Source organism: Imperialibacter sp. EC-SDR9 (genome assembly GCF_902498805.1).
Lineage (GTDB): Bacteria > Bacteroidota > Bacteroidia > Cytophagales > Cyclobacteriaceae > Imperialibacter.
The window spans coordinates 1-115,343 of sequence record NZ_LR701583.1; the positions used below are offsets into that span (position 1 = coordinate 1).

The window sequence follows — 115,343 nt, forward strand, 5'->3', positions numbered from 1 at the left end:
TGTCAGATAGAACCATGTGCTTTGCTTGTATATCTTTGAATGTCAGATACTTAAATATAAACAAGCGCACTGGTTTTATCTATTTTTCCTCCCCAATATTTCAACGTTTTATTAATCGAACTCAGGTTTTTAACAAGCCACTACTGTCAAAAATGCTTTTTTGTTCCTCCGGTATGAGCTATCTTTTACAAAAGAAAAGTGACTGTTATGAAATCAATCTTGCTGGTTACCCTGGGTCTACTCCTTGTTTTCACATCGGGTACCTCCATATCTGTTACTGAGAAGCTCGACCAAATCGTTGAACGCTATCACCAGGACGGGTACTACAACGGCACTATTCTCGTTGCTGACAAAAACGGCACATTACTCAAAAAAGCTTATGGTATGGCCGATTTTGGCAAAAAGAGGCCACTGGAAACTAGTTCTACTTTTTATATGGCGTCTGTGTCCAAACAGTTTACGGCCATGGCCATCATGCTATTGAAAGAGAGAAAATTGCTCACTATTGATGACAAACTAAGTACCTACTTCCCGTCTTTTCCGGATTGGGCCCATTCGGTTACCATTCGCCATCTGCTCACCCATACCTCCGGCATTCCAGACTATTACGGCCTCGGAGCTTCCCGACCTGGATTTACCAATACAGATGTTGTGGAAGTCGTTAAAGGTATCAAGGCGTTGCGGTTTACTCCTGGAGCTAAATACGAATACTCCAATACGGCATACGTGCTCCTCTCTTCTATCGTGCAGCAAATCAGCGGAATGGGGTTCAATTCCTTTATGCAAGAAAATGTTTTTCAGCCGATTGGCATGAAAAGTACCGTGGCGTATGATGAGACAAAGCCTCAAAGAACCAATCGCTGCAAAGGCTTTGATGCTAATGGAAAGGAAGATGACTATCCTTTCTTTACCACTGGCGGCGGTGGGTTGTACTCCAACGTTGACGACATGTATCAGTGGCACCTGGCCCTGCAGACCAATAAATTGGTGTCGGCGGCGGCCATGAGCGAGGTCTATTCGCCAATGATCCTCAATGATGGCTCCACTTCATGGTATGGCTTTGGCTGGGCGTTGAACAAGGATGCTCCAGCGTCTGTAAGTCATGGCGGCACACTCACCAGTTTTCGCACCTATATTGATCGGGATCTTGCCACAGGCAGTGTGATTATCATGCTCAACAACGTGGGAAAGACCAAACGAGACGAGCTACTGGCGGAGATTAAGGCACTAATGAAGACCGGGGAATCCAATCATTGAACTGCACCATTGTGTACGGCAACACCGAGTGGGCTAAAGTGTAAAAAGATGTCACCAACACTCGCCATTTATCAGAATTTGGGATGAGCTAACGGCAATCATGGCTAAATTTGCAAAGCGTATTAGCACAGTTCGTTTAACAAAAGCCCTTAATGTTCAATTTAGATCGTAAAGAACTCTTACCCCTTGGTTGTTTTCTTTTAATTTTTCTTTTCTCTCCACGCCTGGTGTCAGCCTCCGGCTCCGGTAAAAATGAGTTTGCCACCAAACGCATCACAAGTAGTCCAAAAGTGGATGGCATCCTTGACGAAGACATTTGGAGTCAAAGCCCGACACCCACCCAGTTCACTCAATTCAAACCGAACAACGGCGAAAAGTCGGATTTCTTGACGGCGGTTGAGTTGGTGTATGATGACAATGCCCTCTACCTTTCAGCAAGACTATACGATCCAAATCCCTCCGAAATAAGAAGAGAATTTGGCAAAAGAGATGACTTTAACCGAAACACCGACTGGTTTGGCATTTTAGTTGACCCCTATAACAGCGGTCAGAATGCTTTCAGCTTTTTCGTGTCAGCGGCAGGTGTGCAAGGCGACTACTTCATCAATGGCGATAATTGGGATGAGAATTGGGATGCTGTTTGGGAAAGTGCCATTGCTTATGACGACCACGGCTGGACTGTAGAAGTAAAGATTCCCTACTACGCTCTCCGGTTTCCAGCTACTTCTCAACAAAACTGGGGCATCAACTTTTACCGCCAGGTAAAACGAAATCAGGAGGAATCGTATTGGAATCCAGTAGACAACTCAATCAGAGGCACAGTGAATCAATCGGGCGTTCTCAGAGGACTTGAAGATATCAAACCACCTGTTCGTTTGTCGCTATTGCCCTACGCTACCACCATTTACACAAACGACGGTGTCAATGGCAAAGAAAAATTCTCGTTTACTGGCGGCATGGACCTCAAATATGGCATCAACGAGTCTTACACCCTCGACATGGCCCTCATTCCTGACTTTAGCCAGGTGCAGTCCGACAACGTGGTACTGAACCTATCGGCGTATGAGGTACAATACAGCGAAAACAGGCAGTTCTTCACGGAAGGAACGGAACTATTCGACAAGGGCGATCTGGTGTATTCCAGGCGTATTGGTTCTACTTTTGGAGAGGTTAGCTACAATGACAAAACCGAAGAAGTAGTCAGTTCGCCATCCGCAGCACCTCTGATCAATGCCACCAAAATCTCTGGCAGGAATGGGGAAGGCTGGGGACTTGGCTTCCTTAATGCGCTGACCAACAAAACGCACGCCAACATACGCAATATTGAGACCGGCGAAACCAGAGAGGAGCAGGTGGATCCGCTGACCAATTTCAATGTGCTGGTGGTAGACAAGATCCTGAAAAACAATTCCAACGTCAACCTGATCAATACCAACGTAACGAGACTTGATGGTGCCAACGATGCCAACGTTACAGGAGCAAGCGTTAGCCTGCTCGACAGTACCAACACCTACCGATTCTCAGCATTCGGCGCTGTGTCTAACATCTACAATGCTGAAAACGCTGATGTAGCTGCCGAATTAGAGGACGGATACAAATATAGCGTGGGCCTTTCTAAGGTCAGCGGAAGCTTTCAGTATGGCGTGAGCAGAAATGTTGAGAGCAAAGACTACGATCCAAACGATTTTGGATTTAACAGGGCAGCCAATAGTGTCTCGCACAACGTGTCGCTCATGTACAGGATATTTAAGCCGACAGGGGTATTTAACTACTACCGGGCAAATGTCAGCGGATCATACCGGCAGCTTTTTGAGCCAAGAACATTCACAAGCACCGACGTTTACGCATCTACTTACGCCCAATTCAAGAATTTCTGGGGAGTGGGCATGTCGTCCAGTCTGAAGCCTATTGACAGCTACGACTACTTCGAGCCCAGAGAAGAAGGCTACTATTTCGTTCAGCCGGGCTCCTACAGCGTGAACTCATGGGTAGAAAGCGATTCCCGCAAAGCGGTAAAAATATATGTAAGTCAAAATACCTGGAGAAGGCCCGACTGGCAGCAGGCGTATAATTCATTGGGAGCATCTATCCGCTACAGGGTCAACAACAGACTATCCATCGACTTCCGGGTTAGCAGAGAGAGCTCCGAAGACTCAAAGGGCTACGTTACCAAATTGTATGCTGATGACGAATCGCTTGATGAGATCATCTTTGGAGAAAGAGATGTTCTTACCACCAATAATATCCTTGGCACCAAATACACCTTCAATAACAAAATGGGGCTGACCCTCCGGGTAAGGCACTATTGGAGCAATGTTAAGTATAACGGATTTTACGACCTGCAGGGCAATGGTCAATTGGCTAACTCTGAGTATGAAGGCATCGACGAGTCCGGACAAAAGCAGCACGACACCAACTTCAATGCACTCAACGTTGACTTTGTTTACTTCTACCAAATTGCGCCTGGCAGCTTTTTGAATGTGGTTTGGAAAGACTCTATCAGCTCAAGTGACAATAATACCGACATTAATTTTGCTGAAAACTTTGACAAGACCCTGAGTCTGCCCCAGGTCAATAGCTTGTCGGTAAGGCTCACCTATTTCATCGACTACAACTCTGCAAGAAAGTATCTCTTTGGAGGCAACAGCATTTAGCAGCCTTTTGCTTGCAGTAAGTCATTCACGCTTAAACTAAAAAAGCCCCATGATGGGGCTTTAATATTATTGACAAAGACTTGTCGAACTACTTTACCTTGTCCACCACAGCTTTGAAAGCTTCGGGGTGGTTCATGGCCAGGTCGGCAAGTACCTTACGGTTCAAATCGATCTTGGAAGTTTTCATTTTACCCATCAATACAGAATATGATATTCCGTGCTCTCTGGCACCTGCATTGATACGCTGAATCCACAAAGCTCTGAAATTTCTCTTCTTCTGCTTGCGGCCTTCATAAGCATATTTCCATGCTTTTTCAACGGCATTCTTAGCTACCGTCCAAACATTTTTTCTGCGGCCATAAAAACCCTTGGCTGCTTTGAGGATTTTCTTTCTCCTCGCTCTTGACGCTACGTGATTTACTGATCTTGGCATAGTAATTACATTTTTTGGTGTTTGGTGGCTCTACTCAGAACACTTGTTGACCAAAAACCTGGTGAAACATAGAACCTAAGTTTTTCTTAGATGTTGAGCATATCTCTTACTCTGTTCTCGTCTGACTTGTGTACTAAAGTCATGTCAGTAAGAGAGCGCTTTTGCTTGGTTTCCTTCTTCGTAAGAATGTGGCTTTTGAAAGCATGCTTACGTTTGATTTTACCAGTCCCCGTTAGCTTAAAGCGTTTCTTTGCTCCCGATTTGGTTTTAACTTTCGGCATTGTATATATAGTTTAACAAAAATTATTTCTTAGCAACCTTAGGGGCGACAAATAGCGACATGCGCTTTCCTTCCAGTCTTGGTAGTTGCTCTACCTTTCCATACTCTTCCAATTCCTGAGCGAACTTAAGCAGAAGAATTTCTCCTCTTTCTTTAAACACGATCGTTCTACCCACAAACTGCACGTATGCTTTTACTTTGGAACCTTCCTTAAGAAAGTTGATGGCGTGCTTCAATTTGAAATTGAAGTCGTGATCATCCGTGTTAGGACCAAAACGAATTTCCTTAATGACAGTCTTCTGAGCTTTGGCCTTGATTTCCTTCTGTTTCTTCTTTTGCTCGTATTTGAATTTTGAATAATCAACTATACGGCAAACAGGAGGAACTGCAGTAGGAGAAATCTCTACCAAATCCAGGTTTTGCTCTTTGGCAATTTTGATCGCATCCCGGGTTGGAATAACGCCAAGATTTCCATCTTCGGCTATTACCCTTACCTCACGGGCTTCAATTCTCTCATTAATCTTGTAAGGTTCTTCAGGTTTACCCCTAAAACCTCGTGGTCTCGGTCTTAAAATTTTATACCTCCGTATTTAGGTTTCAAAACAAGGATGCAAATATCCACAAAAATTCTACTAATCAAAAGCAGCAAGCCGCTTTTATAAATAGCCTTCTATAATCCTCAGGCTTCTTTTTCGCCCGCCAGACTCATTTTTATTCGCTTTCCAAAATAGTCAACGAATTCGCTGCCCGAAAAGGTGCCGATATCTCCCTTGCCATGCTCCCTAAGAGCAATGGTTTTACTTTCCGCCTCCTTCTCCCCTACGATCAACATGAACGGAATCTTTTTGATTTCCGCATCCCTGATCTTCCGGCCTATTTTCTCATCTCTTTCATCGACATTGCCCCGGATATCATTCTCCTGGAGCATCAGTCTAACTTGATTGGCGTAGTCATGGAATTTCTCCGAAATGGGCAGGATGGCAATCTGCTCTGGTGATAACCACAACGGAAACTCGCCGGCAGTGCTTTCAATCAGAATAGCCACAAAGCGCTCCATAGAGCCGAACGGTGCTCTGTGGATCATAACCGGCCTGTGCTTCTGGTTATCGGCACCCACATACTCAAGTTCGAATCGGTCTGGCAACGTGTAGTCCACTTGTATCGTTCCCAGCTGCCAGTTTCTGCCAAGGGCATCTTTCACCATGAAGTCGAGTTTAGGGCCGTAAAAAGCTGCTTCTCCAAGCTCTACAGTTGTTTTTAGTCCCTTTGCAGCGGCTACCTCTATAATCGCATTTTCTGCAATTACCCAGTTCTCCTCAGTACCAATGTATTTTTCAGGCGTCTCAGGATCTCTCAACGACACTTGCGCATTGTAGTCGCTGAAGCCCAAAGACTTAAATACATACAATACCAGGTCAATTACCTTAGCAAATTCCTCCTTTACTTGATCAGGACGGCAGAAAATATGCGCATCGTCCTGAGTGAAGCCTCGCACACGAGTCAGGCCGTGCAGCTCGCCACTTTGCTCGTAACGGTAGACAGTACCAAACTCAGCGTACCTCACAGGCAAGTCCTTGTACGACCTCGGCTTGCTTTTGTACATCTCACAATGGTGAGGGCAGTTCATCGGCTTCAAAAGAAACTCTTCCCCTTCCTCTGGTGTGTTGATGGGCTGAAAAGAATCTTTGCCATATTTTTCGTAGTGGCCTGAAGTTACATATAACTCCTTACTGCCAATATGAGGTGACACCACCTGGTCGTAACCTGCTTTCACCTGCGCTTTGCGCATGAAGTTTTCAAGGCGCTCACGAAGAATGGCACCCTTAGGCAACCACAACGGAAGTCCTTTGCCCACCTTTTCTGAGAAAGTGAAAAGCTCAAGTTCCTTCCCTATTTTTCTATGATCACGCTTCTTAGCCTCTTCAAGTAGCTCCAAGTATTCTTTGAGCTCCCCCTGTTTAGGGAAAGTAATCCCATAAAGCCTTGTAAGCTGCTTGTTCTTCTCATTACCACGCCAGTAGGCACCTGCGATGTTCAGTATCTTGGTCGCTTTGATAAAACCTGTATTTGGAATATGCGGTCCCCGGCAGAGATCCGTGAAGTTGCCCTGCTCGTAAAAAGAGATGGTGCCATCTGCCAAATCGGCAATAAGCTCCAACTTGTAAGGATCTCCCTTCTCCTCGAAATAAGCCACGGCGTCTTTCTTGCTTACATCACGACGAGAGAAAGCGTTCTTTTGCCTGGCCAGTTCCAGCATTTTTTCCTCTATTTTAGGAAGTTCGGCAGCGGTAAATTCCCTGTCTCCAAAATCAACATCGTAGTAAAAACCGTTTTCAATTGGTGGGCCAATCCCCAACTTAACACCCGGGTACAACGCCTCAAGGGCCTCAGCCATTAAGTGAGCTGAAGAGTGCCAAAAAGTTGATTTCCCTTCCTTGTCATTCCATGTGAGCAACTGAAATGTTCCGTCTTCCGTGATGGCACGAAATGCATCAATTACGTTTCCATTGAATTTGGCAGCCAAAACATTCCTGGCCAGGCCCTCGCTGATGCTCATTGCCACATCCAGCCCGGTTACCCCCTTGTCATATTCCCGAACACTTCCATCAGGGAGGGTAAGCTTAATTTTCTCGTTACTCATTCAATTCTACTAATTATCAGATTTCTTGGGAGTCAGATCAAACACTGGCATTGCTGCCTGCTGCTCCCTAAGTTTGCGCAAATATGCAATTTTTCCGGCAACAATACCCCGTTCTTCGAGGGCTATTTGGTTGGTGGAATCCAACGCCAGCGCTGATGTGTAAAAATTATAAGCATCTCCCATTCTACCCCTGCGATTAAAGTATCGGGCTTTGAGGAGTCGGCCCGGCACACTAAGCGAATCCTGCTGAATCATCCTGTCGGCATACCAAAAGGCGGAATCGCTCATCGACGATTCGAGCATCAAGCTGCCATATTCAAAAAGTCCATTTTCGGACGATTCAGGCCAGCTAGCAGCAAATCTGGAGGCCTTTTCATAGTCGGCAGCTTGAAAATATGCATTGAGCAGTTCGCCTCTATAGGTGCTGTAGTCCTCTGTGACTTTGCCATATCCCTCTAACACTTCAACCAGCTCGGTTAGCTGGTCTCGCTGCCCGAGGAGAGCCACCAACAAGCGGGTCATGCTCTTATGACCTGGATTCGCTGTTACCCCCCTCTCCAAAACAGATAGCGCTTTGGTTGTATCCTTCTTCTGGAGATCCAGCTCAGCTGCTACCAGAAATGCCTCAGGAAGCTTACCTCCGGTATCAAAATAATGATCGAGGTACCTGGCAGCCTCACTGTAGTCCCTTCTGGAATAGTGATATTTTGACTTGATCAGCGATAGACTAGGGTGAACCGAACCCAGCCTGTCAGCCTGCTGGGCATATATCCAACTCCTCTCGAAATCGTTTCTATGTATATAGTAGTCGGCCACCAGCACCATCACCTCCGGATCTTTGGGTGCCATCCTTAAAATTGCCTCGATATTTCCATTGGCCACTTCCGGCCATTCAAGCGTTTGATGATATGAAGCCAATTTGACCCTCAGCCCAAGGTTATCGGGATCTTCCTGTACTTTGTCTTCCACAAGTGCTAATAGTTCACTATAGTAGGCTTTGTCGGGGTTTGGGCTGTCTGCAATTGGCAATGACGCCTGAGGAGATGAGCACCCCACCATGCACATAACTGAGACAAGTATTAAACCGAGAGAAGCTCTTTGTGTTCCGAACGCCATACTACAAAGAAAACTTATAGCTGAATTTAATCCCAAAATTATTTACGCCAGGTCGATTAGTGTAAGTAACCCTGTGAATGAAGTCTACCCTAAAAAACCGGAATATATTCTCCACACCGTACCCCGCCTCTATATAAGGCCACTGGCCAAGAGCAAAAAAAGGCGCTATTTCGTCGCCATTAGCATCATAAGTAGGTGGTATGAGATTGTAGTTATTCTTCCCTACGCCACCATAAAGCACATTAACTGTGCCGACAAGCCTCCACTTCAACTTTTTGATTGCCGGAATGCTGTTGAGCAGGAACCCATTGAATGAGTGGTTCCACCTGAAAGCTACATGCTTATCGGTGACGAACTCGAAGTAGTCCATCATGTTATAGGCAAAGTTAAAATAGAAAGGCGTCTGGTTCCCGATGTGCGCCTTCAGCAAAGGGTAAGGCAAATTGTTGAAGTTATAGCCTCCACTGAGAGTAAGGTACCCCACTCCAAAAATCCCCATCTTTTGTCTTTTTTCAATCGAAAAGCCGAACTTGTGGTAAGTAAAATCACCCCCGAGGGCGCTAAGGCCAAGTGTATAGCGGAAATTGACAGCCGGCCAGCGAATGGTGCCCATGCTTACCCGCTGGTTGTCGTTGATAACAAAAATTTCGTCAGGGGCGTAATGGGTGTCGAGAATTACCTCTGCCACACTCAGGTTATTTCGAACCGTAGGCGTTTCAGCGTAGGGGTCTTTATAGTATTCAAAGTCAAACAATGGTTTGAAGTATTCCTGACGATACGATACTCTCTGAGAAAGGCCACGGCCCAGCACCGTAAAAAAAGTAAAGTAGTTCTTTTGCCGGAGAAAGGGGTCTATGAGCGTGCCAAAGCGGGAAAACGTGTAAAAGACGTTAGCATTATCAATATCATCATTCAAGAGCCAAATCTGATCAATCTCTTTTTGGTGCATGTATTTCACCTCAGTCCACGGGCTACGACTCAAAATCCGCCGCACATGAAACTTGTACTTCCATTCCTCGTCTTTGAGACCATACGCTACATTGGCACTGAGCTCCCATTTTCTACTGAAGTCAATATTGGTTCTACCACCAAACCCAAGCCTGGTGCCCTCAATGTTGTTATTACCAAAGAAATAGGAATAGGGGCCTATGTCGAACTTTCCTATTTTGTAATAGCCTGTGTACCCTGTCTGAATTATGTCCGTATAGGTTTTGATCACCGGAATCTTCGTCAGTGTGTCAATCATTTCGTACACGTGAACTTCCGTCGCACTAAGGGTGTCGTGCCTGATGTCTGCCCAAAATTCATTGTCGTCTGCCCGGTCGTTAACATCCTCCACCATCTCAATGGGGTTTTCATAGAACTTATCTGGCTTTGGCTGATTCACCACAATGTCTTTGTTGGACACATAGAACTTGGCAAGAAACCCAGCTGATCGGGTGGTGAGCTCACTTACGTCAATCATTACCCGGGTTTTGGCAGGCAGCCAGGCACCTTCAGTAGTGGGCACCAGCTCCTGTTGAATTTTGATCTTCTCAATGAAGTTGACATTCGCCTCTTTTCCGACCGTTACGTCAATTTGTCTGATCGCCCAGGTGTCTTTGTGAATCCACATCGAGCCACGAAAGGCCAGGTCCTGCTCCCTCTTCGGAAAAAAATCCAGCCGGTAGCAATAATAATCACCAAGCCAAAGGCTATCTACCAGGTCATATTCATAGTTGATCTTCCAGCCATCCGAAATTGGAGACACGAAGTCTTTGCCAACAATATTGAGCCAGTTTTGATAAAAGTTATACTGCTGAAAAGAGGCACCGATCACTTGCGACGTAAGCGTGCCATCGGTTACCCCCACCCCGGTTACTTTCGTATTCAAAACGGTCTCGTGCGCCATTCTGGGACTGTCTTTGTAATAGTATTTGCTGATGGCCTCTGAAATAAACACGGGCAGCACCGGTTTCCCATCTTCGCCTGCAATTTGCTCAATACTGTCGAGCACAGAAGTCACTTTCTGAATGATCTTGCGCTGCTTAAACTTGTCTGAAATGTTATCAATATCCATTTCAATTTTGGTGTACGCCTCGTATTCATAGGCAGAAAGCCTCCTCTTATCGTTCACCTTTTTATGGTCGATTATATTCCTCAATACTTGAAACGCTGGATTTTCGCCTGCTTCAAAAACAAGCTCCTGAAGGTTGACCACATCTTCTTCCAGTTGGATATTGATGTTTTGCTCCTGTCCCACCACAATGAATTTTGTTTTTGGAACAAATCCGATGTAGCTGAAGTGAATGGAGTCGAAGTGCTGGGTAGTGCTAAGTTTGTAATAGCCTTCAAAATCAGTAGTTGCACCAATAGAAGTCCCCTTGAAAACGACATTGGCAAAAGGAATCGGGCTACCGGTAGATGCTTCGGTAACTTTGCCCCATACTACTGTTGTGCCTTGCGCCTGAACCCAGCTACTGACAGATAGAATAAATAACAGAAAGAGAATTTGTACTCTTTTCATAGGTTTGGTAAACCAATAACATCCTTAAGGACACTTTTCTCGCTAAATCGTTCAAAAAATGTGAGAATTATTTTCTGATCTCTATAATTTCCTTCTCACCGAGGAATTTGGGGGGTTGCTTGAGAACGTAAAGGTCTAAAATCGCTTTCGGTCTGGCAAGCCATTCTCTGCTCACCACAGACTTCATCCCTGATTTTGCCGCATCATCAGACGCAAAGGTAACTGCTTTTATCCCATAAAACTTACTGATAAAGAGCGCCCGGTAGGCATGAAATTGCTGGGTGATAATAACAATCTCGTTTTGCCCAAATACTTCCTTTGAACGCACTATGGAGTCAAGGGTTCGAAAGCCGGCATAGTCCATTGTCATGTCTTGTGCGGGCACACCCAACTGTACAAGGGCATTGAACATGTCCTGGGGCTCATTGTAGTACTTTGTGTTGTTATCGCCGCTGAGTATCAGGTGCTTTACTTTGCCGGCCTTATATAGTTTAGCAGCGGCCTCCATTCGAGTAGTGAAGAATGAGTTTGCCCCCCCATCCACGCTTCTTTTCGATGTTCCGAGGACTACGCCGACATCAACAGCCGGAATTTCTTCGACGTTGAAATGGATATCATCTGTTGTTTTCCACATGATCCATACATTGCTGGAGATGACAAAGGCAAACACCAATCCACCAAGCATAAAAAGCATCTTTAATATAAACCGCATCCGTCAGCGCTAATACTAAATGCTTGAAAGAAATCTCACTTCGTGAATATCAGATCTCCTTACAATCTTGCGATACCACTCCAGGGTCAACTGCTTCTTTTCTTCTTCACTCATACACCAATCAATTTCCGAGTCTCTTAACTTCCTTAACAAAACATGCAAACACAAAGCAACACTTACTGACACGTTGTAGCTCTCTGTAAAACCTTGCATCGGCAGGCATACCCTTTTGTCAGCCATTTCAAGTACATCCTTCGACGCTCCGTCGAATTCTGTGCCAAAAACCAGGGCTACTTTTGAATCTAGATCAACGACGTTCAAGTCGGCGGCAGACTGATCAGGACTGGTTACCCAAATTTGATAGCCGGCATCCTTCAACAACTGCAAACAACGAGAACTATTCGTTGACTCGTGCTCATTGTGCTTAGTAACAGTCAGCCATTTACTACCACCTTTGGCCACATAAGCACTTAATTTATTCCTAAACTGGTTTTCGATGATATGAACATCCTGAACTCCCATGGCCTCGCATGACCTTACAACGGCGCTTACGTTCAGAGAGTTTTCAAAATCTTCCATTACCACCGCAATGTGACGAGTTCTTTTCTCAAGCACCTGTTGCACCTTCGCAGCCCTTTCGGGGGTTACGAAACTTCCCAGGTAATTAATTAGCTTATCTCTGGTGGCATCATCCATCTATTATCTGCAAATCAGAAAAGACCAAGTTGGTCTTCTCCATTGCTTTTTGGTTTCTTAATATCCAAATCTATGCTGCTTCCCACATCAAAATTCTCATCTGTTTCTTTGCTGAACTCTTCTTTTAGCTTCTTTACCGTCTCTGCTATTTCCTGCTTGTCGTCGGTTGCTTTCGAAGCAGTATCATCTCCAGACTCTGTGGAGTCCGGCCCTGAGTCATCGTCGTTGCTATCCTTCCCCTCAACCTCCGGGTCTTCATTGGCCAGCCACTCCAGTTTTTTGATGTCGGGGAAATTCAATTTGTTGCCGACTGCCTTCCACCCTTTGATATCAATGAAGTCTTCAAAAACAATAGTTTCCTTTTCTGTCTCCTTGCTGCCCTTCTTTTTATAGCTGACTTCAAAAGATGGCGACGCATGCGAGCTCACCAGAAGCAGCTTAGATCCCTTTTCCTCAGAAATGAACACAAATTTCTTTTCGACCGTACTAGTCTCAATCTGGAATCGCTTACCAAAATGCACCTTTGTCTTCCCATCTAAGTACACTGCGCTGAAAACAGCTTTCGGATTGAATTTCTGAAGAGCGAGGATTTGATGATAGTCAAATCTATTAGTCAGCTCAAACGAAGTGAGTTCGTAGCTGCCATCCAGGTAGAAGACGATGATTTTATCGTCCGCCAGGAAGTTACCAAGATGCTCTCCCCTATCATCAGTATTGAGTCGTCCGATAGTGGCGTCATACCATATATCGAGCCCGCCCAGCGTTGACCTGCCTGCTTCCTTCAACACAATCTTCCTCACAGGGTATTTGGTCAAAATATTACCCTGAGAGCCACGACCCTTGATCTCTATTTCCGAAAAATCAAAATCAAAAACCTTTTTCTTGGCCTTCGACCCAGAGGTCAGGCTGATATTAATGATTTCCGCCTCTCCATTTGGGTTGGCCGAGAAATACAATACCCTTGAGCCTTTTTCGCCTTTGCTGACATCATATTCTTTGTCACGGGTAACGCCCAGCACCTGAAAGCGTTTGATCATGGATCGGCCCGACTTGCCATCTACATACACGGCATTGTACACCATGCGTTCGTCGTTTTTCTTGAACACACCTGCATAGAGGATGTCCTTGCCAACAAACACTTTGTCCTGAATTTTGACGACAGAAAACTTCCCATCCCGTCTGAAGGCGATGATGTCGTCCAGATCGGAGCAGTCGCAGATGTACTCATCTTTCTTCAATCCATAGCCTATAAATCCATCAGATCTGTTGACATACAGTTTCTGGTTGTTGGCCGCTACCACAGTGGCGGTAATTGTATCAAACTGAGCAATTTCAGTGAGCCTCTCTCTGCCTTTGCCGTATTTATCAAGAAGACTTTGATAGTACTTGATAGCATAATCGACAAGGTTCTCCAGGTTGTAATTGACCTCTTCCAGCTCTTCCTGAAGTTTCTTCATCAGCTCGTCAGCCTTGAAGGAGTCAAATTTGGAGATTCTCTTGATCTTGATCTCAGTCAATTTCAGAATGTCGTCCTGTACAATCTCCCTGTAAAACTGGTTCTTGAAAGGGTCTAGTCCTTTATCAATGGTTTCTAAAACAGCTTCCCAGGTTTCACATTCCTCAATGTCCCGGTAGATTCTGTTTTCGATAAAAATCTTTTCCAGTGAAGAGAAGAGCATCTTTTCCATCAATTCTGCCTTCCTAATCTCCAACTCCCGCTTGAGCAGGTTGACCGTCTGGTTGGTACAAACCTTTAGAATGTCATTGACAGACATGAATACAGGCTTGTCCTCAACGATCACACAGGCGTTGGGAGAAATTGATACTTCACAATCTGTGAAGGCATATAAAGCGTCGATGGTGATATCGGGCGACACACCCGGTGCCAGGTGCACTTCAATTTCAACGTCCTTGGCCGTGTTGTCGACCACCTTTTTGACCTTGATCTTTCCCTTATCGTTGGCTTTTACTATAGAGTCCATCAGGTTGGTGGTGGTAGTGCCAAACGGGATGTCTTTGATGACAAGCGTCTTTTTATCGAGCTCTTCTATTTTGGCCCGCACACGAACTTTGCCGCCTCTCTTGCCTTCATTGTAGTCGGAAAAGTCGGCCAGGCCACCCGTAGGAAAGTCGGGTAAAATATTAGTCTTCTTGCCCTTAAGCACCGCAATGGAGGCTTCTATCAGTTCCCGGAAGTTGTGTGGCAGCAGTTTGGTGGAGAGGCCAACAGCAATACCTTCCACTCCCTGCGCCAGAAGTAGTGGAAATTTAACCGGAAGAGTGACGGGCTCACGTTTACGTCCGTCGTAGGAAAGCTGCCAGTTGGTGGTTTGCGGGTTGAAAACCACTTCGAGAGCAAACTTCGATAGTCGGGCTTCGATGTAACGGGGTGCTGCTGCCCTGTCTCCTGTGCGGATATCTCCCCAGTTGCCCTGGGTTTCAATCAGCAGGTCTTTCTGGCCAATATTGACGATGGCATCGCCAATTGAAGCGTCGCCGTGCGGATGGTACTGCATGGTGCTGCCGATGATGTTCGCCACTTTGTTGAAGCGACCATCGTCCATTTCCTTCATGGCATGCAGGATACGCCGCTGTACCGGCTTAAATCCGTCTTCAATTGCAGGCACGGCCCTTTCCAAAATTACATAAGATGCATAATCGAGGAACCAGCTTTCGTACATGCCCGAAACGGCTACCACATCATGAATCTGATCTTCTCCTTCGTGACTGTTAAGGTTCTCTTCTTCCATACTTTACTTCAAAACTTCTCTCCAGATAATAAAATAGGCAATGGCCAGGCTGATCGACAGCAGGTTGCCCACTAAAAAGTAATCGTTTGATATTTTGTTTTCATCCTTAATTCTTGTCGCAATTTTTAGCGCTCCCAGTAATGTCAGCACATGAGGCAAATCGTGCGCTAATGCAAAAAAAAGGAATAGACGCTCCACCATGCCTTTGAAAACGGATCGTTTGCTTATGCCCGCTCCATCCTTGCCTGTGAATATTTTTGACAAGAGCCAAAACAACAACACCGACAATACTTCGCCGCCAACTAAAACCAGTATGATGTATACCCAATGGTTCATTCAAATGCGTTTGCTGTTGATCTTATCAACTCTTTAGCTATGTTAAATTCATCCAGTTTAAGGGAAATACGTTTTCTCCAAACTGTGGATGGGTCTTTCGAAAGCTGCTCTCCTACCCACTTGTAATCGTCCCGCTCAAAGAAGCGCTCCAGGTACTCACGGTCATTTTTTGACCAGTCACTGTAGAAAGAGTCGTATAATCGGAACAATCCATTCAACATATCGTCGGTTTTACTATCCGTTGTTACCATGCGATAGTGCAACTTCTTTTGCTTCATCTCTTCCAGGCCTTTTCTGGCCCTGGTAAGCCCCTCACCCAGCATTTCATGAGCGTTTTCCTTATTGACCGGTGTATCAATGGGGCCATACTGCATGCTGTATCGGATCCTGAACTCCGGGTTTGTGCCAATGAGCGACTGGTCTATGTGAAAGATGATATCTACCACTGACCTTAGATCGTGCACTACTCCCTGAAACTCATCACCTAACGTGATAGTGAGTGGAGACAATATCTGCTTCGAAAAGTTGCCGTTTGCCGATTGGATGACCGATTTAAAACTGGTCATTAAAGTCGCTCCTTTCTTTTCTGAGCTCCCAACAATGTCCCCCATTAAAACAAAGTACATAATTGCAATTTTTATTTTATTGTAAAATAATTGCAATTATATATATTTTGTACTAAAATTACAATTTTTAATAAATTGTAATAAAATTACAATCAATCTTCAATCACCACTTCTTCCACTAAATCCTTCTCTATCTTCAGGTTGTCAATAATGAAGACCTGCCTGTCTGGTGTATTCTTGCCCATAAAGAACTCCAGAAGTTGAGGGATTTTTGTTTCCTTCTTCAAAATGATAGGCTCCAGTCGCATATCTTCCCCGATAAACTTCCCAAACTCCTCCGGTGATATTTCTCCCAGTCCTTTGAATCGGGTTATTTCCGGCTTAGACCCAAGCTTGTTGATGGCCTGCTGCCTTTCTTCGTCGCTATAGCAATAGATAGTTTCCTTCTTATTCCTAACCCTGAAAAGTGGTGTTTCCAAAATGTATACATGGCCATTTCGAACCAGGTCAGGAAAAAACTGCAGAAAGAAAGTCAGCATCAGTAGTCTGATGTGCATCCCATCCACGTCAGCGTCAGTAGAAATAATGATTTTGCGGTAGCGAAGCCCTTCCAGCCCATCCTCAATATTGAGTGCATGTTGAAGAAGGTTAAACTCCTCGTTTTCATACACAATTTTTTTCGTCAGGCTGTAGCAGTTCAATGGCTTACCACGCAAACTGAACACAGCCTGCGTTTGAACGTCCCGTGACTTGGTAATGGAACCAGAAGCGGAATCACCCTCGGTAATGAAGATCATGGAATCATCCCGACGCTCATTCTTCAGGTCGTCGAAGTGTATGCGGCAATCTCTCAGCTTCTTGTTGTGCAGGTTGGCCTTCTTGGCCCTGTCATTCGCTAACTTCTTAATACCTGCAATTTCTTTGCGTTCCCTCTCCGACTGAATAATTCGCTTTTGCAATGCATCGGCCACCGTGGGATGACTATGAAGAAAGTCGTCGAGATACTTTTTAACAAAGTCGTTGATGAAAGTACGCATGGTTGGACCTTCCGGCCCAACGCTTTGAGAGCCTAGCTTCGTTTTGGTCTGCGATTCGAAAACTGGCTCCTGCACACGCACCGCTATGGCCCCCACAATACTTGTACGCACGTCAGAAGCGTCAAAGTCTTTTTTGTAAAACTCCCTCACCGTTTTTACCAGAGCCTCCCGGAAAGCTGCCAGGTGGGTACCTCCCTGGGTAGTATACTGACCATTAACGAAGCTGTAATACTCCTCGCCGTATTGGTTATTGTGTGTAATAGCTATCTCAATGTCTTCTCCTTTCAGGTGAATAATTGGGTAGCGCAACTCTTCTTCGTTGGTCTTTCGATTCAGTAGGTCGAGAAGGCCGTTTTCTGAATAATACTTGACTCCGTTGAAATTGATCGTCAACCCGGCATTAAGGAAAGCATAGTTCCAAAGTAGGTTGTCGAGATACTGAGGAATGAAATGGAAGTTTTTGAAGATGGAGCCGTCAGGCTCAAAAACAGTCAGTGTACCGTTTCTTTCAGAAGTAGTTGTTTCCTGCGCATCGGTGGTCAGCTCTCCCTGGTGGAACTCGGCCAATTTAGTGCGACCTTCTCTGAATGACTGCACCTTGAAGTAGTCCGAAAGGGCGTTCACAGCTTTGGTACCAACTCCGTTCAAGCCTACCGATTTTTGAAAGGCGTTAGAATCGTATTTTCCACCTGTATTGATCTTTGAAACACAGTCGATAACCTTGCCAAGCGGAATGCCACGACCAAAGTCACGCACCTCCACCCTATGGTCGGTCACCTTCACGTTGATCACCTTTCCATTGCCCATCATGTGCTCATCGATACTGTTGTCGATGATCTCTTTTACCATCACATAAATACCGTCATCCATCGCAGCACCGTCGCCGAGCTTGCCGATATACATACCGGGCCTGAGCCTGATATGCTCTTTCCAGTCAAGTGAACGAATATTGTCTTCGGTGTAATTTGATACTGCAGCTTGTTCGTTTGCCATAAGTCCTTCAATCGCAGAAAGTTTCCATCATTTTGACCGTATCTGGGGTCAAAAATTGCAGTGAATTTAGGATAATTATGGAAATTTTCTGGAATATAATTTCTCTTAACTTGCTGTAAATGAAGGATTTATATTCAACTATTGATTGAATACCCCAGCACTAAAATACTGATATTAAGAGGGTTGATAGCTCCGGTAACGGAGAACAAAACCGTAAGAAAGAATCCAGGCAAAAATCAGAAAAGTGCCCAAATAGACCAGATACGCAAAATTATTAAAGTCGAGGTTGACCCGATTGTTGTAAACGCCTATAAAGACAGCGCCTGTTACAAAAAATACGTTGATGAGACTGATGAGCACCTCCAGCCAAATAAGTGTTTTGTTCTTGAATACCTCAGATGAAAAGAAACCTCTTCCTTCAGTGACAGGCACACCATCGAGCACCTTGCCAAACATGAACAACAAAAGGTTAACAATGAGGGAAAAAGCAAATGAGTAATAGAAGAACTGGCTTTTAGAAATGAAATAGACCGGCGTTCCCAGTTCATCGCTGTACAACGAAACATTTTCCGGCAAGTAAGCATACACAAACAGGAGTCCGCCCAGAAAAAAAAGCAGCGAAATAATTCTGATAAATGAAAATACCCTCTTCATGCGACAGCCATCAATTTGGATGCAAAACTAGTCAGTATTCTTAAATAAACAGCTTTTTTAATTACATTGTTATCTGTATTAGTAACACCCATGAACATTAACCCTGTCATTCTTTCTATCCCTATCTATTTTCTTCTGATTGGCGTAGAACTCATCATTCAACACTTTCAGCATAGGAAAATTTACCGGCTGAATGATGCGCTTACCAACATGAGCTGCGGTATCACTCAGCAAATCACAGGCGCCTTCCTTAAAGTACTTACTGTCACTACCTACCAGGTGATCTACGAGCACTTTGCTCTTTTCAATATACCTGTGACCTGGTACACTTTTATCCTTATCTGGCTGGGTGTGGACTTGTGCTACTACTGGGCACACCGGATGAGCCACGAAATCAACCTATTTTGGGGAGGCCATGTGGTGCACCATCAAAGTGAGGACTACAATTTCTCTGTAGCGCTCAGGCAGGGCTCGTTTCAGGTGTTCTGGACCTTCTTTTTCTATCTTCCACTGGCAATTTTAGGCGTCGACACACTTACGTTTGTGCTAATCGCCGCCCTGAATACGGTCTACCAGTTTTGGATCCACACTGAAACGATTGGCAAGCTGGGCTGGTTCGAATACATTTTCAACACCCCTTCCCACCACCGGGTGCATCATGGTCGTGACCCAAAGTATATCGACAAAAACCATGGTGGCACATTTATTATTTGGGATCGACTCTTCGGCACTTTTCAGGAAGAGGAAGAGCGGCCGACCTATGGCATTACTAACCCTGTGAACACCTGGAACCCTATCAAAGCCAACCTGCAGCATTATATCGACATGGCTGGGCAACTCAAAAGAGTCAGGTCGTTGGGTGATGGCCTCAGGATCATGTTTAACAAACCCGGCTGGCTCCCCGATTACCTTGGTGGCTATCAGGGTGTGCCTGAAGTTGATAAAAGTGCCTATCACAAATTCAACCTTCATCCGCCTTCGGTATTTTCGGCTTACCTGATCTTCCAATACCTGTTCGTCCTGGGAGGCACGTCGTTCTTTATGTTCAATCAAGGTAATTTCTCTATCATAGAGAAATCGGTGATAGCTGTAACCATCGTGGTTTCTATCATCATTCTTGGGGGCATTATAGAAATGAGAGAGTGGGCCTTCACCATGGAGCGCATCAGACAGCTTGTACAACCACTTTTAGCATATTTTTTAGTCCACGCATTAATTCCTGTCTACATACTGGGAGTTGTTGGCATTGCCTCCTTAATTTGGATGTACAAAATAAGAACCCTGACTCCCAAACCGGATCAAACCATCAATGCCTGACCTAAGACAATTGAAAAAGTATAGTTTGCTGCCTATCATCGCCCTAATGTTTTATGGCTGCGGACTACCTGCAGATTTGGATGGGTACAATGATGTGACATGGAAGAGTGATGCCAATGGATGCAATGGAGATAGACTTTCGATGACTGACGTGTTTGTCACACAAAAAGACAAAATTAAAGGTTTGGATGAGCCGCAAATACTCAGACTGCTAGGCAAACCCGACAAACAGGAGCTTTATGTCAGAAGTCAGAAGTTTTTCGTTTACTACATGGAACCTGGGCCAACCTGCGAGAACAGCATAGAGCCTCCTCTCCTTCTCACCATTAGATTCAATGCATTGGGATACACCAATGAAGTTTTTCTGGAAAACTTCACAAAGTAGCCCGGCGCTTTCAACTTTTTCAGAACGCTTGTCATATAAATCCCCGTCTTTCCAGACTAAGCTAACAGATGACAACAAGGGAGCAACTGGAAGTACACCACAAAGAGGCTTGGTTTTGGGCCAGACAATGCTGTCGCTTTCAACCTGACTTAGCAGAAGACGTTCTGCAGACAGCTTACCTCAAAGTGCTGGAGAAAAGGGCCCTCTTTCATGGCAAATCAAGCTTTAAAACCTGGCTTTTCAGCGTGATCCGGTTTACCGCTATTGACATGGCAACAGCACAGCATCTGCATGTGAGTAAACACCTCGGCATTGACGGTATTCAACTTATGGAGGTGACCAACTCGCAGAAAGAAGGCGATGCAATGAACTACGAGAGCATGATCAGTCAGTTGCCCGGGCGCCAGGCTGAACTACTATTACTGGTTTTCTACCACGACATGACCCTTGAAAAAGCCGCTGAGGTAATGGAAACGAGTATTGGAACGGCACGCACCCACTACGACAGAGGAAAAAAGAAACTTAGAGCATTGATATTGGCTTCACAATTAAAGAAAGCGATATGAAAAATGAAGACGAAGAGTTAAGAGACTTCTTTCTTGAAATGAAAGAGGGTGACGCATCTCGTGAGGTTCCGCCTTTGGCTAAGCTACTGCCACAGCAAAAGCAGCGAAAACTGCCCGCTTGGGCTGTAGCCGCTGCGGCCATCAATATTATTCTTTTTGTCGGAGGCTTTTGGTACTTAAGTAACCAAAACCAACGAACAATCGACTCTGCTCCCAATCCATTATCTGAGCAAAATATTGACTTCATGAAATGGGAAACACCAACCGATCATTTATTAAGTGACTTTTAATTCCGCCACATGAAAAAATTACCAACAATTGTTCTCTGCGTATTTGTAGCATTTCGTTTTTCCGTAAGTGCTCAGCAATCTGATCCTTTTACCGATTCGCTTTATGAACCCGACCTGATTGTTAAATACAAGAAAGAAATCTCTCTAAGCTTCTTACAGGAATCGAAGATAATGGACATTTATGAATCCAACAGTTATCGCTTTAGTGAGAAAAAGAAAGAATGGTCAGCGGCAATGAGAGAATTTCAAACAGCAATAAGCGGCCCAAAAGTAGACTACACTGAAGTTGACAGAATGTTTACTAATCTTCTTTCTATTGAATCGGAAATCAAAAAAATTAAGCTTCGCTCGTTGACGGAAATCAAGAACGAACTAACGGAGGAACAACAAGAAAATTTAGATACCATTAAGAAAAAAGATCCTGACTACGATAAAGCTTTCGAATTAGAAATGGGAAGTGATAGTGACAGAACGAAAATCAGCATCCGAGCATCCAATAACTCCAATCTGATCAGCACAGAAGCTATCTACTTCATTGTTGGAGACGACCCAAAAATAACAATTGCCGGAAAAGCTTCTCTCCTAAAAGACATAGACCCCAACGATATCGCAGCTGTCAGTGTTGAAAAGGGCCAATCAGCCATTGAAAAATATGGTGACTCGGCAAAAGGAGGTGTTATCACTATCAAGATTAAATCCAGCGCTCAGAAAAAATACTTCAAGAACTGATTAATACCCAAACAACTCCGGCAACCACAAACTAAGCGCTGGTACGTACGTAACGAGCAACAGCACGGCAATCATCGCTAAAAACAGCGGAAGTAACGGTTTGAGCACTTTCTGAATGCTCAAACCGGCTACGCTGCAACCGACAAAAAGCAGAGAGCCTACAGGCGGCGTGCAAAGACCGATACAGAGGTTCATCACCATCACAATACCAAAGTGAATAGGATTCATGCCCATTTGCACCACAACTGGGAGAAATATGGGGGTGAAGATCAGTACCGCTGGCGTCATATCCATAAAGGTACCCACAGCCAGCAACAAGAGATTAATAATGAGCAGGATCACAACCGGGTTGTCGCTCACATTCAGCAGGAAGTCGCTGACCCCCTGAGGGATATTCTCATAGGACAATACCCACGACATACCCATGGAAGTCGCCACAAGCATCAAGACGATGGTCGTGGTCAGCGTGGTGTCGAGTAAAATTCTTGGAAGGTCTTTGTACTTCACCTCTTTGTAAACAACCATCGACAGGATCAGGGTGTACAGCACAGCAATGGCCGACGCCTCAGTGGCGGTAAAGATCCCAGCGATAATACCACCGATGACGATTACCAATAGCAACAGGCTTGGCAATGCCCCGAAAAAGCTTTTGAAGAATATTTTTACCCCCGTTGTCTCGTTTGACTTGTATCCTTTTTTCAGGGCCACAACACCAGCAACAATCATCAATGCAACACCAATAAGAAGACCTGGAATATAGCCAGCCAGGAACAGCGCTGCGATAGAAACTCCTCCACTTGCCAGGCTGAACACAATGAGAATATTGCTCGGTGGGATAACCAGGCCGGTAGAAGCTGAGGTAAGGTTCACAGCAGCACCAAAAGCTTTATCGTAACCTTCCTTTTCCATTCTGGGTACCATAAAACCACCGATAGCAGAAGCAGCAGCGACAGAAGAACCCGAAATGGCACCGAAAAGCATACATGCCAGTATGTTAATAAATGCCAGCCCTCCGGGAAGTGGCCCCACCATGGCCCTCGCCAAATCGATCAGTCGGCTGGCAATACCACCCTTGTTCATCAATTGCCCTGCCAGCACAAAAAACGGGATGGCAAGCAGTGAGAAACTATCAATTCCTGTAGCCATTCGCTGGGCTAGGGTGGTAAATGCAATCACGGGGTCCATCGTAATAAGGATCGTGACAAGCGAAGAAAGTCCGATGCTATAAGCTACGGGTACTCCAATGCCCAGCAGCACAACGAAAGTCAATACTAAAATGGCTATCTCTGTCCAGTTCATACTTCGGCCCTCCCTTTGATCAATTCATGAATGCAGTAAAAACAAATTAGAAGTCCACTGACGGGCAGTGAAATGTATACGTAGGCAAGCGATACCTGAAGCGTGGCTGCCAGCTGACCCAGAGCAAACGAAATGTAGACAAGCCTGATACCGCCAACAACCATAACCAGCAGAGCGAATACAAGTATTAGCAGGTAGATAAAGCGATGGAGTAAAACAGCTTTGGCACCTTCCAGTTTGCCAGGAAGAATATCAATGGCCAGGTGCATATCTTTGCCAGTGGCATAGGCTGCGCCAATCAGTGCTACCCAAATGAGCAGGTACCTGGCCAATTCATCGGTGAACGAGCTGGGACTCCTCAAAATATAGCGGGACGCCACCTGCCAAAGGACATCCAACACCAAAAGGGCCATGAGGATAACCAGGCCCGCTTCCGTTATTTTGTCAATTTTCTGTCTGAGAGCTTTCATCTACGGCTTCAATTCTTTCAAGTAGTTTTTTTCGGTATTCGGTATTCGCAAATGCATCCAGCATCGGCTTTACTTTCTCAATAAATGGCCCCTTTTCTGGATACTCAACGTGCACCCCATCGGCAATCATAGCATCCAGCGCCTCTTTTTCCGACTCCTCCCAAAGCGTTCTCTGATGCACCGCCGACTCATAGGAGGCTTCGCTAAGCCACTTCTTTTGTTCGTCGTTCAAGTCGTTCCATGTATGGGTACTCACCAGCATTACGTCGGGCACGAAAGTGTGCTCATTGAGGCTATAATAACGACAAACTTCATAGTGCCTGGTTAGGTAAAGACTGGGTGGATTGTTTTCGGCGGCATCCACAACGCCCTGCTGGAGGGCAGTGTACAACTCTCCGAAAGGAATTGGTGTGGCGGAGCCACCCAGTAATCGCACCATTTGAATAGCCGAAGCGCTGGACTGCACCCTTACCTTGAGGCCTTCCAGGTCCTCTGGCTTCATGATAGGCTTGTCTTTGGAATAAAAGCTGCGACTACCTGCATCGTAAAAGCACATGCCCCGCATCCAGAACTCCTCGCCACTTGTCAAGAGCTCCTGCCCAATTTCGCCACCCAGCACTTTTCTGTAATGATCCTTGCTATGAAAAACATAGGGTAAATTCACCACTGCCATCGACGGCATGAAGCTTTCCAATACTGCCGCAGAGGCTTTGGTCATACCGATGGAGCCTATCTGCAACAACTCAAGCAGCTCCCTTTCAGATCCCAACTGTCCATTGGGGTAGACATCAATTCGCATCTTGCCGTTTGATTTCTCATCTACTTTCTCCGCCAAAAAAACCATCGCCTTGTGCACTGAATGGTTTACGTCGAGAGCATGGCCAAGCTTAATCACCTTCACATCGCTTTTCACGGCACAGCCCGCAATCGTTAGCATTAAAAAAAAATAGAGCAGGTACCTTAGGGAAGTTGTCGTCACCTTATTTATTTATTAAATCCAAAATATGATTTTGCATTGAAATAGCAGATATCCTCCACCATTTTGCCCAGCCACGCCCGGTCATTCGGTAATTCACCGTTGTGAACGTCAGTTCCGATCAAATTACACAGAATCCTTCGGAAATAATCATGCCGGGGGTAGGAAAGAAAACTTCGGCTGTCGGTAAGCATCCCAACAAACCGGCTGAGGAGCCCCATATTCGACAAAGCATTGATTTGCTTTTCCATCCCGTCTTTCTGGTCGAGAAACCACCAGGCCGAGCCGTATTGCATCTTGCCGGGTGTAGATCCGTCATTAAAGTTGCCCGCCATAGTTGCGAAAAGCTCATTATCCCTTGAGTTGAGGTTATAAAGAATGGTCTTGGCAAGTTGGTCTGTTGAGTCAAGTCTATCAAAGAAGCGGCTCATGGCTCTGCCATGCTCAAAGTCACCCATGCTGTCAAATCCAGTGTCGGGCCCGAGGGTATCAAGCATGCGCTTGCTATTGTTGCGAAGGGCGCCGATGTGAAACTGCTGCGTCCAGCCTTTTTCATGGTCCATGAGCGCCAATTGGTGCAACACGAACGACTGGTAAAGCAGCATATCAGCTTTTGCAGGCATTTTCCCATATCGTAGCTCCGCAAACACTTTTGCAGCTTCGGCTTCAGTAAAGTCGGCGGCATAGAAGGTTTCCAGCCCATGGTCGCTCAGCTTGCAGCCAAGCGAGGCAAAGAAGTCGTGGCGGCTTCGCAAGGCTGACAGAAGGTCATCAAGTGTGGAAATGCTTTGTGAAGCAGCCTTTCCGAGCTTTTCCAAGTAGGCATTGAAGCTGGCTGCATCGCTGGCGACAACTACTTTGTCGGCCCTGAAAGCCGGAAACAATTTTATCTTATACCCCTCCTTTTGAAGCGCTTGATGGTAAGAAAGATCGTCGGAAGGGTCATCGGTGGTACAAATCGTCTCCACTTTCATCTCCTCCAAAATGCTTCTCACGGTCCACTTGGCACCTAACTGTTCGTTGGCCTCATCATATATTTCCCTAGCGGAAGAAGGGTTAAGAATTTTATGAATACTAAATGGTCTTTGCAGTTCCATATGCGTCCAGTGGTAGAGCGGATTCCGCATGGTGTAGGGAACCGTTTCAGCCCATTTTTCAAACTTCTCATAGTCGGAGGCTTGGCCAGTGCAATACTTTTCATTGACGCCATTGGCCCGCATGGCCCGCCATTTGTAGTGGTCGCCCTCCAGCCAAATTTCGGTCAGTGTTTTAAAACGCCTGTCCTCAGCGATGTCCTTTGGCGACAGATGACAATGGTAATCTATGATTGGTTGATCCCTGGCATGTTCAAAATAGAGGTACTCCGCAGTGTTGTTAGAAAGTAGGAAATTATGATCCAGAAAAGGCCGCATACTTACAAGCAGTGTTGTTGTTTTTAAAGTAAAGGCTTGAAGATAGCATAAATAATAGGAGCTGGTAAAATATTTCGGTTGGTCAGTCGTATTTTAAGTCAGGTGGTTGGAATGGCCGTCTTTTACCAACTAACACTGACTTGAATCGGTACTGGCAGATTTACTTATTGATTTTCAGAGCGTTCGTAGTGTATACGCTGATATTTAGTAGCTTGGCGCTGGTGATCTATGTCAATATAGGTTGGTTGGGGCTTATCTACATTTTCTGGATCAAGGTTGTCGGTTTCCTCGCTATTTGCGCTCTCTATTACTTCTCCAAAGACCACCAGCTTACATTTTTTCATAATCTTGGTCTGTCGGTGCCTGCACTTCTAGCAATAGCTGGTCTCTCCGATATTATTCTGTTCTTAGGTGCTGTAGCAATTACCGATTCGATCACATGATGCCACACCATGTATTGGAGGGTGATTCGATAGACTTCCATTATGGAAGCCACAGCGTGTTGGCTGGTGCCTACATTAAGTGTGAAACTGGTAAGGTAACGGGCTTGCTGGGCAGAAATGGTGCAGGAAAGTCAACACTATTCAATATCCTGTTTGGCACTGCCAGTCCCGGAGGCGGTTCGGTAAGATGGAATTCGAAATATATCACGAGCGCTTTCCAAAAACGAGGGCTAGTCAGTTATATGCCGCAGTTTGCCAGTATTCCTACTCACCTCACATTTAAGGAGCTATTGACGCTGTTCGATTGTGACGGTAATCAAGTTGAGAGGGTTTTATGCCACGAAGTGGTCAAAAAGCATTTCAATACACGGTTTTCTAAGCTTTCTACAGGTGAAAGAAAACTACTGGAAGCACTGCTCTTCCTCCATTCCAGAAGTCATTTCGTTCTGCTGGATGAGCCCTTCTCCTTTTTATCACCTTTGCAGGTTGAGCAATTGTTGCCCGTTATCCGATCTCAGGCACAAGTGAAAGGTATCTTGCTAACTGACCATCGCTACCAGCAGGTTATCGACAGCAGCGACACCGTGCTTCTGTTGAAAAATGGTTCCATTAATCTTATCCAGGGCATTGGAGGCCTAAAACACGCCGGCTATGCCAGATAGCTTAGTTATTACTTCTTAATCAACCTGAACACCTCGCCACTTGCACTGCTTTTCAGGATATAAACACCAGCCTGAAGGTCGTTCAAGTCAACTGTGTTTTGGAAAGGTGCCAGCTCTACTGTTTTAATAAGCACACCAGACTGATCGAAGATATTGATCGCAACTGCTTCAGTTGATACGCTGCCTTCAGACAGGGTCAGCTCGGTGCCTGATAACGGATTAGGATAGGCGCTGAAAGACGAGGTAGCGAACCTACTTTTTTCGATGCTCAGCACTTTGAATATCTCAGTATATCCGTCGAAGTCGAAAGACTGGAGTCTGTAGTACAAACGGCCAGAAGGAGCTGAAGTGTCCGTATAAGAATAATCATTCAATACTTCTGACCAACCTTCGCCATTGATTTGAGCAATCTCTTGGAAGTCAACACCGTTGGTTGAACGTTGTACTGAAAAGTATTCGAAATTCTCTTCCATAGAAGTTGTCCATTTCACAAGGATATGTTGCCCCGACTTGGCCACGGTGAAAGCAGCAAGTTTGATAGGGAGAACCACTGCTGAGTAGCTTCCAAGGTCAAAGGGACTGCTAGAGGGAGGGTTGGTATAATCATGACCGTTTACAGTCGATCCATTATTTGACATTTGAAAATTACCACCCCAAGTCGCTGTTCCAGTGCCATTGATCTGCGAACCACCTGAAGGGTTTCCTAGTCTAATATGCTGTGCAACGGTTATTGTTCCGTCAATAGTGGCAGAGGTACCACCGCTTACCGCAAAGTGTCTTCCCACTGTAAGCTTTCCTGTAGGTGTTATCGTCATCATCGGTGTACCTGTACCAGGGCCTGATGATAAAGTCAAGTCTCTGTCGATGTTTACGTCACCGCTGATATTGAACCGGCCAGCTCCGCCAGATGAGCTTGCGTCCCTGTCAACGTCGAGATAACCACCCTGATACACGTTGAACACGCCATTCATCGCCAGGTCGCTTGTCACACGGCCATTTCCATAAAGGTTGACCACGGCATCACTATTGCTCGTCACTTCCATACTTCCAGCGGTAAAAGAAGAACCTGATTTAATCGTCAAGGTACTTCCGTAAGTGACAGTCAATTTACCAGTAACCACAAGCGTTCCAGAGTTGATCGTGAGAGAAGTAGCGGGAATTGTCAAATCACCATTTATTGTAATTGTTCCGTTGGAAACAAAATTGGTGATATTGGACAATGTAAGGTTTCCTGTAGAAGTGAAAGTTTTTCCAGTCGCAAGGGTAACGTTACCCAAGCCGTTGATAGACCCACTGGTAGTGCCGGTGATATTGTGATTGACCGTTACGTTGTTCTTTGGTCCAGCCCATTCAGTAGGTACGGCGTTACCGTTCCATGTGGTTCCGGTGTGCCAGTTGCCATTTGCCTTTGAGGTGTAGGTCGTTTGTGCGCTTGCGGCGTAAAAGGCTAAAAAAACTAGTACTAAAGTGATTGAGAATCCTGATTTCATTTCGCTGGTTGTTTCAATTAATAGTTCAAATCTATTACTGAATACGCAGCCTGACTAACGCCGGAGGGCAGCATTCGACGAATGAAGACTATGACTCGATATGAGCAGTTAATCTATCTATAGACGAGTTTTGGTGTTTTACATCAAATGGCAAAAGTTGGAATTTTTTGCTCGGAAGGGGTTTCGGCGTGCTTTTTACAGAAGTACCAAAAAGGCCAAAATTGCAATTAAAAGAATAGAGGTGCCCTGCAGCAGCGACATGATGGTGATGGTGCGGTAAGCGACTTTGATATCCTTGATGCCTGAAAACTGAGCCACAACCCAAAAGAAAGAGTCGTTGGCGTGAGACACCGTCATCCCTCCCCCACCAATGGCTGCCACCATGAGCACAATGCCAGTGGGATTATCAAGCCCACCAAGCGACAGCAAAGGCCCAAGTATGGAAGAGGTAATCACCATAGCCGAAGTGGTAGACCCCTGGGAGGTCTTAAGAATGGCTGTGAAAACAAAGCCCGCCAGAATAAAGTAGATACCACCGGCATCTCCGCCGCTCAGCCAACCTTCCACCATCTGTGCCATGGGGGTTGCCTTTAGCACTGCACCGAAAGCTGCACCAGCTCCGGTAAGTATAAGCACAGGACCAGCCTGCACAAGGCCCTCCTGAAAAGAGGATGATTTTTCTCCCCGACCAATGAACTGCAGAAGCGGCGTAGCCATGAGCAAGCCCACCAGCAGGGCTATGACAGGGTTTCCAAAAAAGACCAGGGCATCTGTCAGGTTATTTTGAAAACCGACAAACTGAGCAACCGAGCCCAGGCCAATCAAAAGCAGCGGAACGAAAATAGGACTCATGGAAAGACCAAGAGAAGGCAGCGACTGGTCGGAAAGGATGGGAGCATCGCTCAGGTCAGACTCATAGGGATACTTCGTGAAAATATATTTTGAATAGGCGACAGCAATTAAAACCACCGGGATGGAAATAAGCAGTCCTGAAATGATCACCAAACCTAAGTAGCTTTCGCCGCCCAGGTTACCTGCTGCTGCAATCGGTCCGGGCGTTGGCGGCACAAGGGTGTGTGTGGTATACATGCCACCAGCCAATGAGAGAAACAGCGAACCCGCCGCAATATTTCGCTTTTGAGCCATGACGTGACAAAGCCTTGAGAGGATGATAAATCCTGAATCGCAGAAAACTGGAATACTAACGAGTGCTCCAAGGAAACCAATACCAAGCTCAGGGCTCTTTCGTCCAATCGTTTGAAGGATGAATTCAGCGATTTTTACAGCAGCGCCGGACTTCTCCAGAATCACGCCCAAAATGCTGCCCAATATGATCACGATACCAATGCCGCCGATGATGCTCCCGAAGCCGTCGTTGATAAAACCAACCACCTTGATGGCAGGAATGCCCACCACAATGCCCACAAGCAGCGAAGCGATCAATAACATGATAAAGGGATGCACTTTGAAAACGGAAGCCCCAACAACAATCAGCACGACAGCCAAAAGGATGACAACAAGCAGTAGCGGGCCTTCTATCATGATAGAGCAGGATTGGTTTTCGGATCAATAATAAAATTTGTTCTGGATAAAAGGGCTCCATTTATCATATTCATGCCATGGAACAACTACCCTCAAATAGAGATGCTACATTTGCAGATCAACTCCTTGCGTTTTTGGCAGACCTTGAGTGGCCTGAAGTGCCAAAGGAAGTGGAAGTGATGAATCCTTATGCAGACGCAACGGCATGGGCGCTTACGCAGACTTTTTACAGAAAATACTATTCGGACAATCAGGCCAGAAGCCTCATCATTGGCATTAACCCGGGTCGTTTCGGCGGTGGGGTAACGGGCATTCCGTTCACCGACCCCTTGAAACTACAGGACGTCTGCGGTATTGAAAACAACCTCGCCAGAAAGCAGGAGCTTTCCTCAACGTTTATCTATCACATGATTGCTGCCTTTGGTGGCCCGGAAGCTTTCTACAAATACTTCTGCTTTTCGGCTGTGTCGCCGGTGGGCTTTACCATGCATGGCAAAAACCTCAACTACTACGATCACAAGGAGCTGCAAACCAAACAATGGGTGGATTTCATGACCAACTGCTTCGAAAGCCAGCTACAAATGGGCGTCAACCGTGAGGTGGCCTACGTGCTTGGGCAGGGACAAAACCTCAAGTTTCTCTCAAAGTTGAATGATGAAAAGTGCTTTTTCAAAAAGCTGGAAGTGCTGCCACATCCCAGGTGGGTGATGCAGTACAGGCTGAAGCGGCTGGAGGAGTTTATCAACGTCTACATTGACAAACTTTCCGTTCATAGCTAGCTGCTTTTCATGAGAGCCATCACTTTCTAAACCCAATATTATCAAGGTAAACAATCCCCTTCGACGGTTTTCCAAACTCAAAGCTTATCTCAGTTAGCCCGGGCCAATTAAGCTCAGCGTCGCTCACGTCTATTTCCACATACTCAAAATGTGGCTCCCAAAAGACGTTGAAGCGGTCTTTGGTCATCTTATCCGATTTGAAATAGTGCGATTCTGCCCTGGGTGCCAACACATGATAATCCGCCAGTTGCTTTTCAAGAACCACGCCCGCACTGTCTTTGAAAACAATCCTGAAATCAGGAAACAGCTCCCCCGTGATCGAATCCAACAGGTCTTTGTCTCCATGCGACAAGTCGAACACAAACCGGCTGGGGTTGAACGCCTCTCCTAAGCCGTTCGGGAAGCTTACTTTATAGGTCGCTGTACTCCCTGACGCTGAGTCAAGCTGCCAGCCAAGCAGGAGTGCATTGTTTTCCTGAAATAGCTTGCCCTTATATTGCATCAGCTCTTCTCTGAACACTTTGAAGCTGTCGGCTTCGGCTTTTCCATTACCAAAGCTTTCAATGTCAATATCAGATTCGAAGTCTTCCAGCATGGCTATCTGATTGTCCTGATATACAACACTGATATTGTTTTTGGGTAACCACTTGCCGGCGGACCATCTGTTTCTGAACACAGCCCTGTAATCGGCCTGATCAAAAAGCGCTGCCCTGAGAAACGCACCGATCATTACCTTTGCGGTTTTACGCTGTATTTCTCCATCTACCAGCGGGGTTTTGTTGAGCAGATAGCTATAGGGAGGCCCGGCATCGTTGGCTCCCCAAATGGTGTTGAACTGCCCATGGTTGGCCCCATGAATGAGAACGCCTGCTTTGAAAGTGCTGTTTGTCAATTCCGCCCTTCTGTATTGGCGAAGCCCGTAAAAGCTATCTTCATCGCTGTCCAGCGAGCCCTGAAGCGCCAGGAAATTCACGCCTTTCAGTTCCATGCGCCTCTCATAACGGTAATCGGTCTGAGCCAGGGCAATTACCCCTTTAATGCCGAAATGAAAGTCAAAAGCTTCCAGCGCATTGTCTGGAAAAGCGGGAAGCTCATTGAAGGCCGCTGCAATACTTACTGCCTCTCCTCCCCTGCTGTGACCAATCAGCGCTATTCTGTCCAGATCAACTTTTCCAAACAGCTCATGAGTTTTATCCTTATTCCATTGTTGCCACTGCTGCAAGTGCTTCAGCAGCAGCCAACCCCTGGCGGGCATTTCCTTGCCGCCAAAATCTCCATCAGGTGAGCCATTCAGAAAGTTTTCGTCAACGGACACCATGATGATGCCGTTTGAGGCCATCCACTCACCCAGGTAGGCATAACCGGGGTCGGAGTACTCCAGCATGGAGTGATTCCCATGTACGGTGAGTACGATAGGGAATGGCCCTGCCCCCTCCGGCATCCAAACGAGTCCGTTTACAGGAAGCTTTTTTGGCCCAAAACCCCAGTATTTTTCTCTGCCCTTATGTTTGTCGCCTTTCCAGGCTGGAATGATCCGGGAACCATCAACGGTAGGGGTAACAAACTTCGCCTCCTTAGCAAACTGTTTCCGTCTCTTGCTATCTCCCGACCCATAGCTAAAAGTCTTCACTCCAAAAGTGCCATTCAATGTAGGGTCGGCCAGGGTCAACTGGGTACCCTTCTTCGGTGGAGTGGTAGGCAGCGTTGCCTCCTCCGGACTCCCGACGTAAGTAAGCCAATAGAACCCGACGACGAGAATAAGCGAACCAACCGACCCCAGCATGAACGCAAGATTGAGAAAGGTCTTCGATGATTTCTTTTTAGAAAAAGTGCCCAGCAAAAAGGCTGACAAAGGCAACGCCGTTAGCCATACGCCCACCGCTCCCAACCAGTAGTATTGGGGTGGGAAACGAAAAAAGTTACTCCCGATGAGCCAACAAACCGTTATCGAAGATACAACCAATGCACCCACTGGTGCCTGCCGCTTGTTCACCCAACGATCCAAGTGAAAATACATGAGCCCGAGACCATATTGGGCAGCTATTCCGTAGATAATTCCGAGCACCAGGTTCACCTCCCGGGGATCATAGCTTCGGAAGTAGTAAGCCGCAGTTGCAGCAAAGGCAACATTCGAAATTGCCAAACCAAACAGCACTGATTTCTTTAAACGGTCTTTTCGCTTCTTACTCGTTAAGATTTTTTTCCATGGGTTCAAAAACCCCCAAACCTTAGGTTGATTTGATTTCAAACGTATGCAGTTAAATATGAAGTCATTTATTTAAAAGGATGGGTGCGTTTACTATGCTTTTTATTGAACTGTGTTCATTCTTCAGTCGAGAATATACTTAACTTAGTGCGCTTAAAACAAGCCATAAATGGAAGAAAGGAAATTCTTCGTCATTGATTTTGACAGCACCTTTACAAAAGTTGAAGCCCTGGACGTGTTATGTGAGGTATCTTTAGACGGAAGGCCGGAAAAAGAAGAAGTACTTCAAAAAATCAAGGACATCACAGATTTAGGGATGGAAGGCAGCATCGATTTCAGAGAATCACTGAAACGCAGGCTCGATCTTCTGCAAGCACATAAAAACCACTTGCCGCCACTTATCGAAAGGCTGAACAAACTCATTACCAAGTCGGTAAAGCGCAACAAAGACTTTTTTGAGACCTATAGCGACAATATTTTCATCATTAGTAATGGCTTCAAAGAGTTCATCGTCCCTATTGTAACTCCCCATGGAGTAAAGGCTGAAAACGTATTTGCCAATGAGTTCCGTTTTGACGACAAAGGAAACATCATTGGCTTCGACGAGAACAATATCTTATCGAAAAGTAACGGAAAGCCAGCCTTGATTAAGTCTCTGAACCTTGATGGCGAGGTATATGTTATCGGCGATGGATATACCGACTATGAAATAAAGGCGGCAGGCTTCGCCAAGAAATTCTATGCCTTCACCGAAAATGTATCCAGGAAAAAAGTAACTGATAAAGCAGACCATATAACACCATCCTTCGACGAATTTTTGTACATGAACAAGATGAACACCACCCTTTCTTACCCTAAGAATCGAATCAAAGTACTTTTGCTGGAGAACATCCACCCAAGGGCCATAGAAATACTAAAAGAAGAAGGCTATCAGGTAGAGGTTCACGCAGCCGGCCTCGATGAAGATGAGCTCATCGAGCGCATCAAAGACGTTTCTATTCTTGGTATCAGGTCAAAAACCCAGGTCACCAAAAAAGTACTGGAAAGTGCTCAACGGCTTATTTCCATCGGTGCCTTTTGCATTGGCACCAACCAGATCGACCTGGAAACGGCAGAAAAGAAAGGCGTGGCAGTATTCAATGCACCATTTAGTAATACACGTTCGGTAGTGGAGCTGGCCATTGGCGAAATGATTCTTTTGATCCGTAACCTGCCCGATAAAATTGCAAAAATGCATGACGGCGTATGGAACAAGTCGGCCAACAACAGCTTCGAAATCAGAGGCAAAAACCTGGGCATTATCGGTTACGGCAATATAGGCTCTCAGCTTTCTGTCTTAGCTGAATCGATGGGCATGAAGGTGCATTTCTTTGACGTGGAAGAAAAGCTGGCGCTGGGTAATGCCACCAAATGCAATACGCTGGACGAGCTGCTGGCTATTTCCGACGTTCTTAGTCTTCACGTGGATGGCAGAAAAACCAACAAAAACATCATTGGTGCTGCTGAGTTCAAGAAAATGAAAGATGGTGTGATCTTCATGAACCTGAGCCGTGGTCATATCGTTGACATCAAAGCGTTGAAAGATGCCATTGTATCAAAAAAAGTGAGTGGTTGTTCAGTGGATGTATTTCCGCATGAGCCCATCAGCAACAACGAAGAGTTTACCAGTGAGTTGAGAGGGTTACCTAACACCATCCTCACTCCGCATATTGGCGGCAGCACGCTGGAAGCTCAGGAAAACATCGCTACCTACGTGCCCAACAAAATGATTGAGTATGTGAACACTGGCTCCACCAGCGGCAGTGTCAACTTCCCTAATGTGACATTACCATTGCTCAAGGAGGCTCACAGGTTGTTGCATATTCATGAGAACATACCTGGCATTATGGCCAAAATCAACCAGGTGTTTGCCAAGCATGAAATCAACGTTGTTGGGCAGTATTTGAAAACCAATGAGTTGACGGGCTACGTCATCGCCGACATCAACAAGAAGTATGATAAAGAAGTGCTGACCGACCTTAAGGCGATTGAGGGGACGATCAGGTTCAGGGTGTTGTACTAAAAACAATAATGGAGCCCATGTTTGGCGAATTGGCTCCATTATTATTATCCAGGTCAGCTGCCTGGGGTTAAGGAATACTGTGTACGATACTATGTTCTGCACTATTCCGTTGCTTCATCCATCTACCTGTGGATACATTAATCTTCAACGGCATCCGGTCGGTTTGAAAGCATGATTCTAACCGCCCCTCAATCAAGTCGCCAATTGTTGCACAATCAGCGTCACATAGCGGTGGTGCTCTTCCTTTTCGGACTTACCTGTAGCATGAAAGCAAGCGAGCGGTATCCATATGCATGCATTTGAGTTTGCTTTTTGAATACCTTTACACCAATTTGAATGGCATCATTGTAGCATAATCCTGCAAAAACATTGGATGTGTTATTATGACTATTATTGTTTGAATATTGTGCACCAACAAACGCCCATTTGCCAATGTAGGCCGTTGCATTCAAATTCAATATTGCCGGAAGTTCACCCGGCAGGGCATAAAGTGCCGATGGCGTCAACTTCAGCCATTTATTTAGTGTGAAATTCTGCTGCAAAAACGCAACTACTTTTGTTCTGCCCTCTATAACAGACAAACTGTTTGAATCGTCTATTGTGTAATATGTAATCGGATCGTTGATAACACTTAATCCCACCCTGGCCCCTCTGACAAAAGAATAGCCCACCCCAAGGTCATAACCTAATGATTCGGCTCTTTCAACGCCGCTCAACACACTGCCTCCTGAAGAAAACAATTTATCCCAGTCAGCCCTCCAGGATTTGTAGAATAGGGAACCTCCCAAAGCCAATCCGTTTCCGCTTCTCATTTTCCAGCGGTAATTGTACATTAAAGCTTGCTTCATTTCAGTATGTACACCTATGGTTTCCCTATTGAACATTGCTCCAAATCCACTGTTAATTTTTTCAATACGCTGGTCATATGAAAATGTAACGCTTGAGGGTGCCCCATCAATACCACTGGTTGGGATATTTGAAATCAACGTGAAGGTAGGATCGATCCGTTCACCCGCCATCGCTGGATTAATCAACATCGGGGATGCAAAATAAAAATCTTTAAATGGGGGCGTTTGGGATGAAGCTGCGCTGAGGGAAAAAACAGTCCCTACAAATAGTAAAATTCTTTTCATTTTTGATGAAGACGAGGTGAGATAAAAGAAAAATCAGCCTTTCAAAAACACAAATTCACTCAAAAAACACCAAAAAAAAAAGTCAAGTATATAGTTAATAGCTGAATTCAAATTTTAGTAACCCATTAATCGAACTCAATTAAGATTAAAAAATCAACTTGCCCCCACTCCCATCGCCATCATGGCCCCGAGCAACGGAATAATAAGCACAAGACTCAGCTCGATTCGCAGAATCATTTTCATCTTTTTTGGAATATCAATCACTTCTTCTGGATCACCCTTCCTTTCTTTCAAAAAGTAAAAAGTGGGAATCAGGGAAATGGCTCCAACTACACCAAACAGAATGAGCTTGGCATAAATGATCCAGCCATTGCTATAGAACTCAGCAGCCTTGCCAACACCAAACCACAAGGTGAATCCGGCTCCCATTACCAGCAGAGCGCCAATACCGTACACGGCATCGACCATTGACAGCCTTTGTATGGCTTTGCGGGAAAGCTTATCTTCCAGGAGCAGGTGCTCCCCAACCAAGCTGCTGAATACAGCCAGAATACCCAGGTAGTGTAGGTACTTCACCAAAATGTAGGCAGTCATCTTACTATTATTTAGCCTCGATGGGAATGGTGAACTTTACTTTTTCAAATGCTACGTTGATATCTACCCCACCATCAGCCGGAGATAGTGTGATTGTATGTTGTTCCGTGACACTTCCATCTTTCACCACCGGCACCGTTGTGGTAAGAACATCTAGTTTATGATCAGCCTCAGAATAGCCCCAGTTTCCCAATTCGGTATTAAAAATTACCTCAAAGGTATCCGGTCCAGGAACTGCGTAAACCTTATACGTCCCCTTTTTAAGAGGCTTTCCATCAATACTTACGTCCCTATCAACTGTCACCTCTGTCGACTCATTGGCTCCCAGCCTCCAGTAAACCCCATAAGGTTGCAGCGCCCCCTCCTCCTCTGTTCCAAAAATTACCCGATCACGAACAGAGGGGCGGCTGTAAGTCAAAGAAACTTTTACTCCGGCATTAGTTAGTTCGGCACTGCCAGCAGGGCTTAGCGTCCTGTTACGGTTATTCATATAAAACAGGGCAGCCGCAAGCAGCACCACAACCACACCGGCACCAATTAGTATTTTCTTGCGCATAGTAAGACAGATTTAATTGAAACGCCAATTTATGGAATTTTGATTGATCTGGTTGGAAAAGGAGCTTTTACCTTGTGGTAAATCTTAGTTGCCAATCCTGCTTCGCCAGCTCTGGGTTCTCAACGGTTGTATCTTCATCAAAAAGGCGTTGGAGGTTGTTGCCGGCAAGGTCCTCAATGGTTGGGTCAACAACCAGCACGTAGGAACCTGCCAACCAGGGCTTAGCTGACTTAAAAGTCAGTCCGGCTTCTCCAGCTATGATTTCAAAAACGCCGTCAATTACTTGCCCGTTGGCACTTTCCCTCTTGATACCAAATTTCCCATCCAATGAGCCAAAGTCCATCGGCTCGCCGAATTGAACAGTAAGTGCATTGTTGCTGCCAGCAGATGGGGCCACCAGCTTCCATGTCTCAAGGTCGGGCTTCTCCCTGTCATCATCACCGGTGGAAAAAGGACGACTAAATCGTTGACCTAACTGATCTCCTTTTTGGCTACTAAAAACTCCTTCGATTACCAACGAATATCGCTTGCCGGGTTGTAGTGGAGTGCCATGCATTTGATTGGGTTGCAAATCCCGTTTGATTTTCCCCGGATCAAACCAAAGAGTCAGGATGGTATTATCAGCGTTCCACAAGGCTGGTTGTAACGGCAATATCGCACCAGGCAACCTCCGTCCATTTTCGTCTGCCACGTAAATGTGCTCATAGACGCCGTCTGCCCTCATAGGCTGATCAAATTTGACATACATCTTTAGCTGATTGGCGGGAACAATATTTGAGCTTGGATAAACGGCCAGTACCATGGGGGGCGGCTCGTTACTACCCTCAAAACGAAAATTGGCAAGCAACTTCTCCCCTTCCCGGATCACATACTCCTGCCCTTCAGCAAAGGGAATGGCCGCTCTGAAAATAGTCTTGTCTCCTTCGGTAAGAAAATGTCCAAAAATGGGTTTGGGGTTATTCTGGAGTCCAACTGAAAGTCTTTTTAGGTCGCCAGTGTAAGGAAACTGAATGGCTACTGCCTTTCCCTCCTCCAAAATGAACTCAGGAGAAAGTTGAGCAGTAGCCACAAAGCAACTTAAAACCAGCAGGGGTGTTAAGTAATATTTCTTCAAGTATGGGTGAATTTACAACCAGAAATCATTGCCAGTGATAAGGTTGAGATCGCCATTGGCTTCTCTTTTCAGCATCACAAAGTTCTTGTCTCCTAATTTATCCAGCTGCACAACATTTACCATAGGAAGAGCTATGAAATTCACACCACCGGTTTTGCCAGGCTCCTCTATCGGCTCTGTCAGGCTACCTTCGAATCCGGCAATGTCAGAAAATCTCACTTTCATTACCGAACGATTACTATTGGCCATCAAAAGAAAGCTTTCACCGCCTCTATCAATCACTACCATATCGAGAGGCGTATTGCCGGCACCAAATTCGGCTACAGTGCGGCCTTTGATGTGTTTGCCACCTTTCAGTTCATCCATCGGAAAAAGCACCAGCGGCGTACATGTGTAGCTAGCAACCAGATAGTCTTTGCCGTTAATCGTGCCTGTCGTAAAGGTTTTAACTGGTGCGTAAGTCTCAAAGCGGCCGTGTGCAGCGTGGTATATTTCCAGTGATGCATCGTCGTGGCTTTTCCCGAAAGGAAACGCCATGCTTCGAAAAGTGGAGCTGAACTCGGCATTGCTCAAGCCCGTCACCATCACTTTTCCATTCTTGAACTCAATGTCGGATACTGTCCACACCCGCTGAGCCCTGCCTCTGTCGTCCTTGTAGTCTTCAGCGTAGGCGTTTTCAATTCCTCTCGAAGAATAGGAAACTTTATCGAGAGGAACCCACTCAATTTTATCGCCAATGAGTTTCAAAAGCACTGGCGTTCCATCCTGGTTGTGAACAGCGAAATAGGGAACATTCGATAGTGGATTCACTACCATGTCCTGGATGGAAATCTTATCGGCAGTAGTCCCGAGCGCAGCCGCAATAGCCACGTCCACATTTTTCATTTCTATTTTGGCCGGAGCTTCCGTGGCCTTTGCATCTTTTGTGTCGAGAGCAACAATAGAAGCCGATTTAGAATCCCCGATAAATAGGATGCCTTCCGGCCCAAATGTCATCGCATTGATTGACTTGATGTTTGGATTGCCGTCTTTGAAATTGGCTTTCAGGGATTTCTCTTCCGCCGAGGCGATAAAGAAGAGCATCGAAAAGAAGACTGTAAGTAGTTTTTTCATAGCGTTGGAATTTAGTATACTTTGTTAACCATTTCATCACCAATAAGTTAAAAGTTAATTATAAGCGGTTACAATTGCCAGCATTGGGCCAAAGAAAGTCCTTTAACGGACATGAAACTTAGGCTACACGGCATAGATGATAAATCCTTGGTTAGTTAGAGCCGGTTATTTCAACCTGAGGAATCATTGGTTTTTACAATTGAAAGGAAGCGTGCAAACCAGTCTATCCCAAATTTGCTTCGTTCCCAATATTCCGGTTATCACAAAGGTTGATTTTATGTTTTGACTTCCACTTATTAAGTGAGATATTACACTGTTGCCGCCAACAAACAATACTGGTAGCGATTGAACACGTACTGCTACATACCTAACCCTACCTCAAATGAAAAGATTTGAAGCATTGGATATTTTTCGTGGGATGACGATCTGTCTGATGATCATTGTAAACACACCTGGCGATGGGGCCTCCACTTTTTCCCTGCTACTTCATGCCGACTGGCACGGTTTCACCCCGACCGATCTTGTCTTCCCGTCGTTTCTTTTTGCAGTGGGCAATGCCCTGGCTTTTGTGATGCCCAAATGGAAGGACTGGGAGTTTAAAGAGGTTTTTCTGAAGCTTTTGAAGCGATCCGCCGTCATCTTCCTTCTGGGCTTTATCATGTACTGGTTTCCTTTCTTCAGGCAGGATGCGTCCGGTGCATGGTCGTTTATACCGTTTTCAGACACAAGAATACTTGGTGTGCTGCAACGGATTGCCATTTGCTACTTCGCCGGTGCGTTGATGATCCATTTCTTTTCCACCAAAACGCTGTACTGGGTATCCGGAGGGCTGTTGCTCGGCTACTGGGCAATTATGTCGTGGTTTGGCGACCTCACCATGCTGGGCAATGCCGGGCAAACACTGGATCTCCTGATTTTAGGCGAAGGGCATATGTACCACGGAGAAGGTGTCGCTTTTGAGCCGGAAGGGATACTTAGTACGCTGCCTTCCATTGTCAACGTAATTGGTGGCTACCTCCTGGGGCTTTATCTCAAGGAGGGTGTCAACTACGAAAAACTGGCCAAGGTCATGCTATATGGTGCCTACATATTGTTGGTCGCCTATTTGTGGAACTTCATTTTCCCTTTCAACAAGAAGCTTTGGACAAGCTCTTTTGTGGTTCTTACTATTGGATTGGACTTCATCATCATTGGAATTATCATCTACCTGACCGAGTTTTCTGCTAAGCCATACAAATTCAGCTTTTTCCAGACCTTCGGAAAGAACCCTCTTTTCATCTATTTGCTTTCCGAATACCTGGCCATCACTATGTATGTTGTCAAAATAGGAGACAGAAGTCTTTTCCGTGTGGTTTATGAGAGTCTTTTCAGTTGGCTGCCTCCCTATATCAACTCGCTGGCCTTCGCTATTGTATTTATGATGATTTGCTGGGCAGCCGGCAAATGGCTTGAGAAAAGAAATATTTACATCAAGGTGTGAAAAAAGCAGAGGGATCCGGCGAAAGATCCCTCTTAGATGAACAAAACTGATGACTGGGCTAATTAACCACTGCCACCAGGTACTTTGAAGATTTCCAAAACTCTTCAGGGTTGGTTATTACCAGGGTAGAGAAGTCGCCGCTCTCGTCTTCTCTCACATTGTAAGAGTCACCAGGGTGGTTTGTCACGATGTCAACTTTTTTACCGGCAAGTAGTATTTCGTTTGTTGCTGTGATGTCGATGCGTTCAAATGAAGCATTGTTAAAATCAGCGTTCAGTTTTTCAACTTTGCCCAATCCTAATACTCCCCCCTCTTTTGTAACGACTTGCTCCTCCTTCAGTTTCTTATAGGTGCCTGTTGCTACATAGCCGGTGTTCAACTGCTCCTGCTGCGTGGCCAGCAAGTCACTTTGTTCGTTTATTGTGGTCTCATTTTCCAGTTTAACCCCATTAAGGGTGTCCACTTTCATCGAAAGTACTGCCACATTGTCTAAGAGCTCTTTATTGGAAGTATTCAATGCTGCCAGCGTAACTTTCAACTCGTTCACTTCCTCATCCTTTTCTTCTACCCGGGCCTGAAGATTGTTTACCAACTTGTTGAATTCTTTCATCTTAACAGACGAGCCCTGCAGGCTTTTCTGCAACTCAGCAATTCGGGCCTTGTTATCTGCCAGAAGTGCGTTAATTGCTTTTATGTCTGCTACAATTGCCTTCTCGGCTGAGGACGAATTTTCCACCTCGTTCGACGTGGCAAGCCCTATTTTCTCTTCACGCTCCTTTATCTCCGCCAGGTTACTTTCAATCTCATTGAACGTTACGAGGTAGCTATTGAGCGTTTCCTCCAGCCTGTCATTCTCACCCTTGAGCGTTACATTTTCAGTTGTCAAATTCTCCACCTTTTCCTTGTTGCAGCCAGCTAAAATCAGCGGCACGGCTACAAACAGAATCAACTTGTAATTTTTCATAGCTAATTGGTTTATGGTAAAAAACTTATCGACTCACTCGTTTCGAGCACAACACTTAAAATACGATAAATTATATAATTTATTGTATTTTGCTAAGTAAAATTAGGGTTTGTTACGGGTAGACAGACCGAAGAATGCCTGTAGTGCGTTTGAACAACGAAAAAGGGTTCTTCGGTACTAGAAACTAACTAAGTGGGTGGATTAACCAGGGTAGTCTCACCCACATACAACAAAGTAAAGGGCTATCTGCCAGCCGGAGTCTTTCTTCGAACTTCGTCCAATTGATTCACAGCTGTTTGTAATTCACGTTTCAGTTTTACCTGCTTTTCATTGGATCGTTGACGAAGCTCCTCAAGTTCATCAGATACCTGGGCCAGGTCTCTCTTGGCTCGGTTAGTAATGGAATGGCTGTTCTTGAATGAAACATACATGATGCCCAGCAAAACCAGCAGCCCCCCTACAATTCCCCAAACCACCACATTGTAGAAGGACTTATTGAGTGACATCCCGAGAAAACTAATCTCGCTATTAACTTCTTCGCTGGCCTGAAGTTGCTCATTGACTACGGCCAGACTATCGTTAGCGGCTTCCAGTGTTGAGTTGATATTAGCTATGGCAGTTTTAACATCCGCTATTTCTTTGCGATAGCTTACCAAACTATCTTCCACTTCTCCCCAAAAGCTGTTGAGCTGTTGGGTGGCGATCACTTTGTATTTTTCGTAAGTCTCCGCATCTTCCACCATTTTTTTGTACTTGGCCTGCAGCGTACCATTTTCATCACTTTGTTTGCCAAATGCCATCCCGGCATTAAGCCCGATCAAAAGGATAAGCACCCCACCCCTTCTGATCTCCGGTAAAATCATTCCTTTCATAGCTAATCATTTAAAATAAACACTGGTTACTAATTTTCCTTCTTTTTAAAAATGCTCTTTATTTTTGATAAAAAGCCCTTCTTTTTCTCCTCACCAAAGTCCCTTACTTCCTGTTCTTTTCTCGTAAGCAGTCCCTTAATGAATCCTTCCTTTTCTTTAAACGGATCACAATCAACTAAATGCAATAAGTCATCCGAAGGAGCAGCGAATCTCTCTCGGGTAATGCCATTATAATGACTGTCTTTATTGAGTTTTTCCAGGAAGAATGCAAATATAGGCAAAGCTGATGAAGCTCCCTGCCCTAATATAGTACTTTTAAAATAAATTTTAGGATTATTTGCACCAACCCAAGTGACTGTCACCAAATTTGGGAGCATTCCCACAAACCACCCGTCACGGTTCGACTGAGTAGTACCGGTTTTGCCTGCTATCGTATTGGAGAGGTTGTACCTGGAGTGAAGTCGTTTTCCAGTTCCGTCTTTTACCACTGCCTGCATCATGTCCAGCATGATCTTGCTTGTGTTTTCGCTCATGGCCGCTTGCTGCTCGTCGGCAACAAACTCTTCCAATACCTTCCCTTCGCCATCCTCCACTCTTAACAACATTTGAGGTGCGACGGATATCCCATGATTGAGGAAAGCAGCGTAAGCCCCTGCCAGCTCTATTGTCGAAATGTCTGCTGTGCCTAGCGCCAGTGAGGGCACTTCCGGCAATGCGCTCGAGATATTAAGGTTTCTGGCCAACTTTACTGCTGACGCAATTCCTGTTTCTTCCAACACTTTCACCGACACGGTATTGACGGAGTGCGTCAAAGCCCCTTTCATAGTATAGAAGTTATGGGTCTCCGCTTCGGCATTTTCGGGCGCCCAGTTCTCCATGTTTTCGTAAGTAATTTGCTTCGAAGAAAAGTAGTCGCATGGCTTCACTCCATTCTCGAGGGCGCTGGCAAAAACAAAGGGCTTGAATGTAGACCCCACTTGTCTTTTCGTGTTGACGTTTACGTGGTCATATTCAAAGTATTGATGGTTAATACCACCAACCCAGGCCCTCACAGCCCCGGTTTTCGGATCCATCGCCACGAAACCGGCCTGTAAAAATTTGAGGTAATGCTGCACACTGTCGTACACACTTGCCTTTACCTCTTTATTTCCAGCCCATTCAAAAAGCTCCATCGTTCTTTCCTTATGCAACGAGTCGGATATCTCCTTTTCTGTCAGTCCTTTTTTCAGGAGAGAAAGATAAATGGGCGTTTGCTTAACTGCATGCTCTATCAGCGACTTGTTCTCTAGCCATGGAGCGTTGTTTCCCCACTCCTTTTCGAAGGCGGTTTGCAGCGCTGCCATATGCTTCTGCATAGCAAGCTCTGCCGCTTGCTGCATGCCGGCATCCAGCGTGGTGTATATTTTCAGTCCATCGGTATACAAATTGTAGGGTGACCCATCGGCTTTGAAATTACTTTTGCACCATTCCAGCAATTGCATCCGTATCTGCTCTCTGAAATACGGCGCAGGGCCTTCATGCAGGGTCATTTTGGTATAGTCCAGCTGTATCGGCAAATCCTGGTAGGCATGAAGCTCCAGTTCGGTCAGGTAACCGTATTTATTCATCTGCGATAAGACTACATTCCTTCTGTTCAGTGATCTCTCTGGAAACACCCTTGGATTGTAAGCGTAGTTGCCTTTCAACATGCCAACCAGCACAGCGGCCTGGTCTATCGTTAAGTCATTCACCGACGCATTGTAGAACCGCCTCGAAGCACTTTCCACACCAAATACATGATCACCAAAGGGAACGGTGTTGAGGTATAGCGCTATGATCTCATTCTTGCTGTAGACTTCTTCCAGCTTTTCAGCGATAGCCATTTCTCTGAATTTGTTAACCGGAATGCTCAGAAGTCCGAAATCCTGCCGTGGGAAGAGGTTTTTGGCTAGCTGTTGGGTAATAGTACTGCCGCCACCTGCGCTGTTGTCCTGCAAAACGATCGTTTTGAAAAACACCCGCAAAAGACTCTTGTAGTCGATGCCATGATGCTCGAAAAAGCGGGCGTCCTCGGTAGCAATCAGCGCATTGACAACGTGAGTTGGAAGGTAGTCGTAATCCACCGAGGTTCTGTCGTACAAGTAGTATTTACCGAGAAGGTCGCCGTTGGAGAAATAGATTTCAGACGCCTGGTTGTTTCTTATGCTTTGAATTTCGACGGCATCCGGAATAGCTCCGAACAATCCCGCCTTCACTCCCCACCAGACAAAGAATGGAGATGCAAACAGTATAAATGACAAAGTGAGCAAGCCGTAAACCAGCTTCCTCGTTCGATTAGATCCCATAGCTAAATAAAATAGGTTAACAACGGAAGCCAGTTCCGAAGTTGATTCAATAAAAGGTTACCTTACAATCAGGCTGCTGAGACTTGAAGTCCTCAATTTCCCTTGCCGACACCTTCGTATTAAAGCAGGTAAGCGATTGCAAACCCTTTATGTCTACTAAACGGTCTAACCTCCCCACTTTCGTATTAGAAAAATCAATTTCTTTCAGTCTGCCAAACCTTTCAATGCCCTTAAGGTTCTTGAGTTGGGTGCCAGCGCAGTTGAGCGACTCCAGCTCCCTGAAATATTCAATTTCCCGCAGGTCGGCAACAGCGGTATTACTCACGTCCAGTTTTGTCAGATGAATGAGGCCCTGGATGGGCAGAAGATTTGAGACTGGGTTCTTGGAGATATTGAGGACTTCAAGGTTGTCGAGTCGTGATAGCTCTGTGAGCGATGAAAGGCCAATACCGCTTAGGTTGAGTGTCTTAATATCCAGAAAGGCATACAAAGGCGCAAGCGATTTAACAGACGAACCTGCGGCGTCAATACTGGTTTGCGCAATCAATCGGTGCAACTCTACGCTTGTCGGGCCTGGGCTCAACTTTTGATTTTGGCGGAACACCGTTTGCCAATCTGCTGACAAGGCCTCCCACCAGGCCATTACTTCTTTTGTTTGAAAAATCACCACCGCATCAGGGTGTGTACGTATGAAGTTGACCACCGAACCCCTGGAAACAAAGGTGTCGTCCAGATTTAGGTATTGAAGACGTGGCAAACCCTGTAGTACTTCTAGGTCGTACACCTTTGTGTTAGTCAGCTCAATCCTTTCAAGTGTGACTATGCCTTTTAACCCAGCAATATTTTCTATCGGCGTATCATTGGCCTTCAGCACTTTGATATCCCCCAGCCTCGACAATGAAATAAGCTCATCAATCGGGTTCTTGCTGATGTCTAAGTAATTAAGCTTTTTGAATCGTTCCAGTGGCAACAGATTAGAAAGCATCTTGTTCACAAGGACGAGTGAATCCATATTGACCAGCTTTACCAGCTGCTCCTTGGTAGGTTTTTGTCCCTTTGGTACCTGCATGAGCGACATCAATGCCAGGCGCCACTCGCCGGTTAGCCCTGTCCACCAGGCATCCAACTGGCGGCTGTTCATCACCACCAGCGTCCTTTTCTTTTTACTCATGAAATCGTCGGCCTGCTTGTCTGAGACAGAGGTATTGTCGCAATAGACTTTTTCCAGAGAGGCTATTCCCAGCAGGGCGTCCAATGACGAAACCGGGCAGTCGTTGACCATCAGGTCTTTTAGTCCACTCAACCCGGAAAGTGGCGAGAGGTCTGAGACAAAAGTGCTGTTGGCTTGAAGCACATTAAGCTTGCTGAGGTTTTCCAATCCTTCCAAAGAGGTAATGGCAGTGGACGAAATATTCAGTTCCTCCAGCTTGCTGAGTTTGATGAGTGACGCTGTGGTAGAGAGGCTTGTTTGGGAAACATCGAGCCAACGAAGTTCAGTCAGTAAGCCAATGGCGCTAAAGTCAGATGCTGGAATCCCTTTCAGCAGCAAAACACGCAGCTCCGACAGACCGGCCAGTTCACTTAAGTCATATACTGGCGTTAGAGAAGCATCCAGCATGTTTAGTTTTTCTGAGTACTTCAAAAAGGTGATGTCCACCACCTTCGTGTTCGAAATGTCAAGGTGCTGAAGATTCGACAAGCTCCTCACAGGACTAAGGTCTGTGATCCGGGTGTTGCTCATTTTCAGGTACACCAGGTCAGGCAGCATTTCCAGTGGGTTGATATCTGCCAGGTATCGGTTGTCTGAAATATCGATACTGTCAATTCTTGCAATCGTCTCCAACTGGGCATTGCTGACGCTGTCGGCAGGTATGATGCCTGCTGTTTGCTGCAACAGCGCCATCCACTCAAATGAAAGCGTGTTCCACCAGGCTCTCAGCGCCTTTTCACGGCTTATCTTCGTGGTGTAGATACTGGCTATTTTCAAGTCATCTTTCTCAGCGTCCAGATTGATCTCAATAAACCTCTTTCGGGTGTTGGAAACCGCATCGCCTTCTATCCCTGCGCCCTTTATTAATCGATTAGTTTCTACCTTGAAATACCATTGACCGTTGTCTCTTTTGAGCGGCTCTACTTTCAGTATTTCAAATTCAAGGGAAACGTGCTTGAAAAAAAAATCAACATCCTTGAAGTAGGCCTGCACGTCTTTGTTGATGACTACCTGCCTGTCTGTGAGCAGATCATCTTCAATTTGTACTTTTCCGTCTCTGAATACCTTCAGGTAACTTTCAGAAATAATTACCTCCTTGTCTCTGGCGGAAGTTTTCTGATCGCCGACAGTGTTGAGCATAAACTGTAGAAAAGACACCAGGTCCTTGCTCTTTTGCTCGTAGATTTTGAGGTCGTCTTCGTTAAGGTTGACTGCTTGAGAAAAAACTCCGGTAATAGAGAAAGCCCCAGCTAATAAAAATGCAATGGCATACCGAAGGCTAGTTCTTCCCATACAAATAGTTCTTGATCGCTTTTTTATTCTCCTCGGAGGTTTTTACAATATTAGAAATCAGCCAGCCTGAGTTGTAACCTGACCGATTGAATTGAGACACCTCAAAATACCAGTTGTTGAGCTGAAAGAAATGAAACTTCACCTCTCTGACTGTTTTGAACTTCAAATTTCCTCTTTTCATCTCGTAAAGAAAAAGCGTGAGATAGCTCGGTGCAAATTCATCTGGTGTATACGACTCTGGATTTTCACTTTCCTGGAAAGCCTTGCGCAGGTTCATGAAATCCAGCTCATGGCTCATTGGGTGTAGAAACTTCTTGGAGGCCGTGGTATCTTTGTTAAAGTACTTTTTGAAGGGCTCAAAGTAAACTTCTTCTATAACCCATTCGTAACCCAGGCGCTGAGGTTGGAGCTTCATAAACAGCGTGACCGGCTGTTCTTTCCCCTGATAGGTAAAGAGGGCATTCACCTCAGCCATCCAATTGCCTGAGTGAAAATCGAGAAACTTCTGGCCCGCTTTGTCTGTCATTTCCTGCGCAAACTCCTTTTTCAGAGAGGCAGGAATCATGGTGTTCTGGTTATCGAAAAGAATCCCAATGTACCTCCTTCGGATGGCCGGGTCATGGAAGTTTTTGTTGCCTTCGTAGTACCGCTCCCCTTTCTCGTCTTCCTCGCCATTAAAGCGGCGGAAAAACTGATTCACCAGCTTCGTAGAGGCATACAGCTTACTTTCGTCCCCCATTTCGTCAATCACCTGAGCGCTGACCTGCCCGGCCGACAAAATGGAGAACGAAAGAAGAAGCGCATAAAACAGCCGCTTCATCCTTATCATGCAGAAGTTTCGGTTACCCGGATATCGCCAAGCATCACATCCCAAAACTCAATGGTGCGACCGGATATTTGGGTTTTCTTTCTTTCTACGTAAATGGTGATGTCCTTTTTGGTGGTATCCTTGTAGGTCATCCCATCGTCCGAAGTACCCTCAAAGCGCTGGTAGATCGTGATTACACCCACATATCGACCGTCAGGCTGTCGCTCCAGGTCACTGATATAGTGAATATCGTACCATTTAATGGACACCTTGTCGTAGTTGAGTGCCATCAAGCGTTCGAAGTACTTTCTAACTTTGTAGTAATTGATGTCGGTGGAGCTAAGCGAAGACACGCCCATTTCGCTGTCAGGAGCAAATAGCTCTTCAGCCCTGTCCATTACCCTTACGGCCTCTGAATAGGCTGTTTTTTTGTCACCAATAATGCTGATGTACTTGCTCAGGTCTTTCACCTTTTCAAGTGCCAGTGAATCAATCGCCTGCTTTCTGCGGGGGCTGATGTCGGCGGTTTGGGCCATGGCTGTGCCCATCATCGCAACAAGCATTACTGAGAACGTATATTTGAATATCTTATGCATGGTTATTTCTTTTTTGGATGGTTATCGTACCTCTACCTTTTTATCAACTCAAGTTCTGTAATCTTTCCTGAGGCATTGGTTTTCATGTCCCGGATATTGTTCAGGTTCTTCTTTTGGTCTTTCAAATAGTTGAGGTACTTCTCCGCTGTGGTAGGCTCATCATAATCGACCTCTCCTGAAGGCGACTCATAAATGACAATAAAAACAGGGACGCCGGGAGATGCAAACAGCATCAGCGCTTCGTTGATGCTGCTATTGGCTGAAGTGACCGTTGGCGCAGAAGAAATAGCGGCGAAGTATCCAGACAATTTAGATGACAGCGTAGCCGGAGGGGCAGTCTTTGCCTTGTTGGCATCGTTTTCCATTTCTTTGTTCGCATTGTCATAAGAAATATCCTTTTCCACCTTTTCCATAGGCTCTTTATTGGATACTTCCCTCATTTTCTTCTTGCTTTTGCAGGAAGAGGCTCCCAATACAATTAATAACACAAGTAGGCCATTTAGGGTACCTGTTTTCATCCACCTGTTTACGTGTTGTAACATGATTTGTCAGTTGTTTAATTTTGCTCAAAAGTTACGGCATAACAACAAGTCATACCAATTGATTTTCATTTTCTATTAAGAGGTTTAATGAAATCATCATACACAAAATGTTTGCCATGATTTCACATAAACGCCTTCTGAGAAAAGAATATTTTTCGAAGAAACCTTAAAGGTTATTTGCTTGTGGCTGGTGCATTGGCGTTGACTTCGTCACGGGCCTTTTCAAGCTTTGTAATGGAGGTGTTCACCTCAGTCAAATGCTTGCTGCTGAACGACCTGCCCTGCTCCTCTTTTCCGCCAGAAGCATAGGCTTTCATCATTTTCTCAAGGTCGGTCAGGTACCTGAGCGATTCATTGATGTAATAGAGATCAAATTTGTCCGTTCCTGCCTGCTTTTCGATAAACTGATAGTCACGATCGGCATCACTGTCCAGGGCCCTGGGTAGTTTCATCCCCGACTTGGTCGACACAATACTTAGGTCGAACAGCACATCGCCCATAAGGGAGGCCACGTCGTTGGCTGCCAGATAAGTGGTTCTCAACTTGGAATCCTTTCCGGCGAATACTGAGGCATTTTTTATAAACTGGGTTTTGTTCTGCACTTCAACCAGGTAGTTGGCCATTTCTTCTTTGGTACCTGTAAACTTGTCCTCGTTGTAAGTAATGGCGCCATAGTAGCTGTTGCTTTTGCAGCTGGCGAAAAGAATGATAATTAATCCAAAAACTAATTTGGTAGAATTCATGATTTGCTGGTTTAATTGATGGTTGAACTTGTTGCACTACACAATCTTAGGTAATTGTGAAAACTACAAAAAGTTATAATTTTTAGTGTATTAATACAATTATTAACGACTGCGGCAGCAAATTGTTGCGCCAAGAGGGTATTGATTCCAATACTATCGTCCCGCTGGTTCAAACATTGGCTGCACAGAATTGCCGAAAACCCGTCTGCTGTTAGTGTATAAGTCCTTATATTTCGACATTCAACAATTTGACTTATGACCCGATCCTCCTTTCTCAAAATCTCAGTCTTCTTCGTCATCATTTTGGCTGCCTGCGAAACCAAACCAGTTGTGCCGCCGATGCCTGTTTTCCCTGTGCCCAGTGAAGAGCAACTCAAGTGGCATGAACTGGAGCAATATGCCTTTATTCACTTTACAACGAATACTTTTACTGACAAGGAATGGGGATTCGGCGATGAGCCGGAAAGCATATTTAACCCAACAGGGCTGGATGTTAGCCAATGGGTAAAAGTAATCAAAGATGCGGGGCTAAAGGCAGTTATTTTAACTGCCAAGCATCATGACGGCTTTTGTCTTTGGCCCAGTATCTATACTGAACATTCCATCAAAAATAGTCCTTATAAAAATGGTAATGGGGATTTAGTGAAAGAACTTTCAGAAGCATGCAGAAAGGAAGGGCTGCTATTTGGCATCTATCTCTCTCCGTGGGACAGAAATCATGCTGAATATGGACGACCAGAGTATGTTACTTACTACAGGAATCAACTGCAAGAAATCTTCACCAACTACGGGCCCATCTTCGAAATGTGGTTTGATGGAGCCAATGGCGGCGATGGATACTACGGTGGAGCCAACGAAAAGCGCCGGATTGATGGAAAGACCTACTACGACTGGCCAACTACGATTGAAATGGTTAGAAAGATGGAACCTAAAGTCCTGTTCTTTAGCGATGCGGGGCCGAGCATCCGGTGGGTGGGGAACGAAAGAGGGCTCGCAGGAGAAACCAACTGGAACACCATCAGCAACGATACTTTATACGCTGGGCAAGCTGGCATTACCGACTTGTTGAATACGGGCCACGCTGAAGGGCAACAATGGATTCCAGCCGAAGTAGACGTTAGCATCCGGCCAGGCTGGTTTTACCATGCCAAAGAGGACAGTCTGGTGAAAACACCTGAAAGGTTGTTTGAGATATACATGACGTCGGTGGGTAGAGGCTCCAATTTATTGCTCAATATCCCACCTGATCGCCGGGGACTGGTTCATGAAAATGATGTGGCTGCCCTGCAAGGCTGGAAGAAACTCCTCGACGAGGCCTTTAGCACCAATCTGGCATTGAATGCAAAAGCAACAGCGTCAACGGTGAGAGGAGAAGCAGAGGCTTATGGTGCTGCCAACCTGACCGACGGAAGAACCGACACCTACTGGGCAACAGATGATGAAGTGACTACAGGCAGTGTGGAGATCGCTTTGCCTGCATCGACGACCGTTAGTTATGTGACTTTGAAAGAATTCATCAAGCTGGGACAAAGAGTAAAAGCATTTACTGTGGAAGCCAAAGTGGATGGTGCCTGGAAACAAGTTGCCATGGGTACCACTATCGGCTACAAGAGGATATTGAAGCTGGATGCGCCTGTAGAGACTGAGGCTATTCGGGTGAATATTGCGGAGAGCAAGGCTTGCCCGGTGCTGGCTGAGGTGGAGGTATATTGACCTCACCCCAAGTCACGGAGTGACTTTCCCCCTCTCCTGGCAGGAGAGGGGAAGAAATCTTTCGGATTTCTAGGGGTGAGGTAAATACCCCATCTCCCTCAAATGCTTCACCCAAATTTCATAGCCCTGGCGGTTGAGGTGCAGCCCGTCTTTTGTGAGATTGGCATCCAGCCGCTGGCGGTCGTCAAGGAACAGCGGAAACAGGTTCACGAAGGTCACTTTGGTGTCGAGCGCCACTCTATACAATAACTGATTGGTCATCAACACATGGTACTGCTTGTCGTAGTGCTGAGGAAACCTTGGGTACTCAGGATTGACTGGTAAAATGCTTTGAATATAAATCTCTGTGGCAGGGGTTTCAGCTTTTAGCCTCGTAACTATCTTCCTGACATTGTTGGCGATCACTGCATCTGGGATGTCGTTGCCGATATCATTGACGCCAATCAGCAGAAACAGCTTCGACGGCTTGCGCTGAATGATCTCGTCAAGCCTGTTGAGGATGCCATAGCTGAAGTCGCCGCCGATACCCCGGTTAACGACCGTTGGATCACCAAGCAGTTCGGCCCAGGGCCCGCCCTCTGTGATGCTGTTGCCCAGAAAGAGTATTTTGCCTGTGCTCATGGGTTCTTTTGCAAACTTCTCCAGCCTCCGCTTGTGATGCTCCATGATGAATGGAATGGTGTCAAACACATTCTGGTGGGTGACATTTTGTTGGGCTTTGGCAGGCAAGTAGTAGGCAAATAGAGAAAAAAGTAGGATAGACTGGAGCAGGTATTTTTTCATTGAGTTGTTTTAGAAGAGTATTCGCAAAAGTTGAAGCTAAAAGTAACTAGCACGACTTCAAAAGTAAAGGGTAACCTGTCGTGCCACCAGCCAGGGCTGTGGGCACGACGGAAAACCTTAGCTGGTAGCAAGACATAACATTGACTACCTTAGTCAGAAAGTACTGGGAGCAAAAAAGGCACAATACTTGCTTCATTATTTCAAAACCCTGCGCCATGAAGACTTATACTACCCTCCTATTGCTGCTGGTTGGCTCAACTGCCTTTGGTCAGCGCCTTGTACCCATCAATTTTTCCAAAGCTTACCAGGATCCATACTATATGGTGCTGGAAGCCGACAGCATCACAGCGGTGCTTGAGCATGTGGAAACCGAAAATAGGTTGGTCATCTTTGATCTGGAAATAGTCAACAAGAGTGGCCTGCCGCTCAAAGTTGATCCTAAGCTGTTTCATTATTACGCTGGGAGCAGCCCTTTTCCTGAGCTTACCGGTGAGGCCGACAATGTCCATCAGGTATCATTCCCCTACAGCCAGGTGCCTGGCTATCTGAGAAAATCGCTGACCAAGAACGTGGTGGAAGACCATTATGAAACACAAATCAAGCAGCAGCAAACATTGGCCATTATTTTCGGTGTACTCTCGGTAGGCATGATGGTGGCTGATGTTGCCAGCGACGTACGAGATTCAAAGAAAGAGTTTTATACCCAAAAAGACTGGAACAAGTCTCAAACCAGGGACGTGCTAACAGCCACCACCCTGATGACAACAGATGCGGTCATCCGCTCCTCGCAAGAAAGAAACTACTATACAAGAGAAGACCTCCATTACCTCGATCAGGAAATCATGCAGCCGATGGACTTACCCGACACTTCAGCCCTTAGAGGGAAGGTCTACTTCCCGAAAAATGGTTATTACAGGTATTACCGTGTGGTGGTGCCAGTGGAGGGGTATAATTTTGTGTTTGATTTCAGGAAAGCGAGGGTGAGTGATTATTGAGGAAAATGCTCCCTAATGCTATCACAAGTGGGCTAACAATACAATTTTCTTTGGATCTCTCTTTGACCGCACATTGACTTCCAAACCAGACTACTGTTACGTCGTGAAACACGACCCATGGCAGCAGACGCTTGAATTAGCAGCGACATCACGACACTTTCCCTCCCACCTTTTCCAACAATGCCCTGGTTAGCTTAATGCCCTCCTCTTCCGTCGGGTAGTTGCCTTCTACGCCAAACATCTTCATGGCGGCGCCCTCGGCTTCTATGCCCATAAACCCTTTGAAACCGGAGTCTTTGATGATGGTGAGCATTTTAACGAAGTCTGTTTCTGTATCGTTGCCCTTTGCATCAAATCCATGGGTTTTGGCGCTTACCCCTTTGGCATAGGGCATCATCGCTTTCACACTTTCGTATTTGTCGTAAGTGGCAATGACTTTGGCGCTTTTGAACGCCTCTATAGTCATCTCTTCCATGCGCTCCCTGCGAACGAAGTTACCGAAGTCAGGCAGTAGCCCTGCATAAGGGTTGTTTACCTGCTTCATTACCTCCACCAGCCATTTGGCATCGGTCGAGGGACCAAAATGGTTTTCGATGATGACATTGATGCCCGCCTGCTGGCCGAATTCGACCAAACTGCCGTAGCCATCCACACCCGCTTTGGCAATTTCCTCATCGGTGCCTGGCCCGTCCAGGTTGACCCTGATCGCATGGCAGCCAAGCTCTTTGGCAGCTTCCACCCATTTGTAATGATTTTCAACGGCCTGCTTCCGGGTAGCGGCATCAGGATGGCCTAGTTCACCTTCCGAATCTACCATGATGAGCACATTGCGCACGCCAAGGTCGTCGGTGCGGGCTTTTAATTCTTTCACATACTCCTTGTCTCCACCCTTCCCGTTCCAAAAAGTAGACACATATTCGATATTGGAGATGCCGTAGGTGTTTTTAGCCAGCGCCGGAAACTCGATATTGGTCAGCTTCTGGCTAAAGAAAGAGCCCGCCAGGGAGAACTGCGCCAGGGAGATATCGAAGAACAGCTTTTTAGCTGGTGCCTCTGCGAAAAGGTCGAATGGCAAGGTGGCAGCGAGGCCCAAACCGGCAGCCCCTGCTCCGGTCTTTTTAAGAAAATCTCTTCGGGTGTTCATAGTATATAAGAGGAATTAATAGCGTTTAATTAATCAGCGTTCCTTTTCCGGGAACACCGATCATAACGGGCCTCCAGTCGGAGTCAATCTAAGCTAGACAATGAGCTACGGATGTCAAAACGTTTGCGTGTCTTTTTAACACAATGACAATGACGGCTCACTATTTCAGCTTACCTGCTTTCATTTCTTCAATAGCATGGTTAGCTGCCCTTGCCGCCAGCGCCATGAAAGTGAGCGATGGATTTTGAGAACCTGTGGATGTCATGGCCGCCCCATCTGTTACGTACACATTTCTGGCTAAGTGTAGCTGATTATGCTTGTTCAACAAAGAAGTCTTAGGGTCATAACCCATACGCACACCACCCATCTCATGAATATCTAATCCGGGGGCTTGTTTGGTATCGTAGGCATTGATGTTGACGCATCCTGCTGCTTCGAGCATTTTTTTGCCTTGCTCAAGAAAGTCCTGCAGCATTTTTTCGTCGTTCTCATCGTAATCGATCGAAGTGACCAGCTGAGGTATGCCCCAGGCATCCTTATCAGTGTCGCTCAGCCTTACATGATTGTCGTACTTGGGAATCGTCTCGCCCTGCAGCATCATAAAAACATTCCATAGACCGGGCTTTTGTAGCTTTTCCTTCAGCTCAGCCCCGACAGTCGCTTCTCCTCTGTTCCAACCCAATCGCCCGGCGCTGAAGGCGGTGACATAGCGTCCTTTGAAGGCCGGAAACCTTTCGAGCGTGTTTCGGAACGACGGCATGAAAATGCTGGTTGGTCGGCGGCCATAATAGTAACCATCTTCAAAGCCGTCGTATTGCGCTGAAATATTGCCCCTGTAGTTGTGAAAAGCGACATACCTTCCCAATAGTCCATTGTCATTGCCAAGGCCGTTGGGAAAGCGGTTCGACTTCGAATTGAGCAAAATAAGGTTTGAATTGAGGCAGGCCGCATTGACAAAAATCACTTTTGCAAAATATTCCGTCACCTCCCTGGTGTTGGCATCAATCACTCTCACGCCAGTTACCTTGCCTAGTTTGTCGTCGTAAATGATGGACTCCACCACAGCGTGTGTTCGCATGGTGAGATTGCCAGTTTTGGCTGCCCAAGGCAAGGTGGCTGAATTGGAACTGAAATAGCCGCCGAACGGGCAGCCACGGTAACAAAGGTGCCTTGCCTGACACTGGCCTCTGCCCTGCTCCTTGTGTACTTCCTGAGGATCGGTCAAATGTGCACACCTGCCCATTATTACCGGTCTGTCGGGATACTTTTCCGTGACCTTCTTCTTTATCTCCTCTTCTACACAGTTAAATTCAAAAGCAGGCTGCACTTCACTGTCGGGAAAATGAGGAATCCCATCCCTGTTGCCGCTAATGCCCGTAAACTTCTCGACGTGAGAATACCATGGAGCCAGGTCATTGTATCGAATAGGCCAATCAACTGCAAAACCTTCTTTTACTGGCCCCTCAAATTCGAAATCACTCCATCGCTGCACTTGCCTGGCCCATATTAAAGATTTACCGCCCTCCTGATAGCCCCGAATCCAATCGAACGGTTTTTCCTGCACATAGGGGTGTTCTTCATCCTTGACAAAAAATTGCTTTGTGGCATCTTCATAGGCATAGCACCTATTAACCACAGGATTTTTCTCCTCGTCTTCCACCGGGAGTCTACCCCGGTAATCGAAGTCCCATGGGTCTTTCATCGCCGTCGGATAGTCTTCAATGTGCTTGACTGGTCGGCCTCTTTCCAGCACCAGGGTCTTGGCTCCTTTCTCGCATAGTTCTTTGGCGGCCCATCCTCCGCTGATGCCCGAACCGATCACAATAGCATCAAATACATTTTGTTTCCTGCTCATGGTAACAATTTATTAAATATTCAGAGACCAGATGGGCCATTTCGGCAACGGCAAACACTGCCGCTAATTCCTATCTGATCAGCTTTTTTTCGCCAATCTCAAAAACATGATACCGGTTCTTCAGCTCATCATCGATCCATATTTTTACTTCCTCGGGATAGCCCTTCGCCCAGAAACGATTGCTCTCATTCACTTTTACTGTGCTATGGTGCTGGGGAAAGATATAATCGGGCTGCAGCGTATTGATGAGAATGGTGGAGCGATCAATATACATATTGTGCTCTGTTGGCGAAAAGAAAAGGACGTCAATGTCATTGGCAAACAAATGGTCTTCCAGGAGGTAGCTATCGCCAGGCTGCAAAAACCTTTTCCCATTGATATTGAGTACATACCCACAGTCCTGCAGGTTGGCTTCATAATAGATGGCAAAATTTGCATTGCCATGAAGAGCCCGGATAGGTTCAACCTTTATTCCTTTTACTTCAAAAGGTTCCCTCGGCTTGGCTATAACTATCCGCTGGTCAGGAATACCCAGTTTTTTGGCGACGGCCAGACAGCTTTCAGGCATCACAAAAATACAAGTCGATTTCTCCAGGAGTATCTTTGACGTATACTCGTTAAAATGATCCCCATGGGCATGGGAGACGAAAGAGATATCAATTACCGATGCGATCTCCTCCGGTGTAATAGGTGCAGGAGTCATGCGGCTTCCATTTTCCAACCAAAGATCGGTAGTCACGACGAGGTTCCCCGATTTAATGATCCAGCTATTGTGCCCCGCCCACCAAACGGCCGTCCCATCGCTATGAGAACGAATCTCATCAATCATTCTGCTATTTTGAGCAAATCCAAATGACGCAGGTAAGAGGCATGCCAAGAATAATAAGATGCGTTTTTTCATAGGCTGGTGGTGGTGTTTGACCAAAATAATCATATCAATTGAAATAAGCGCCGAAATATGGAGGAACGGGAATAGCTGTTTATCAAAAGTCGGTTCTGTTATTTCAGATTTCTATTTATCTTCCATTTTGTACCTAGCCCATGACTAACACCCATTGCTTTATCGGCAACTACATATTTGGTGAGCCCCGTCTGATTTTCGTCAGCCTCTTGCTATTGGCCTGGGTAATGTGCTCCTGTAGCAGTGCGGATCTGAAAAGAGAGACCTGGCAGGTGTACAAGGGAGATGCCGCCAGCAGCAGCTATTCCAGTCTCACTCAAATCACCAAAGACAACGTAAGTCGGCTGGAAGTAAGTTGGATTTTTGAACCCACCGACGCTCCCGAAGGTGCCAGAGCGGTCAAATACGAGTGTAATCCAATCGTTGTCGGCCCTGTGATGTACCTCACGTCTGCCAGACATGTGGTGTATGCGCTTGAAGCGGCTTCGGGCAAAGTCATCTGGTCATTCGATCCATTTGATGGAAAAGGGGGCGCTATTAAAAGAGGGGTGTCCTACTGGGAAGGTAATGGTGAAAAGCGAATTCTGTTCACCGCCAGGAATCATCTCTTTGCTTTGAACGCCACTAATGGAGAACAGATACTGGGATTTGGTGAGCAAGGAAAAGTCAACCTGAATATCGAAAACTTCTCGGGCGAAGAAGCCTGGGTGGTGCCCACTTCACCCGGCATCATTTACAACGATCTGATTATCCTTGGCTCGGAGGTTTCAGAGTCGTACGGAGCAGCCCCTGGCTATATCAGGGCTTACAATGTGCTGACAGGCAAGCTAGAGTGGACTTTCCACACCATTCCCCAACCCGGAGAGGTCGGCTATGATACCTGGCCTGCGGATGCATGGAAAAAGGTGGGCGGTGCCAACAACTGGGGAGGCATGAGCCTCGATGAAAAGCGGAGTATAGTGTATATACCACTAGGCTCTCCTACTTACGATTATTACGGGTCGGATCGGAAGGGCATGAACTTGTTTGGCAACAGCCTGGTGGCATTAGAAGCTGCGACTGGCAAGCTCGTATGGTACTTTCAAACTACCCACCACGACCTGTGGGACTACGACCTACCTGCCCCTCCTAACCTGATCACCGTAACAAAAAACGGCAAGCAAATTGACGCAGTTGCTCAAACAACAAAAACCGGGCTTCTATTTGTTCTTGACAGGGAAACCGGCGAGCCTATTTTTCCTGTAGAAGAACGGCTTGTGCCCGCCAGCAATATTCCCGGAGAGGAAGCCTGGCCCACGCAGCCATTCCCTACCAAGCCTTTGCCTTATTCAAAACAATATATTTCCGAAAGTGATTTATTGGACTTTACCCCTGATGCAAAAAAAGAAGTGCTTGACGCCTTCAAGCGATTCAGGTATGAGGGTATTTATACGCCTCCTGATACCAGTGGCACACTACTAACGCCAGGCAGTCGTGGCGGTTCGGAATGGGGCGGTGCTGCCTGGGACCAGGAAACAGGCCTGCTCTACCTCAATGCCAATGAGTCACCGGAAATTGCCAAAGTAAGCCGGGGAGTGGCGTGGAAAAGCCCGAGAGACCAAAGTATGTACAATGTGGGGCGGTCGTTTTATACCACTTACTGCGCCTCTTGTCACGGTACTAACAAACAGGCAACCGATCCCTCTATTCCATCCCTTGTAGACGTGGGGAAGCGGCTAAGCAAAGAGGAGATACTTAACAGAGTAAAAAATGGCAAAGGGAAAATGCCTGCCTTTGGTCAGGTGGCGGCTGGAAATGAAGACGAGATCATCTCCTATTTACTAGAAATTAATAAAGACAAGATTGCCGAAAAGCCAACGGAAGAATCGGATACGGGCATGGTGTATCTTAATCTCACAGCCTATGGTTATTTCAGAGACAATAAAGGACGACCAGCCATCAAGCCACCCTGGGGCACATTGAACGCCATCAACCTGAATACAGGAGAGTATTCCTGGCGGGTGCCGCTGGGCAATATTCCCGAACTTCAGCAGCCTGGCGATCCTCCCACAGGTATTGAAAATTACGGTGGCCCGGTGGTAACGGCCGGAGGACTGGTGTTTATCGCCGCTACGGGCGATCAGAAGATCAGGGCATTTGACAAAGAGACAGGTGATGAGGTATGGACGGCAGACTTGCCCGGCAACGGGTACGCCAGTCCGGCGGTATACGAAGCAAATGGCAAGCAGCATCTAGCAATTGCCGTCACCGGTAACAGAGAGAAGCCGGGCGGTTGGATGGTGGTCTTTTCCCTGCCCTGATCGAAGCCAAAGCCGTCAATATTTTTGAAACACCACCGACAAACACCGGTAAGACGCTGTTCCTACTATTTGGTTTTCTATTCACCCTTTATCGTTGTAACTTCTTTGCCATGAAAACCATCGTCCTGATTACACTCCTCACCTCTTTCCTTTTTATTAATTGGCAACCTGCCTCGGTAGCTGACAAAACCATGGCAGACGAGTTTATCGTTGAACCCTCTACCCTGTTGTGCGCTGGCTTCGAATGGAAAATATTTGGCGACGAAAACAGGAACGCCACTGTTTCGGTCGACTACCGAAAAAAAGGAGACACGCAATGGAAACAAGGCCATCCACTACTGAGAATTGGCGATGAAAAGGTGTATGGTCACGATCAACGATGGGTTTACACCGTGTCCGACATGTTTGCTGGCAGCATTTTCAACCTCGAACCGGACACCTGGTACGAAGGTCGGTTCATCCTAACTGATCCTGATGGCGTATCAGGAATAGCCGAGAAAGTAGTCACCTTCAAAACAAGAGCCGAACCCCAGCCATATGTCGGCGGGCAAACCTACCATGTGTATCCCATGGGCTACGACGGGCCAAAGGAAAGTCCGGCTTTTACCGGCTTGAATGCTGCATATTATGGCGAAGGCAACCAGGGCGACTGGTGGATGGTGCCAGAGCCCCGTGTGCAGCCGGGAGACGTTATTCTCATACACGCCGGTCTTTACAAAGGAGACAGAAGAAAGTATGCCCATGAGCTGGCGCTTGATTTTCATGGTGCCTACGTGCTCACTCAAAAAGGCACTGCTGAAAAGCCCATCACAATCAAAGCTGCTGGCGATGGAGAGGTGATATTCGATGGCGATGGTGCCTACCGCCTGTTCGATGTGATGGCCGCCGACTACCATTACTTCGAAGGACTGACCATCAGGAATACCGAGGTGGCCTTTTATGCCGGACTAAAACGGGTCATGGGTGCCAGCGGACTGACCGTGAAGCGCTGCAAAATGGAAGACATAGGCATGGCCGTAATGACACACAGCGCTGATTCTAAAGACTTTTATATCGCAGATAATACACTTATTGGCCGCCATGAGCCCGACACACTTATCGGCTGGTACGGCTTCGAAGAGCCAGCTCCTCTCACGTCCTACGTGGCCATCAAAGTATATGGTCAGGGGCATGTAGTGTGCCACAACAGCATTTCGTTTTTCCACGATGGCATCAGTGTTGATACGCATGGGCTACCTGAAGAAGGCAAGCCCAAGTGTGCGTCAATCGACTTTTATAGAAACGATATCTTCAACATGGCCGACGACTTTATTGAAGCCGATGGTGGTGTGCACAATATCCGGGTGTTTGAAAACCGGGGCTTTAATTCCTACCACGCCTCTCTGAGTGCTCAGCCCATGTTTGGTGGACCTGTCTACTTTATTCGGAATATTTGCTACAACACCCCCGGCACTGCATTAAAGTACATGATCAGGCCAGCAGGCATTTACACTTACAACAACACGTTCATTACCGAGGCTGCCATCAGTGTGTTTTCGAATGGCCACTTTCGTAACAACCTCTTCATGGGGCCTTCCGACAGTCGGCCGGCATTGAGTGCAACCACCCTTACAACTTATTCGACCATGGACTACAATGGGTACCGGAAAAAGTCAGGAGCTGAGAAAAGCTACCGGCTACGCTACCCAACGACTGACGCTCAAAATCATGCCGATGAAAAAGAACTAACATGGGTGGAAGCATCGTCAATCAAAGAGCTAAGCAAGCTGACTAGTTTTGAAACACACAGCATTGAAGTTGATTTCGACGTTTTCGAAAACGTGCCCATTCCCGACAAAAGGGGGCACGTTTACCCAGTTGAGGGTGTCAATTTTAGCCTAAAGAAAGGCAGCAAAGCAATCGACGCCGGGGTATCAATTCCAAACATCACCGATGGATTCACGGGGAAAGCACCTGATTTGGGAGCATTGGAGGCTGGAGCGGCGTTGCCGGTTTATGGGCCGAGGAATTGAGAGGCCTGTGCGTTGCTCAGAGCAAGGCTATTTTAAGGACATTTTGTAAGAACTCCTCCAGGGGTTCACAATCATATAGTCGCACTATGACCTTCTATTGCGCTCACTACAACAAACTCTTGGAGGGTTGTAAGTGAAAGCGATTACCGGAGCTTTCAAGACTAGTTAGTTCCGAAACCCAACAATTGACTAATTTGGAGGCTTGGTATTCCTCGCACCCAACCAATGGCACCAAACGATTCATTTTCCAGCAAGCAATTCGCTCCCTACAACACCCTGGTGCTGGCCGGGCTTTTTGGCTTTGTATGGGCCAGAGAGGCATGGACTGATGGGTTAATCGTCGACAATATCCTTTTTTGGCCTGGCGGCTACTTCCTTTCCCTTTGGATACTAAGCCCCTTAGCACTGTATTTCTTCAAATCGCTGGAAACAACTGGGCGGCGGGCTTTCATCAAACGACATTTGGCAATAAGCGCTGGCTTTGGCATACTTCATTTTATCTTAACCGGTCTATTAATTATCTTATTAGAACGGTTTTTCCGTCTCCCCGAACATTACAATTTCTATCAATCTGGCAGCTACTTCAGGCAGTCCTGGCCCTATGCGGTTGACGGCATGCTCTGGTATTGGAGCTATATTTTCATTTTTTTGTACCTACAAACCAGAGAGCGGCTAGCCGTTGAAAAGCAAAAATCGGAAGCTATTCAAAAAGAGCTGGCAGCGTCCGACCTTAGCGTGTTGCGAACAGAGCTCAACCCACACTTTCTTTTCAATGCTATGAACAGCATTGCCATGAAGGTGAGGCTCAAAGAGAACAAACTGGCTGTGGCCATGATAGCCTCCCTCAATGATCTTCTGAGGTCGGTGCTGTCAAGGAAACGAGAAAAAACGGTGCCTCTTTCTGAGGAAATTGAGCTACTGAACAAGTACCTGATGATTGAAAGGGTGAGGTTCGGTGACCAGGTAGAAGTAACACAAGATTTCAAGGAAGATTTGCTCCCGGCAAGTGTGCCACAAATGATATTACAACCGCTGGTTGAAAACGCCTTCAAACATGGAGTGAAAGACAGCCTGCAACAGCAAAAAATCAGCATTACCGGAGCAAAGGAGAACGGCGCTCTGATCCTCACCGTCTTCAACACAACCGAACACATGCGACGGTTCGATACAGCCAACGGGTCGGAAGGCGTGGGTTTGCCCAATGTCATCCACCGGCTTCGCAGGCACTATGGCACTGACTTTCGGTTCCAAAGCATGAGCACTGGTGCTGGCATTGCTTTCAGAATTACTTTACCTTTTCGGTCGATATGAAGATGAAGTGCCTGGTAATAGACGATGAGGAAACAGCCCGCAGAGGATTGGCTGTGCTGCTGGAAGATTATGAAGAGGTGGAGCTTATCGGACTCTGCATCAACGGTGTGGAAGCCATCGACCAGATCAGGGCACTGAAACCCGACCTGATCTTTCTGGATGTACAGATGCCGGGCGTGAATGGGTTTGAAGTACTGGCTAGCCTTCCAAAGCCCTGGCCTCAAGTCATTTTCATCACGGCCCACGATCAATTTGCGCTGAAAGCATTTGAGGTCAATGCAGTGGATTACCTGCTTAAACCCTTCAGCGACGAACGATTCGAACAAGCGCTACACAGGGCGAAGGCGAAAATAAAGGCCCAGGGATTAGAAAACGTAGCAGTTAAAAACCTGATCGATCAAACGAAAGCCAGCCTGAAAGGCACGTCGTCACTTGTTCAAAATGATGGCGAGCAGGAACGGCTGGTGATCAAGGTAGACGGCAGCATTCATTTGCTGGAACTTCCCGACATCCGGTATGTGGAGGCATTTGACTACTATGTAAAAATCCATGTGGCAGATCGCTTCTTCCTGCTAAGGGAAACCATGAAAAAGATGGAGGAGCGCCTGCCTGACAGTAGTTTTACAAGAATACACAAGTCATACATTGTTAACCATGCGTTTGTCAAGGCCCTCCACAAACAGGAAAACAATGAATACGAAATCGAATTAGCCGATAGCTCCCAGCTAAAGGTGAGCCGAAACTTCCGTGCTCAGTTGCTGGAAAGGTTGGGTATATGACCTGTTCCTGCACCCCGCCTACCTCTTGCTGCAAGCTTCAGTCGTGGAATGCCAGCATTCGTTATTTTTGGTGTAACAACTCAAAATACTAGCTCATGCTTCGCAACCACCTCATCTTTGCCCTCAGGTTATTTCTAAAAGACAGCGTTTACTCCGTGCTCAACATTATGGGCCTGGCACTGGGTATCACTGTGGGCATCATTCTCCTGATCTTCCTCCAGGGAGAGCTCACTTACGACCAGCACTTTGCCAAACACAAGCAAATCTATCGCTTCACGAACCACCTGAAGGCTGATGGTGCCGATTTCAACACAGCCAATACAGCCAGGGAGCTGGCACCTATTCTCAAAGCCGATCTCCCCGAAGTGCTGGAATATGTGCGGTTTCTGGGATACAGCGAGTCGATGGTAGAGTACAAGGAGCAAGATGGGGTGCATAAGCAATTCTACGAGGATAAGATTTGGAGGGCCGACAGCAATATGTTCTCCTTGTTTGATCACACTTTTTTTGAAGGTGACCCAAAATCGTGTCTGGAAGGCCCTGGCAAGGTCGTCATCACAAAGAGCATTGCTCAAAAGTATTTTGGAGAGGAAGAGGCGGTTGGCAAGCTGCTGATTTTCCCGGAAGGCGACACACGCAAAGTTACAGCTGTTATTTCTGACCTTCCTGACAACTCCCACCTGAAGTACGAGATCCTCTTATCTCATATTGCTCCACGAAATTGGATTGAAGAAGGCGATGCTACCCGAAAATCGGAAGGGTTCTGGAATCCTAACGGGTACACCTACCTCCTCATGCCCCTCGACTATGATCCCAACACTTTCTACGACAAATTCCCGGCTATATTTGACAAGACTTTTGGCCTTTTTGCCAAACGCATCAATGGAACTGTTACACCAAAATTACAACCCCTTGCCGACATCCATTTCAATTCCGACTTTGCTGGCGATGAGCCGGTAGGCAACATCAACTATGTTTATACCTTCGCCATAGTAGGCATTTTCATCATCATTTTGGCCTGTATTAACTACATGAACATGGCCACCGCTCGTTCCGTGGTGAGGACAGGTGAAATGGGTATTCGTAAAGTGCTGGGGTTTTCAAAGGCGGAGCTTTTCCGCAATGTGATGCTGGAGGCCATCCTGATTGCCTTCATTGCCATGCTAATTGCGATTGTGATATCATATGTGGTGTTGGAACTCACACCTTTCAACTCCTGGATTGACAAAAACCTCTCTCTCAACTTCTTCACCAACCCATTCCTCACCTTCGGAATGATTAGCATCACGCTGCTAGTAGGTCTGATTTCGGGAGTATACCCCGCTCTCTACATCCCCTCTGTGCCGGTGGTGCAGGCCCTCAAAGGCACCTTCACTGGCGACAAATCAGGCACCCTATTGAGAAAAGGACTCATCATATTTCAATTTGTGGTGTCATTGTTTGTTATCATTTGCACAGTGCTCATGGACAAGCAAATCGAATTTATGCAAAACAAGGAGCTGGGGTTCAAGAAAGAAAACGTGGTAGTGATAGAGGTCAAAGACACTGTTACGGCCAACCACATGGATGCCATTAGAACTGAGCTTAGAAAAAACCCCAATATCATTAGTGCTGCGACCTCCTATGGCACGCCTGGAATGGGTTTTGGCGGTCAGGTGGTGTGGGTAGAACGGGACACAGCCATGGCACAGCAAAGCATGACCATGATATGGTCGGGGCCCGATTACCTTGAAACCATGGGTATAGAACTAGTTGACGGGCGTGATTTTAATCCAGATTCTGAGGCAGAGTACGTTATGAAGTTTATCGTCAACGAAACCGGCGCCAGAGAGTTAGGCTGGGGAGACAATGCTGTGGGCAAGAAGGTGAAGTATTTTCACGGCGAGGAGTTGGGTCAGGTGATAGGCGTGGTCAAGGATTTTAATTTCGAGTCTCTGCATAACCAAATTGAGCCACTATTCATTGTGCTGGACGAGAGCAACGGTGGGCGCATTCACATACGCATCAAAGGAGAAGACATGAAGGCAACAATTGCCGATATTGAAGAGATTTGGACCGGTTTTGACCCCAATCATCCTTTTGAATACACTTTTCTGGATCAGGAGTTTGCAAAACAATACCGGGCCGACCAAATTCAACTAAAACTCATTTCAACGTTGTCCTACATCTGCATTATTGTATCAATTCTGGGCCTTATCGGTTTGTCGGCTTTCACTGCCAGCCGCAAAGCCAAAGAAATCAGCATAAGAAAAGTGCTGGGGGCCAGCTCCGCTACCATAGTGTTGCTGTTTTCAAAAGACTACGTTAAGCTGATCCTCATCGCTTTTGTAATCTCAGTGCCGCTGGCGAACTACATCATCGTAGAATGGACCTCCAAGTTTGCCTACCAGATGTCCATCCATTGGTTCTATTTTGTGCTACCCGGAGTGTTGGTGCTTGCGCTCGGTCTTCTAACTGTGGGAGCACAATCGCTGCGGTCCGCCAGAGCGAACCCTGTTGACGGCCTGAGGAGAGAGTAGCTGAACGTATTTCTTGTTTAAGCGGACACCCTTTTCACTGATTTATGTCGTCACATACTACCCCCGGAAAGCTCGGCAAGCGGCGTTGTAACAGAACAAAGCAGGAATCTTTGCATTTCCGGAATGATAACCCTACAACCAGATTTGGGCGTTAATTCGTGGTAACACAAACTGAGTTAATAAATACGGGAATCATCTGAATCTAAACTATTCCCTACCGCTAGCTGTTGTAATAATATAATCTAAACCATAAAATCATGGACATAGCAGCGAAAGCAAAGGAAGAAATTGAAAGCAGGCTCAAGAAAATTGAAAGCTTCATAGAAGAAAAAGGGCTTGGCTCTTCCTACCTAACAAAAGCAAGACGCACTCAGCGCAACGTAAATCTCGCCATTGCAGTGGGTACACTGATCACTGTGGCTGGCATTAGCATCTGGCTATTGAGCAGTTCTCGAAAAGACTAAATACTTTATCAAAATCTATTGAGACTATAGTGACAGTGCGCTTACTTTTCGATCATTCCTGTGGTCACAAAGCAACTCAAGGGACTCCAATTTGCGAATTGAGAAGTCCGACTATTAATTCGTCAAATTTCCGGCCCAATATCTGTTAGCCTGGAACGCTATGGTCTTGAAAAGTCTGGAGCTGAAATTTATTTTGCATCCCTGCCTTTGAATTGGAAACCGGGGGCTTATATCGGCGGATCAAGGCCCAATTAAACAAATTTTCCTTTCTTTGCCATATGAAGAAAGTCTATCACCTCTCTACCTGTTCCACCTGCCAGCGAATAATCAAAGAGCTCGGCATTGGCAAAGAGTTTATTTATCAGGACATCAAAAAGGAGGCTATTACCCCCGAACAAATCGACGAAATGAAAGCGATGGCGGGGTCTTATGAGGCCTTGTTTTCGAGAGTGGCCATGAAATACAAAGCCCTTGGCTTAAAGGATAAAAACCTTGGTGAGCACGATTACAGAAATTATATTCTTGAAGAGTATACCTTTCTAAAACGTCCAGTCTTTGTCATTGATGGAAAAATATTCATTGGGAACTCGCCAAAGAACGTGGCGGCGGTAAAAGAAGCCATTTCCTAAGGGTTGTTGCTGGCGGGGTCATAATCGTTGGGCAGCATCATGGCCACCCAGCCCTGGCTCATAGCACCTGAAACCAGCAGCTGGTCGGGTTTTTGGTTAAGCCCGGTCTTAGTCACATCTATGTAGCCTTCCTTCACCTCCAGCCACGACACCTCCGCCAGTGTGTCGTTGTAAATCGTGTTTTTTGGCACACCCAGCTCCCTTTTGTAGTGCACCTCTACTTTGCCGTTGAGCAATATTCTGTAAAGCCCTGTCCGATATGATGCCCCCATCAGGTTTTCCATTGGGTAGTCTATCAGGATTTCTTTTTTTGTTTTCTCAAGATCGGGGTGCCGCACAATGGGCCCTTCCCTGGGAAACTTCTCCTGATGCAAAGCAAAGCCTTCCTGCTGCAATTGTCCCTTTTGAATATACTCATACAGAATGGCCAGAAAGAGGTGCCTCGTCGACCCTTTAAAAGCAATGACTCTGTTTTTGATCCACTGGCTCTTTTGCTGCTCATCTGCGGGAGTCATTTCTTCGAACCTGGTTTCTCCGGTAAAAAAGAAATATGTCGAATTGGCATTGAAAAGTCGCAAATGGTAAAATACCTTGTAGCCCAATGCCTGGTTTTCAATTTCCACTGGCTGGCTGGCCGTTGCTACCAGGCCCTTGTCTTTGTCTTCGGCAAACTCAAGCACCCAGGGGTTCAGTATCCTACAGCGCTTTGAAAATTCCGTGTCTCCCAGAAACACTTTCGTGAATTTCGACAACTTCCTCTCCCACTTTTTGTCCTTCTTCGAAGCCACCTCCACTGCAGCCAACTCTTCCAAAGCTGGCTCAAGCGCTATCGGTACGCTTAGGTTGGAGCTTTCCGTAAAATCAAAGTTGAATGTTTGATTTTGGTAGCCAACATATGAAACGACAAGCCGCACCGCCCCAAAGGGGACTCTCTCAATCAGGAACGAGCCATCTAGCGCTGTGGTAGAACCCAAAGTCGTGCTACTGATAAAAACATTGGCAAATGGCAACGGCTCTTCAGTACTGGCGTCTACCACCCTACCCGACAACGATCCTGTTTGCCCCAGGACAGCTAAAGAGCACGCAAGAAAAAACAGGACAAAAAGAATTCGTTTTGATAATAATGCAGAGATCAGTTGCATACAAATACTACTTTTGTGTGTTTTGCAAGCCGAAATAAGTATAACAACCAACAAAGTGTCATCGCTTAATTTACGCTAAAATATCAACTAACATCATGCAAATAGCTGAAATACACACCAAGAAAGGCGTTATGAAGATCAAGTTCTTCGAAAAAGACGCACCAAAGGCAGTAGCCAACTTTAAAGAACTGGCCAATCACAATTTCTATGACGGGCTTACCTTCCACAGGGTTATTCCTGATTTTGTTATTCAAGGTGGCTGCCCTAAAGGTACAGGAGCCGGCGGACCAGGCTACACCATCCCCTGCGAACTTGACGGCGAAAACCAATACCACGACCGTGGCGTACTCAGCATGGCGCACGCTGGCAGAAACACTGGCGGTTCACAATTCTTCATTTGCCACAGCCGCAAAAACACCGCACACCTCGATAGAAACCACACCGTTTTCGGCAAAGTGTTCGAAGGCCTTGACGTGATTGATGCGATCAGAGAGGGTGAAGTGATGGAGAAGGTGGTGATTGTTGAGGAAAAGTAGGAAGACCGAAGACGGGAGTCGGCACGATAGTGCTGGCATCGGTGGTAGCCATCGTCAGACGTCCGAAAGGTTGGAAGACAGGAGACCGAAGCAGGCGTCGGCATGGCCAGCGGGCCCAGGCGGTGGAGCCGTCAGATGCTGGGGAAGAACGTTGGGAGAATGAAGGCTGGAGGACTTAGCGTCTTGGTGCCTTCGTGGCAATATTTGACTAGTGTCGAAACGTCGGCCGCCCGAAAGGTCGGAAGAGAGACGGAAGTTGGCGTGTGCTCAATTACTCAAATCCCATTTCTTTCTGTGACAGGTGGTTAATGTTTTTTTGTGACTGAATAGTAAATTTGGTCTGCAAGAAAAATCACTAACCACCTGTTTCATTTTTAGCCCATCCAGCATCATGAAGTTCAAAATTTGCCTTCTTTTCATTCTCACTACGGCCCCTGCTCTATTATTCAGTCAAAAAAGCAAAGCCCCGAAGCCTTACTTCCCTCCGGCAGGCGTCTGGGAAGAACGCACGCCCGCCTCCATGGGTGTAGATGCAGCCTTGCTCCAAGAGGCTGTTGATTTTGCCATTGCCAGTGAGTCGAAGGCTTCAAGAAACCTCAAGGAGGCTCACTACCTAAGCTTCGGGAAGGAGCCCTTTGGTGACGCCGTCGGTCCGCTAAAGGAAAGAGGCCCGGCCACAGGCATGGTGATCAAAAATGGTTACATCGTTGCCAAATGGGGTGATCCTGACCGGGTAGACCAAACGTTTAGCGTTGCAAAAAGCTTTCTTTCCACCACTGTTGGCCTCGCTTACGACAAAGGCATGATCAGGGACGTGAACGACAAGGTTTATCCCTACATCGGGCCTGTGATTCCTTATGAGCCTGCCCGGATGTCGCTCAACAAAGCAGAGTCGTTTGAAGAGCCTGACGTGCTGGAGCTGTTTGCCTCTGAGCACAACCGCAAAATCACCTGGGACCATATGCTGCGCCAAACCAGCGACTGGGAAGGCACGCTCTGGGGCAAGCCCGATTGGGCCGACCGTCCGCCCCGTGACACTGAAGGATGGATTGGGAGAGAAAGAAACGAGCCGGGCAGCTTCTACAAGTACAACGATACCCGGGTAAACTTGCTGGCCTTGTGCATTCTCAACGTTTGGAGAAAGCCGCTACCAGAAGTGCTCAAAGAAAATATCATGGATCCTATTGGGGCCTCACCTACCTGGCGGTGGCTGGGCTACGAAAACTCGTGGATAGTGCTGGATGGCAAGCCGGTGCAGTCCGTCAGCGGTGGTTCTCACTGGGGAGGTGGCATGTTCATCAATGCCTATGACCAGGCCCGCTTTGGCTATCTAACACTACGCAACGGCAACTGGAATGGGCAGCAGCTGATCTCCGAAAAGTGGCTGAGCATGGCCAGAACGCCTACGCCCGTGCAGACTACTTATGGCTTCATGAACTTCTTCCTCAATACAGAGCAAAAACCTTTGCCAAGTGCCCCGGCCTCAGCGTTTTATCACCTGGGCGCAGGCGCCAACATGGTGTACGTAGACCAGGAAAACGACCTCGTCATCGTAGCCCGCTGGATCGACAGCAGCAGCATGGATGGGATTGTGGGGAGGGTGCTGAAGAGTGTTGGGAAATAACGTTCAGCCTGGTAAGTGATAACGCATAAAGGCGTCATCCTCGTAGCAGTAAGCCCAATACTCCTCAGGCTCAGCTGAAATAACCGCAGGGTGGCCGGTAGCCTGAAAATGCTTCGTCATGTGGGTGCCTGGTGAAGAGTTGCAGCAGAGGGTAACGCCGCAGGTTTGGCATGTACGAAGGTGCACCCAGCTCCCGCCCATTTTAACACATTCTTCGCAGACGTGAACATCTGAAGGTTTGGGCAGAAAGTTTTGGAGGTGTGAGCAGAGGGCTTCCATGTACTTTTTGTTTCAATTTAACATCAAGAGCTGAAATGTAAAAGTCCGACACTAAACTGGTCACAATCTTAAGATCAATTCTTATTCACACCTCAGCACCTCCACCGGATTAACCCTCGTGGCTTTCACCGACTGAATGCTGATAACCGCTGCACAAATTCCAGCAAGAACAACCAACGGCAGCACCAGCATCCACCATCCCACTTCTATACGGTAGGCGAAGCTTTGCAGCCACTCGGTCAGGAGGTAGTTGGCCACGGGGATGGACAGCAAGGCCGCCCAGGCAATAAGCGCTACATAAGACCGGGAGAAAAGCAGAAGAATGCCTGAAGCGTTCGCCCCGAGTATCTTTCTGATGCCAATTTCCTTATTTCGCCGCCTCACCTCATAGGCTGTGACACCAAGCAGGCCTAAGCAGGCAATGAAGATGACAATACCTGTAAACACAGCCAGGAGATTAGCTCTCTTTTCATCTTCTTCATACTGAAGCTGAAACTTGCGATCAAGAAACGTCCAGGCAGGCAATTCTTCTCCTGCCACTTCCCTGGAAGCTTCCTGGATGATATCCATTGCTTCTGAGAAAGAGCCATTGTAGCGCACCAACATATTTCGAGACGGCATGTTGTAACGAAACACCAAAGGCTCCAGTTTATCGTGTAGTGAAACCACATGGAAGTCTTCCACCACACCAATAATTCTGTCTCCCCAATCATGCGACCAAAGGCGCTTGCCGGGCACATCTGCCACCTGCCAGCCTGCGTGCTCAACAAAGGCCCTGTTGACCAAAACTCCTGATTGAGTAGTATCGTTCTCTGCCCGATAGCGAAAATCACGTCCCGCCAGCAAGGGCACTTTGATGGTTTTGAAGAAGCCTTCGTCCACCCACAGCTGCTGTATGATCTCCGTTCTCTCTCCTTCGTCGGTCTCATAAGTAAAGTCATTTACCGGTGGCTTTTCTCCCAGCGCATCTGTCATCGAGGCTACTCCGCCAATTTGAGTGTAAGTCATCAATCTTTCCCGGAGAGGATGATAGTTGCCAATGGCAGCATTCGGTAAATTAAACAACAGCACCTGCTCCTTCTCGAAGCCCAGGCTGTAACCGCTGATAAATCTTAGCTGTGTATATACGCCGGTGATCCCCACTATCATTAACAGCGACACCGAAAGCTGCAATACGATCAGTGCCTTTCGTAAGGCCAAGCCTCCTCCTGATTTGCCTGCAGCATTGGTTTTGAGCACCTGCACCGGTTGAAAAGAGGAAATGAGAATGGCGGGATAAGCACCTGAGAGAAAGCTGATCATCAAAATAAAGAACACCACCAAAACCGGCGCTTCCCAGCTTGCCATTAGTTCTGCGGGCAGGCTGTCTCCCGTGAAGTGCCGGAAAACCGGGTTCATGAAAATTAGTGTGACAGCGGAAAACAGGGTGGCCAGCAGCACATGGGCAAAAGCTTCGGTGAAAAACTGCATCCTGAGCGCATTGGAATTGACGCCAAAGGCCTTTTTCACGCCTACCTCTCTGGCTCGTTTTTGGGACTGAGCCGTGACAAGGTTAACGTAGTTAATGATGGCCAGCAGCAGTAGAAAGACCCCTACGATGGTAAAGCCCTGGATAAATGCTCTGTTGCCTTCGTTGGGTTCCATTTCAAATTCGAGCCTGGAGGCATAATAGATGTCCGTCAGTTTCTGCGTAGAAAAAGTGATCTTGCCGCCTCCTTGCTGCTCAAGCTCCGGTGCCATGTTTTCATCAAATGCCTGTTGAAACACAGGCGTGAAGTCCTCACCTGGGTTTGACAACAACAGGTAAGTACACCAGTTCCAATCTCTCCAGTTGGTCGGTTTTGAATCGTCCCAAAGGCTCACCAGGGCATTTGGCGTAAAGTGCCCTTTCTGGTTTACATCTTCAATTACACCGGTCACTTTATATTGCGTACCGTCGTCTCTGGAAATAACCCCACCGACTGCTTTGTCAACTTCGCCAAAATACTTTTCAGCCAGCGACCGGTTCAACACGATGGTATTGTGAGGCACAAGTGCCGTAGCCCTATCTCCGGCAAGCCAATCGTAGGTAAACATGTCCAGCACCCCCTGGCTGGCGTAGAACAACCCATGTTCGGCCACCACTTCATCGCCCTTCACCACCTGAAAGCCAGCATGAGGAATCGACCTCAGCATGGCATATTCCTCTACCGAAGGGGCATGTTCTTTCATAAAGTTGCCCAACGCAGCCGGCACCACAGCCACCGCCCGTGTATCGTCGCCAAAATTGACGTCCATCACTATCCGAATGATTCTGTCCTTGTTTTCGTGATGCTGGTCGTATTGTGACTCATTGTAGCTATAGGCAAACAGCAAAAGGGAGGCAGTAATGCCCACTGTAAGTCCGAGCAGGTTCATCGAAGAGTAAATCTTGTCTCTTTTGAAAACCCTGAAAGTAATTTTAAAGTAGTTTTTGATCATGGGCCAAATCAAACCATTTGAGGGTTGCACCTCCAAAATAATTGCAGTAACTCGTCAGTCCTATGCAGCCAACCGATCACATAAGCCACTTTTGAAGGGAGGCTGAATAACTTCTGCTCGACTTTACTTTGACTCCACCCTGCAGCGTGATCAAATGGTCGTTGTTCGCCACAGGTTCAATGGAATGAATAAAGGAAGTATTCACTATGCCGGACTTGTGCACCCGCAGAAAAGCAGGCGCAGGCAACCTGGCTTCCATGCTTTTCATGCTTTCCCTCACCAGGTAATACTTATCCTTTGTGTGCACCTTCACATAGTAGTCGTAAGCCTGTATCCAGATAACGGAAGTCCATTCGATAAAATACAACCTGCCATCAGTCTTAATGACGAGTTTGTCTGACAATTCATCACTATCGACTACACCATCAGAGCTGGCGTTGTCAGCAGGTAATTTAACTATTCGGCGTGTCTCTTTTGGCACCCCTTTCTCCTTATCCAAAAACATACTAACATGTGCGATAGCTTCGTCAAGCCGCTTTTTGGTAAATGGTTTGAGCAGGTAGTCGAGCGCATGCACTTCAAAAGCCTTGAGCGCATACTCGTCGAAGGCTGTGATGAATACAAAAGCCGGCAAGGGCGGTTCAAGGCTGTTGACAACTTCAAACCCACTTACCTGTGGCATTTGGATATCTAAAAAAACAAGATCGGGGCGTAGCGTATCAATTTGCGTAATAGCTTCAAGCCCATTAGTGCATATTCCAACAACCTCAAGCTGCTCATAAGCCTTCAGCATAAGAAAAAGACCTTCTCTGGCCCCTTTTTCATCATCAACAATCAAGCAGCGGACTCTTTTCAATGCTTTTCTATTTTGAGGGCATTTCAATAACTATCTCTACTCCACCGGGGAAATCCGTTGTGGTGAACGAGAAGTTGGTACCATAAATATAGCGCAGCCGGTGAATAGTGTTGATAAGGCCGATGCCCGACGAGTCCGTCAGTGTCCAACCTATGAGCCCTTTACCGGAATTAAACACTTTTAGTTGAACGGATTGCCCGACAACTGCTGCATTTATGCGCACCGTGGGTTCGGCAATTCCACTTTCCCTGGCAAACCTAAAAGCATTTTCCACAATGGGTTGTAGGAGCAACACAGGCACCATTGCAGCATTCGCTCCATCCACCACATCAACAGAAATGGATACTTTATCATCCCTCAGCCTTTCAATTGTGATGAAATTCTCAAGTAGGTCAAGTTCTTCCTGAAGCCTGATCATCTGCTCCTTGTCCCGTCGCATCACTTTTGATAAAATAGTGCTCAGGCTCACCAGAGCATCGACTGAGGCTTCCTTTTCGCCTTTTCTAACCATCATGGCGACATTGTTGAGCGAGTTGAAAAGAAAATGTGGTCGTAGCTGATATTGCAAGCTGCTCAGCGCTCCCTCCTTTAACTCGTTCTCTAATTCCAGCACCTTCTCCTTGTCCCTTACAATCTGATACTTCTGCCTTAGTAGCATCATCAAAAGTATTTGCAGGAAATAGAACATCATACCAGGTAAAATGGAAATCCAACCTGCAGCGTAGATCGAACCAAGGTTTTCAAAACGGTAGTGCTCATTGACCCTAAACAATCGTTCGAAAAGAATAGCGACAACCGGTGCCAGCAAAACCAATGAGAGACCGAAAGGAACGCTAATAAGAAAAACCAGCGTCAGTTTCTTTCTGTCATTGAAGGACATTAGCCATTCGTAGGTATTGTACACAGGAACGACTAACAACAACGCCACCATTCCAAAGCCCAGCGGCCAATACATAATGGGCAAGTCGGTTATTGCGCCATTTCCAGAAATGCCACCGACTAGCTGTACCGTTAAGGCAAGCAGGGTGCAAATCACAATTAGCCCGGTTAAAACCTTCTTTTCTGTCATGAAAACAATAAAAGTACTAGCTTGTACTTCGGGTCACTCCTGAAATTGATTCGCTTGAGTCAGGCAACGAACCGTTGATTAAAGAAAGAAAGAACCCAAGGAATTACCAGATTGTGGCTTATATTTCTTTATCAAACTGGCAGAACACGCCACAATTAAACTGTCCTTAAACAAACACTTAACATGAAACACATTTTCTCCATTCTCGCTGCGTCACTTATTTTCTGCGCTGGCAGCTTTGCCCAGTCCGCTCAGAAATTGCCCCCTCTATCGTTCGATCACTATGCGCTCTACGTTAAAGACATGAACGTTAGTGCTAAGTTTTATATGAAGGCCCTTGGCCTGAAAGAAATGGATTGTCCGATCAAAGATGGCAGACACCGCTGGTTCTACCTCGGCAACGGGCAAGAGCTACACATTATACAGGGTGATAACAGCAAAATCCAGATGGAAAAGAACATGCACATCTGTCTGCATACAACAGATATCAAACCCTACATGAAACATTTAAACGAAGTAGGCATCCCTTTTGAAAGCTGGCAGGGCAAGCCTGGCGAATCGAATGTTCGTATCGATGGTGCCAGCCAAATATACATCGTAGACCCCGATGGCTACTGGGTGGAGATCAATGATGCGAATACGAAATAGTTAATAATTGGCGACTCCTGACCCCAACTGGCAAGCTATTTGTCCGAGTTGTTGCTCGGACTGATCATCAAACCAGGCATGAAAATTTTACTGTTATGGGTAGAATGACGCAACAACAAGTTAAACATCTTTATTGGAGAGCTGGTTTTGGTATTACCAACAAGGAGCTAAAAAGAGCTACTAAACGGGGAAGAGCCCGCCTCGTCAAGCAACTGCTAAAACCAAGAGAGGTGACTCAATTGCAGCTGCGCAGTGAGGAATTCGTTAAGGATGAAATACCTCCGAAAAAAATCAGCCCCTCCAGAATTAAGCAACAACAGAAACAGTACCTAAACTTTGACTGGCTCACTGAGATCATCTCTTCAGACTATGTTCTGAATGAGAAAATGTCACTCCTTTGGCACGGACATTTTGCTTGCAATATTGGAAACGCACATTACCTGAAAGACCTGGTTAATACCATACGAAAGAATGCACTTGGGAACTTTGGCACCCTTCTGAGGGAGGCTTCCAAGTCGCCGGCGATGATGCAGTTTCTTAACACCGGACAAAATCAAAAGGAACACCCTAATGAAAATTTTGCCAGAGAACTCTTAGAGTTGTTTACTCTTGGTATAGGCAATTACACGGAGGAGGACATCAAAGAAGTAGCAAAGGCTTTTACTGGCTGGAAGACCAATAAAGATGGTGACTTTTTTATCAACACAAAACAACATGACAATTCTCAAAAAACCTTCAAGGGGGTTACCGGCAACCTTGATGGAGATGGCATAATTGATATAATCCTTGAACAAAAGGAAACGAGTATCTTCATTTGCCAAAAGATTTATAAGTCATTTGTTAATGAGCAAGTGGACGATAAGCTTGTGGAACTAATGGCCGATGTATTCCGGCGGAACTACAATATTTCGGAGCTTATGGAGTTCATCTTTACGTCCGATTGGTTTTACTCCCAAAACAACATCGGCTGCAATATCAAATCACCGATTGACTTAGTAGTGGGGCTAAGCAAATCCTTTAAAGTTAGCTACACCAAGAAAGACGGCCTCCTGAGAGCTCAAAAAGCTCTAAATCAAAGACTATTTTATCCTCCAAATGTAGCAGGGTGGCCTGGAGGGAAAACGTGGATTGACAACTCCACTCTTGCTTACCGACTTAGACTCCCATCATTGATATTGAACAATGGCAGTCTGGATTGGGAGGATACTGATGGCGACGAAGACACTTTCTTAGAAAGTGACCCTTCCAAACGAAACCTCTTTTCCTCTGTAGATTGGGATTTCTTTAAAAAAGATGTGAAAAAGCTTCCTCATGTTGAAATTCTAAGCCTTTTATTGCAAAGCAACCCTTTGACACTTCAGAACTATGAATACTCCTTTAACGAGACCGACTCAATTGAGGAATTTACGCTGGCTGTTCTAAGTCTACCCGAATACCAAACTTATTAGAAAGCATGAAAAGAAGACAGTTTATAAAGAGGACATCATTTGCGACATCAGCTGCATTCGTCCCGCTTTTCCTTAAACCCTTCGAAAGTAGTGGGTCAATTACGTTCGAAGGCCGAAACCTTGTTATTATTCAGCTATCAGGAGGAAATGACGGCCTCAACACCCTCGTGCCGTTCAATAATGACTTGTACTATCAAAACCGGGCAAAGATAGGCTTGCCAAAAAGTGACCTTATTCTTCTAAATGATGAAATTGGATTAAATCGTGGCCTCATGCCATTTAAGCGACTTTATGACCAGGGCCATCTGGCGATAATCAACTCTGTTGGCTACCCCAATCCAAACAGGTCACACTTTCGGTCGATGGACATCTGGCATTCCGCCTCTGACTCGGATCAATATCTGTCGTCAGGATGGATAGGCAGGTATCTTGACGCTCAGTGCTACCCTCCCCACGGTGCCGTAGAGGCAACCTCAAGCCTTTCATTTGCATTAAAAGGAGAGAAGGTAAATGGATTTGCCACCGGGAGTTCACTCGGATCAATGAATAGTCAAATCTATAATTCATTGTCAAAGAATTTTGCAGGAGATGGTAAAGAAATGTTGTCTGAAGGCAACCTTGGCTACCTGTATAAGACAATTGCAGACACCCACTCTTCTATAGCTTACCTCAAAGGAAAGATGGATCAATCTCCAAGCGGCAGGGAGTATCCCGGCACTAGTTTGGGACGAGATCTAAAACTGATTGCCGATTTAATTATTGGGGGATCCGAAACGTCGATCTATTATGCTTCATTGGGTGGTTTCGATTCTCACCAAAATCAGAGCAAAACTCAAGAGACTCGTCTAAGTATTTACGCCGATGCCGTCGAATCATTCGTAAATGATTTAACTAAAAACGGCAAATTCAAGGAGACCGTGATTTTCACGTTTTCTGAGTTTGGCAGGCGAGTGCAAGAAAATGCCAGTGAGGGGACGGATCATGGCACTGCAAATGTAGCCTTTGTCATTGGAGACAATCTTAAACAACAAGGCCTGATCAATACCATGCCCGACCTTTCAAATCTCGACGAGAATGGGGATTTAATTTATGAGATTGATTTCAGAGCTATCTACTCTACCCTGCTGAGCAAGCATTTGAATGTGAAACATGAATCAATTATTGGTAGCTCATTTGATCCTTTGTATTTTTTGTGATTACTGTCCAAGTGACGGCATGATAATGTAGAATTTGAACGGCAACGGAAACTTTGGCTACCAGGGTAAATATTGCTAAAGATATGCAACCAGCCTGTGTCATACGTTGTCACAACATTTATTGATAAAAAAAGGTACTTTATCGAACGATTCAAATTTCTCACCAAGCACACAGGTTTGTAAAGGTTACTTTGCTTCGTCTCACAAGATTCAATATACTATGTTCAAACGCACACGCTGGCTACTGGTTTTCTTGCTTCCGTTGCTCAGCTGTAGCAAGGAAGACACTATCATTACACCTCATGAACTACTTTCCGCTCACACCTGGGTGTCAAACAAATACGTGTTTGAGGGAGAGGAGACTACCATTTTCAATTGGGATTGTTTATTCAATCAGGATATACCGGAGTTCAACTACAGCGCAGGTGACTCCGGCCGACTGGAGGTAAACTTTGAGTTGACCTTTTCGAAAGACAGCCTATATGAAAGAACCATCCTTGTATCCCGCTATTTGAAATGCGGCGATTGCAGCGAGTATGAGTTTCAGGAACAAACTACAGATGTATTGCAGGCCATTTTTACAGCAGAGTCGGACAAGCTGTGGTTTGGAAGTAGGAATAACAGACTTCAATACTTCTTCCCTATTGAATACAGAAGCAAAAAGGAAATTGTTATTGAAGGGTTCTTTGAGGTCTCCAATGTGAGTGGCAACTCACAGTGCACCTTCAATGGTTTTGTGCTTAGAAACGACCGGAATTATGAGGTTGACTTTATTTTTCGCCCGAAATAACAGCAAAAACAGGGTCAAAAAAATAATTAGGTAAATAACACTACGCTAGGGGTACATCCAGTATCCGCTTATTCTTCGTAGATAGTCTAAAACGGGGTATACCGAATTTCAGAGCCATTTTTCAAAATCCCTAAATAGTCCAAGTATGTTATAATTTATAACATTGGAAAGGGGTTATTTTGTATGAAATTATGTGCATCTCGTAATTTTATCAGACCAGCTCTATTAAAATATCACAATTTCGGTTACATTGAAATAGTTTTGTGTACCAACCTTTGAGCTTATGTACCGTTTTAGTCACTATTTGGGCCTCGCCGGGCTCATTGTTGTAGCACTGTCTACTGACGCATTTTCCCAGGGCAATTCTGTTGGCATCAACACCGCCACACCCAATCCCAACGCTGTCCTTCAACTCATTTCACCCAACAATAACCAGGGCCTTCTTATTCCCCGCCTTACTACCTCCCAACGACTAGCCATGCAATTGCAGGCGTCGGAAAAAGGGCTGATGGTATTTGACGACACCGAAGGATTGTTCTACTATTGGAACGGATCGGCATGGAATAAATTGCTGGTATCACAAAATCTTCAAACGTTATCTCTTGATGGCAGTCTGCTTAAAGTGTCAGGCGCTAACGAAGTTGACCTGGCCGACATCGACACCGACAAGCAGAACCTGACTTTTGAGGGTACCAACCTGTCCATCGACCGTGGCAACACAGTTGATTTGAGCAGCCTTATTACTACCAGCGACGCTGACCCTGAAAACGAACTGCAATCACTTGAATTCAGCGGCGGGGAGCTCAAACTAACCAACGACCCCACCTCAGTCGTGGTTGACTTATCTAATTATGATACTGATGTAACCGACGATTTTGATGGCGATTACAACAGCCTAGCGAATCTACCTACGCTTTTTAGTGGTGATTTTGGTGATCTTGGGAATGTGCCCGCCGACCTAGCCGATGGGGATGATGTGGATGATGCTGATGCCGATGCCAGTAACGAAATACAAACGATTATTGCCGGCACAGGAATGACGGTTACACCTTCGGGAATAAACTACACTGTAACAAATGCTGCTCCCGATCAAACGGTAGCACTCAGTAACGGTGGATCCGGCAATCTTACAATTACCGGTAGCTATCCGAATTTCACACTCGACGTACCATCTGTCAATGATGCCGATGCGGATCCAAACAATGAAGATCAAACTGTTTCCGCCGGGACAGGTATATCTGTCGTTCAAACAGGTGACGATTTTCAGGTAACGAATACCTCTCCTGATCAAACAGTAGCGCTTAACAATGGAGGCTCTGGTTTTCTAACGATTACTGGCACCTATCCTAACTTTACTCTGGACGTGCCGTCGGTGAATGATGCTGATGCCAGCACTGCAAATGAGATACAAACAATCACTGCCGGCACAGGAATGACCGTCACACCCTCGGGAATAAACTACACTGTAACAAATGCTGCTCCCGATCAAACGGTAGCACTCAATAACGGTGGATCCGGCAATCTTACAATTACCGGTAGCTATCCGAATTTCACACTCGACGTACCATCTGTCAATGATGCCGATGCGGATCCAAATAATGAAGATCAAACTGTTTCCGCCGGGACAGGTATATCTGTCGTTCAAACAGGTGACGATTTTCAGGTAACGAATACCTCTCCTGATCAAACAGTAGCGCTTAACAATGGAGGCTCTGGTTTTCTAACGATTACTGGTACCTATCCTAACTTTACTCTGGACGTGCCGTCGGTGAATGATGCTGATGCCAGCACTGCAAATGAGATACAAACAATCACTGCCGGCACAGGAATGACGGTTACACCTTCGGGAATAAACTACACTGTAACAAATGCTGCTCCCGATCAAACGGTAGCGCTCAATAACGGTGGATCCGGCAATCTTACAATTACCGGTAGCTATCCGAATTTCACACTCGACGTACCATCTGTCAATGATGCCGATGCGGATCCAAATAATGAAGATCAAACTGTTTCCGCCGGGACAGGTATATCTGTCGTTCAAACAGGTGACGATTTTCAGGTAACGAATACCTCTCCTGATCAAACAGTAGCGCTTAACAATGGAGGCTCTGGTTTTCTAACGATTACTGGTACCTATCCTAACTTTACTCTGGACGTGCCGTCGGTGAATGATGCTGATGCCAGCACTGCAAATGAGATACAAACAATCACTGCCGGCACAGGAATGACGGTTACACCTTCGGGAATAAACTACACTGTAACAAACGCTGCTCCCGACCAGACTGTAGTGCTTGCCGATGGCGGTGCTGGAAATGTAACCATAGGCGGCACCTACCCTAACCTTACTATCGACGTGCTTTCGCTAGACGATGCTGATGCTGACCCAACCAACGAGATTCAAGACATCAGCACCGACGCAACGGCAGGAAATATCACCTTGTCATCAGGCTCAACATTGGCTCTTAATGTCGACGACGCAGATGCTGACCCAACCAACGAGATTCAAGATATCAGCACCGACGCAACTGCAGGAAATATCACCTTGTCATCAGGCTCAACACTGGCTCTTAATGTCGACGATGCAGATGCTGACCCAACCAACGAGATTCAAGACATCAGCACTGACGCAACTGCAGGAAATATCACCTTGTCATCAGGCTCAACATTGGCTCTTAATGTCGACGATGCAGATGCTGACCCAACCAATGAAATTCAAGATATCAGCACCGACGCAACGGCAGGAAATATCACTTTGTCGTCAGGCTCAACATTGGCTCTTAATGTCGACGATGCAGATGCTGACCCAACCAACGAGATTCAAGACATCAGCACTGACGCAACTGCAGGAAATATCACCTTGTCGTCAGGCTCAACATTGGCTCTTAACGTCGACGATGCAGATCCTGACCCAACCAATGAAATTCAAGACATCAGCACGGACGCAACGGCAGGAAATATCACTTTGTCATCTGGATCAACATTGGCCCTAAATGTTAACGATGCAGATGCTGACCCAACCAACGAGATTCAAGACCTGGACCTGACAGCGAATACACTCACTATCACCAACAACGGATCGGCCACAAACATTGACTTAAGCCCTTACCAGCAGGATATATCAATTTCCGGAAATACATTAAGCATTAGTGGAGGAACTGGTTTCAATCTGACCGCCACTTCCCCCAACCCAATGGAGGTGCTTAAATGGAATGGTACCAATTGGGACACTGGCACTGATAATGTAAATGATGGTGATTCTAACCCGTCAAATGAGCTTCAAACGCTAAATCTCACCGGCACCAATTTGACAATATCCGGCTTCCCGCTTAGTCCAGTCGATCTTAGTCCGATTGGCGTGCTACCAGATCAAACCGGCCATACCGGCGAATATCTTACAACCAATGGTACTGGAGCCAGCTGGAACGCACTTGGGGCGTTGGCTTCGCAGAATTCAGTAACAACCGGTTTTATAACCGATGGTACTATCGCTGCAGCGGACTTGAATGCTACAGTAGCTGGAAATGGCTTATCTGGAGGGGCTGGCACGCCACTAGCAGTCAATTTATCAGGCACATCCGGCCTTCAAATAACAACAGATCAGTTGGAGATGCCTACCCTTTTTCCAGGCGGCACCACAGTAGGCGGAGGAGCAACTACCGCAATCAATAGCTTAACTTTCGACGCCAAAGGTAGGTTTGTTAGTGCAACGACTATTATTGTCCTTTTGAGTGACAAACGTCTAAAGAAGGAGATTACCCAACTCGATAGTTCACTGGAGAAATTGATGCAGTTAAACGGATACAACTACTATCTTAAATCTGACTCCCTCAGCAAGGAACTAAAAACCGGTGTCATAGCGCAAGAGGTCGAAAAAGTATTCCCGAATCTCATTTTGAATAGGCCTGATGGGTTTCTCGCAGTTGACTACCAGGGCCTCATCCCCATCCTCCTTGAAGCCCTCAAAGAAGAACACGCCAGAGTCTCCGGGCTTGAAAATGAGTTGGCCCAAATGAAAGTCCAGCTCTCCTCCAACGACGAGCGGTTCAAGGCCCTCGAAGCAAAACTTGACCTTCTCATCCAATCTACAGCTAAAGCCACTACTTCCAGTCAGGAATAGAGATGCGTATTCTTTTCTTCATATCGATCCTTTTTGCAGGTGTGCAATGCCTGGCTCAACCGTTTACGCTACAGCCCAATGCCTCCTTGTTTGTTGAAGGAAATGCCTCCATTTATTTCAGCAATGAAGCCGCCTTCCAGGGCAAGCTCCAGAATCAGGGTACCTTTTTATTTAACAAGGATGTAGACTTCGGGGAAAATACTTCGGCCGGTTCGCTCGAGTTTGTGGGCACTGCAGACCAGGCGCTGACTGGAAATGAAGTCGCAGCAACCAATTTTTCGCTGAACAAGCAGGCCAGCCTGTTTCTTTCAGCCGGTGCATTAGAAATATCCGGCACATTGGATATGACAAAAGGCTATCTTTTTCCCCAGTCCACTAGGGTTCATGTAGCAAGCGGACGGATTGCCGGTGGTTCAGCCGACAGCTATATTGAGGGGGAAATAAGTCAAACATCGGCCGGAAATGTGCTCTACTATCCAATGGGGCTTAATGGTTATTTCAACAGTGTCTCTCTCCTTCAAACATCGCAGGGAGATAAAATCGCTGTTGAAATCACTATTCCTGACGCTTCTCTTTTGATCCCCGGTGATTCGCTGATTGGCTTAGCGGATGAAGTGCAGTGGATTGTTACCAAAGAGAGCGAAGAAAATCTGGCCACCACTGTGGAGGTTAACTTTGACGGCTTCGAACTAAATTCGCTGGTGAACCCCCAAACCATACGGGCTCACAGGTATGGGCCGGTAGTAGCTCATTTAGATGCTGAAGAGGGGAAGTATTTACAGCTGGGCATAGGCTCACTCACCGACACCGATTCGCTGACTTACGGCATGCTGACCTCTGCCAAAACCCTGGTACTGCGAAACGAGCCCAAGTACGTCAGCCTTGGCAGAATGCCTTTGAGCTCCGGGCCTGCGTTTTTCGTACCCAACATATTTGCACCCCGTGCGGCGCTGGAAGAAAACAGGCTTTTCAGGCCATTTCTTGCCGGGGTTCCTGTCGAACGGTTCACAATGGCGATCTGGGACGGCTACAATGTAGAAATGTACAACGTCAATCAAACCGATGCGGTACTTGACGAGCTGGGTTGGGACGGAACTACAAACGGTGGTGCCACAGCCTCAGAAGGAGTTTACTACTATTCCATTCAGGTGGTTACGCCACAAGGGTCATTCAGTAAAAAAGGATCATTCATTTTACTGCGATGAAAAGAAGCACACTCACCGGCCTTATTCTACTTCTGCTCATTGGACAGATAAAAGCCCAGGGTGGGCAGTTTTCGCAGTTTTACTCCAGCGCTATTTTTGTTAACCCGGCGTTTGCAGGAACAAACCCGTATCTCTCCGCACGAATCAACTTCAACAAAAGCAAGCTGGCAGGCGATGGTTCCCTTCACGACCTCAGTCAGGCCACTGTCTCCTACCCTGTTTTTCAAAATACAAGCAGGAAATTTCAGGTTGGTGGTGCGGGTCTTACTTTCTTTAAGGAAACCCAGGGCATTCAGGGTGCCTTCTCTACACAAAAAATATTACTTACGGGCGCCTATGCACTCAAGCTAAAAAGACTAAAGAACAATACCTTGATCTTTGGGTTGCAGGGAGGCGTTACACAAACAAGAATCTCTCTGAATGGATTACAATGGGGCTCGCAGTACAACCCCTATATCGGCTTCGACAACACACAAAACCCTGAGGACATTGGCAAACTGTCGTCTTACCACCCTGTTTTCAATTTTGGCGTTTTATATTCCGCCATCGACAATCCCAATGCGATGTTCAGGGATCGGTCGTTTACTATTGGGCTCTCTGCCGACAACCTCAATACTCCAAAAAGTCGGTTTGGCGGCCTCTACCTTTCGGATAATCCGATACTATTCAAGCTGGTATCAAACGCCAAGTTTATAGTAACGCCGAAAACATACGTACACCCTTCCCTTCTGGTGGCGTACTCATCACAAAGCTATCAGGTAAACTTCGGCACTTACCTGTCCCATCAGATCAATAGCACCATGTCCGATGTTGGCTTGACCCTGCAAGTGGGCACATGGTACCGGTTGTTTGATTCATTCATTGTATTGGGTGGGCTCAAAATCAATGACTTTAGTGTCGGCATTAGTTACGACCTCAATTCGAATACTTATCGTAACAACGAGATTTATGGTCAAATTGCACCATCATTTGAAGTATCTTTGGGATATGACTTCAACTTCCGCAATAACCCGTTCAAGGTTAATAGCCCAATATTCTAAGACATGAAATTTTTTTGGTCTGCGTTGCTGCTTGCTTTTTCACTGCATGTTTCCGGTCAGTCTGTCGAAAAACTAAAAAAGGTGGCTGACGAATACTACGATGCAGAAAGGTACCTTGAGGCAGCGGAGTTTTACGAAAAGGTTATCTCTCTTTCTCCCAGCGACCTTGAGTCGAGATACCGGCAGGCGTTTAGCTACTTAAAGAGTACCAACTACAACACGGCGGAAGAGAAATTCAGTGCGCTGAGTTTGGTTTCCGGCCCTCATCAACCGTCCTCCATTTACTACCATGGGTTCCTGACAAAGATCAAGGGAGACTTTAAGGCTGCGGACTCCATCTTTAGCACCTTCCTGCAACTAGAACCAGCAAGCCAGCAAAAGCTTTTGTCGCTGGTTAAATTTCAGAAGGCTGGTTGTGAGCTGGGCATGAGGCTCCAGCGAGCCAAACCCAAGTATAAACTCACTTCTTTAACAGACGTTAATTCGGATCAAAACGACCTTGGGGTAATAGAGTGGGCTGTTAATGGCAACCTTGTGATGTCCACAACCCGAAAAGTACACTCTCTCCAATACTATGACCCTAAATTTGGCGACTACCTGCCCAGTCTTATATCGTACGGCAAAGCCAACAACGATAAATGGAAAGAGACCTCATTTTTCAAAAAGCTCAACACCCGATGGTCGCAGGGCACTGGCTCATTTACTGCTGACGGACGCACGTTTTACTACAGCGACTGCAATAAAGAGAGTACCTGCAAAGTGCTGGTTACCACCTGGGATGGGAAAAACTGGACAGCGCCTGCGGAGCTTGACACTACTATCAACATGCCTGGCACTGATGTAAAGCATCCTTTTGTTACAGCAAGCGCCGACACCATCTTTTTCTCCTCCAACAGGCCCGGAGGTCAGGGCGGCCTCGATATTTGGATGAGTCTTCGGATTGACAGCAGCAGATGGACAACGGCTATCAACCTGGGGGAAAGAATCAATACGCAGGGCGACGAAATAACTCCCTTCTACTCCCCTGCCTATAGCTGCCTCACATTTGCTTCCAACGGCTTGGCGGGCTACGGCGGCTTCGATCTGTACCTGGCTAAGCAGCTATCTTTTTTCGAACCGAAAGTATATAACCTGGGGGTGCCCTTCAATAGTACCCTGGACGACACCTATCTATTCCTGGGAAAAAGCGGCTATCTCTCATCTAACAGAGATGGCAAAGAACTTGACGTCATGACCTTTCCTTACGGCAGTCTTAAGGAGTTTTTTGAGTACATCATGACCAACGATGCCATTATCGACTTTCAGTATTACACAGCCTCCTCACTTGATCTTTACACTTTCCGGATGGACGACTACCAGGGGTACGATATCTTTTTTCCAACAGGGAGAGACTCGGCCCCACCAACTTTCAATACAACAACGGAGCTTATCAATATACACGGCGCTGGTGTAACGCCTGGAGAGCTTGTCAGGCTGACCATTGACTCCCGGACTGATATTCTGACACTGGCCAACCAGTCTGGCCGTTTTGCATATTTGCTATCTCCCGACAGTATCTCAAACAAATACACCATTACTACGACAAGCAAGCAGCGGGCAGTAGTGAATGAAGTAGATACAGCGGGGAGCTTTTATGAGTATGCTTACGAAAAAGTCTATTTTAACTATGGGAGCTCGCATTTAAGAAGCGAGACTTTTGTGGCACTCGATGACCTGGTGAGGCAGTTTGAAGAAAGCAATATTGCGCTGATTGACATTCAGACACATGCCGACAGCAGAGGCGACAAGGATTACAATAGGACATTGAGCGAAAAAAGGGGTGTCTCTATCATGAAATACCTGCTATCGAAAGGGATACCCGAAGCCAAAATGAGGGTATTCGCTTTCGGGGAAGAGGAGCCGATTTCAGAAAATGACTCATGGTACGCCAGGTTCTTTAACAGGCGAGCCCAAATTATTATTCACACCGAAACTCAGGTCATCTATAATAAGCCCGAAACGTTTTTGGTGATGAGGTCGCTGGATCTAAAGTCGGTGGCGCAGAATTTGGGCATCGCTTCAAACAAACTTAAAGAATGGAATGGTATCGACAATCGTGACCTGGCTGAAGGCCATACGCTGAGGGTTTTTGACGCCGAGCACAGAACACCAAGCATGCGCAACCTGATCAATCAAAAAGATATAGATGATAATTTCTTTCTGTACACAGTAAAACCTGGGGAGTCGCTTGAATCGATCGCCAGGAAATTCAAAACCATTGAAGAGCTCATATACGAAATAAATCAGCTCGAAGAAGACTTGAAACCAGGCGACGAAATAATAGTGATGTTGTAGTTACTTCTTCGCTACGAGAATAAAAGCACCCCAGGTAAATGGGTCAGGGTATTGTTCCTTAAAACGCTGTCTTGCTGTGAAAAAAGAGTCCTCGATGGAATGCTCTTTCACAAACTCTGAATAAAACATGTTCATGAAGTTTTTGGTGGCGGTGTCATTCACCTTTACCAGAGAAATAATGAGGTTGCTTGCTCCAGCTACCAAAAAGGCACGCTGTAAGCCGTAAACACCCTCCCCATTCTTAACCGTTCCCAGTGCCGTTTCGCAAGCCGAGAGCACAACCAGCCTCGTTTGATCAAGCTTTAAGTTCATAGCCTCATAGGCTGTCAATATTCCATCCTCTTGTGTGCTCTTATCTCTGGCCAGATAAACGCCTGAGTTAAGCAACGCACTCTGCCGCTTGCTGTCTTCCTCAAAATAGCCATGAGTTGCCAGGTGAAGTATGCCGGGATCCTGATTAAGTTTGAGGTTGCTCTCTGTTGCATTCAGGTAATAGAAGTCCGACACTTTCCACTTTCCTCCCTGCAGAATCTCAGTGACATCATCCGCCTCCCGCTCCGCTTCCGGCAATGCATTGAGTGGCTCAGTCAAATTGAGGCTGCTAAAGTCCGGATTACCAAAAATAGCCGCTGTGTAAAGCTTGTTCGCAGCAACCTTACCAGTTTGGATAAAGTCCTTGCCGCTGGTAATATGCACTAGCTTGTACTTGTCCGACACGTATTGCTGTGTGGCTGAATCATACAAAACGGCCGGGTTTAACTTGTGATAGATGCCGTCCGGGGCGTAATAAACCTTCTTGTCTGTTTTAACTTCATTGTCAATTTTTTTCCAGAATACATTATAGGAAGAAGCATCTTCAAGGCCGTATCTGAGGGAATTTTTATAGAAACTATACTGATCCACCAGCTGTTCACTGCCATCAAGCTTGATCCTTTTCAGCTGGTTAGAGCCTCCCTGGAGAATGAACACCACGTAGCTGCTTTGGTCGTCAAAACCCTGTTCCGCACCAAATTTACCCAGCTTGAGTGAGTAGTTCCTGAATTCAATCACCTCTACTAAAACAGCGCTATCTGCAATATTCTTCTCTACATCTTGCCAGCTGTAGAAAGAGAGCTCACTCTGAGAGGAGAACGTTGACGAAAGAAGCGCCATTTTTTTCTCCAGGTTGTTGCACTGATCTTCCAGGCTTGCAATATTGATCCCCCTCAGCGCCAGCTCATGTTCGGAAAGAAGGTAGCTTTGAGCCAACGTATACTTCGCCTCTCTCCATTTAATAAAGCTATTTTTCACGGCGGGATCTGAATTTTCCAACATGGTAGTCCGCATCTTGTCGGCCGCATAAAACAATACTGATTTCGTGTTCAAATAGTAGTTGTAAACCTTTTCCGTCCACTCTGTTTCAAAATATCTTTTCCCGAAAGAAATACTCGCAAAACGTTCCAGGTTAAACTTAATGTCTTCAAAAAATAGCTGCCTTTGTTGATCAGTGAGCACAGGAAACACCGACTGCATGTGATGAATTTCTGTTTTTAGTGCTTGGTCGAAATGCCCGAGAGCCTGAAGTGTGTCGCCCTTATTCAAAAAGTGGACGCCGAGGTCGTTGAGGCTCTTCGCATACATCGGGTGTTTCTCCCCCAGCTTCTCCTTCCTGATCTTCAGTGCCTGTTTCAAAAGCTTCTCCGACAATTCTACATACCCAAACGCCTGATAAATCAGTGCTATATTGTTAAGTGTAGTAGCATACCTGGGGTTTTCGGGGCCATAAATAGTCTTGTCCAGGTCAAGCACTCTCATATAGATATTAAGGGCGCTATTGATGTCTCCCAGGCTTTTCTGACAATTTGCCAAATTGCTCAGCACGTTAGCATAATCGGGGTGAACGCCTCCATATAACTCCCGCATCGCAGCAGCACTCTCCTGAAACATGATGAAAGCCTGTTTGTACTCTTTCTTCTTTGAATAAATAGCCCCTATGTTATTGGTCACGTAGGGCAATATTTCAGTCCTGCTACCTGCATAGTTCAACAAGTTCTCAAAATATGCCTCTGAGGTCACAAGGTCATTGACCTTAAAGTACAATACAGCCAGGCTATTAAGTGTTTCGATTCTAAACAGTGAGTCCGAGGGATAGCGCTCCTTTTTCAATTGCAAATTGCTTAGCAACTGGTTTTCCGAGGCAGAAAACTCTCCCTGATCAAGTTTTATCGCTGCCAACCTGTCAAGTGCCCGCAAATGCATGACCTCATTCTTTCCCTTAAGCGCTTCTATCGCCTGGTTCAGGGCAACTTCACCTTCCTCATAGTCACCCATGTCCCTTAGCAGTGTCCCGTACTCGGTCAGCAAGGCTCCCTTTATGGAGTCATTTTCTGAAAAATACTGCGAGGTTAACCTGAGTGCCCGTTCAAACTGGAGTCGGCTCTTTTCATATTGACCAACTTCCATATAGAAGAGTCCATTTTTGTAAGTGGCGTCCAGGTATATAGGGCTCTGTTCGGAATAATTCTTTCGCACAAGCGAGTCTGCCCAAAGCAGATACGATTCAGCCGCCAGGTAGTCGCTATTGTTCTGATAAGCCACGGAAAGGTTCAAACATATCTTGATAAGCCCGGGGCTCAGGCTATCATATTGCTCCACTTCTTGCTTCAGGCTGTTCTGAATGGCTCTGATGGCCCTGTTGTGCTCTGCAAAGCCCAGGTAAATAAGTCCAATATTATTGTATGCCTCTGCGTACCCCACCTCCCTCTGACAAAGCCCGGAGTCGAGCCTTGAGATGAGTTGATCTGCAAAGTACAACGCCCTGACCCTATCTGTTTTTGAGTAGTAGTTGGCGCTGTCCAACTGTTCCAGGCAATTTTGAGAAATGGCCAGAGTTGGAGTTAAAAAAAATGCAAACCAGAAAAGATAGAAAAGTAGTCTATTCATAATAGGATTCAATCCTATATACGCACGAAACTAGCAGTTGTGGATTGGCAAAACATAAATTTTCCTTCAAATATTTATATGAAAAGGATGGGCGGTCTTCTGCATGTCAATCACATCGAGAAATACAACAATAAATAACTTCAATGTAGTCTGACCATCATTTTGCGAGATGCCGGGAAATAGTAAAGTAAAAGCTACTTCCGCTGCCTGCTTTTGACTCCACCCAAATCTGACCTCCATGGAGTTCCACTATCTTTTTGCAGAATGCTAACCCTATTCCGGTCCCTTCGTAAGAGGCATCACTGTGAGCCCTTTTAAAAATAACGAATATCTTATCGAGATTATCCTTATCTATTCCTATGCCATTATCCTTCACTAAAAATTCAAAAAAATCACTTCGTTCCTTGACTGACACTTCTATAACAGGTTTCACAGACATGCTCCTGAATTTAATAGCATTACTGATCAGGTTTTGAAACAACTGATTGAAGTCTAGCAGAAAAACTGCTATCGGGCCCATGCGCCTGACTGACTCATCAATCAGCACCTTTGTGCCACTTTCTGAGATGGCCGAGTACAAGTCGCTGGCAACATTTTTTATCACCTCTTCGCTGCTAACTTCCTCCACTGCCAGTTGCCTGCCAATGCGGGAATAGTCCAAAAGCCCTTTAATTAACAGCTTCAATCGTTCGACCGAAAAAGAAATGTAATCCAGGCTCTTTTCAAAATCTCCTTCTCCTTTCTTTGAACTCGGCAGCTTAAGTATTTCAGTTATGCCCAGTATGGTATTGAGGGGTTCCTGAAGATCGTGTGAAGCTATATAAGTGAACTGCTCCATTTCCTCGTTCTTGATTTTCAGCTCTTTGACAAGCCTCTCAGATTCAACCACCTCATTTTTTATATTTTCCTTGAGCATACTTTCCTTTTCAAGTGTTTGGGCAAAGCCCGAGGTGAGTATCTGAATAGAGACTGCAAACAAAACACTTAACAGCACCTGATTTGAAGCTACAGCCAGCCAGGCCTCAGGCGTGTAAATATTCACCAGAGCAGAATCCATCAAACCAAGGTTCATAAAAACCGCAAAAAGAACACAGATAGCTGCGTTGACAACAACACACCAATATGCCAGTTTGCTGGAGTAAATGAGACTCACAAAAATGACGGTAGACAACAAATAAAGAAGACCAGGCCCGTATACCCCCATATAGTACAACAGGGTGATTGACAGTAGGTACATTGTGCCCACAAACAAGAGCTTTCTCCAACGAAGACTTAGTTTCGTTGAAAACGTAACGACTACAATTAACGCTACAGCCAGGCTGTCATAAAATGCTATATAGGGCTGATCAAGGTAATAGCATAGAACCATTGCTGGTATGTAGGCAATCATACACACAGGTAATGTGTAGAGTACTATGACATGAAACAGCTTGTCTCGCCAATATCCCACTCCTTTTACATCAGGAACAGACCCATTTGATAGCCTTGACGCTACCAACTCCTTATACTTTGACCAAATACTCATGCAACGTTTTTACTTCCTAAAAGCGAATTTTTGAACATAAAAAAACTCACTCAGATTGATGGAAGGAGTTAATTGTACAACGAAATTAACGAATGGCAAGACCGGAAGATGCCTAAGTGTATCCCAAATTCGACAAATGAAAACTCCAATAGTCTCCCAACACTGCTTAGAGGTCTTATTACGAATTGTGTTTCGACAAACAATACAACCAGCAAGGCCAATAATAACCTAAGTTTTTTCTAAATTCACCTAACTAAACCCCTGGCGGCTAGTGAATGAGCAGGCATACTCCTCCTACGCCAGGGTTGTGCATCCTCTAAAAATCAAAATTATGAAGACGATTACACTTGTTGGTCTTTTACTTCTTACTTACGTCAGTGGCTTTGGTCAGGACGTTCCCTCATCAGATATTCAAATGAAAACAGCCTTGCTTGCCGCACCAACGGAGCTTAAGGACGGAGCCAAAATTTACGGCTACAATGGTGCAGGAGAGTTCATCACCCTCCGTGAGGGAACAAATGGGCTAATTTGCCTCTCCGACGACCCCAATTCAAAAGGCTTCAATGTGGCGTGTTATCAAAAGGACCTCGATCCGTTTATGGCGAGAGGCAGAGAATTAAAAAAGGAAGGCAAAACCTCGCAGGAAATATTCGACATCAGAGAAACTGAAACAAAAGCTGGGAAAATAAATATTCCCAAGGGCAGTACACTCTATGTTTACAATGCTGAGGATGGCGATGTTACCTGGGCTTCCGGTGAGGTGGTTAATGGCTACTTAAGATATGTGGTGTATGTTCCTTTTGAAACTTCTGAGTCAACCGGCCTTCCAACAAAACCCGAATTTGCAGGGCAGCCATGGATCATGAACCCTGGTACTCACAGAGCACATATTATGCTTAGTCCTCCTAGAGAATAACAAACAGTATGGTTCTTATATAAGGTGCTGTTAACATGAATGGCTATACTTCATCAAAAACCTTCATCCATAAATTCATCAACCTGAGGCCGTTTCTTCGGTTTTCGTTGATATACCCTAACAAAATCTACTTCCATCCGCTGGGGCCAACTGGTAGACTCCAAGCCCTGCCCCTGGCTTACAGACAAATTGAGAATGAGATAAAAAGGGTTAAAAAATGGCCAGCCATCTTTTCCTGTGCCGTCATCCACCACTTTGTGGTACTTCTTCCCATCAACAAACCATTCGATTTTGGTGGGAGTCCACTCTATAGAGAAAGTATGGAATCTCTTATCGACCGAGCTTAGCTGTATGTGTCCCATTCTTTCGGTACCAAGAGACAAATTATAAGCCGAAGTGTGAACCATGCCGTGTATCACGTCCAGCTCAGCACCTGTATGTACCATGATGTCCAACTGCCCGTCCTCAGGTAACTTCACAGGCCTGTCGTCGAAGTAAGGGAGCATCCATATGGCAGGACTAGTGCCAGAGCCACCCGGGAGCCGTGCCCTCACCTCAATTTTTCCATATAGCCACTCGTTCTTTCCACGGGTAACTACCCTGGCCGACGTGTAGTCAGCGTCTCCAAATTTTTCCTGATGTGCTTCAATTACGAGATAGCCTGACTCAACTCTCGCATTGTTGGTTCGCTTGTAGGTGTAATATTGCTCTTCAGAGCCTCCCCATCCGCAGAACACAGGGCACCCATCACCAACATCGTAGGTCCATTTAGTGCTGTCGGGCAACCCCTTATAATCGAATTCATCGGACCACGCAAGCCTGTAACGCTGCGCATCGGCACAATACCCAACCAAACTGACGGCGGCTGCCACCGCACCAACTATGAACCTCCATTTACTCTTCATCCGAAAAAAATGCTTTGATGATTTTCCACAAACATTAAATGTAATTGAAAGTTAACTAAAACGAACAACTATCATTTTCAATGTCAGATATTACAGCTATCTTTTCCGTGATTCAACTGAAGTTTGATATAATAAAGGAGGGCCTTTGCAAACAAATTTTTCATTTTATCCAGAATGATCTTTTATGACCACTCAAATTATTTGAAGCAAACAGAATTTTATTGTAATAAAACGTGTATTGATATATAGTTACCTACCTTTCGGTAAAATTCATCAAGCATAACATTTAAAGAGTATCACAAACCATGGAAAATCGTCGTTTTGTCCCCGTCATCGTTGTCTTACTTATCGCAGTCATTCTTCTCATCTATCTTTCATCAAGTATCTTCTATACAATACGCCCTGGAGAAAGAGCAGTTCTTTTTTACAAATTTGGAAAAGGAATGGACAAGGAAAATATTCAAATGCCAGGCTTCCATGTGAAAGCACCCTACAATGAGTTGTTCGTATATGACGTAACCGAAAATCAAGTGGAAGAAACACTCGATGTGCTTGACAGAAACGGTTTGTCTATCAGCGTCGATATCTCGGTGAGATTTCACCCAATGTTCGACAAAATCGGGTATATACAAGAGACTTTCCAGCAAGACTATGTCAACAGACTGGTTGTGCCCGAGGTGCGGTCTACCGTTCGTCAGGTAATGGGCAGGTTCTCAGCGGAAGAAATATACTCAACCAAAAGACCTGAAGTTGAAGGCGCTATCAAAACTGAAACTGAAGCAGTATTAGGTGCTGAAGGAAACTATATTCAAATGAGAGCACTACTTATCCGGTCGATCAAACTGCCGGAGCAAATAGGGCTTGCTATCGAAAATAAGCTGAAGCAAGAACAGGAAGCACTGGCCTATCAGTTCAGACTCGACAGAGAAAAAAGTGAGGCAGAACGTAAACGAATTGGTGCAGAAGGCGAAGCTGCCGCTAACAAAATTATTAACAGCAGTTTGACGGACGAGTTGCTTAAGATGAGGGGTATTGAAGCCACTCAACAATTAGCCAACTCTCCTAACGCAAAAATTGTAGTTATTGGTAGTGCAAAGGACGGGCTCCCTCTTATTTTGGGAAATAATTGATCTTTCCTGATCCAATAATTTTACATATTTTAGGGCAGCATTATTTATCGTTAGTATCATATAAATTTATTCGAATCAATGTCTAAAGTTGCTGAAATACATTACGACGGCCAGGTTTACGAAATGCCTGTGATTGAGGGTTCAGAAAATGAAAAAGCAATCGACATTAGTAGCCTCAGAGCAAAAAGCGGGCTGATCACCATTGATCAAGGCTTCAAAAACACGGGCTCTACTACGTCAGCCATCACCTTTCTCGATGGAGAGTTGGGCATTCTCAGGTACCGGGGCTACCCAATAGAGGATCTCGCTGAAAAATCGACTTTCCTTGAGGTGGCGTACCTGCTTATTTACGGAGAGCTACCGAAAAAAGAAACCTTCGACAGTTTCAAAAAAGACATCACGCACCATACACTTGTGCATGAGGACATCAAGAAAATACTGGAAGGGTTTCCAAGCAATGCCCACCCAATGGGCGTACTTTCTTCATTGGTTTGTTCGCTTACCGCTTTTTACCCTGAATCTCTCGACCCAAACAGGTCGTGGGACAAAGTGAATCTTGGTATTATCAGGCTGATCGCCAAAATGCCCACTTTTGCTGCCTGGGCATACAAGAACGAAATGGGGCATCCGGTCATTTATCCTGACAATAACCTCGACTACTGCGGCAACTTTCTGAAGATGATGTTTGCTCTTCCTGCCGATCAGTACGAAGCTGACCCTGTTGTTGCCAGCGCTTTGGACAAACTGCTCATCCTCCATGCGGATCATGAACAAAACTGTTCAACGTCAACTGTACGAATTGTAGGCTCATCTCAGGCAAGCCTTTACTCTTCAGTATCTGCAGGTATCAATGCGCTGTGGGGCCCGCTCCATGGTGGTGCCAATCAGGCGGTTATCGAAATGCTGGAAGCTATTAAAGAAGATGGTGGCAACAGCAAAAAGTGGTTGGAAAAAGCGAAAGACAAAGATGACCCTTTCCGTTTGATGGGATTTGGCCACAGAGTATACAAGAACTTTGATCCAAGGGCGAAGATTATCAAGAAAGCTGCTGACGATGTTCTGGCGAAAATGGGTGTGAATGACCCGGTGCTCGATATAGCCAAAGAGTTGGAAGAAGCTGCATTGAAAGACCCTTATTTCGTAGAAAGAAAGCTTTACCCTAACGTAGATTTCTACAGCGGCATTATTTACAGGGCCATTGGCATACCTACGGAAATGTTCACTGTCATGTTTGCACTGGGAAGGCTTCCGGGTTGGATTGCTCAGTGGAAGGAAATGAGAGCCAACAGTGAACCGATCGGCAGACCAAGGCAAGTATATGTGGGAGAGGTGGAAAGAAACTACGTCCCAATTAGTAAGAGATAAGATCGTTTTTATTGAAAATAACTTAGCCCTGTCTTGCGATAGGGCTTTTTTTTAGCCAATTTGATCAGGACACTGAGCCTGTAATAATCGACCCGGGATGGCAGCTAAGAAATTTCATGTTTTCATTGTAGACGATGATCCATCTTTTCGTTTCATAACAAAAAAATTGTGTGAGAAGGAGCCTTCGATTGGTCTGATAGAGGACTTTGAAGATATTTATGATGCCCTAAGGCAAATCATGCTCCACAAGAAAAGTGCCGAGAATCTGCCGGACGTAATCCTTCTTGATTTGAATTTTCCGACATTAAACGGCTGGGAGTTTCTGGAAGGCTTCGTAGATCTTCAGGTATCTCTTGCTAAAAAAATACCTGTGTTTGTCATCAGCTCGTCACTACTGAACTCCGACAGGGCAAGAGCAAAGGAAATTGATATTGTAAAGGGCTTTTTTTCTAAGCCAATCACCCTTGAGCAGGTCACGTCGATCATGCAGTCGCTTACCCCACTCTAGGACGAGGAAACTGATCTTACTTTCGACAACGTAAACGCCGTTGTCACACCTACAATGGCACCCATCAAGTGTGACTCCCAACTCACCCCCGGCTGCGAAGGGAAAATCCCATAGATGATGCTGCCATACAGCACCACCACTACAATAGAAATGAACAATGATTGGAAATCCTTCCGAAAAATACCAAACGAAATGAGGAAAAAAGCCAACCCGTATATCAATCCACTGGCACCAACATGGTAGAAAGGCCTGCCAAACAACCATACAAATATCCCCGTGAAAAGATAACACTGGAGAAATACCCTGGTGGCAATCTTGTCATAGAAATAGTAAAGGGCTCCACCCAAAAAAAGTAAAGGGAGTGTATTGGATGTGATGTGCATCCAGCTACCGTGGATCATAGGGCCGGTAAGTATGCCGATCAATCCGTGGAGTGTCCTTGGATAAATGCCAAGAAAGCCAAGATCAATAGACACGTAGTTTTCCACAGCAAAGAAAGCCCACATTAAGAAGACAAGCCTGAGGGGGGGAAGAATGTACTTTCCGTTAAGCATGAAAAAACCCAGGGACTGCCTGGGCTGTTTATTGTCAAATAGGTTTTTACTTCTTTGCCGGGTCGTTGATCATCGTCAACTCCATCAATTTGGCCTCCTCATAACTAACCGACAAATATCCCAGAATGCCGCCAGAGGATTCAGCAATCTTCTTGGCAATATCCTTCAGACTGGCATAAAATTCAGTAGAAAAGGTTTTGTTTAGCTTTGGCAAAATGAGGTTCAACTTTTTCAGTTCTCTGTTGATGGCCGGCCCTCTCTCGGATGCGTTGTGAGGCAGCTCCTCTATCATGGTCATGAAATCGTTTTCAAACCTCTCCCCTACTGCCTTATAGTAGCCTAGCAGCGACTCCCTTGCTTTCTGCTGTTTCACCTTAGCCAGCTGAATTGCCTTTTGAATCTCTGACTTATCAATATTATCGTCTGCGCCCGCAATCAGCACCGATACATAGGCAGGTGCCTTTAGCAAAATTTCTACTTCGTCGTCACGAAGTTTCTCAAATTCAGGTATCATTAGATATCGTTTGTTGAAATGAATGTCTTATGCGAAAATATCAAAATTTGCGTTACTGAAAACGATGAGTCATCACTTTTACTAACAAACATTTAAACCTCACTATATTTCTAATGTTTTACTTAAATTTAAAGACTTGGAAAGCTAAAAAGAAAATATGGCCAACATAATAGATTTATCTTATTTGGAAAAAGTTTGTGAAGGAGATACTGAATTCATGAAAGAAATGATTGAGGCATTTATCGAGACTATCCCAGAGAATTTGACTGAAATGCAAAACGCTCACAATGCCGCCGACTGGCCTCTGCTGGCACGAATAGTTCATAAAATGAAGCCCTCCATCGCATTTATGGGCATAGAGGAGCTAAAAGCTAATGTACTTGAGCTGGAAACGCTTGCCAAAGAGGGGAAAAAGCCTGCCGAAATAAAGACACTTGTTGCCAAAGTGGATAGCACCACCACTCAGGCGATTGCTGAATTGAGTGAGCTGCTAAAGACATTCTAGCAACCCTATTGTATGTAAGCAAAAAAAGGCTGTGCTTCATGGAAGCACAGCCTTTTTTGCTGGATCGCCAACGGATCAATGAATAATCAACAGCTTCTTAGGTTCGAACCTGGCATTCTCGTTGCTGATGATCACAAAGTACATGCCACTGGGCACGGACCTTGTGTCGAATGTTGCCGCTTCACTCCCCTTCTGGACCCTTCCGTTCGAAATGGTAGCTCCCGCCTGATCAATCAGCCTCCATTCAAAGTCGTTGTTTAGTTGACTATCAAACCTGACACCAACTTCTGTATTGGCCGGGTTCGGGTAAAGGGCGTAGGATGAGGCTATTTCGCCGGGAAGGTCTACGCCGGTTTCTGTAGCCTGCTTGCCTTTAATGTCCAGAGACGCAGCTTGATAAATCAACTTAGTGTCGTTGCTCTGAATAAACGCCACCACTTTCAAATGATCGGGGTCCTTTACAAGCTTCCCACTAATTTCCCAGGTGTAAGGGAAGGTTAGCACTGTTTCCGTGCTTAGCCCGGCAAACCCACTGATGATCTCGCCATTACCATTGGGTAGTAACTTACGCATAACACTTTGGTATGGTTTGCCCTGAAACTCAAGAGAATCTTCTACGATGGCTACATACAAGCGATGCTCACCACTTGAAGGTACAGTTCCATTTGTAGAAGCCTTTCTGCTTACCTTAACATTGAACGACAGCTCAGTATCACCGGCACTTAGCTGTTCGATGGATATGCCTGCCAGAGGATCCCGAAGCGACGACCTGGATAACTCCAGTTCACGAAAAGGTCTTCCACTGGCACCTGCCGCCCGATAAGTTTCTTCCGACACGTTGCCAGAGAGAATTGAAGTGGGCACATCTGTAATACCATAGAAAAGAACCCTTGACCCGGCATCGGCCTTGTTGAGCTGGTTAAACGGATCACTGCCCTCCCCTCCTTTGAATTCGGTATGATAAGCTATCGGGATAATATCATTATTGTTGTTAGTAAGAACCGCAAGTTCCTTTTGAAGTTGTGTGTCAACCTCATTGCTCAACGAGTTAGTTGTTGAGCTAAATTTCTCAAGCAGCACCTGTTTGGTTCGGTTGCCTATCCAGAAGTTATCAAATGCAAAGCCCTCGTCGGTTGGATCTTCTGAGGCGTTGGACGCAAACGCAAACCGAAAAATAACTTGCTTTTTGTCACCGGGAATCAGATCCAGTTTCTGTCGGGCCGATGCGTAGGTAAAGTCCACCTGACCGGTCTTCAGGCTCGTTCCAGCCCAGCCTACTCTGCTGCTTGAGGTACTGAAAAAATCCTGGCTTCCCGGATCAGAAGAGATGCCGTCGATTGTATACCAATTTTCTCCAGTTGACTGATCTTCGAGTGGTTCGTAACTTCCAAGCACCTTCCAGGTATCTCCATTGTCGACAGAGTATTGAAATACAACGCCGTCCTTCCTGGCCTCTGTTAGAAACATCCTGTCGAAGCTCACCATTGGGCGTGTAAGTGCTGAGAGATCAAAAGCAGGTGACATCACCCAGGCGGTTTGATTGATTTGATAGAGGCCTCCGGCTTTTGTAAACATCGCCCTCTCCCCAACACTGGCTGAGTTGAGATTTTGTCCGCCGCTGGTACCTGTCTCCCAATCATTGGGACGGACGGCTTTTGAAAACTTATCCTCAGTAGGCGTAAACAGAAATGTATTATCTACCCACCAGCCATCAGTGCCAGCCTCAAAGCTGTGCGGAGTGAAATTTTCGCCGACACTAACAAGGGGTAAAATGTGAACCACCCTCTCGGTAGCAGCAACACACTCGTTCACAGAAACCATTGTCAACCTCACAGTGTAATCGCCCTCTCCAGGGAAAGTAAAGCCTCCGTACTCAGCGTCAAAATAGGCCCGAGCAAAATCATTGCTATTCTGGGTATCAGGGTTGCTGCTCCTCTCCATGATTAAAATGTCCCCGCTAGCGGTTACCCACTCAAGCTTCATGTATTTCAAAAACTGATCGGGCAATATTCGGTTGTCAAACGAGAAAATAGTCGGGCTACCGGCTACGACATGCCTCCAGGCAATATAGGGGTCGGGCGAACTACCGATATTTCTAACTACCTCTACCGAATTAACAGTACCATTAACACCAGTAACTTTCGCCTTGAAGATATAGTTACCAGGCGTAGGTTTTTCAGTATAAATGAAATTAGTTCCTGTACCTATAACAGTTTCCACAGCATTGGCGGCATCTCCCTTAATCGTCCATTCTACTGAGCTAATACCACCTAAAGCTTCTGCGTTGGGAACATTGGCTGTTAAATCAATATCAAACGATGAACATCCACCAGTCACAACTAAATCAACCTGAGGAATGGGCTGCACAGTAACTGTTTTTGTGACCTCATTGTAGCAGCCATTTGTACCAGAAGATCCGTAGGTTATCGGATAGCTGGTGTTAGCTCCATACAAATCTTCGCCTCTCGCAACCAACGGAGCAAATACTGCTGTGGTGAGACTTGTAGTAGTGGTACCAGTGCCGGTAAATGTACCATTGCTCTGATTGCCGGTAAACCGGATAACCTGACTTTCCGACACATCTACTAACAGGTTACTGTTTTCTTCATCAAAAGAAATTGTGCTGGAAAAATCAACCACTGTCAAAGGCTTCACCCGAACCACCCTTTGGAGAGAGTCGATACAACCATTGGCATTTGTCAATGTGTACGTAATCGTAAACTCTGGATTTTCCGCAGCAGGCAACTCTTGTGGATCCGTGAGCCCCACTGCCAACAGAGGATCAAAAATGGCAGTTCCATCGCCATTGTCTGTAATACCGGTTCCCTTAAAGGTGCCGGCCAGCGTTCCCGCCAAAGAACCAACAAGGTTAAATGTTCCATTATCTACGCAAATGGCATAGGTACCTGGCACAGGTGTGTTATCATCATCATCAAAGGTCATTGTGACCGTTGGAAGTGCGTTGATGATGACCTGTACCTCGGTAGCGGCACTACGGCAGCCTTCGCCGGTTACCTCAGAGGTGACATAGAATCGATAAGTGTCCGGTGTCTCCGAGTCAAAAACCGGATTTAGGTTTGGTACGAGATTGTTATTGTCAGCAGTTGTCGTTGTTAAGAGGTTATTCAGTACCTGATCACTATACCACCTATAAGTGAAATCAGAATTTGGGTTATCTATCTGGATATTGCCTATATCTTCACCTATGCAATAGGTGTAAACATTGTTCTCACCGTTATTTCCAATCACAAGAGGAGTTGACGCTGTTGGCACATGGAAATATTTAAAAGTTTCCGTCTCACTCTCGCAGCCGGTAAACGCTCCGTCCAGATCAAATCCATTTGTCTGTGTAACCGTGAACAACCATGGTTCCTGCCTGGCATAGTATTTTGGGGTAATACCGTCTGCTTGAAGTTCGTCGGGAGTAAAGCTATTAATCTCCGAAACCAGCAAACCATCTTCATTCCATATTCGGACACGTGACCCCGGAAATCTGTTTGATATGCTAAAAGTGGGGAAGTTATTCTCGTTTTCACACTTCGAATAAATAGGGTCGCTATCATCAGAAACATTGCTCATGGTAGGTTCCAGCGGCACTGGGACTATAGTAATCGTTATTGTCCTGGAACTGCTTTCACATCCTTCGTAGGAAATCGTTCCATCAATATTACTTGTTCTCGTTGCCTGGAAAGTATAAACTTTGTTCTTGTTGAGATCTGTTATCGGTTTAGTTATTCCCAAATTTGCGGCAGAGGCAGAAGTAGACCCGACCGCACCTTCATAGACGAAGCTAGAAATACCAGTAAGTTCATCAACGAGGTACCAGCGATAGCGCTCACTTGGGCTTACCTGAGTCAATTGAAAATCTGGAATTGGATCAGTATCGTTACAATAAAAGTAGTTGTTGATCCCACTCAGGGTGGTAGGTGGATTTGGCTTGCTGTACAACGTTACTTTCACAGCTATAGGAGGAGTTTCGCAACCTGCCCAATTTCCATCATTCCTAATGTCGGTTGTTTGTGTTACTAGAAAATACCTGGAAGAAGATCCTCCGTTAGGCGGAGCAGTAGCACCAACAAGAAACAAGTCACTAGCTGTAGCGGTTTTCTGCTCTGGATCGGTTGACGAGCCGGAGATAAATATTGGTGTGGTAAGACTCTTAACTATATTCCCACCTACCTCTGCTGCCAGGAACCAGTTATATTTTGTTTTTGCGTCAGCAGACGAGTAGCTATTTTGAACAACAAACTCGACATCAGATGTAACCTCATCGGTGCAATATTTAAACTCAAATACATCCGTTCCTCCTATATCTACTGCGGGTAGGGCACCGTGATTCACATTGCTGGCTATTACTGGCTGAGAATAGTCGGGATAAACTGTAATTTCAATAAGCGTCGCAGGGCCCTCACAACCATCAAACTCTGTTTCATCATTCTCACCTTCTGTCCTGGTTAGCCAAACTCTGTGAGTTCCAGGATCATTTTTATTGAAATCCTTTGCTGCCAACTGTGCACTTGTAATACTATTAGCCTTTGCAACAAACTTGTCTGTTGCGTCAAATTCGCCATTCTCATCGTTGTCAAAATACCAGGTGTACAACACTCCCGTTGCTGCCGTCGCTGTAAGGTTTTCGACATCATCACCCTGGCAGGTATAATAGCTTGTCTTCAACGACGCCCCCAACGCAATAGCGGGTGACAACGGCGTTGCTGTCACATCCACTACAATCTTTCTGGGAGTCGACACACAGCCACTTGCAAAATTTCCTTCCCCCATATAGCTGGTCTGCTCAACGAAGAATATATATTCTTTTGGTGTTAGGTCGCCTGGAGTTAGACCGCCTGGTTCCAAAGGCAAAATTAGCTCTTCGGCAGTAGCGGTTACGCCTTTCGCTGAAGCAATAGCGATGGGCGAGCCATAGTTGATATTGCCGGAACCATCTGCGTTATACCATGTGAAGAAAGTCCCAGCGGGATATCCTGTATCCAAAGTAGAATTATCAAGCGTGATACCACTAATAGCTGCGTCCTTCTGACAATACTCAAACCGATACTCCCCGCTAGCTACAAGCGTTTCATCTTCAATAACTGGTGCCTGTGGCCGGTAAAATACATTGATGGTCAACACTCGCTCGGGCCCCTCACAGTCTTGGTAAGTTTGAGTGACATAAATCTTGGTTGGTTTTCTTGGAGACCCACTAGTGACTGAACCCGAAATATTTGCCAAGCCCATTATACTTGGAGTGACCACCCCAGTGGTGTTTTGTGCCAATAACGGGCCTCTTACACCTGCGTTATCCTGATAGAAGGAATAGGTTACTGTGGAGGTAAAGGTGGAAGTAAAAGAAAAATTACTTACTGTCTCATCATTACAAAAGTTGTAAGTGTATTCACCAGAAGCCAGATTTGAAATACCAGGCACTTTGTTAACTCTAAAAACTGCAGATGCTTCTAAAGATTCGCAGCTACCCTGTGGGTGAGGATCCTCCGACCCTGGTGCTTTTAAATATAGCCTATACGTAGTGGTATTACTTGTCACTCCGATAGTGCCATCACTGGCCAGTTGGTCTATTACAATTTCCGTCGCTTCTGAACCAGGAGGAAAGGTAAAGGTTTTTGAAATTCCTCTCGTAACGTTTTCGACTCTATAAGATGCCCACTCGGTCAGACTAGCTAAGCCACTGAAACTTCCGTTGTTGATTAGCACATCGAAATCATATTTTTCTCCGGGCTCCAAACAGTAAGTATTACCAATTAGGTTTTGAATCGCTAAGGTAGGTTGTGAGTATATATTAATTGTCTCTGAGTCGTATCGATAAACCGGGGAGTAAGTTGCTAAACCCGTTTCATACCAGTAATTCCTGTAAACCCTGAAACCACCAGCTCCATATTCCTTATTATAGTATGAAATGTCTATCGACCAGGACGATGAAGGCGCTGTATAAATAACGCCATTCCAGGAAGCAGCAGTGCCTGTTAAACCAGCATTATCCTCAACACCATTTGGGGTAACCACTGTGTACCGACTAAATTTCACACCGTACCCAACCAGGTCAGTATCGTAATACGTAAAAACCGGATCTATATCATTAGCGCAATATTCAAGCGCAATGTTATTACTGCCATCCACATCGTTATTTTCTGCAAAAACTGATACATAGGCGTTGACGTTCATCTGCCTTGTATAATCAGCTGTGACTCCAGTCACCGTGTTTGTCATAGTATATTTGATATTATGCAATCCCTGGCCAGCCAGCAAAGGGGTAAATTTTGTCGTGACTTGGCCCCCACTGGTTGTCTGGGTTCCCAGACCAGGCCCGGTGAATACCCCCGTGTGATTAGCAGGTGCATACCCTTTTAGGGTCACTGGGTTATCATCATTTTCCGTAAAATTGGTCGTATAAGGATCTTGATATAACCTAATGTGCTTTAAGCTTACCTTGGTCGGCAGACTCTTGCAACCAGAGGCCGCATCAGTTTGAATAACCCAGTAGGTAGCTATTCCCGCTGAGGATGGATCCGGATAGTCATTGTAAGGGTCCCCGCCATCAGCCAAACCCCACTGAGTAAAGGAGGGGTTCGTGAGACCGTCTAAAGCACCTCCTTGGCCGGGAACCGTTAAATTAGCATCGGCAAACCATTCTAACGAATTATTATTGGAAGTAAAGTTTATTGGGTTCGGGCTGTAATAATATGGGTTATCATAGTCGACTGAATTGTAGGTATATGACTCGGTGAAATAATTAAACTCGGTGGGCGAAGCAACAGGTGCGTCAGGTTTTACACTGCCCACATCACCCAGGTCCGTGCCCACGTCTAATCCAAGTATGCTGGCAGCACCTCCAAGATTAAGTACATCAGCGGTGGCGGTGGCGGTGGCCAAATTCGTGCCCACTTGCACGTTTGCTATCGTGATATCGTTTAGTTGACCAAGGCTACCGGCGCTGGCAGTGTACGTAACACGAAGCACATTGTTGGCCGGGAAGCTCACAGAGCCTGTAACCGGGTTGCCGCCACCTTGAGTATCTGAAAATGTCGGTATCACCGCAGTATTGAAAACAAACCCATTGGGCAATTGAACGCTGAACACCTTACTCGTGCCCTGCTGAATGTCACCGTCTTGTGTTTCAGTAATGGCAAAAGACCCTGTTCGATACCCCCCGTCTACACATATTTGAGTAAGGTCTAAAGCTGTGATATTAACCCCGTTTGAAATCAGGAGTTCGTTATCGGTAAGGTCGGCCGAACTGTTTGATTCGGCGTCGAGGCCGGTTACGTTAACACTGAAGGTTCCAAGAGGCAGGGTAGTCGGCACGTTCAGGGACCAGCTACCACCTGAAAGCGTAACAGCACCTCCTGATACATAGGGGCCATAAGGGCCGCCCGGGCCATCGATAGTAATGCTAACAGATGCAGCACCGGTAGCAAGACCTTCCAAAAGAGGGGTTTGGTCTATCGTAATCAGAGAATACACTGTAAGTGCAGGCCCCTGACTGTCAACTGTCACATTAAGCGTCGAATTAGTTGTGGAGTTAAGGTTAACGCTTGCGTCGGTCGCCGTGATTGGTATATTTCTTATCCCATTGTTTAAGAACTTGGCAGGAATGGGCAATTGGTAAGTATAAACACCCGTAGCTCCTACTTCTGTCATAGGTTGAGTTGCAGACAATGAAAGAAGGAGGTTGGTCAAATCAGCTGTGACGGTCAGCCCAGACTCTCCTAAGTCTGCTGAAATTGTGATGAGCTCATCGGAGCTGAAGATGCCCGCCGATCCTACGACATTACTTCCTGTTGCCACCGGATTTGGTGAGAAAACAGGAGCAGCCTCATCAGCGAGATAAAATGTGAACTGGTTGGCGGCTATGTCCAACATAAATTTGGTGGGATCCGCTTTGGCGCTTATCTGGGAGTTGTTCCTGACCTTTAATGTATATGTTTCCTTTCCTGTAGGAGTACCAACTATATCATTCAAATAGAGCCTGAATGACGGCCCCGAGTAGTTGTCATTATTACCAAAGATACTTTTTGGGCTTTGGTTCCTGGCCCACTGGATATCTGCATCATCATTGTCATTGATCACAACGCCTGTTCCATTGTCATTGTAAATCAAACAGAGCTCATCTTCATCGCAAAGCGAGCTGCCATTGGTATAGTCATCCCTTTTTATTTGGCCATTATTCGAATTGGCGATGTGTACAACTCTATCGCTGGTACCGTCTCTGTAAACTTCTTCAGAAAAGGTAATTGTTACATACGAGTTGTCAGGCTGAGGGACTGCGCTAATAATCCTTATGAGGTTGCTAACATCAATCAAATTTAAGTTCTGGTTACCCGTATTCCCTACTAACGTATTATCGCTGCCGTCTTTGACATTGGTACCATTCACTGCAACACTTACCGTCTCAGCTCCGGTGACGTCAAGCACGGTTGGGGTCGCTGTAAGGATAAACCGAATGATGGCACTACCGGTCGCAGTTAAGTCCTGATCCAGATCGTCTTGCAGAGTTGAACCAATAGAAATAGTAGCTCCACCGTTTGGCGCAGTAGCGGTGGTGAAGTCAGCCTTCGCCAAAGTGCCGCCGCCCTGCTTCACAACAACTTCTGAAAAAACTACCTCAAAATAGGCGTTTGCTGATTGTACAGAAGAGGAAACAATGTAAGGTGCAGCCCCATCTGAGGCACCAACAGTCGCTGCAATGGCTGCAACAGCATTTAAATCTGTCACCTGAGAAGCGACGATATCCACATCTGGGGTAACTCCAGTATCCGGAGAGCCACCAGTATTGAGTGTCAAAGTTACCTCATTGGCAGCCGATACTGCCGCAGATAAAATGGTATAACCTGCAACGGAGAAATCATCGGATCCACCGTCTACATCAATAGAACCGGCAGCAATGTCCTCTGAAAAAGTAATGACGATTTGGTCAATATAACCATCGGGCGTGTTGTCTTTGGTTACAGCCGAGACAACCGTTGGTGCCACCCCATCTGCTACCGTTCGATCTGCTATCGCTGCTATGCCATTGGTCAATGCCCCGACATCCTTCACGGCATCAACAGCTATGTCCAGATCGGTAGAAGTGAAATCTGTTCCGCTCAACGTATTCACCGTCAGATCAACCTGGCTAGTTCCAAAAACCACTGCGCTGGTCACTGTGAAGTCACCTCCGCTTGAAGAAAAATCGCCTCCACCCGCTGTCGTTACTGTAATTTGTTCGGAAAACGTCACCCTGATATTGGTCAGGCTGGTTGTTTGGGCACTTACAAAAGTTGGAGCGATGCCGTCATCAACCGTCTGACCCAATGCAGTCGCATTGCCTATCGTGCCAGCACTTACGTCTTTTACAGCGTCGACTGCTATATTCAAATCTGTGGAGCTAAAAGCACCATCGGCTATCCCGGCTACAGTTAAATCTACCAGTGCACCCCCTGCTGAGGTTGCCGCTGACACTGTAAAATCTCCTGACGTAAATTCTGTACCCGCCGGGGTTGATACAGTGACATCTTCCGAAAAAGTAAGCCTGATGTTGGTCAAACTCGTCGTTTGCGCACTTAACAACACAGGAGCCGCACCGTCGGTGATTATCTGATCCGGTGTAGAGGCAATTGGATTAGCCCCCCCGTCTTCAACCGCTCCGGCTGATATGTCTAAATCTATCGATGTAAAATCTGTTCCGCTTAACGGATCAACTGTCAGGTCAACCTCTGTAGCACTAAAAGAAGCAGCGCCTGTTATCGTCACACCACCTATCGCAAAGTCGGCTCCTGAGGCAGTTACAACCGTCACAGCCTCCGAAAACGTCACCCTGATATTGGTCAGGCTGGTTGTTTGGGCACTTACAAAAGTTGGAGCGATGCCGTCATCAACCGTCTGACCCAATGCAGTCGCATTGCCTATCGTGCCAGCACTTACGTCTTTTACAGCGTCGACTGCTATATTCAAATCTGTGGAGCTAAAAGCACCATCGGCTATCCCGGCTACATTTAAATCTACCAGTGCACCCCCTGCTGAGGTTGCCGCTGACACTGTAAAATCTCCTGACGTAAATTCTGTACCCGCCGGGGTTGATACAGTGACATCTTCCGAAAAAGTAAGCCTGATGTTGGTCAAACTCGTCGTTTGCGCACTTAACAACACAGGAGCCGCACCGTCGGTGATTATCTGATCCGGTGTAGAGGCAATTGGATTAGCCCCCCCGTCTTCAACCGCTCCGGCTGATATGTCTAAATCTATCGATGTAAAATCTGTTCCGCTTAACGGATCAACTGTCAGGTCAACCTCTGTAGCACTAAAAGAAGCAGCGCCTGTTATCGTCACACCACCTATCGCAAAGTCGGCTCCTGAGGCAGTTACAACCGTCACAGCCTCCGAAAACGTCACCCTGATATTGGTCAGGCTGGTTGTTTGGGCACTTACAAAAGTTGGAGCGATGCCGTCATCAACCGTCTGACCCAATGCAGTCGCATTGCCTATCGTGCCAGCACTTACGTCTTTTACAGCGTCGACTGCTATATTCAAATCTGTGGAGCTAAAAGCACCATCGGCTATCCCGGCTACATTTAAATCTACCAGTGCACCCCCTGCTGAGGTTGCCGCTGACACTGTAAAATCTCCTGACGTAAATTCTGTACCCGCCGGGGTTGATACAGTGACATCTTCCGAAAAAGTAAGCCTGATATTGGTCAAACTCGTCGTTTGCGCACTTAACAACACAGGAGCCGCACCGTCGTCAACGGCCAATTCGTCCTGAAGCACACTGGCACCGCCAGCATCAGTGACGGCACCCGCTGCCAGTGACATTCCTCCCGGCCCCGCCGGTAACGAAAAATCGGTACCAAATGGGTCACAAGTTAAAAGCGCTTTCGTATCGTCTCCCGGATCAACAATGGCTGCGGTAATATTGACACCGGGAATAGTGAATAATCCGGTAGCCCCTATTGCTGTCAAACTGGTGTTGAAGGTTATTTCTACTTGCGTTGCGCTAATCGTACTGGCACTATTGTAGGTCGGTTGGGCATATGCTCCAACGCTAAAAAACATTCCAGCTAAAAAAATCAGGCCAATGTGTCGATATATATTTCTCATAGTAATGAGGATTGATCAATCTATAAAAATAAACAAAAAGTGAAATTAAATGCGGGAATTATACAATTATTTCCCAAGTACACCGTTTTTATTGGTTTTTATTAAACCAATGACTGTCTGCGGGTTGTTATCAATTTCTATAGTTGTTAGCATGACAAACTTACCGTCCGGGAGTTGAACAATGGCATTGGCTTGGTCATTGCCACTTCCTCCATACCTGTGCCCCAGGTAACCGGCTTCACCAAAATTGCTGGTCTCGCCACCAAAATCATCAGTTCTCATGAGAAGTAACTGCGATCCATTAGCTCCGCCTTCATCCGTTTCTGCTGTAGTAGCCGCATATACGAATCTACCACCAAGTGTTCTATAAAAATCAGCCACCTGAACCCCAACCGGTACATCTATTTGGCTTGAGAGCTGAATCTCACCACTAGTAATTCTCATCAAAAAAGGTGTCAAATTTTGCATCGTAAGTGACAACCTGTTCCCTGCTAAAAAAATATCAGCGTCTGACAACTTAAGCATCCTGACCACCTTTTCATTAACATCCGCATTTCCCGATTGCGTAAATCGAATACTTTCGTTGCTTACTGGGCCCTGTACCGGAATTGTTGCAGTAGCTGCATTGAACAATGACCGATTGTTTCCTTTGGTATGTCCGGCGATGACTACCTGGCTGCCATTTTGAATGCTAACAACAGCAACCCCCTCATCATCAGAGGCTGTCCCCTCGGTCTTTGCCCACACGGTATTGAGGTCTGTATCAAGCTTGACAAGGAAAAAATCACTTAAGTCCTGCACCTGATCATCTCTGAGTGGAACGTTTTCGGTTGAACCAACAGCGAAATATCCATCGGCTATTTCTACTATATCAGCCCCTTTTTGGCTAAGCGATAATGTATCAAATAACCCGCTTGACCCTATCTCAACTGTTTTATAATTGCTACCAAACACCCGGACATCTGAAACACGGTCATAGTTTCCGTTGGCATCCAACCTCACTATCAGCATCGCAGATTGTTGAAAACTATTCGTACTTTTATTTTCATATATACTGCCATAGGTGATCCACCCAATAAGCAAGTATCCCCCATTTGCAGTCTTCTTTATTCGAACCGGGGTACACGTCACTTTCCCCGTGGACGAAAAATAAGGCAATAATGGGAGAAAGTCTGCCGTAGGAAAACGCCTGATGCCATTTGGTAAGAGATTACCACCCTTATCTGCAAAAAGCACAACCCACTCCGTGTTTCCAGTTTGCTCTGTCAGCAAATAGCTGTCACTTGAACCGAAAATCGCATAGTTTTCCACTTCCGACCCTTGCAGGTTCACGACAAAGTCTGCTCCCTTATCAATACCCTCACCGCCAAAATATTTAACAAAAACCTCGTCTGGGGCTAAAGAGTTGGGGTCTTCAGGTGTGCATCCTGCTAAACCACCTACTACCGCAAAGCACATCGCTCTTAATATCCTCTTCATTTAAGTCTCTTCTCTTTTAGTTTCTGTGGATTGTAGATCGATAGCTGAAATCCACCTACAACTGTGACGCCATCGAGTGTGAAATCATTGTCGACCAACCCGATGTTAAAAATACTCTCCTGCTTGTTTCCATCCGCTGTGATTTCCGACGGAAATCTATTATCACCGTTGACGATGTTCATCATGCCGTGGTTGTACCTGGCCTCTACAAAAAAGAAATGTGTCTTTCTTCGGATTTTTACGCCTAATCCGGCAAAACCATAGTAAGTCAATGCTTTTCTTCGTTCATCCGCTACCAGGTTGGGATCAGGGAGTGTAGCCGACGCCTTCACCCCATCACGCTCTGACTGATTCGCTCTTCTTGTTGAGGTCTGCTTGGCATTGACCAGGTAATCAAAACTCATCCCAGCAAAAACGTACGGATTGAATGTTCTCTCTCCATCTCCATAATAGGTGTATTTTACAAAAACAGGAGCTTCCAATACAGCGTAGTTCTCTGAGTACGTAGCCAGGTTACCCAAACCTTGCGCAACAGTCAGTGGGTCAGATGCGTCGCTGGCGGCCTTGCCGTATATTACCTCGCTTTCTGCCGAAAATGTCTTCAACACATAGCCTAAGCCCAGGCCCACATCGAAGCCGGGATATACCTCTTTCTCGATCTGGGCAAACCCATTGAATTGTATGCCGGGCGTATAAACCGACTGATCATCTTCTGACCAAAGAGAGTAACTTGTTATCAACCTATAGGAACTCCGGTTCAACCCAATACTGCCACTCACCCTAAAAATAGGTTTATATCTGAATTTCTCCTTGTGCAAAATGATTTCCTGCGGATCCAAAGAAGGATCCAGCTTATGTTCTGGGTCTGCCTTTAACAGTTCAATCATCCAAATATCGGCATTGGCCAGATCGTCCTGGTAGAGGTAAGTCTCTGTCATTATCTCAAGCGCCCTTATCGTCTCTTCTTTAGAAAAGCCTCCACCTTTAATACAAGGCATTAGTAAAGTTGGAATACCAGGAAGGTCGCCGATATCGAACATTGCTTGCGCCCGATCCAAATTTTGAGTACAAACAACGCTCTGCGCAAATGCCCCTCTGGAAGTCAGAACAATGAAAACGCTAAACAAAGCGATTACCAGTAACACATTTCTCTTTGTATCCTTCATCATTTTATTGTTCAGCCCCGCTTGGATAATCCGGACAGGTAATTTCGTAATCGATGTCGCTGCCAACATATTGGTTCCATTCTGTTTGGTCAAGGTTCCGGTCAATTTCGTTGCACAATCCAGCAGCAATCATGTCGGGTTTGGTGGGCCACACCCTCAGGAACTTGTCATTGCTCGCCGAAGCCAAATAATGACCATCGGGAGAAAATGAAACAGCGTTGACATAGTCGCCGTGGTCATTCAAAATCGTAGGCAATCCGAAAATGTCGTTAAGCACCCAAAGCTTTGCCGTTTTGTCCCAACCTGATGATGCCAGCAGGGTGGTAAGCCCATTGAATTCAAGATCCGAGACTGTACTTTCATGGCCATTTAACTCCGCCAGAGGCGTCTTTGCAACGATATCCTGAATGACGATTCTGCCGGATTGATCGCCATAAGCCAGAAACTGTCCGTTTCGGCTGAAGGCCACCGAGGTGATTGGAACATTGTCGGCATTGACAATTGTGGCCTGTAGGTTATTATTAGCCATGCTGTATAAGTATACGTTGCCATCAGTCCCTCCTGCCGCAAGTGTTTTTCCATCGTCACTGATTGCCAGCTTTTTGACTGGCTGATCAAGGGTCGCAATCGAAGAAAAAGAGGAGAAATTGCTTCTTTGAATTTTCCCATCGGTTCCTGCTGACACAAACCCACTCGCATCTGGCAGGAAGACCAAATCATACACCGTGCCCCCATGGGCGTCAAGTAAGTTGGGAGCGGCAGGGTTGGACAGGTCAATTAGTTGTATATGGTCTTCATTGCCAACCGCCAGGTACTTTTCATCCGGGCTAACGGCCACAACCCTGTTTACGCTTGAGTTTGGAGCTGGTAACATGTCAACCCCTTCTCTGGCGTTGTTGGCTATGTTCCACTTTAGCACTCTTCCATCAGACCCGGCTGTGTACATACTTTGACCGTCTTTACTGTAAACTACCGACTTAACACCACCAGTATGTCCCTTCCATTTTACCACGTCCGCCCCGTTCTCCGTTGTCCATGCGTTGTAGAGACCCTGATAAATATCACCGTTGTACGGCTTGTTACTATATTCTCTAAAAAAGTTGAATGCCTGCATGGCAATTAGCGTCTTTCGGGTGGTATCCTTCACCTGAGCAGTTTTGATCGCCATGGACTGCGCAACGGCCTGGTAACGAAGGTCTTCAGCGTTTTTTCTCGCTTCGTCCGCTTGTACTCTGGCAGCCGTGGCAAGGTCTTTTTGCTCGTTGGCAATTGTTGCTTGCTTTACGGCTTCCTCCTGTGCAATCACTGCATCCTTTCTGGCAGCCTCAGCCTGTAATGTAGCAGCCTCAGCATTTCTTCTTTGTTGATCTGCTTCGTTTTTTTGTTCAATCGCCTCGGTAGTGGCTAGCTCGGCCTTTTCCCGTTGATCGTTGGCTTCTTTCGCAGATTCCACTGCCAATCCCCGTTGCTTTTCAGCATCGGCCTGGGCAATTTTTGCATTTTCAGCCTCGGTAACAGCAAGTGCCTCTTGCTTGGTCGCCTCAGCCGCCAAAATAAACGCATAAATCATCATGAAAATACACACAAGCGCAGCACCAGCCAGCACAAGTGCAAAGATCCTGGACCGGCGTATCTGCCTCTTCTGGAGAAGCTCTTTGTTTCTTTGCTCGGTTTCGTAGGCACGCTTGCTCGTTTCAAGAAAAACAATCGTACGCTCATAAGCTGTGTTATACCTTTGACCCCACACCAGCGTAGGTCTGTTTTCCTCCTGCCAGTTGAGGGCCAGTTGCAAATCGGGCATTTTCCAAAGACCGGCCCGCCCTTCCTGATACCTTCCCGCCGACTCCGATAGCTTGAGGTACATTTCAGCCGACCTGCTTTCTTCATCCAGCCACGACTTCAGCCTGGTCCAGATGCGCATCAAGCTTTCGTGAGAAATGTCAATTACAGTCTCAGATTCTAGCTGTTTGCCATGAGGTGGCATCAGCAAAGACCTGCCTGGTTCACGGAATTTAT

The 115,343-nt window shown here is 46.1% G+C and carries 87 protein-coding genes (1 of these 87 running past the window's edge); 36 read left to right on the plus strand and 51 right to left on the minus strand.

The genetic code is table 11. From position 1 onward, the window contains the following. Positions 1–207 precede the first annotated feature (207 nt). Positions 208–1,257, plus strand: a complete 1,050-nt coding sequence (locus GC130_RS12170) for a serine hydrolase (RefSeq protein WP_151998592.1) — start codon at positions 208–210, stop codon at positions 1,255–1,257. Between the two features lie 152 nt (positions 1,258–1,409). After that, entirely contained in the window at positions 1,410–3,911 is a 2,502-nt protein-coding gene (locus GC130_RS12175) for a DUF5916 domain-containing protein (RefSeq protein ID WP_151998593.1), read from the plus strand. Between the two features lie 88 nt (positions 3,912–3,999). Here GC130_RS12175 and rplT read toward each other — a convergent pair whose 3' ends face one another. The 13 genes from rplT to GC130_RS12240 all read right to left on the minus strand — a co-directional run bounded on the left by rplT (position 4,000) and on the right by GC130_RS12240 (position 18,631). Beyond that, entirely contained in the window at positions 4,000–4,344 is a 345-nt protein-coding gene (rplT, locus tag GC130_RS12180) for a 50S ribosomal protein L20 (RefSeq protein ID WP_151998594.1), read from the minus strand. 86 nt (positions 4,345–4,430) lie between these two features. Continuing rightward, complete coding sequence (gene rpmI, locus GC130_RS12185) at positions 4,431–4,625, minus strand: 50S ribosomal protein L35 (RefSeq protein WP_151998595.1); 195 nt, start codon at positions 4,623–4,625, stop codon at positions 4,431–4,433. A 22-nt stretch (positions 4,626–4,647) separates the two neighbouring features. Beyond that, positions 4,648–5,199: a translation initiation factor IF-3 gene (infC, locus tag GC130_RS12190; RefSeq protein ID WP_151998596.1), complete on the minus strand. Its 552-nt coding sequence runs from the start codon at positions 5,197–5,199 to the stop codon at positions 4,648–4,650. Positions 5,200–5,303: 104 nt separating this feature from the next. Next, a complete protein-coding gene (gene thrS, locus GC130_RS12195) occupies positions 5,304–7,265 on the minus strand; it encodes a threonine--tRNA ligase (RefSeq protein ID WP_151998597.1) in 1,962 nt (653 codons plus the stop codon). A gap of 9 nt (positions 7,266–7,274) precedes the next feature. Beyond that, entirely contained in the window at positions 7,275–8,381 is a 1,107-nt protein-coding gene (locus GC130_RS12200; protein WP_151998598.1) for a lipopolysaccharide assembly protein LapB, read from the minus strand. A 1-nt stretch (position 8,382) separates the two neighbouring features. Then, positions 8,383–10,887, minus strand: a complete 2,505-nt coding sequence (locus tag GC130_RS12205) for a DUF5686 and carboxypeptidase-like regulatory domain-containing protein (RefSeq protein ID WP_151998599.1) — start codon at positions 10,885–10,887, stop codon at positions 8,383–8,385. A gap of 67 nt (positions 10,888–10,954) precedes the next feature. Further along, positions 10,955–11,599 carry a vancomycin high temperature exclusion protein gene (locus GC130_RS12210; RefSeq protein WP_226940454.1) on the minus strand — a complete coding sequence of 215 codons (645 nt, stop codon included), beginning with the start codon at positions 11,597–11,599 and terminating at the stop codon, positions 10,955–10,957. A gap of 15 nt (positions 11,600–11,614) precedes the next feature. Next, positions 11,615–12,295, minus strand: coding sequence for an RNA methyltransferase (locus GC130_RS12215; RefSeq protein WP_151998600.1), 681 nt, complete (start codon positions 12,293–12,295; stop codon positions 11,615–11,617). Positions 12,296–12,309: 14 nt separating this feature from the next. Next, positions 12,310–15,045, minus strand: coding sequence for a DNA gyrase/topoisomerase IV subunit A (locus GC130_RS12220; RefSeq protein WP_151998601.1), 2,736 nt, complete (start codon positions 15,043–15,045; stop codon positions 12,310–12,312). Between the two features lie 3 nt (positions 15,046–15,048). Next, on the minus strand, positions 15,049–15,381 hold the full coding sequence (locus GC130_RS12225) for a hypothetical protein (protein WP_151998602.1): 333 nt from the start codon (positions 15,379–15,381) through the stop codon (positions 15,049–15,051). Beyond that, positions 15,378–16,007, minus strand: coding sequence for a SatD family protein (locus GC130_RS12230; RefSeq protein ID WP_151998603.1), 630 nt, complete (start codon positions 16,005–16,007; stop codon positions 15,378–15,380). Before GC130_RS12230 ends, GC130_RS12225 begins: the two co-directional genes overlap by 4 nt. Before the next feature lie 92 nt (positions 16,008–16,099). After that, the gene (locus GC130_RS12235) at positions 16,100–17,977 is read right to left on the minus strand and encodes a DNA topoisomerase IV subunit B (RefSeq protein WP_151998604.1); all 1,878 of its coding nucleotides are present in this window, start codon (positions 17,975–17,977) and stop codon (positions 16,100–16,102) included. Positions 17,978–18,151: 174 nt separating this feature from the next. Then, complete coding sequence (locus GC130_RS12240; protein WP_151998605.1) at positions 18,152–18,631, minus strand: hypothetical protein; 480 nt, start codon at positions 18,629–18,631, stop codon at positions 18,152–18,154. A 90-nt stretch (positions 18,632–18,721) separates the two neighbouring features. On the opposite strand from GC130_RS12240, the gene GC130_RS12245 reads away from it, so the two are divergent. From GC130_RS12245 to GC130_RS12265, 5 genes are all read left to right on the plus strand, one after another. Beyond that, positions 18,722–19,948 carry a sterol desaturase family protein gene (locus GC130_RS12245; protein ID WP_151998606.1) on the plus strand — a complete coding sequence of 409 codons (1,227 nt, stop codon included), beginning with the start codon at positions 18,722–18,724 and terminating at the stop codon, positions 19,946–19,948. Beyond that, positions 19,941–20,333, plus strand: a complete 393-nt coding sequence (locus tag GC130_RS12250) for a hypothetical protein (RefSeq protein ID WP_151998607.1) — start codon at positions 19,941–19,943, stop codon at positions 20,331–20,333. Before GC130_RS12245 ends, GC130_RS12250 begins: the two co-directional genes overlap by 8 nt. 68 nt (positions 20,334–20,401) lie before the next feature. Beyond that, positions 20,402–20,899, plus strand: a complete 498-nt coding sequence (locus GC130_RS12255; protein ID WP_151998608.1) for an RNA polymerase sigma factor — start codon at positions 20,402–20,404, stop codon at positions 20,897–20,899. Then, positions 20,896–21,189 (plus strand): hypothetical protein, encoded by a 294-nt coding sequence (locus GC130_RS12260; protein WP_151998609.1) that lies wholly within the window; start codon positions 20,896–20,898, stop codon positions 21,187–21,189. Before GC130_RS12255 ends, GC130_RS12260 begins: the two co-directional genes overlap by 4 nt. A 9-nt stretch (positions 21,190–21,198) precedes the next feature. Further along, positions 21,199–21,918 carry a Spy/CpxP family protein refolding chaperone gene (locus GC130_RS12265; protein WP_151998610.1) on the plus strand — a complete coding sequence of 240 codons (720 nt, stop codon included), beginning with the start codon at positions 21,199–21,201 and terminating at the stop codon, positions 21,916–21,918. On the opposite strand, the gene GC130_RS12270 is transcribed toward GC130_RS12265, so the two are convergent. The 4 genes from GC130_RS12270 to uxaC are packed head-to-tail and all read right to left on the minus strand — an operon-like array spanning position 21,919 to position 26,075. Further along, complete coding sequence (locus tag GC130_RS12270; protein ID WP_151998611.1) at positions 21,919–23,217, minus strand: TRAP transporter large permease; 1,299 nt, start codon at positions 23,215–23,217, stop codon at positions 21,919–21,921. Continuing rightward, entirely contained in the window at positions 23,214–23,687 is a 474-nt protein-coding gene (locus GC130_RS12275; protein ID WP_151998612.1) for a TRAP transporter small permease, read from the minus strand. Before GC130_RS12275 ends, GC130_RS12270 begins: the two co-directional genes overlap by 4 nt. Continuing rightward, entirely contained in the window at positions 23,662–24,624 is a 963-nt protein-coding gene (locus GC130_RS12280; protein WP_151998613.1) for a TRAP transporter substrate-binding protein, read from the minus strand. Before GC130_RS12280 ends, GC130_RS12275 begins: the two co-directional genes overlap by 26 nt. A 47-nt stretch (positions 24,625–24,671) precedes the next feature. Beyond that, the gene (gene uxaC, locus GC130_RS12285) at positions 24,672–26,075 is read right to left on the minus strand and encodes a glucuronate isomerase (RefSeq protein ID WP_151998614.1); all 1,404 of its coding nucleotides are present in this window, start codon (positions 26,073–26,075) and stop codon (positions 24,672–24,674) included. A 140-nt stretch (positions 26,076–26,215) separates the two neighbouring features. Between uxaC and GC130_RS12290 the strand changes: the two genes are divergently transcribed. After that, positions 26,216–26,518 carry a hypothetical protein gene (locus tag GC130_RS12290; protein ID WP_151998615.1) on the plus strand — a complete coding sequence of 101 codons (303 nt, stop codon included), beginning with the start codon at positions 26,216–26,218 and terminating at the stop codon, positions 26,516–26,518. Beyond that, positions 26,515–27,180, plus strand: a complete 666-nt coding sequence (locus GC130_RS12295; protein WP_151998616.1) for an ATP-binding cassette domain-containing protein — start codon at positions 26,515–26,517, stop codon at positions 27,178–27,180. The genes GC130_RS12290 and GC130_RS12295 overlap by 4 nt, the downstream gene beginning before the upstream one ends. Before the next feature lie 8 nt (positions 27,181–27,188). Here GC130_RS12295 and GC130_RS12300 read toward each other — a convergent pair whose 3' ends face one another. Continuing rightward, positions 27,189–28,670, minus strand: coding sequence for a T9SS type A sorting domain-containing protein (locus GC130_RS12300; protein ID WP_151998617.1), 1,482 nt, complete (start codon positions 28,668–28,670; stop codon positions 27,189–27,191). Positions 28,671–28,865: 195 nt separating this feature from the next. Beyond that, on the minus strand, positions 28,866–30,212 hold the full coding sequence (locus GC130_RS12305) for a GntP family permease (protein WP_151998618.1): 1,347 nt from the start codon (positions 30,210–30,212) through the stop codon (positions 28,866–28,868). A 77-nt stretch (positions 30,213–30,289) separates the two neighbouring features. Between GC130_RS12305 and GC130_RS12310 the strand changes: the two genes are divergently transcribed. Then, entirely contained in the window at positions 30,290–30,991 is a 702-nt protein-coding gene (locus GC130_RS12310) for a uracil-DNA glycosylase family protein (protein WP_151998619.1), read from the plus strand. Between the two features lie 19 nt (positions 30,992–31,010). Here GC130_RS12310 and GC130_RS12315 read toward each other — a convergent pair whose 3' ends face one another. Then, positions 31,011–33,239 carry a hypothetical protein gene (locus tag GC130_RS12315; RefSeq protein ID WP_151998620.1) on the minus strand — a complete coding sequence of 743 codons (2,229 nt, stop codon included), beginning with the start codon at positions 33,237–33,239 and terminating at the stop codon, positions 31,011–31,013. A 127-nt stretch (positions 33,240–33,366) separates the two neighbouring features. Here GC130_RS12315 and serA point away from each other — a divergent pair, with 127 nt between their 5' ends. After that, positions 33,367–35,259, plus strand: a complete 1,893-nt coding sequence (gene serA, locus GC130_RS12320) for a phosphoglycerate dehydrogenase (RefSeq protein ID WP_151998621.1) — start codon at positions 33,367–33,369, stop codon at positions 35,257–35,259. Positions 35,260–35,480: 221 nt separating this feature from the next. Here the strand turns inward: serA and GC130_RS12325 are convergent, their stop codons facing one another. The 5 genes from GC130_RS12325 to GC130_RS12345 form a co-directional block, all read right to left on the minus strand. After that, the gene (locus GC130_RS12325) at positions 35,481–36,392 is read right to left on the minus strand and encodes a PorP/SprF family type IX secretion system membrane protein (RefSeq protein WP_151998622.1); all 912 of its coding nucleotides are present in this window, start codon (positions 36,390–36,392) and stop codon (positions 35,481–35,483) included. A 153-nt stretch (positions 36,393–36,545) separates the two neighbouring features. Further along, positions 36,546–36,986 (minus strand): DUF2214 family protein, encoded by a 441-nt coding sequence (locus GC130_RS12330; protein ID WP_151998623.1) that lies wholly within the window; start codon positions 36,984–36,986, stop codon positions 36,546–36,548. A gap of 7 nt (positions 36,987–36,993) precedes the next feature. Next, complete coding sequence (locus GC130_RS12335) at positions 36,994–37,542, minus strand: DUF2911 domain-containing protein (RefSeq protein ID WP_151998624.1); 549 nt, start codon at positions 37,540–37,542, stop codon at positions 36,994–36,996. A gap of 67 nt (positions 37,543–37,609) precedes the next feature. Beyond that, complete coding sequence (locus tag GC130_RS12340; RefSeq protein ID WP_151998625.1) at positions 37,610–38,656, minus strand: Ig-like domain-containing protein; 1,047 nt, start codon at positions 38,654–38,656, stop codon at positions 37,610–37,612. A 12-nt stretch (positions 38,657–38,668) separates the two neighbouring features. After that, entirely contained in the window at positions 38,669–39,769 is a 1,101-nt protein-coding gene (locus GC130_RS12345) for a hypothetical protein (RefSeq protein WP_151998626.1), read from the minus strand. A 382-nt stretch (positions 39,770–40,151) separates the two neighbouring features. Between GC130_RS12345 and GC130_RS12350 the strand changes: the two genes are divergently transcribed. Then, positions 40,152–41,249, plus strand: a complete 1,098-nt coding sequence (locus GC130_RS12350; RefSeq protein ID WP_151998627.1) for an acyltransferase family protein — start codon at positions 40,152–40,154, stop codon at positions 41,247–41,249. 58 nt (positions 41,250–41,307) lie between these two features. Here the strand turns inward: GC130_RS12350 and GC130_RS12355 are convergent, their stop codons facing one another. The 8 genes from GC130_RS12355 to GC130_RS12390 all read right to left on the minus strand — a co-directional run bounded on the left by GC130_RS12355 (position 41,308) and on the right by GC130_RS12390 (position 50,601). After that, entirely contained in the window at positions 41,308–42,213 is a 906-nt protein-coding gene (locus GC130_RS12355; RefSeq protein ID WP_151998628.1) for a hypothetical protein, read from the minus strand. A gap of 242 nt (positions 42,214–42,455) precedes the next feature. Next, a complete protein-coding gene (locus tag GC130_RS12360; RefSeq protein WP_151998629.1) occupies positions 42,456–43,085 on the minus strand; it encodes a hypothetical protein in 630 nt (209 codons plus the stop codon). A 29-nt stretch (positions 43,086–43,114) separates the two neighbouring features. Beyond that, positions 43,115–45,409: a transglycosylase domain-containing protein gene (locus tag GC130_RS12365; protein ID WP_151998630.1), complete on the minus strand. Its 2,295-nt coding sequence runs from the start codon at positions 45,407–45,409 to the stop codon at positions 43,115–43,117. A 46-nt stretch (positions 45,410–45,455) separates the two neighbouring features. Then, positions 45,456–47,912 (minus strand): leucine-rich repeat domain-containing protein, encoded by a 2,457-nt coding sequence (locus tag GC130_RS12370; RefSeq protein WP_151998631.1) that lies wholly within the window; start codon positions 47,910–47,912, stop codon positions 45,456–45,458. After that, positions 47,899–48,732, minus strand: a complete 834-nt coding sequence (locus GC130_RS12375) for a hypothetical protein (RefSeq protein ID WP_151998632.1) — start codon at positions 48,730–48,732, stop codon at positions 47,899–47,901. The genes GC130_RS12370 and GC130_RS12375 overlap by 14 nt, the downstream gene beginning before the upstream one ends. A 5-nt stretch (positions 48,733–48,737) precedes the next feature. Further along, complete coding sequence (locus GC130_RS12380) at positions 48,738–49,283, minus strand: hypothetical protein (RefSeq protein ID WP_151998706.1); 546 nt, start codon at positions 49,281–49,283, stop codon at positions 48,738–48,740. A 65-nt stretch (positions 49,284–49,348) separates the two neighbouring features. After that, positions 49,349–49,858 (minus strand): nucleoid-structuring protein H-NS, encoded by a 510-nt coding sequence (locus GC130_RS12385; RefSeq protein ID WP_226940455.1) that lies wholly within the window; start codon positions 49,856–49,858, stop codon positions 49,349–49,351. Positions 49,859–50,031: 173 nt separating this feature from the next. Beyond that, positions 50,032–50,601 carry a hypothetical protein gene (locus tag GC130_RS12390; RefSeq protein WP_151998633.1) on the minus strand — a complete coding sequence of 190 codons (570 nt, stop codon included), beginning with the start codon at positions 50,599–50,601 and terminating at the stop codon, positions 50,032–50,034. A gap of 255 nt (positions 50,602–50,856) precedes the next feature. On the opposite strand from GC130_RS12390, the gene GC130_RS12395 reads away from it, so the two are divergent. Further along, on the plus strand, positions 50,857–52,314 hold the full coding sequence (locus GC130_RS12395; RefSeq protein ID WP_151998634.1) for an alpha-L-fucosidase: 1,458 nt from the start codon (positions 50,857–50,859) through the stop codon (positions 52,312–52,314). Positions 52,315–52,383: 69 nt separating this feature from the next. Here GC130_RS12395 and GC130_RS12400 read toward each other — a convergent pair whose 3' ends face one another. Further along, positions 52,384–53,097 (minus strand): GDSL-type esterase/lipase family protein, encoded by a 714-nt coding sequence (locus tag GC130_RS12400; RefSeq protein WP_151998635.1) that lies wholly within the window; start codon positions 53,095–53,097, stop codon positions 52,384–52,386. A 215-nt stretch (positions 53,098–53,312) separates the two neighbouring features. Between GC130_RS12400 and GC130_RS12405 the strand changes: the two genes are divergently transcribed. Next, positions 53,313–54,092: a hypothetical protein gene (locus GC130_RS12405; RefSeq protein WP_151998636.1), complete on the plus strand. Its 780-nt coding sequence runs from the start codon at positions 53,313–53,315 to the stop codon at positions 54,090–54,092. A gap of 148 nt (positions 54,093–54,240) precedes the next feature. Here the strand turns inward: GC130_RS12405 and GC130_RS12410 are convergent, their stop codons facing one another. The 3 genes from GC130_RS12410 to GC130_RS12420 all read right to left on the minus strand — a co-directional run bounded on the left by GC130_RS12410 (position 54,241) and on the right by GC130_RS12420 (position 57,992). After that, positions 54,241–55,236 (minus strand): sugar phosphate isomerase/epimerase, encoded by a 996-nt coding sequence (locus GC130_RS12410; protein WP_151998637.1) that lies wholly within the window; start codon positions 55,234–55,236, stop codon positions 54,241–54,243. A gap of 160 nt (positions 55,237–55,396) precedes the next feature. After that, complete coding sequence (locus GC130_RS12415) at positions 55,397–57,091, minus strand: GMC oxidoreductase (RefSeq protein WP_151998638.1); 1,695 nt, start codon at positions 57,089–57,091, stop codon at positions 55,397–55,399. A 70-nt stretch (positions 57,092–57,161) separates the two neighbouring features. Beyond that, entirely contained in the window at positions 57,162–57,992 is an 831-nt protein-coding gene (locus GC130_RS12420) for an MBL fold metallo-hydrolase (RefSeq protein WP_193217844.1), read from the minus strand. Between the two features lie 140 nt (positions 57,993–58,132). Here GC130_RS12420 and GC130_RS12425 point away from each other — a divergent pair, with 140 nt between their 5' ends. From GC130_RS12425 to GC130_RS12455, 7 genes are all read left to right on the plus strand, one after another. Continuing rightward, positions 58,133–60,292 carry a PQQ-binding-like beta-propeller repeat protein gene (locus GC130_RS12425; RefSeq protein WP_151998640.1) on the plus strand — a complete coding sequence of 720 codons (2,160 nt, stop codon included), beginning with the start codon at positions 58,133–58,135 and terminating at the stop codon, positions 60,290–60,292. Between the two features lie 110 nt (positions 60,293–60,402). Then, positions 60,403–62,304 (plus strand): hypothetical protein, encoded by a 1,902-nt coding sequence (locus tag GC130_RS12430; RefSeq protein WP_151998641.1) that lies wholly within the window; start codon positions 60,403–60,405, stop codon positions 62,302–62,304. 225 nt (positions 62,305–62,529) lie between these two features. Beyond that, positions 62,530–63,615, plus strand: a complete 1,086-nt coding sequence (locus GC130_RS12435) for a sensor histidine kinase (RefSeq protein WP_151998642.1) — start codon at positions 62,530–62,532, stop codon at positions 63,613–63,615. After that, positions 63,612–64,394 carry a LytTR family DNA-binding domain-containing protein gene (locus GC130_RS12440; RefSeq protein ID WP_151998643.1) on the plus strand — a complete coding sequence of 261 codons (783 nt, stop codon included), beginning with the start codon at positions 63,612–63,614 and terminating at the stop codon, positions 64,392–64,394. Before GC130_RS12435 ends, GC130_RS12440 begins: the two co-directional genes overlap by 4 nt. Before the next feature lie 95 nt (positions 64,395–64,489). Then, positions 64,490–66,913 carry an ABC transporter permease gene (locus GC130_RS12445; RefSeq protein ID WP_151998644.1) on the plus strand — a complete coding sequence of 808 codons (2,424 nt, stop codon included), beginning with the start codon at positions 64,490–64,492 and terminating at the stop codon, positions 66,911–66,913. A 257-nt stretch (positions 66,914–67,170) separates the two neighbouring features. After that, a complete protein-coding gene (locus tag GC130_RS12450) occupies positions 67,171–67,377 on the plus strand; it encodes a hypothetical protein (RefSeq protein WP_151998645.1) in 207 nt (68 codons plus the stop codon). A 278-nt stretch (positions 67,378–67,655) separates the two neighbouring features. Next, the gene (locus GC130_RS12455) at positions 67,656–68,006 is read left to right on the plus strand and encodes an arsenate reductase family protein (RefSeq protein ID WP_151998646.1); all 351 of its coding nucleotides are present in this window, start codon (positions 67,656–67,658) and stop codon (positions 68,004–68,006) included. Here the strand turns inward: GC130_RS12455 and GC130_RS12460 are convergent. Continuing rightward, positions 68,003–69,148, minus strand: a complete 1,146-nt coding sequence (locus GC130_RS12460) for a carboxypeptidase-like regulatory domain-containing protein (RefSeq protein WP_151998647.1) — start codon at positions 69,146–69,148, stop codon at positions 68,003–68,005. The two genes, GC130_RS12455 and GC130_RS12460, sit on opposite strands and share 4 nt — an antisense overlap. A 95-nt stretch (positions 69,149–69,243) precedes the next feature. Here GC130_RS12460 and GC130_RS12465 point away from each other — a divergent pair, with 95 nt between their 5' ends. Further along, positions 69,244–69,684 carry a peptidylprolyl isomerase gene (locus tag GC130_RS12465; RefSeq protein WP_151998648.1) on the plus strand — a complete coding sequence of 147 codons (441 nt, stop codon included), beginning with the start codon at positions 69,244–69,246 and terminating at the stop codon, positions 69,682–69,684. Between the two features lie 391 nt (positions 69,685–70,075). Next, the gene (locus GC130_RS12470) at positions 70,076–71,308 is read left to right on the plus strand and encodes a serine hydrolase (RefSeq protein WP_151998649.1); all 1,233 of its coding nucleotides are present in this window, start codon (positions 70,076–70,078) and stop codon (positions 71,306–71,308) included. Positions 71,309–71,311: 3 nt separating this feature from the next. Here the strand turns inward: GC130_RS12470 and GC130_RS12475 are convergent, their stop codons facing one another. The 4 genes from GC130_RS12475 to GC130_RS12490 all read right to left on the minus strand — a co-directional run bounded on the left by GC130_RS12475 (position 71,312) and on the right by GC130_RS12490 (position 75,972). Further along, positions 71,312–71,587 (minus strand): UBP-type zinc finger domain-containing protein, encoded by a 276-nt coding sequence (locus GC130_RS12475; protein WP_151998650.1) that lies wholly within the window; start codon positions 71,585–71,587, stop codon positions 71,312–71,314. An 81-nt stretch (positions 71,588–71,668) separates the two neighbouring features. Then, positions 71,669–74,047 carry an ABC transporter permease gene (locus tag GC130_RS12480; RefSeq protein ID WP_151998651.1) on the minus strand — a complete coding sequence of 793 codons (2,379 nt, stop codon included), beginning with the start codon at positions 74,045–74,047 and terminating at the stop codon, positions 71,669–71,671. 76 nt (positions 74,048–74,123) lie between these two features. Then, positions 74,124–74,903, minus strand: coding sequence for a LytTR family DNA-binding domain-containing protein (locus GC130_RS12485; protein ID WP_151998652.1), 780 nt, complete (start codon positions 74,901–74,903; stop codon positions 74,124–74,126). Between the two features lie 7 nt (positions 74,904–74,910). Next, entirely contained in the window at positions 74,911–75,972 is a 1,062-nt protein-coding gene (locus GC130_RS12490) for a sensor histidine kinase (RefSeq protein ID WP_151998653.1), read from the minus strand. 183 nt (positions 75,973–76,155) lie between these two features. On the opposite strand from GC130_RS12490, the gene GC130_RS12495 reads away from it, so the two are divergent. From GC130_RS12495 to GC130_RS12530, 8 genes are all read left to right on the plus strand, one after another. After that, positions 76,156–76,620 (plus strand): VOC family protein, encoded by a 465-nt coding sequence (locus tag GC130_RS12495; RefSeq protein ID WP_151998654.1) that lies wholly within the window; start codon positions 76,156–76,158, stop codon positions 76,618–76,620. Positions 76,621–76,715: 95 nt separating this feature from the next. Further along, the gene (locus tag GC130_RS12500; RefSeq protein ID WP_151998655.1) at positions 76,716–78,068 is read left to right on the plus strand and encodes a DUF1800 family protein; all 1,353 of its coding nucleotides are present in this window, start codon (positions 76,716–76,718) and stop codon (positions 78,066–78,068) included. A gap of 5 nt (positions 78,069–78,073) precedes the next feature. Next, on the plus strand, positions 78,074–79,264 hold the full coding sequence (locus tag GC130_RS12505) for a DUF1501 domain-containing protein (protein ID WP_151998656.1): 1,191 nt from the start codon (positions 78,074–78,076) through the stop codon (positions 79,262–79,264). A 220-nt stretch (positions 79,265–79,484) separates the two neighbouring features. Continuing rightward, positions 79,485–80,054 carry a hypothetical protein gene (locus tag GC130_RS12510; protein ID WP_151998657.1) on the plus strand — a complete coding sequence of 190 codons (570 nt, stop codon included), beginning with the start codon at positions 79,485–79,487 and terminating at the stop codon, positions 80,052–80,054. A gap of 283 nt (positions 80,055–80,337) precedes the next feature. Beyond that, positions 80,338–84,171 (plus strand): tail fiber domain-containing protein, encoded by a 3,834-nt coding sequence (locus tag GC130_RS12515; RefSeq protein WP_151998658.1) that lies wholly within the window; start codon positions 80,338–80,340, stop codon positions 84,169–84,171. A gap of 2 nt (positions 84,172–84,173) precedes the next feature. Continuing rightward, complete coding sequence (locus tag GC130_RS12520; RefSeq protein ID WP_151998659.1) at positions 84,174–85,376, plus strand: hypothetical protein; 1,203 nt, start codon at positions 84,174–84,176, stop codon at positions 85,374–85,376. Next, complete coding sequence (locus GC130_RS12525) at positions 85,373–86,416, plus strand: PorP/SprF family type IX secretion system membrane protein (protein WP_151998660.1); 1,044 nt, start codon at positions 85,373–85,375, stop codon at positions 86,414–86,416. The genes GC130_RS12520 and GC130_RS12525 overlap by 4 nt, the downstream gene beginning before the upstream one ends. 3 nt (positions 86,417–86,419) lie before the next feature. Then, the gene (locus tag GC130_RS12530) at positions 86,420–88,750 is read left to right on the plus strand and encodes an OmpA family protein (RefSeq protein ID WP_151998661.1); all 2,331 of its coding nucleotides are present in this window, start codon (positions 86,420–86,422) and stop codon (positions 88,748–88,750) included. Here the strand turns inward: GC130_RS12530 and GC130_RS12535 are convergent, their stop codons facing one another. Then, entirely contained in the window at positions 88,751–91,672 is a 2,922-nt protein-coding gene (locus tag GC130_RS12535; protein WP_151998662.1) for a CHAT domain-containing protein, read from the minus strand. Between the two features lie 157 nt (positions 91,673–91,829). Continuing rightward, positions 91,830–93,197 (minus strand): ATP-binding protein, encoded by a 1,368-nt coding sequence (locus GC130_RS12540; protein WP_151998663.1) that lies wholly within the window; start codon positions 93,195–93,197, stop codon positions 91,830–91,832. A 331-nt stretch (positions 93,198–93,528) separates the two neighbouring features. On the opposite strand from GC130_RS12540, the gene GC130_RS12545 reads away from it, so the two are divergent. Then, positions 93,529–94,113 (plus strand): hypothetical protein, encoded by a 585-nt coding sequence (locus tag GC130_RS12545; protein WP_151998664.1) that lies wholly within the window; start codon positions 93,529–93,531, stop codon positions 94,111–94,113. Positions 94,114–94,166: 53 nt separating this feature from the next. Here the strand turns inward: GC130_RS12545 and GC130_RS12550 are convergent, their stop codons facing one another. Continuing rightward, complete coding sequence (locus GC130_RS12550; RefSeq protein WP_151998665.1) at positions 94,167–95,018, minus strand: family 16 glycosylhydrolase; 852 nt, start codon at positions 95,016–95,018, stop codon at positions 94,167–94,169. A 305-nt stretch (positions 95,019–95,323) separates the two neighbouring features. Here GC130_RS12550 and GC130_RS12555 point away from each other — a divergent pair, with 305 nt between their 5' ends. From GC130_RS12555 to GC130_RS12565, 3 genes are all read left to right on the plus strand, one after another. Further along, positions 95,324–96,148 carry a prohibitin family protein gene (locus tag GC130_RS12555; RefSeq protein ID WP_151998666.1) on the plus strand — a complete coding sequence of 275 codons (825 nt, stop codon included), beginning with the start codon at positions 95,324–95,326 and terminating at the stop codon, positions 96,146–96,148. 78 nt (positions 96,149–96,226) lie between these two features. Continuing rightward, a complete protein-coding gene (locus GC130_RS12560; RefSeq protein ID WP_151998667.1) occupies positions 96,227–97,513 on the plus strand; it encodes a citrate synthase in 1,287 nt (428 codons plus the stop codon). A 97-nt stretch (positions 97,514–97,610) separates the two neighbouring features. Continuing rightward, entirely contained in the window at positions 97,611–98,021 is a 411-nt protein-coding gene (locus GC130_RS12565) for a response regulator (protein ID WP_151998668.1), read from the plus strand. On the opposite strand, the gene GC130_RS12570 is transcribed toward GC130_RS12565, so the two are convergent. Together GC130_RS12570 and GC130_RS12575 are read right to left on the minus strand one after the other, a co-directional pair. Beyond that, complete coding sequence (locus tag GC130_RS12570; protein ID WP_226940456.1) at positions 98,018–98,527, minus strand: rhomboid family intramembrane serine protease; 510 nt, start codon at positions 98,525–98,527, stop codon at positions 98,018–98,020. The two genes, GC130_RS12565 and GC130_RS12570, sit on opposite strands and share 4 nt — an antisense overlap. A 94-nt stretch (positions 98,528–98,621) precedes the next feature. Next, entirely contained in the window at positions 98,622–99,089 is a 468-nt protein-coding gene (locus GC130_RS12575) for a hypothetical protein (RefSeq protein WP_151998670.1), read from the minus strand. Between the two features lie 157 nt (positions 99,090–99,246). Here GC130_RS12575 and GC130_RS12580 point away from each other — a divergent pair, with 157 nt between their 5' ends. Then, the gene (locus GC130_RS12580; RefSeq protein WP_151998671.1) at positions 99,247–99,594 is read left to right on the plus strand and encodes an Hpt domain-containing protein; all 348 of its coding nucleotides are present in this window, start codon (positions 99,247–99,249) and stop codon (positions 99,592–99,594) included. 75 nt (positions 99,595–99,669) lie between these two features. Here the strand turns inward: GC130_RS12580 and GC130_RS12585 are convergent, their stop codons facing one another. The 4 genes from GC130_RS12585 to GC130_RS12600 form a co-directional block, all read right to left on the minus strand. Next, positions 99,670–110,682, minus strand: a complete 11,013-nt coding sequence (locus GC130_RS12585) for a T9SS type A sorting domain-containing protein (RefSeq protein WP_151998672.1) — start codon at positions 110,680–110,682, stop codon at positions 99,670–99,672. 66 nt (positions 110,683–110,748) lie between these two features. After that, positions 110,749–112,161: a hypothetical protein gene (locus GC130_RS12590; protein ID WP_151998673.1), complete on the minus strand. Its 1,413-nt coding sequence runs from the start codon at positions 112,159–112,161 to the stop codon at positions 110,749–110,751. Beyond that, entirely contained in the window at positions 112,158–113,330 is a 1,173-nt protein-coding gene (locus GC130_RS12595; protein ID WP_193217845.1) for an outer membrane beta-barrel protein, read from the minus strand. The genes GC130_RS12590 and GC130_RS12595 overlap by 4 nt, the downstream gene beginning before the upstream one ends. A 1-nt stretch (position 113,331) precedes the next feature. Beyond that, positions 113,332–115,343, minus strand: partial view of a WD40 repeat domain-containing protein gene (locus GC130_RS12600; RefSeq protein ID WP_151998675.1) — the 3' portion only. Its footprint extends 1,159 nt past the window's final position; the window shows 2,012 of its 3,171 coding nt (coding positions 1,160–3,171); the start codon falls outside the window, past its right edge; the stop codon is at positions 113,332–113,334.

What these genes read in the sequence shown, in the direction of transcription:
- GC130_RS12170 (WP_151998592.1), top strand. Translation starts at nt 208, where the DNA reads ATGAAATCAATCTTGCTGGTTACCCTGGGTCTACTCCTTGTTTTCACA.
- GC130_RS12175 (WP_151998593.1), top strand. Translation starts at nt 1,410, where the DNA reads ATGTTCAATTTAGATCGTAAAGAACTCTTACCCCTTGGTTGTTTTCTT.
- rplT (WP_151998594.1), bottom strand. Translation starts at nt 4,344, where the DNA reads ATGCCAAGATCAGTAAATCACGTAGCGTCAAGAGCGAGGAGAAAGAAA.
- rpmI (WP_151998595.1), bottom strand. Translation starts at nt 4,625, where the DNA reads ATGCCGAAAGTTAAAACCAAATCGGGAGCAAAGAAACGCTTTAAGCTA.
- thrS (WP_151998597.1), bottom strand. Translation starts at nt 7,265, where the DNA reads ATGAGTAACGAGAAAATTAAGCTTACCCTCCCTGATGGAAGTGTTCGG.
- GC130_RS12200 (WP_151998598.1), bottom strand. Translation starts at nt 8,381, where the DNA reads ATGGCGTTCGGAACACAAAGAGCTTCTCTCGGTTTAATACTTGTCTCA.
- GC130_RS12205 (WP_151998599.1), bottom strand. Translation starts at nt 10,887, where the DNA reads ATGAAAAGAGTACAAATTCTCTTTCTGTTATTTATTCTATCTGTCAGT.
- GC130_RS12210 (WP_226940454.1), bottom strand. Translation starts at nt 11,599, where the DNA reads ATGCGGTTTATATTAAAGATGCTTTTTATGCTTGGTGGATTGGTGTTT.
- GC130_RS12215 (WP_151998600.1), bottom strand. Translation starts at nt 12,295, where the DNA reads ATGGATGATGCCACCAGAGATAAGCTAATTAATTACCTGGGAAGTTTC.
- GC130_RS12220 (WP_151998601.1), bottom strand. Translation starts at nt 15,045, where the DNA reads ATGGAAGAAGAGAACCTTAACAGTCACGAAGGAGAAGATCAGATTCAT.
- GC130_RS12225 (WP_151998602.1), bottom strand. Translation starts at nt 15,381, where the DNA reads ATGAACCATTGGGTATACATCATACTGGTTTTAGTTGGCGGCGAAGTA.
- GC130_RS12230 (WP_151998603.1), bottom strand. Translation starts at nt 16,007, where the DNA reads ATGTACTTTGTTTTAATGGGGGACATTGTTGGGAGCTCAGAAAAGAAA.
- GC130_RS12235 (WP_151998604.1), bottom strand. Translation starts at nt 17,977, where the DNA reads ATGGCAAACGAACAAGCTGCAGTATCAAATTACACCGAAGACAATATT.
- GC130_RS12240 (WP_151998605.1), bottom strand. Translation starts at nt 18,631, where the DNA reads ATGAAGAGGGTATTTTCATTTATCAGAATTATTTCGCTGCTTTTTTTT.
- GC130_RS12245 (WP_151998606.1), top strand. Translation starts at nt 18,722, where the DNA reads ATGAACATTAACCCTGTCATTCTTTCTATCCCTATCTATTTTCTTCTG.
- GC130_RS12250 (WP_151998607.1), top strand. Translation starts at nt 19,941, where the DNA reads ATGCCTGACCTAAGACAATTGAAAAAGTATAGTTTGCTGCCTATCATC.
- GC130_RS12255 (WP_151998608.1), top strand. Translation starts at nt 20,402, where the DNA reads ATGACAACAAGGGAGCAACTGGAAGTACACCACAAAGAGGCTTGGTTT.
- GC130_RS12260 (WP_151998609.1), top strand. Translation starts at nt 20,896, where the DNA reads ATGAAAAATGAAGACGAAGAGTTAAGAGACTTCTTTCTTGAAATGAAA.
- GC130_RS12265 (WP_151998610.1), top strand. Translation starts at nt 21,199, where the DNA reads ATGAAAAAATTACCAACAATTGTTCTCTGCGTATTTGTAGCATTTCGT.
- GC130_RS12270 (WP_151998611.1), bottom strand. Translation starts at nt 23,217, where the DNA reads ATGAACTGGACAGAGATAGCCATTTTAGTATTGACTTTCGTTGTGCTG.
- GC130_RS12275 (WP_151998612.1), bottom strand. Translation starts at nt 23,687, where the DNA reads ATGAAAGCTCTCAGACAGAAAATTGACAAAATAACGGAAGCGGGCCTG.
- GC130_RS12280 (WP_151998613.1), bottom strand. Translation starts at nt 24,624, where the DNA reads ATGCTAACGATTGCGGGCTGTGCCGTGAAAAGCGATGTGAAGGTGATT.
- uxaC (WP_151998614.1), bottom strand. Translation starts at nt 26,075, where the DNA reads ATGCGGCCTTTTCTGGATCATAATTTCCTACTTTCTAACAACACTGCG.
- GC130_RS12295 (WP_151998616.1), top strand. Translation starts at nt 26,515, where the DNA reads ATGATGCCACACCATGTATTGGAGGGTGATTCGATAGACTTCCATTAT.
- GC130_RS12300 (WP_151998617.1), bottom strand. Translation starts at nt 28,670, where the DNA reads ATGAAATCAGGATTCTCAATCACTTTAGTACTAGTTTTTTTAGCCTTT.
- GC130_RS12305 (WP_151998618.1), bottom strand. Translation starts at nt 30,212, where the DNA reads ATGATAGAAGGCCCGCTACTGCTTGTTGTCATCCTTTTGGCTGTCGTG.
- GC130_RS12310 (WP_151998619.1), top strand. Translation starts at nt 30,290, where the DNA reads ATGGAACAACTACCCTCAAATAGAGATGCTACATTTGCAGATCAACTC.
- serA (WP_151998621.1), top strand. Translation starts at nt 33,367, where the DNA reads ATGGAAGAAAGGAAATTCTTCGTCATTGATTTTGACAGCACCTTTACA.
- GC130_RS12325 (WP_151998622.1), bottom strand. Translation starts at nt 36,392, where the DNA reads ATGAAAAGAATTTTACTATTTGTAGGGACTGTTTTTTCCCTCAGCGCA.
- GC130_RS12330 (WP_151998623.1), bottom strand. Translation starts at nt 36,986, where the DNA reads ATGACTGCCTACATTTTGGTGAAGTACCTACACTACCTGGGTATTCTG.
- GC130_RS12335 (WP_151998624.1), bottom strand. Translation starts at nt 37,542, where the DNA reads ATGCGCAAGAAAATACTAATTGGTGCCGGTGTGGTTGTGGTGCTGCTT.
- GC130_RS12345 (WP_151998626.1), bottom strand. Translation starts at nt 39,769, where the DNA reads ATGAAAAAACTACTTACAGTCTTCTTTTCGATGCTCTTCTTTATCGCC.
- GC130_RS12350 (WP_151998627.1), top strand. Translation starts at nt 40,152, where the DNA reads ATGAAAAGATTTGAAGCATTGGATATTTTTCGTGGGATGACGATCTGT.
- GC130_RS12355 (WP_151998628.1), bottom strand. Translation starts at nt 42,213, where the DNA reads ATGAAAAATTACAAGTTGATTCTGTTTGTAGCCGTGCCGCTGATTTTA.
- GC130_RS12360 (WP_151998629.1), bottom strand. Translation starts at nt 43,085, where the DNA reads ATGAAAGGAATGATTTTACCGGAGATCAGAAGGGGTGGGGTGCTTATC.
- GC130_RS12365 (WP_151998630.1), bottom strand. Translation starts at nt 45,409, where the DNA reads ATGGGATCTAATCGAACGAGGAAGCTGGTTTACGGCTTGCTCACTTTG.
- GC130_RS12370 (WP_151998631.1), bottom strand. Translation starts at nt 47,912, where the DNA reads ATGGGAAGAACTAGCCTTCGGTATGCCATTGCATTTTTATTAGCTGGG.
- GC130_RS12375 (WP_151998632.1), bottom strand. Translation starts at nt 48,732, where the DNA reads ATGAAGCGGCTGTTTTATGCGCTTCTTCTTTCGTTCTCCATTTTGTCG.
- GC130_RS12380 (WP_151998706.1), bottom strand. Translation starts at nt 49,283, where the DNA reads ATGCTTGTTGCGATGATGGGCACAGCCATGGCCCAAACCGCCGACATC.
- GC130_RS12385 (WP_226940455.1), bottom strand. Translation starts at nt 49,858, where the DNA reads ATGTTACAACACGTAAACAGGTGGATGAAAACAGGTACCCTAAATGGC.
- GC130_RS12390 (WP_151998633.1), bottom strand. Translation starts at nt 50,601, where the DNA reads ATGAATTCTACCAAATTAGTTTTTGGATTAATTATCATTCTTTTCGCC.
- GC130_RS12395 (WP_151998634.1), top strand. Translation starts at nt 50,857, where the DNA reads ATGACCCGATCCTCCTTTCTCAAAATCTCAGTCTTCTTCGTCATCATT.
- GC130_RS12400 (WP_151998635.1), bottom strand. Translation starts at nt 53,097, where the DNA reads ATGAAAAAATACCTGCTCCAGTCTATCCTACTTTTTTCTCTATTTGCC.
- GC130_RS12405 (WP_151998636.1), top strand. Translation starts at nt 53,313, where the DNA reads ATGAAGACTTATACTACCCTCCTATTGCTGCTGGTTGGCTCAACTGCC.
- GC130_RS12410 (WP_151998637.1), bottom strand. Translation starts at nt 55,236, where the DNA reads ATGAACACCCGAAGAGATTTTCTTAAAAAGACCGGAGCAGGGGCTGCC.
- GC130_RS12415 (WP_151998638.1), bottom strand. Translation starts at nt 57,091, where the DNA reads ATGAGCAGGAAACAAAATGTATTTGATGCTATTGTGATCGGTTCGGGC.
- GC130_RS12420 (WP_193217844.1), bottom strand. Translation starts at nt 57,992, where the DNA reads ATGAAAAAACGCATCTTATTATTCTTGGCATGCCTCTTACCTGCGTCA.
- GC130_RS12425 (WP_151998640.1), top strand. Translation starts at nt 58,133, where the DNA reads ATGACTAACACCCATTGCTTTATCGGCAACTACATATTTGGTGAGCCC.
- GC130_RS12430 (WP_151998641.1), top strand. Translation starts at nt 60,403, where the DNA reads ATGAAAACCATCGTCCTGATTACACTCCTCACCTCTTTCCTTTTTATT.
- GC130_RS12435 (WP_151998642.1), top strand. Translation starts at nt 62,530, where the DNA reads ATGGCACCAAACGATTCATTTTCCAGCAAGCAATTCGCTCCCTACAAC.
- GC130_RS12440 (WP_151998643.1), top strand. Translation starts at nt 63,612, where the DNA reads ATGAAGATGAAGTGCCTGGTAATAGACGATGAGGAAACAGCCCGCAGA.
- GC130_RS12445 (WP_151998644.1), top strand. Translation starts at nt 64,490, where the DNA reads ATGCTTCGCAACCACCTCATCTTTGCCCTCAGGTTATTTCTAAAAGAC.
- GC130_RS12450 (WP_151998645.1), top strand. Translation starts at nt 67,171, where the DNA reads ATGGACATAGCAGCGAAAGCAAAGGAAGAAATTGAAAGCAGGCTCAAG.
- GC130_RS12455 (WP_151998646.1), top strand. Translation starts at nt 67,656, where the DNA reads ATGAAGAAAGTCTATCACCTCTCTACCTGTTCCACCTGCCAGCGAATA.
- GC130_RS12460 (WP_151998647.1), bottom strand. Translation starts at nt 69,148, where the DNA reads ATGCAACTGATCTCTGCATTATTATCAAAACGAATTCTTTTTGTCCTG.
- GC130_RS12465 (WP_151998648.1), top strand. Translation starts at nt 69,244, where the DNA reads ATGCAAATAGCTGAAATACACACCAAGAAAGGCGTTATGAAGATCAAG.
- GC130_RS12470 (WP_151998649.1), top strand. Translation starts at nt 70,076, where the DNA reads ATGAAGTTCAAAATTTGCCTTCTTTTCATTCTCACTACGGCCCCTGCT.
- GC130_RS12475 (WP_151998650.1), bottom strand. Translation starts at nt 71,587, where the DNA reads ATGGAAGCCCTCTGCTCACACCTCCAAAACTTTCTGCCCAAACCTTCA.
- GC130_RS12480 (WP_151998651.1), bottom strand. Translation starts at nt 74,047, where the DNA reads ATGATCAAAAACTACTTTAAAATTACTTTCAGGGTTTTCAAAAGAGAC.
- GC130_RS12490 (WP_151998653.1), bottom strand. Translation starts at nt 75,972, where the DNA reads ATGACAGAAAAGAAGGTTTTAACCGGGCTAATTGTGATTTGCACCCTG.
- GC130_RS12495 (WP_151998654.1), top strand. Translation starts at nt 76,156, where the DNA reads ATGAAACACATTTTCTCCATTCTCGCTGCGTCACTTATTTTCTGCGCT.
- GC130_RS12500 (WP_151998655.1), top strand. Translation starts at nt 76,716, where the DNA reads ATGGGTAGAATGACGCAACAACAAGTTAAACATCTTTATTGGAGAGCT.
- GC130_RS12505 (WP_151998656.1), top strand. Translation starts at nt 78,074, where the DNA reads ATGAAAAGAAGACAGTTTATAAAGAGGACATCATTTGCGACATCAGCT.
- GC130_RS12510 (WP_151998657.1), top strand. Translation starts at nt 79,485, where the DNA reads ATGTTCAAACGCACACGCTGGCTACTGGTTTTCTTGCTTCCGTTGCTC.
- GC130_RS12515 (WP_151998658.1), top strand. Translation starts at nt 80,338, where the DNA reads ATGTACCGTTTTAGTCACTATTTGGGCCTCGCCGGGCTCATTGTTGTA.
- GC130_RS12520 (WP_151998659.1), top strand. Translation starts at nt 84,174, where the DNA reads ATGCGTATTCTTTTCTTCATATCGATCCTTTTTGCAGGTGTGCAATGC.
- GC130_RS12525 (WP_151998660.1), top strand. Translation starts at nt 85,373, where the DNA reads ATGAAAAGAAGCACACTCACCGGCCTTATTCTACTTCTGCTCATTGGA.
- GC130_RS12530 (WP_151998661.1), top strand. Translation starts at nt 86,420, where the DNA reads ATGAAATTTTTTTGGTCTGCGTTGCTGCTTGCTTTTTCACTGCATGTT.
- GC130_RS12535 (WP_151998662.1), bottom strand. Translation starts at nt 91,672, where the DNA reads ATGAATAGACTACTTTTCTATCTTTTCTGGTTTGCATTTTTTTTAACT.
- GC130_RS12540 (WP_151998663.1), bottom strand. Translation starts at nt 93,197, where the DNA reads ATGAGTATTTGGTCAAAGTATAAGGAGTTGGTAGCGTCAAGGCTATCA.
- GC130_RS12545 (WP_151998664.1), top strand. Translation starts at nt 93,529, where the DNA reads ATGAAGACGATTACACTTGTTGGTCTTTTACTTCTTACTTACGTCAGT.
- GC130_RS12550 (WP_151998665.1), bottom strand. Translation starts at nt 95,018, where the DNA reads ATGAAGAGTAAATGGAGGTTCATAGTTGGTGCGGTGGCAGCCGCCGTC.
- GC130_RS12555 (WP_151998666.1), top strand. Translation starts at nt 95,324, where the DNA reads ATGGAAAATCGTCGTTTTGTCCCCGTCATCGTTGTCTTACTTATCGCA.
- GC130_RS12560 (WP_151998667.1), top strand. Translation starts at nt 96,227, where the DNA reads ATGTCTAAAGTTGCTGAAATACATTACGACGGCCAGGTTTACGAAATG.
- GC130_RS12565 (WP_151998668.1), top strand. Translation starts at nt 97,611, where the DNA reads ATGGCAGCTAAGAAATTTCATGTTTTCATTGTAGACGATGATCCATCT.
- GC130_RS12570 (WP_226940456.1), bottom strand. Translation starts at nt 98,527, where the DNA reads ATGTGGGCTTTCTTTGCTGTGGAAAACTACGTGTCTATTGATCTTGGC.
- GC130_RS12575 (WP_151998670.1), bottom strand. Translation starts at nt 99,089, where the DNA reads ATGATACCTGAATTTGAGAAACTTCGTGACGACGAAGTAGAAATTTTG.
- GC130_RS12580 (WP_151998671.1), top strand. Translation starts at nt 99,247, where the DNA reads ATGGCCAACATAATAGATTTATCTTATTTGGAAAAAGTTTGTGAAGGA.
- GC130_RS12585 (WP_151998672.1), bottom strand. Translation starts at nt 110,682, where the DNA reads ATGAGAAATATATATCGACACATTGGCCTGATTTTTTTAGCTGGAATG.
- GC130_RS12590 (WP_151998673.1), bottom strand. Translation starts at nt 112,161, where the DNA reads ATGAAGAGGATATTAAGAGCGATGTGCTTTGCGGTAGTAGGTGGTTTA.
- GC130_RS12595 (WP_193217845.1), bottom strand. Translation starts at nt 113,330, where the DNA reads ATGATGAAGGATACAAAGAGAAATGTGTTACTGGTAATCGCTTTGTTT.